94 protein-coding genes, 1 tRNA gene, 1 other RNA gene and 1 riboswitch (2 of these 97 running past the window's edge) are annotated in these 115,343 nt (G+C 66.0%); of the genes, 54 read left to right on the forward strand and 42 right to left on the reverse strand.

Going from position 1 to position 115,343, the window contains the following annotated elements; translation table 11 throughout:
• Positions 1-656, forward strand: partial view of an efflux RND transporter permease subunit gene (locus I6J77_RS03215; protein WP_204110540.1) — the 3' portion only. 2,470 nt of this gene lie to the left of the window's left edge; the window shows 656 of its 3,126 coding nt (coding positions 2,471-3,126); its start codon lies off the left edge, out of view; its stop codon occupies positions 654-656.
• A gap of 121 nt (positions 657-777) precedes the next feature.
• A complete protein-coding gene (locus tag I6J77_RS03220; protein WP_204110541.1) occupies positions 778-1,167 on the forward strand; it encodes a hypothetical protein in 390 nt (129 codons plus the stop codon).
• Between the two features lie 133 nt (positions 1,168-1,300).
• On the opposite strand, the gene I6J77_RS03225 is transcribed toward I6J77_RS03220, so the two are convergent.
• From I6J77_RS03225 to I6J77_RS03235, 3 genes are all read right to left on the reverse strand, one after another.
• Positions 1,301-2,737 (reverse strand): M20/M25/M40 family metallo-hydrolase, encoded by a 1,437-nt coding sequence (locus tag I6J77_RS03225; RefSeq protein ID WP_204110542.1) that lies wholly within the window; start codon positions 2,735-2,737, stop codon positions 1,301-1,303.
• Between the two features lie 173 nt (positions 2,738-2,910).
• Complete coding sequence (gene mscL, locus I6J77_RS03230) at positions 2,911-3,324, reverse strand: large-conductance mechanosensitive channel protein MscL (protein WP_204110543.1); 414 nt, start codon at positions 3,322-3,324, stop codon at positions 2,911-2,913.
• 77 nt (positions 3,325-3,401) lie between these two features.
• Positions 3,402-4,088, reverse strand: a complete 687-nt coding sequence (locus I6J77_RS03235; protein ID WP_204110544.1) for a fumarylacetoacetate hydrolase family protein — start codon at positions 4,086-4,088, stop codon at positions 3,402-3,404.
• 188 nt (positions 4,089-4,276) lie between these two features.
• Between I6J77_RS03235 and I6J77_RS03240 the strand changes: the two genes are divergently transcribed.
• The 4 genes from I6J77_RS03240 (at position 4,277) to I6J77_RS03255 (ending at position 9,049) form a co-directional block, all read left to right on the forward strand.
• The gene (locus tag I6J77_RS03240; protein WP_204110545.1) at positions 4,277-5,542 is read left to right on the forward strand and encodes an efflux RND transporter periplasmic adaptor subunit; all 1,266 of its coding nucleotides are present in this window, start codon (positions 4,277-4,279) and stop codon (positions 5,540-5,542) included.
• Positions 5,543-5,609: 67 nt separating this feature from the next.
• Positions 5,610-6,299, forward strand: coding sequence for an ABC transporter ATP-binding protein (locus I6J77_RS03245; RefSeq protein WP_204110546.1), 690 nt, complete (start codon positions 5,610-5,612; stop codon positions 6,297-6,299).
• A 250-nt stretch (positions 6,300-6,549) separates the two neighbouring features.
• On the forward strand, positions 6,550-7,710 hold the full coding sequence (locus I6J77_RS03250) for an ABC transporter permease (protein ID WP_204110547.1): 1,161 nt from the start codon (positions 6,550-6,552) through the stop codon (positions 7,708-7,710).
• A gap of 10 nt (positions 7,711-7,720) precedes the next feature.
• Complete coding sequence (locus tag I6J77_RS03255) at positions 7,721-9,049, forward strand: ABC transporter permease (RefSeq protein WP_239309174.1); 1,329 nt, start codon at positions 7,721-7,723, stop codon at positions 9,047-9,049.
• A gap of 239 nt (positions 9,050-9,288) precedes the next feature.
• Here I6J77_RS03255 and I6J77_RS03260 read toward each other — a convergent pair whose 3' ends face one another.
• From I6J77_RS03260 to I6J77_RS03270, 3 genes are all read right to left on the reverse strand, one after another.
• Complete coding sequence (locus I6J77_RS03260) at positions 9,289-10,677, reverse strand: short-chain fatty acid transporter (RefSeq protein WP_204111383.1); 1,389 nt, start codon at positions 10,675-10,677, stop codon at positions 9,289-9,291.
• 189 nt (positions 10,678-10,866) lie between these two features.
• Positions 10,867-11,778, reverse strand: a complete 912-nt coding sequence (gene yedA / locus I6J77_RS03265) for a drug/metabolite exporter YedA (RefSeq protein WP_204110549.1) — start codon at positions 11,776-11,778, stop codon at positions 10,867-10,869.
• Between the two features lie 67 nt (positions 11,779-11,845).
• Complete coding sequence (locus I6J77_RS03270; RefSeq protein ID WP_204110550.1) at positions 11,846-12,121, reverse strand: hypothetical protein; 276 nt, start codon at positions 12,119-12,121, stop codon at positions 11,846-11,848.
• A 77-nt stretch (positions 12,122-12,198) separates the two neighbouring features.
• Between I6J77_RS03270 and I6J77_RS03275 the strand changes: the two genes are divergently transcribed.
• A complete protein-coding gene (locus I6J77_RS03275) occupies positions 12,199-12,555 on the forward strand; it encodes a Rieske (2Fe-2S) protein (protein WP_204110551.1) in 357 nt (118 codons plus the stop codon).
• A gap of 355 nt (positions 12,556-12,910) precedes the next feature.
• Here I6J77_RS03275 and I6J77_RS03280 read toward each other — a convergent pair whose 3' ends face one another.
• The 7 genes from I6J77_RS03280 to I6J77_RS03310 all read right to left on the reverse strand — a co-directional run bounded on the left by I6J77_RS03280 (position 12,911) and on the right by I6J77_RS03310 (position 19,342).
• A complete protein-coding gene (locus I6J77_RS03280; RefSeq protein WP_204110552.1) occupies positions 12,911-15,028 on the reverse strand; it encodes a YjbH domain-containing protein in 2,118 nt (705 codons plus the stop codon).
• 238 nt (positions 15,029-15,266) lie between these two features.
• Entirely contained in the window at positions 15,267-16,037 is a 771-nt protein-coding gene (locus I6J77_RS03285; RefSeq protein WP_204110553.1) for a capsule biosynthesis GfcC family protein, read from the reverse strand.
• Positions 16,034-16,747, reverse strand: a complete 714-nt coding sequence (locus I6J77_RS03290) for a YjbF family lipoprotein (protein ID WP_239309176.1) — start codon at positions 16,745-16,747, stop codon at positions 16,034-16,036. The genes I6J77_RS03285 and I6J77_RS03290 overlap by 4 nt, the downstream gene beginning before the upstream one ends.
• A gap of 102 nt (positions 16,748-16,849) precedes the next feature.
• A complete protein-coding gene (locus tag I6J77_RS03295; protein WP_204110554.1) occupies positions 16,850-17,869 on the reverse strand; it encodes a polysaccharide biosynthesis/export family protein in 1,020 nt (339 codons plus the stop codon).
• A gap of 171 nt (positions 17,870-18,040) precedes the next feature.
• On the reverse strand, positions 18,041-18,313 hold the full coding sequence (locus I6J77_RS03300; protein WP_204110555.1) for a hypothetical protein: 273 nt from the start codon (positions 18,311-18,313) through the stop codon (positions 18,041-18,043).
• A gap of 236 nt (positions 18,314-18,549) precedes the next feature.
• Positions 18,550-18,870, reverse strand: a complete 321-nt coding sequence (locus tag I6J77_RS03305; protein ID WP_204110556.1) for a hypothetical protein — start codon at positions 18,868-18,870, stop codon at positions 18,550-18,552.
• Positions 18,871-19,066: 196 nt separating this feature from the next.
• A complete protein-coding gene (locus I6J77_RS03310; RefSeq protein WP_204110557.1) occupies positions 19,067-19,342 on the reverse strand; it encodes a hypothetical protein in 276 nt (91 codons plus the stop codon).
• Positions 19,343-19,427: 85 nt separating this feature from the next.
• On the opposite strand from I6J77_RS03310, the gene I6J77_RS03315 reads away from it, so the two are divergent.
• From I6J77_RS03315 to I6J77_RS03360, 10 genes are all read left to right on the forward strand, one after another.
• A complete protein-coding gene (locus I6J77_RS03315) occupies positions 19,428-20,081 on the forward strand; it encodes a low molecular weight protein-tyrosine-phosphatase (RefSeq protein WP_343230158.1) in 654 nt (217 codons plus the stop codon).
• Between the two features lie 39 nt (positions 20,082-20,120).
• Positions 20,121-22,325, forward strand: a complete 2,205-nt coding sequence (locus I6J77_RS03320; protein WP_204110558.1) for a polysaccharide biosynthesis tyrosine autokinase — start codon at positions 20,121-20,123, stop codon at positions 22,323-22,325.
• A 307-nt stretch (positions 22,326-22,632) separates the two neighbouring features.
• Positions 22,633-24,069 carry an undecaprenyl-phosphate glucose phosphotransferase gene (locus tag I6J77_RS03325; RefSeq protein ID WP_204110559.1) on the forward strand — a complete coding sequence of 479 codons (1,437 nt, stop codon included), beginning with the start codon at positions 22,633-22,635 and terminating at the stop codon, positions 24,067-24,069.
• Positions 24,070-24,201: 132 nt separating this feature from the next.
• Positions 24,202-25,482 (forward strand): Vi polysaccharide biosynthesis UDP-N-acetylglucosamine C-6 dehydrogenase TviB, encoded by a 1,281-nt coding sequence (gene tviB / locus I6J77_RS03330; protein WP_204111385.1) that lies wholly within the window; start codon positions 24,202-24,204, stop codon positions 25,480-25,482.
• A gap of 52 nt (positions 25,483-25,534) precedes the next feature.
• On the forward strand, positions 25,535-26,725 hold the full coding sequence (gene wecB, locus I6J77_RS03335) for a non-hydrolyzing UDP-N-acetylglucosamine 2-epimerase (RefSeq protein WP_204110560.1): 1,191 nt from the start codon (positions 25,535-25,537) through the stop codon (positions 26,723-26,725).
• Between the two features lie 2 nt (positions 26,726-26,727).
• Complete coding sequence (locus I6J77_RS03340; RefSeq protein ID WP_204110561.1) at positions 26,728-28,188, forward strand: hypothetical protein; 1,461 nt, start codon at positions 26,728-26,730, stop codon at positions 28,186-28,188.
• Between the two features lie 556 nt (positions 28,189-28,744).
• Positions 28,745-29,341, forward strand: a complete 597-nt coding sequence (locus I6J77_RS17920; protein WP_369334535.1) for a glycosyltransferase — start codon at positions 28,745-28,747, stop codon at positions 29,339-29,341.
• A 39-nt stretch (positions 29,342-29,380) separates the two neighbouring features.
• Positions 29,381-29,872 carry a DapH/DapD/GlmU-related protein gene (locus I6J77_RS17925; protein ID WP_369334536.1) on the forward strand — a complete coding sequence of 164 codons (492 nt, stop codon included), beginning with the start codon at positions 29,381-29,383 and terminating at the stop codon, positions 29,870-29,872.
• Positions 29,865-31,043 (forward strand): O-antigen ligase, encoded by a 1,179-nt coding sequence (locus tag I6J77_RS03355; RefSeq protein WP_204110564.1) that lies wholly within the window; start codon positions 29,865-29,867, stop codon positions 31,041-31,043. The genes I6J77_RS17925 and I6J77_RS03355 overlap by 8 nt, the downstream gene beginning before the upstream one ends.
• Positions 31,044-31,135: 92 nt before the next feature.
• Positions 31,136-32,232, forward strand: a protein-coding gene (locus I6J77_RS03360) for an IS3 family transposase (protein ID WP_204111386.1) whose coding sequence is annotated in 2 segments (ribosomal slippage) — positions 31,136-31,412 and positions 31,412-32,232 — 1,098 coding nt in all. Because the reading frame shifts where the segments join, the coding sequence is not laid out codon by codon here.
• A gap of 332 nt (positions 32,233-32,564) precedes the next feature.
• On the opposite strand, the gene I6J77_RS03365 is transcribed toward I6J77_RS03360, so the two are convergent.
• The 3 genes from I6J77_RS03365 to I6J77_RS03375 all read right to left on the reverse strand — a co-directional run bounded on the left by I6J77_RS03365 (position 32,565) and on the right by I6J77_RS03375 (position 37,120).
• Positions 32,565-33,674, reverse strand: a complete 1,110-nt coding sequence (locus tag I6J77_RS03365; protein ID WP_204110565.1) for an alginate lyase family protein — start codon at positions 33,672-33,674, stop codon at positions 32,565-32,567.
• Positions 33,675-33,694: 20 nt separating this feature from the next.
• Positions 33,695-34,504, reverse strand: a complete 810-nt coding sequence (locus I6J77_RS03370; protein WP_239309178.1) for a WecB/TagA/CpsF family glycosyltransferase — start codon at positions 34,502-34,504, stop codon at positions 33,695-33,697.
• 1,260 nt (positions 34,505-35,764) lie between these two features.
• Complete coding sequence (locus I6J77_RS03375) at positions 35,765-37,120, reverse strand: phosphomannomutase (RefSeq protein ID WP_204110566.1); 1,356 nt, start codon at positions 37,118-37,120, stop codon at positions 35,765-35,767.
• 365 nt (positions 37,121-37,485) lie between these two features.
• Here I6J77_RS03375 and cysD point away from each other — a divergent pair, with 365 nt between their 5' ends.
• Both cysD and cysN read left to right on the forward strand, forming a co-directional pair.
• On the forward strand, positions 37,486-38,406 hold the full coding sequence (gene cysD, locus I6J77_RS03380) for a sulfate adenylyltransferase subunit CysD (protein WP_204110567.1): 921 nt from the start codon (positions 37,486-37,488) through the stop codon (positions 38,404-38,406).
• 301 nt (positions 38,407-38,707) lie between these two features.
• Entirely contained in the window at positions 38,708-40,588 is a 1,881-nt protein-coding gene (cysN, locus tag I6J77_RS03385) for a sulfate adenylyltransferase subunit CysN (protein ID WP_204110568.1), read from the forward strand.
• A 109-nt stretch (positions 40,589-40,697) separates the two neighbouring features.
• Here the strand turns inward: cysN and I6J77_RS03390 are convergent, their stop codons facing one another.
• Positions 40,698-42,539 (reverse strand): SLC13 family permease, encoded by a 1,842-nt coding sequence (locus tag I6J77_RS03390; RefSeq protein ID WP_204110569.1) that lies wholly within the window; start codon positions 42,537-42,539, stop codon positions 40,698-40,700.
• A 296-nt stretch (positions 42,540-42,835) separates the two neighbouring features.
• Here I6J77_RS03390 and I6J77_RS03395 point away from each other — a divergent pair, with 296 nt between their 5' ends.
• Positions 42,836-43,183: a DUF559 domain-containing protein gene (locus I6J77_RS03395; RefSeq protein WP_204110570.1), complete on the forward strand. Its 348-nt coding sequence runs from the start codon at positions 42,836-42,838 to the stop codon at positions 43,181-43,183.
• A 111-nt stretch (positions 43,184-43,294) separates the two neighbouring features.
• Here the strand turns inward: I6J77_RS03395 and trmB are convergent, their stop codons facing one another.
• Both trmB and I6J77_RS03405 read right to left on the reverse strand, forming a co-directional pair.
• On the reverse strand, positions 43,295-43,999 hold the full coding sequence (trmB, locus tag I6J77_RS03400) for a tRNA (guanosine(46)-N7)-methyltransferase TrmB (RefSeq protein ID WP_204110571.1): 705 nt from the start codon (positions 43,997-43,999) through the stop codon (positions 43,295-43,297).
• A gap of 225 nt (positions 44,000-44,224) precedes the next feature.
• Complete coding sequence (locus tag I6J77_RS03405) at positions 44,225-46,405, reverse strand: DUF6600 domain-containing protein (protein WP_204110572.1); 2,181 nt, start codon at positions 46,403-46,405, stop codon at positions 44,225-44,227.
• A gap of 249 nt (positions 46,406-46,654) precedes the next feature.
• On the opposite strand from I6J77_RS03405, the gene I6J77_RS03410 reads away from it, so the two are divergent.
• From I6J77_RS03410 to I6J77_RS03430, 5 genes are all read left to right on the forward strand, one after another.
• A tRNA-Gly gene (locus tag I6J77_RS03410) sits at positions 46,655-46,728 on the forward strand.
• Between the two features lie 39 nt (positions 46,729-46,767).
• Positions 46,768-47,220: a RimK/LysX family protein gene (locus tag I6J77_RS03415; RefSeq protein ID WP_204110573.1), complete on the forward strand. Its 453-nt coding sequence runs from the start codon at positions 46,768-46,770 to the stop codon at positions 47,218-47,220.
• A 10-nt stretch (positions 47,221-47,230) separates the two neighbouring features.
• A complete protein-coding gene (gene rimK / locus I6J77_RS03420; protein WP_204110574.1) occupies positions 47,231-48,151 on the forward strand; it encodes a 30S ribosomal protein S6--L-glutamate ligase in 921 nt (306 codons plus the stop codon).
• A gap of 320 nt (positions 48,152-48,471) precedes the next feature.
• Complete coding sequence (locus I6J77_RS03425) at positions 48,472-49,158, forward strand: response regulator transcription factor (RefSeq protein ID WP_007809337.1); 687 nt, start codon at positions 48,472-48,474, stop codon at positions 49,156-49,158.
• Positions 49,142-50,434, forward strand: a complete 1,293-nt coding sequence (locus I6J77_RS03430) for a HAMP domain-containing sensor histidine kinase (protein WP_056763875.1) — start codon at positions 49,142-49,144, stop codon at positions 50,432-50,434. The genes I6J77_RS03425 and I6J77_RS03430 overlap by 17 nt, the downstream gene beginning before the upstream one ends.
• Before the next feature lie 167 nt (positions 50,435-50,601).
• Here the strand turns inward: I6J77_RS03430 and I6J77_RS03435 are convergent, their stop codons facing one another.
• The 4 genes from I6J77_RS03435 to I6J77_RS03450 all read right to left on the reverse strand — a co-directional run bounded on the left by I6J77_RS03435 (position 50,602) and on the right by I6J77_RS03450 (position 54,166).
• A complete protein-coding gene (locus I6J77_RS03435) occupies positions 50,602-51,519 on the reverse strand; it encodes a branched-chain amino acid transaminase (RefSeq protein WP_056763877.1) in 918 nt (305 codons plus the stop codon).
• 96 nt (positions 51,520-51,615) lie between these two features.
• The gene (locus I6J77_RS03440) at positions 51,616-52,197 is read right to left on the reverse strand and encodes a DUF4124 domain-containing protein (protein ID WP_204110575.1); all 582 of its coding nucleotides are present in this window, start codon (positions 52,195-52,197) and stop codon (positions 51,616-51,618) included.
• Positions 52,198-52,223: 26 nt separating this feature from the next.
• Positions 52,224-53,048, reverse strand: a complete 825-nt coding sequence (gene metF, locus I6J77_RS03445; protein WP_204110576.1) for a methylenetetrahydrofolate reductase [NAD(P)H] — start codon at positions 53,046-53,048, stop codon at positions 52,224-52,226.
• Positions 53,049-53,134: 86 nt separating this feature from the next.
• Positions 53,135-54,166: a GlxA family transcriptional regulator gene (locus I6J77_RS03450; RefSeq protein WP_204110577.1), complete on the reverse strand. Its 1,032-nt coding sequence runs from the start codon at positions 54,164-54,166 to the stop codon at positions 53,135-53,137.
• Positions 54,167-54,261: 95 nt separating this feature from the next.
• Between I6J77_RS03450 and I6J77_RS03455 the strand changes: the two genes are divergently transcribed.
• Positions 54,262-55,026 (forward strand): sterol desaturase family protein, encoded by a 765-nt coding sequence (locus tag I6J77_RS03455; RefSeq protein ID WP_204110578.1) that lies wholly within the window; start codon positions 54,262-54,264, stop codon positions 55,024-55,026.
• Positions 55,027-55,119: 93 nt separating this feature from the next.
• Here I6J77_RS03455 and ahcY read toward each other — a convergent pair whose 3' ends face one another.
• Entirely contained in the window at positions 55,120-56,559 is a 1,440-nt protein-coding gene (gene ahcY, locus I6J77_RS03460; protein ID WP_204110579.1) for an adenosylhomocysteinase, read from the reverse strand.
• A gap of 80 nt (positions 56,560-56,639) precedes the next feature.
• Positions 56,640-56,772, reverse strand: a riboswitch (S-adenosyl-L-homocysteine riboswitch).
• 111 nt (positions 56,773-56,883) lie between these two features.
• Here ahcY and I6J77_RS17745 point away from each other — a divergent pair.
• From I6J77_RS17745 to I6J77_RS03510, 9 genes are all read left to right on the forward strand, one after another.
• Positions 56,884-59,754 carry a phosphoenolpyruvate carboxylase gene (locus I6J77_RS17745; protein ID WP_239309180.1) on the forward strand — a complete coding sequence of 957 codons (2,871 nt, stop codon included), beginning with the start codon at positions 56,884-56,886 and terminating at the stop codon, positions 59,752-59,754.
• Between the two features lie 100 nt (positions 59,755-59,854).
• The gene (locus I6J77_RS03475) at positions 59,855-61,486 is read left to right on the forward strand and encodes a HEAT repeat domain-containing protein (RefSeq protein WP_204110580.1); all 1,632 of its coding nucleotides are present in this window, start codon (positions 59,855-59,857) and stop codon (positions 61,484-61,486) included.
• A 177-nt stretch (positions 61,487-61,663) separates the two neighbouring features.
• Entirely contained in the window at positions 61,664-62,917 is a 1,254-nt protein-coding gene (locus tag I6J77_RS03480) for an efflux RND transporter periplasmic adaptor subunit (RefSeq protein WP_204110581.1), read from the forward strand.
• 64 nt (positions 62,918-62,981) lie between these two features.
• Entirely contained in the window at positions 62,982-63,746 is a 765-nt protein-coding gene (locus tag I6J77_RS03485) for an ABC transporter ATP-binding protein (protein ID WP_056716876.1), read from the forward strand.
• Entirely contained in the window at positions 63,743-66,178 is a 2,436-nt protein-coding gene (locus I6J77_RS03490) for an ADOP family duplicated permease (RefSeq protein WP_204110582.1), read from the forward strand. Before I6J77_RS03485 ends, I6J77_RS03490 begins: the two co-directional genes overlap by 4 nt.
• A gap of 34 nt (positions 66,179-66,212) precedes the next feature.
• Positions 66,213-68,654, forward strand: a complete 2,442-nt coding sequence (locus tag I6J77_RS03495; RefSeq protein ID WP_204110583.1) for an ADOP family duplicated permease — start codon at positions 66,213-66,215, stop codon at positions 68,652-68,654.
• On the forward strand, positions 68,651-71,065 hold the full coding sequence (locus I6J77_RS03500) for an ADOP family duplicated permease (protein ID WP_204110584.1): 2,415 nt from the start codon (positions 68,651-68,653) through the stop codon (positions 71,063-71,065). Before I6J77_RS03495 ends, I6J77_RS03500 begins: the two co-directional genes overlap by 4 nt.
• A 55-nt stretch (positions 71,066-71,120) precedes the next feature.
• Entirely contained in the window at positions 71,121-72,524 is a 1,404-nt protein-coding gene (locus I6J77_RS03505; RefSeq protein ID WP_204110585.1) for a sigma-54 dependent transcriptional regulator, read from the forward strand.
• Positions 72,525-72,561: 37 nt separating this feature from the next.
• On the forward strand, positions 72,562-73,875 hold the full coding sequence (locus I6J77_RS03510; protein WP_204110586.1) for a PAS domain-containing sensor histidine kinase: 1,314 nt from the start codon (positions 72,562-72,564) through the stop codon (positions 73,873-73,875).
• On the opposite strand, the gene I6J77_RS03515 is transcribed toward I6J77_RS03510, so the two are convergent.
• The 11 genes from I6J77_RS03515 to I6J77_RS03565 form a co-directional block, all read right to left on the reverse strand.
• A complete protein-coding gene (locus I6J77_RS03515; RefSeq protein ID WP_204110587.1) occupies positions 73,872-74,636 on the reverse strand; it encodes a TerC family protein in 765 nt (254 codons plus the stop codon). The genes I6J77_RS03510 and I6J77_RS03515 overlap by 4 nt on opposite strands.
• 222 nt (positions 74,637-74,858) lie before the next feature.
• Positions 74,859-75,134, reverse strand: coding sequence for a GIY-YIG nuclease family protein (locus I6J77_RS03520; protein ID WP_204110588.1), 276 nt, complete (start codon positions 75,132-75,134; stop codon positions 74,859-74,861).
• A 4-nt stretch (positions 75,135-75,138) separates the two neighbouring features.
• Positions 75,139-75,768, reverse strand: a complete 630-nt coding sequence (locus tag I6J77_RS03525; RefSeq protein ID WP_204110589.1) for a glutathione S-transferase family protein — start codon at positions 75,766-75,768, stop codon at positions 75,139-75,141.
• Between the two features lie 189 nt (positions 75,769-75,957).
• Positions 75,958-77,814, reverse strand: a complete 1,857-nt coding sequence (locus I6J77_RS03530) for an ATP-binding cassette domain-containing protein (protein ID WP_204110590.1) — start codon at positions 77,812-77,814, stop codon at positions 75,958-75,960.
• Positions 77,815-77,916: 102 nt separating this feature from the next.
• Positions 77,917-79,116: a methionine adenosyltransferase gene (metK, locus tag I6J77_RS03535; RefSeq protein ID WP_056716855.1), complete on the reverse strand. Its 1,200-nt coding sequence runs from the start codon at positions 79,114-79,116 to the stop codon at positions 77,917-77,919.
• Between the two features lie 140 nt (positions 79,117-79,256).
• Entirely contained in the window at positions 79,257-80,243 is a 987-nt protein-coding gene (gene dusB / locus I6J77_RS03540; RefSeq protein ID WP_056716884.1) for a tRNA dihydrouridine synthase DusB, read from the reverse strand.
• Positions 80,244-80,283: 40 nt separating this feature from the next.
• Positions 80,284-81,564: a nucleoside permease gene (locus I6J77_RS03545; RefSeq protein ID WP_204110591.1), complete on the reverse strand. Its 1,281-nt coding sequence runs from the start codon at positions 81,562-81,564 to the stop codon at positions 80,284-80,286.
• Positions 81,565-81,683: 119 nt separating this feature from the next.
• Complete coding sequence (locus I6J77_RS03550; RefSeq protein WP_239309181.1) at positions 81,684-82,313, reverse strand: uracil-DNA glycosylase family protein; 630 nt, start codon at positions 82,311-82,313, stop codon at positions 81,684-81,686.
• Between the two features lie 30 nt (positions 82,314-82,343).
• On the reverse strand, positions 82,344-83,714 hold the full coding sequence (locus I6J77_RS03555) for an FAD-binding oxidoreductase (RefSeq protein WP_204110592.1): 1,371 nt from the start codon (positions 83,712-83,714) through the stop codon (positions 82,344-82,346).
• A gap of 26 nt (positions 83,715-83,740) precedes the next feature.
• A complete protein-coding gene (locus tag I6J77_RS03560; RefSeq protein WP_204110593.1) occupies positions 83,741-84,097 on the reverse strand; it encodes a YraN family protein in 357 nt (118 codons plus the stop codon).
• Positions 84,097-86,013, reverse strand: coding sequence for a penicillin-binding protein activator (locus tag I6J77_RS03565; RefSeq protein ID WP_204110594.1), 1,917 nt, complete (start codon positions 86,011-86,013; stop codon positions 84,097-84,099). The genes I6J77_RS03560 and I6J77_RS03565 overlap by 1 nt, the downstream gene beginning before the upstream one ends.
• Before the next feature lie 81 nt (positions 86,014-86,094).
• Between I6J77_RS03565 and rsmI the strand changes: the two genes are divergently transcribed.
• The 17 genes from rsmI to lpxC all read left to right on the forward strand — a co-directional run bounded on the left by rsmI (position 86,095) and on the right by lpxC (position 104,693).
• Positions 86,095-86,928 carry a 16S rRNA (cytidine(1402)-2'-O)-methyltransferase gene (gene rsmI / locus I6J77_RS03570; protein WP_204110595.1) on the forward strand — a complete coding sequence of 278 codons (834 nt, stop codon included), beginning with the start codon at positions 86,095-86,097 and terminating at the stop codon, positions 86,926-86,928.
• Between the two features lie 91 nt (positions 86,929-87,019).
• Positions 87,020-87,386: RNase P RNA component class A (gene rnpB / locus I6J77_RS03575), an RNA gene on the forward strand.
• Positions 87,387-87,702: 316 nt separating this feature from the next.
• Complete coding sequence (gene mraZ, locus I6J77_RS03580) at positions 87,703-88,158, forward strand: division/cell wall cluster transcriptional repressor MraZ (RefSeq protein WP_235577731.1); 456 nt, start codon at positions 87,703-87,705, stop codon at positions 88,156-88,158.
• A gap of 41 nt (positions 88,159-88,199) precedes the next feature.
• Positions 88,200-89,126 (forward strand): 16S rRNA (cytosine(1402)-N(4))-methyltransferase RsmH, encoded by a 927-nt coding sequence (gene rsmH / locus I6J77_RS03585; protein ID WP_204110596.1) that lies wholly within the window; start codon positions 88,200-88,202, stop codon positions 89,124-89,126.
• Positions 89,123-89,392: a cell division protein FtsL gene (gene ftsL, locus I6J77_RS03590; protein ID WP_056716840.1), complete on the forward strand. Its 270-nt coding sequence runs from the start codon at positions 89,123-89,125 to the stop codon at positions 89,390-89,392. Before rsmH ends, ftsL begins: the two co-directional genes overlap by 4 nt.
• Positions 89,389-91,203, forward strand: a complete 1,815-nt coding sequence (locus I6J77_RS03595) for a penicillin-binding protein 2 (protein WP_204110597.1) — start codon at positions 89,389-89,391, stop codon at positions 91,201-91,203. The genes ftsL and I6J77_RS03595 overlap by 4 nt, the downstream gene beginning before the upstream one ends.
• Positions 91,200-92,762: a UDP-N-acetylmuramoyl-L-alanyl-D-glutamate--2,6-diaminopimelate ligase gene (locus I6J77_RS03600; protein WP_204110598.1), complete on the forward strand. Its 1,563-nt coding sequence runs from the start codon at positions 91,200-91,202 to the stop codon at positions 92,760-92,762. Before I6J77_RS03595 ends, I6J77_RS03600 begins: the two co-directional genes overlap by 4 nt.
• Positions 92,759-94,129 (forward strand): UDP-N-acetylmuramoyl-tripeptide--D-alanyl-D-alanine ligase, encoded by a 1,371-nt coding sequence (gene murF, locus I6J77_RS03605; protein WP_204110599.1) that lies wholly within the window; start codon positions 92,759-92,761, stop codon positions 94,127-94,129. Before I6J77_RS03600 ends, murF begins: the two co-directional genes overlap by 4 nt.
• Complete coding sequence (gene mraY / locus I6J77_RS03610) at positions 94,119-95,219, forward strand: phospho-N-acetylmuramoyl-pentapeptide-transferase (protein WP_056716833.1); 1,101 nt, start codon at positions 94,119-94,121, stop codon at positions 95,217-95,219. Before murF ends, mraY begins: the two co-directional genes overlap by 11 nt.
• Positions 95,220-95,336: 117 nt before the next feature.
• Positions 95,337-96,569 (forward strand): putative lipid II flippase FtsW, encoded by a 1,233-nt coding sequence (gene ftsW / locus I6J77_RS03615; RefSeq protein ID WP_204110600.1) that lies wholly within the window; start codon positions 95,337-95,339, stop codon positions 96,567-96,569.
• Positions 96,566-97,639, forward strand: coding sequence for an undecaprenyldiphospho-muramoylpentapeptide beta-N-acetylglucosaminyltransferase (murG, locus tag I6J77_RS03620; protein WP_204110601.1), 1,074 nt, complete (start codon positions 96,566-96,568; stop codon positions 97,637-97,639). Before ftsW ends, murG begins: the two co-directional genes overlap by 4 nt.
• Entirely contained in the window at positions 97,636-99,075 is a 1,440-nt protein-coding gene (gene murC / locus I6J77_RS03625; RefSeq protein WP_056763924.1) for a UDP-N-acetylmuramate--L-alanine ligase, read from the forward strand. The genes murG and murC overlap by 4 nt, the downstream gene beginning before the upstream one ends.
• Positions 99,072-100,013 (forward strand): D-alanine--D-alanine ligase, encoded by a 942-nt coding sequence (locus tag I6J77_RS03630; protein ID WP_304627169.1) that lies wholly within the window; start codon positions 99,072-99,074, stop codon positions 100,011-100,013. Before murC ends, I6J77_RS03630 begins: the two co-directional genes overlap by 4 nt.
• Complete coding sequence (locus tag I6J77_RS03635) at positions 100,010-100,744, forward strand: cell division protein FtsQ/DivIB (RefSeq protein WP_056716824.1); 735 nt, start codon at positions 100,010-100,012, stop codon at positions 100,742-100,744. Before I6J77_RS03630 ends, I6J77_RS03635 begins: the two co-directional genes overlap by 4 nt.
• A 10-nt stretch (positions 100,745-100,754) precedes the next feature.
• Positions 100,755-101,987, forward strand: a complete 1,233-nt coding sequence (ftsA, locus tag I6J77_RS03640) for a cell division protein FtsA (protein WP_056716823.1) — start codon at positions 100,755-100,757, stop codon at positions 101,985-101,987.
• Positions 101,988-102,110: 123 nt separating this feature from the next.
• Positions 102,111-103,304: a cell division protein FtsZ gene (gene ftsZ, locus I6J77_RS03645; protein WP_056716821.1), complete on the forward strand. Its 1,194-nt coding sequence runs from the start codon at positions 102,111-102,113 to the stop codon at positions 103,302-103,304.
• 474 nt (positions 103,305-103,778) lie between these two features.
• A complete protein-coding gene (lpxC, locus tag I6J77_RS03650; protein ID WP_056716819.1) occupies positions 103,779-104,693 on the forward strand; it encodes a UDP-3-O-acyl-N-acetylglucosamine deacetylase in 915 nt (304 codons plus the stop codon).
• A 179-nt stretch (positions 104,694-104,872) separates the two neighbouring features.
• Here the strand turns inward: lpxC and I6J77_RS03655 are convergent, their stop codons facing one another.
• Positions 104,873-105,355, reverse strand: a complete 483-nt coding sequence (locus tag I6J77_RS03655; protein WP_204110602.1) for a DciA family protein — start codon at positions 105,353-105,355, stop codon at positions 104,873-104,875.
• 27 nt (positions 105,356-105,382) lie between these two features.
• Here I6J77_RS03655 and I6J77_RS03660 point away from each other — a divergent pair, with 27 nt between their 5' ends.
• Both I6J77_RS03660 and secA read left to right on the forward strand, forming a co-directional pair.
• On the forward strand, positions 105,383-106,312 hold the full coding sequence (locus tag I6J77_RS03660) for a M23 family metallopeptidase (RefSeq protein ID WP_204110603.1): 930 nt from the start codon (positions 105,383-105,385) through the stop codon (positions 106,310-106,312).
• 192 nt (positions 106,313-106,504) lie between these two features.
• On the forward strand, positions 106,505-109,240 hold the full coding sequence (secA, locus tag I6J77_RS03665) for a preprotein translocase subunit SecA (RefSeq protein WP_204110604.1): 2,736 nt from the start codon (positions 106,505-106,507) through the stop codon (positions 109,238-109,240).
• 70 nt (positions 109,241-109,310) lie between these two features.
• Here the strand turns inward: secA and I6J77_RS03670 are convergent, their stop codons facing one another.
• The 6 genes in view from I6J77_RS03670 to I6J77_RS03695 are tightly spaced (at most 56 nt apart) and all read right to left on the reverse strand, a layout consistent with a single transcriptional unit that may run on beyond the window.
• On the reverse strand, positions 109,311-110,162 hold the full coding sequence (locus I6J77_RS03670) for a symmetrical bis(5'-nucleosyl)-tetraphosphatase (protein WP_204110605.1): 852 nt from the start codon (positions 110,160-110,162) through the stop codon (positions 109,311-109,313).
• Positions 110,163-110,177: 15 nt separating this feature from the next.
• Positions 110,178-110,561, reverse strand: coding sequence for a Co2+/Mg2+ efflux protein ApaG (gene apaG / locus I6J77_RS03675; protein WP_007809417.1), 384 nt, complete (start codon positions 110,559-110,561; stop codon positions 110,178-110,180).
• A gap of 56 nt (positions 110,562-110,617) precedes the next feature.
• Positions 110,618-111,406, reverse strand: a complete 789-nt coding sequence (rsmA, locus tag I6J77_RS03680; protein ID WP_204110606.1) for a 16S rRNA (adenine(1518)-N(6)/adenine(1519)-N(6))-dimethyltransferase RsmA — start codon at positions 111,404-111,406, stop codon at positions 110,618-110,620.
• Positions 111,406-112,455: a 4-hydroxythreonine-4-phosphate dehydrogenase PdxA gene (gene pdxA / locus I6J77_RS03685; RefSeq protein WP_204110607.1), complete on the reverse strand. Its 1,050-nt coding sequence runs from the start codon at positions 112,453-112,455 to the stop codon at positions 111,406-111,408. Before pdxA ends, rsmA begins: the two co-directional genes overlap by 1 nt.
• Before the next feature lie 15 nt (positions 112,456-112,470).
• Positions 112,471-113,808, reverse strand: a complete 1,338-nt coding sequence (locus I6J77_RS03690) for a peptidylprolyl isomerase (protein WP_204110608.1) — start codon at positions 113,806-113,808, stop codon at positions 112,471-112,473.
• A 33-nt stretch (positions 113,809-113,841) separates the two neighbouring features.
• Positions 113,842-115,343: the 3' portion of an LPS-assembly protein LptD gene (locus I6J77_RS03695; RefSeq protein WP_204110609.1), read on the reverse strand. It continues 913 nt past the right edge of the window; 1,502 of the gene's 2,415 nt are visible here — the last part of the coding sequence; its start codon lies off the right edge, out of view; the stop codon is at positions 113,842-113,844.

Genomic DNA, 115,343 nt, shown 5'->3' on the forward strand with positions numbered 1-115,343 from the left:
TCAGCGACGCGGTGGCCAGCATCGACCGCGCGATGCAGACGATGGGCCTGCCGGCGACCATCAGCGGCAGCGTGCAGGGCACCGCGCAGGCGTTCCAGCAATCCCTGCAGGGCATGGGCATGCTGTTGCTGCTGGCGGTGTTCGTGATCTACCTGGTGCTGGGCATCCTGTACGAAAGCTTCATCCACCCGCTGACCATCCTGTCCGGCCTGCCGGCGGCGGCGGTCGGCGCGCTGCTGACCCTGGTGATCTTCCACGCCTCGCTGGACCTGTTCGCCTTCGTCGGCATCGTGATGCTGATCGGCATCGTCAAGAAGAACGCGATCATGCTGATCGACTTCGCGCTGGAGCGGCAGCGCGAGGAAGGCATGCCGCCGGCGCAGGCGATCTTCGAGGCCTGCCGCGTGCGTTTCCGCCCGATCATGATGACCAGCATGGCGGCGATGGCCGGCACCCTGCCGATCGCGCTGAGCATCGGCGCCGGCGCCGAAGTGCGTCGCTCGCTGGGCCTGGCCGTGGTCGGTGGCCTGATCTTCTCGCAGGTGCTCACGCTGTACCTGACGCCGGTGATCTACATCTACATGGATCACCTGCAGCAGCGCTTCGGGCGCAAGCCGCACGTCGATGCCGCCGCCTTGCCGAACGGATCGCGCTGACGCGTCCTGCCGTGTGGCGAGGGGACTCGCCCGCGTCCCCTTAGGTCCGCCGCGGGGACATCTGCACGGCATCTTTGCCCGTGTTGCGCTAGGGTCGGGCGACCTCAACGGGAGTCATGCCATGTCACGCAACAGCATCCTCGTATCCGCCGTCTTCGTCGCCCTGCTGAACGCCGGTTGTGCCGTTCGCGCCAGCGAGCCGGGCCAGCTGGACGCCGCGGCGCTGCAGGCACAGGCCGCCAGGCCGTGGGACAAGGCCAGCCTGATGCACACGACCGTGGTTCTGGGCAGCTACCGCGGCGTGCCGGTGGTGGCCGAGCATCCCTGTTCGGACGTCTGTCCGCAGTACACCGTGCGGATCATCCACTACCAGCTGCCGGCGGATGCGTCCTGCGCCAGCGTGGGCGGCGTGGAGAAACAGGTGCTGGTGCCGATCGCGATCGCGGTGCGGCCGAAGACGTTCTGCGTGCCCGAACCGCTGGTGGCTTCGGGGGCGTATTACGCGAAGTAGGCGATGCTCCTGCTCCCTACCCCTGCAACGCAGGGGGAGGGTTGGGGAGGGGGTTCGCTTTTGATCTTTGATCCTGCGGAAGAGCAACCCCGCCCCAGCCCTCCCCTGCAAGCAGGGGAGGGAGCAGGGCAGCTCAGTCGCCGGCGCCGTCTTTGGCGAATGCGCCGGGGGCGGAACCGAAGTCGCCGTCCGCCTGGGCGGCCATGTACGAGAACGCGGCGTATACCGCCACGTTCTGGGCCAGTTCCTTCGGGTCGATCTTGTCCAGCGTGTCGGCGGCGGTGTGGTGCCAGTCGAAATACTTCGTGCCGTCCTGGGTCAGCGACAGTGCGGCCATGCCCTTGCCGTGCATCTGCGACAGGTCCGAACCGCCGCCGCCGGGACGCTTGGCGTCGTAGGCCACGCCGATCGGCGCGAGCACCTTGGCGATCTGTTCGATGGCACCGCGTGCCTCGGGCTTGACGCTCGCGCTCATGCGCCAGACCTTGCCCGCGCCGAAGTCCGACTCGGTGCCGAGCTGGAATTTCGCCACCTCGTCCGCGTGCTTCTCGGCATAGGCGCGACCGCCCCACAGGCCCATTTCCTCGTTCGCGAAGGCGATCACCCGGATGGTGCGATCCGGCCGCTGCGGCAGGTCGTGGATCAGCTTGCCGGCGGCCATCGCGATGGCCACGCCGGCGGCGTCGTCGATCGCGCCGGTACCCGGGTCCCACGAATCCAGATGGCCGCCGATGGCGACCACCTGGTCGGGATGCTTCGCGCCGGTGACCTCGCCGATCACGTTGGCGCCGGTGTATTCACCCTCGATGCCGCAGTCGAGGTCGAGCCTGACCGTCACCGGTTTGCCGTAGGCCAGCACGCGTGCGAGCTGGTCGGCATCGGGGTTGGATATCGCGGCGGCGGGGATCGTCTTGGCCGGATCGCGGAAGCCGGTCACGCCGGTGTTCGGCGTGCGGCTGTGCGGGTCGGTGCCGGCGGTGCGCAGCAGGTAGCCGACGGCGCCCTTGGCCTGCGCGATCACCGGACCTTGGGTGCGGATCGGCGAGCCGACGCCGTAGTCGTGGCCGTCCCGGTAGCGCTGCATGCGGTAGTCGACGAACACGATCCTGCCCTTGATCGTGGCCGGGTCGGCGGCCTTGAGCGCGTCGAGGCTGTCGAACTTCACGACCTGCGCGGTGAGCCCGCCCTTGGGCGTGCCCGGCGAATAGCCCAGCGCGGTCAGCACCATCGGCTGCGGGAACGGCGACACGATCGCGCCGTGCTCGCTGCGGCGCACCCACTTCGGGTAGGTCACCGGCTCGGTGTAGACCTTGTCGAAGCCCAGCGCCTTGAACTTGGCCACCGCCCAGTCCACGCCGCGCTGGTCGGCCTCGCTGCCGGCCAGGCGCGGGCCGACTTCGGTGGTCAGCGACGTGACGATGCGGTAGCCGGTGTCGTCGTGCATCGCCTTGTCGCGCAACTGTTCGGCCGTCTTTACGGCCGTGGCGGGAATCGTGGTGTTGGCGGCGCTGGCGATGCCGCTGGCCAGCAGCAGGCTGGCGGCGAGCAGGGTGAGGGGAAGACGGCGCATCGGGAGACTCCGCGGGGGAAACCCCGATTATGGCGCTCAGGTCAGGCGGCGCTTAGGCCAGAAGTCATGGGTGGCGGGGGTGGGGAACGGGGAACAGGGAACAGGGAACAGGGAACAGCGAGAGCGATGCGGCTTGGGCTTCCGCTCTTTGTTCCCCGTTCCCGCTTGTCCGGTCAACCCGGCCGATTCTTCAACAGATCGCGGATCTCGGTCAGCAGTGCCACGTCGGCGGGCGGGGCAGCCGGCGCTTCTTCCTGCTTGCGGCTGAGCCGGTTGATCGCCTTGATCACCATGAAGATCGCGAACGCGATGATGATGAACTGGATCAGCGTGTTGATGAAGGCGCCGTACTGGATCGCCACCTCGGCCACCTTGTGCGCCGGGTCGCTGGCGTCGGCCGGCTTGAGCACCCACTTGAGCTGGCTGAAGTCGATGCCGCCGGTGAGCCAGCCGATCGGCGGCATGATGATCTGGTCGACCAGGGAGCTGACGATCTTGCCGAACGCGCCGCCGATGACCACGCCGACCGCCAGGTCGATGACGTTGCCGCGCATGGCAAAGGCCTTGAACTCGCTGAGCATGCTCATTGTCTGGTACTCCCTTGATTTGGCCGATTGGCGGGTCGAATGTAGCGCAACCCGCCGGGCTCAGGGGTTGCCGCCGATCACGCGATGCGCCCGTCGAGCGCTGCCACGCCGACCAGTTCGGCGTGAAAGCGGTCGCCCCGCTGCAGGGCGGCGACACCCGCGGGCGTGCCGGTGAAGATCAGGTCGCCGGGCTTCAGTTCGAACAGGGTGGACAGCGCCGCGATGATCTGCGGCACGCCGTGCACCATCTCGCCCAGCCGGGTCTGCTGGCGCAGCTCGCCATTGACGGTGAGCCGCAGCACGCTGTCGTCATCCAGTGCCGCCTCGTGTGCCGGGCGCAGCGCCGACACCGGCGCGGAATGATCGAAGGCCTTGGCCACGTCCCACGGGTGACCTTTCGCCTTGGCCTGCGCCTGCAGGTCGCGGCGGGTCAGGTCCAGCCCCACGCCGTAGCCGAAGATCAGCGAGCCCGCCTGTTCCGGGGCGATCTCGCGGCCACCGCCGGCCAGCGCCACCACCATTTCCACTTCGTGGTGCAGCTCCGTCGTCATCGAGGGATAGGGCACATCCGCACCGTCGCTGACCACCGCGTCGGCCGGCTTGCAGAAGAACATCGGGGCGGACTTGTCCACCACCGCGCCCATCTCGCGGGCGTGCTCGGCGTAGTTGCGGCCGATGCAGAACACGCGGCGGATCGGAAAGCGCTGGTCGCTGCCGATGATCGGCAGGCTGGGGACGGCGGGAGCGGCGATGGCGTAGGTCATGCGGCAAGCGTAGCAAAGGCGGCCCTGTCGGCGCAGGCTGCGGAGCAGGCGCGGGAGTCGGGCTGTCGATCCGCCACGGTCCCGTTCGTCGACAGACAGTGGGGCGGATGACAGCTGTCACGTCCGATGATTGATGCCGGCTCATGGCGACGCCCCGGCGCGTCGTTCAAGCTTGTCTCATCGGAAACATGGCCTGGAATGCGGGAGTGGATGTGGACAACACCGAGCTGCTGAAGGAACTGCGCATCGAGCGCCATCAACGCGAGGAACACGGCGGTGGCGGCGCCCGCTGGCCGTGGATCGTGGCCGCCGGGCTGGCCCTGGTCGTGCTGCTCGGCGGTGCCGGCTGGTTCTGGCTGGGCCATCGCGCCGTGCCGGTGCAGACCGCGACGGCGGTGGCGGCCAGTGCGGACAGCGGCGCCGGCGCGGTGCTGCAGGCCACCGGTTACGTCACCGCCCGTCGCCAGGCCACCGTGTCCGCCCAGATCACCGGCACGCTGACCGCGGTGCTGATCGAGGAAGGCGACCACGTGAAGCAGGGCCAGGTGCTGGCGCGTCTTGACGACAGCGGCTACCGGGCCAACCTCGCCGCGGCCCGGGCCCAGGCCGACGCGGCGCATGCGCAGGTCGCCCAGTACCAGGCGCAACTGGCCCAGGGCGTGGCCGATGCGCGGCGGCTGCAGTCGCTGGTCGGTCGCGGGCTGGTCTCGAAGCAGAGTGCCGAGCAGGCGCAGACCCAGGTGGACAGCCTGCGTGCCCAGCTCGGCGCGCAGCGCCAGCAGGCCAAGTCCGCCGATGCGCAGGCCGCCGTGGCCCAGGTCAATTTCGACTACTGCGTGGTGCGCGCGCCGTTCAGCGGCGTGGTCACCACCAAGGACGCGCAGGTGGGCGAGATCATCTCGCCGCTGTCCGCCGGTGGCGGCTTCACCCGCACCGGCGTCGGCACCATCGTCGACATGAGTTCGCTGGAAGTGGACGTGGACGTCAACGAGGCCTATATCGGCCGGGTCAAGCCGGGCATGTCGGCCGAAGCCGTGCTGGATGCCTACCCGGACTGGAAGATTCCCGCCCGCGTGGTCGCCATCGTGCCCACCGCCGATCGTGGCAAGGCCACCATCAAGGTGCGCGTGGCGCTGGAACAGAAGGATGCACGCGTGGTTCCCGACATGGGCGTGCGGGTGTCCTTCCTGGAAGAGCGGCCGGATGCCGCCGCGCCGGTCCCGCAAGGCGTGCTGGTGCCGGCCACGGCGATCGTGCAGCGCAACGGCCGCAGCGTGGTGTTCGTGGTCGACGGCGGTGCAGTGCGCCAGCGCACCGTCAGTCCCGCGGCGCAGGCCCAGGGCGAGTTGCGCCTGCTGCCGGCCGCGGTGAAGCCGGGCGACAGCGTGGTGCTGGCCCCGCCAGCCGACCTGCACGACGGTTCGGCCGTCCAGACGAAAGCGGCCACGCCATGAGTCATGAACAGATGTCCTCTTGCGGCGGCCTCCGTCGCGACCGTCACGAAGCCTTCGGAGAAACAGCATGGGCACCCTGATCGATATCCAGAACCTGGCCAAGACCTATGAGCGCGGCAAGCAGAAGGTCGAGGTGTTGCACCACGTCAACCTGGCGATCGCCGAGGGCGACTTCCTGGCCCTGATGGGCCCGTCGGGTTCCGGCAAGACCACCTTGCTCAACCTGATCGGCGGACTCGATACGCCCAGCGCGGGCAGCATCAGCGTGGGCGGCCAGCGCATCGATCAGCTCGGTGGCGGCGCGCTGGCGAAGTGGCGTGCGTCGAACGTGGGCTTCATCTTCCAGTTCTACAACCTGATGCCGATGCTGTCGGCGCAGCGCAATGTCGAACTGCCGCTGCTGCTGACCAAGCTGTCGGCTTCGCAGCGCCGGAAGAACGCGGCGATCGCGTTGCAACTGGTCGGCCTCGCCGATCGCGCCAGCCACAAGCCGAGCGAACTCTCCGGCGGCCAGCAGCAGCGCGTGGCGATCGCCCGCGCGATCGTCTCCGATCCCGAGCTGCTGGTCTGCGACGAGCCCACCGGCGACCTCGACCGCCAGTCCGCCGAAGACGTGCTCGGCCTGCTGCAGCAGCTCAACCGCGAACACGGCAAGACCATCGTGATGGTCACCCATGATCCGAAGGCGGCCGAATACGCCAGCCATACGCTGCATCTGGACAAGGGCACGTTGGTCGAGCAGGGAGCGCTGGTGTGATGGGCTTGCGGCGAAGAGCGACCCCACCCCGGCCCTCCCCTGCGATGCAGGGGAGGGAGCGCAGCGGCTTTGCCCCTCCCCCTGCTTGCAGGGGGAGGTTGGGAGCGGGTAAGGCTTTTGACCTTGCGATCAAGAGCGACCCCACCCCAACCCTCCCCTGTAAACAGGGGAGGGGGCTTTACGCGCACTTCTCCGGCTTCCGCGTCGCCGTGCCGACGTGGCAGCACCGTGATCCGCAGAGGATTCCATCATGAAATATCTCCACCTGATCTGGGCCGCGCTGTTCCGGCGCAAGACCCGCACCATCCTCACCCTGGTCTCGATCATCGCTGCGTTCCTGCTGTTCGGCATGCTCGACGCGGTGCGCACCTCGTTCGACCAGGCGGGCAAGAGCGCCAATGGCGCCGAACGCCTGCAGACCGGCTCGAAGCTGTCCTTCATCCAGACCCTGCCGTCGTCGCTGGAGCTGCCGATCGGCAAGGTGCCCGGGGTCAAGGCGGTGGCCTATGCGAACTGGTTCGGCGGGGCCTACCAGGACCCGCACAACCAGATCTTCAGCTTCGCGGTGAGCCCGAACTACATCGACCTGTTCCCCGAGGTCGAGGTGCCGGCGGCGCAGCGCAAGGCGTTCGACGAGACCCGCACCGGCGTGCTGGTCGGCGAGGACCTCGCGGCGAAGTACCACTGGAAGGTCGGCGACAAGCTGCCGCTGCAATCCACCATCTTCCCCACCCATGACGGCAGCAAGAACTGGTCGTTCGACATCGTGGGCATCCTGCATCCGAAGGACAAGAACGCCGGCGGCATGTTCAAGCAGCTGATCCTGCTGCACTGGAAATACTTCGACGACAGCACGCCCTACAACCGGGGCGCGGTGGGCTGGTACGTCAGCCGCGTCAGCGACGTGAACCAGGCCGATCGCGTGGCCAAGGCGATCGACGCGATCTCGGCCAACTCCGACCACGAGACCCGCACGCAGACCGAACAGGCCGCCACGGCGAACTGGATCAAGCAGCTGGCCGACATCGGCCTGATCGTCAGCTCGATCATGGGCGCGGTGTTCTTCACCCTGATGCTGCTGTCGGGCAACACCATGATGATGGCCGTGCGCGAACGGACGTCCGAACTGGCGGTGCTGAAGACGATCGGCTTCTCCAGCACCAGCGTGCTCGGCATGGTGCTGGCCGAATCCGTGCTGCTGTTGCTGATCGGCGGGGTGATCGGGCTGGGCATCGCCACCGCGCTGATTCCCGTGGTGGCGGCCGGCAGCGGGCTCGGCCTGCCGCCGGTCGGTGCGGGCAACTGGGTGCTCGGCATCGTGCTGATGGCCGTCATCGGCCTGGTGGTGGGAGTGATTCCCGCGGTACGCGCGATGCGCCTGAACATTGTCGATGCACTGGCCGGCCGCTGAGGAGATCACCATGAACAAGTTCGGAAATTTCATGATCGGCTTGGGCCTGGTCGTTGCGCTGGTGGTCACGCTGGGCATATGGGTGCGCCTGCCATGGCCGGCGGTGCTGGGGCTGGCCGTGCTGTTCGCACTGTGGATGGCGCTGACCCGACAGGGCCGCCAGGCATCCTCGGTCACGGCGGTCGGCGTCAGCACCTTGCGCCAGCGGCTGGGTTCCTCCTCGGTGATCGTGATCGGCATTGCCGGCGTGGTCGGCGTGCTGGTGGCCTTGCTGGCGATGGGCGAGGGCTACAGCGAAACGCTGCGCAAGACCGGCAGCACCGACACCGCCATCGTGATGCGCGGTGCCTCCGCGTCGGAAGTGATGTCGGTGCTGGAGCGCGACAACGTGGTGGTGATTCCGCAGGTCGCCGGCATCGCCCGCGACGCCCAGGGCAAGCCGATCGCCTCGCCGGAGATCGTGGTCGCCGCGAACCTGCAGCTGAAGGGCGGCAGCGAGGACGACGTCGGCAGCGTGCAACTGCGCGGCATCGGCGACGAGGCGTGGACGGTGCGGCCGAACGTCAAGGTCGTCGCCGGGCGCAAGTTCAATCCGGGCATGCATGAGCTGATGGTGGGGCAGGGCGCCCAGCGCGAATTCGCCGGCCTCGAGGTCGGCCACCAGGTGAAGCTGGGCAACCAGCTGTGGACCGTGGTCGGCCAGTTCGCCTCCGGCGATGCGCTGGATTCGGAGCTGTGGGCCGACGCCAACGTGGTCGCCGATGTCTATCGCCGCGGCGGCAGCCGCAACTCGGTGACGCTGAAGCTGGCCGACCCGAACGGCTTCGACGCGTTCAAGGCCTCGCTCGAAGCCGACCCGCGCCTGAAGGTCGACGTCGACACCACCCTCGACTATTTCAGCAAGCAGTCCGAAGGCACCAGCAAGATGATCCAGGGCATCGGCATCACGGTCGGCGTGATCATGGCGATCGGTGCGATCTTCGGCGCGCTCAACTGCATGTTCGCTGCCGTCGCCGCCCGCGCCCGCGAAATCGCCACGCTGCGCGCGATCGGTTTCCGCGGCACGCCGGTGGTGGTGGCGATCATGCTGGAAACGATGCTGCTGGCGCTGATCGGCGGCCTGCTCGGCGGCGCCCTGGCGTGGCTGATCTTCAACGGCTACACCGCCTCCACGCTGGCGGCCGGTTCGGTGGGCAAACTCAGCTTCGAGTTCAGCGTCACCCCGGCGCTGTTGTGGAGCGGCCTGAAATGGGCGCTGGCGATCGGCTTCATAGGCGGCCTGTTCCCCGCCGTCCGCGCCGCGCGCTTGCCGGTGACCACGGCGCTGCGCGAGCTTTAGGGCGAAGAGCGGGGATTGAGTGGAGAGGAGTGAGGAGTGAGAGAGAGCAGAGCGTGCATGTGGCAGGTCGTCCCTCACCCTGTAGGAGCGCACCGAAGTACGCGATGTCTTCCGTCACGTGACGAAGAGCTCGTGCACTTCGGTGCGCTCCTACAATTTCGATGAGCCTGGATGTGGACGTGCTGAAGTGGGCAAAAGCGTGCATGCGGCAAGCTTTCTCTCACTCCTCACTCCTCGCTTTACGGCATCACCGGCGGCACATAATCCAGCGTCATCCCGAGCAGCCACAGCATGCCCAGCACCAGCGGCACGTGCACCACCAGTTGCACGAAGGTATAGCCGACCACGTCGCGGGCTTTCAGCCCCAGCACGCCGAGCAGCGGCAGCATCCAGAACGGGTTGATCAGGTTCGGCAGCGCCTCGGCCGCGTTGTAGACCTGCACCGCCCAGCCGAGGTGCACGTGCAGGTCGTTTGCCGCCTGCATCACGTACGGCGCTTCGACCAGCCATTTGCCGCCACCCGATGGCACGAAGAAGCCGAGGATCGCCGAGTACGCGCCCATCACCGCGGGGAAGCTCTCGGTGCCGGCGATATGCACGAACAGGTTCGACAAGCGGTGCGCCAGCGTCGAGCCATCCGCACCGGGTACGTGGGTCAGCAGGGCGGCGATGCCGCCGTACAGCGGGAACTGGATCAGCACGCCGGCGGTGCTGGGCACCGCGCGATGCACCGCATCGAGAAAGCTGCGCGGGCGCCAGTGCAGCAGGATGCCCAGGGTCAGGAACAGGAAGTTGTAGGTGTTGAGGTTGGCGATCGCGCTGATCGCCGGCTTGCTGGCGAACTCGTGGCCGAGCCAGCCCAGTCCCAGCAGGCCGATCGCCAGCGACAGCAGCGGGCTGTATTCCAGCCATTCGCCCGGTCGCGTGCGCGGCGGCAGGGCCGGGGTCGATGTTTCACCGACGTCGAAGTCCTGCGCGGTGCGCGCGTTCGCGTCCGACGGCGCGGTGAACCAGCAGACCAGCAGCGACACCACGATCAGCACCGCGGTCAGCACGATCGACTGCCACAGGAAAATCGTCTGGCTGAAAGGCAGCACGCCGGTGATCGCCAGCAGGCCCGGCGGCATGCTGGCCGGATTCGCCTGCAGTTGCGCCGCGGACGACGACAGCCCCATCGCCCAGATCGCACCCAGGCCAAGATACGCCGCCGCACCGGCCGCGCGGTAATCCATGCGCAGATCGCTGCGCCGTGCCAGCGCGCGCACCAGCAGGCCGCCGAACACCAGCGAGAATCCCCAGCTGAGCAGCGACGCCAGCATGCTGACCAGGGCGATGTAGACGATCGCGCCGCGCCCTGTGCGCGGCGCCCGCGCCAGCACGTCGATGAAGCGCGCCACCACCGGCGCGGTGGCCAGCACGTAGCCGCCGATCACCACGAAGGCCATCTGCATGGTGAACGGGATCAGGCTCCAGAAGCCGTCGCCGAACGCGCCGACGGCGGCGCCGGGTGTCGCGCCAAAGGCCAGCGCCACCAGCGCCACCAGCACCACGCCCAGCGCGGCAAACACCCACGCATCCGGAAACCAGCGCTCCGCCCACGCCGCACTGCGCAGCGCCATGCGCGCCATCCAGCCATCCCGTCCCGCATTCATGTCCAGCCCCCAGCATCAATAAAACGATGCAACGCCGCCCCGCGGCGTTACATTCGCCCTTCCCCCTGCAAGGCAGGGGGAAGTTGGAAGGGGGTAAGCTTCTGACCTGAGCTCGGACGAAGAGCCCCCCTCAACCGAAGTCCTCCCCACGGTTGCCCAACACCATCAACGCTTCTGCTTCGCCAGCGTGATCACCACCAGGCCGCCCAGGATCACCGCCATGCCCAGCAGATCGTACGGTCCGAGCTGCTCGCCGGCCAGCAGGATGCCCAGCAGCACGGCGACCGGCGGATTCACGTAGGCATAGCTGGTAGCCAGCGCGGGACGCGCGTGCTTGAGCACGTACAGGTAGGCGCTGAACGCCACGATCGAACCGAACACCGCCAGATAGATCAGAGCCAGCGTGGCATGCATCGTGGGATGCGCCGGCAGGCGTTCGCCGCTGAGGAGGCCGAACAGCAGCAGCGCGACGCTGGCGGTCAGCATCTGCGCGGCGGTATTCATCGGGCCTTGCGGCATGTCGCGTCGACGGCTCCAGGCCGAACCGAACGCCCAGCACATCGCCGCCACCAGCAACGCGATCGCGCCGAGCCGCGAACCGGACAGGCTGCTGCCCAGGTTCAGCACGATCACGCCGACGAAGCCGATCACCAGGCCGACGCTCTCGCGCCGGTTCGGCCACTGTCCGTACATGCCGGTGAACAGCGCGGCGAACAGCGGCATGCTGGCCACCGCCACCGCGGCGATGCCCGAGCTGACGCGCTCCTCGGCAAAGCACACCAGGCCATTGCCCATGCCGAGCAACAGCAGTCCGGTGAACGTGGCGTTGCGCCATTGCAGCGGCGTCGGCGCCGCCATGCCGCGCCAGCGCAGGAAGCCATACAGCGCCACGCCGGCTCCCAGGAAACGGATGCCCGCCAGCAGGAATGGCGGATAGCTTTCCAGCGCGAACCGGATGCCCAGGTAGGTCGAACCCCAGATCACGTACAGCGCCAGCAGCGACAGCGGAATCAGGATGCGGGGATCAGTCAGGCTGCGCGGCCTTGTGGCCGCGGCGGAGGCAGAGGTGTCGTGCATGGGGGCGGATCGTGTGGGGACGGCGCATTATCCATCCCTGCGCCGGCTTGTGCCCCTGCCGGACGACTCAGTGCGCGACGGGGCGACCCTGGCGGATCACCACGAACTCGCCTTCCAGCACGGCCGGCTGGCCATTGCCAGATGACGCTGTCCGCTGCACCGGCGAACGCCCCTGCTTCCACTGGCGCACGGCCAGCAGCACGATGCCGCCGACCAGCAGCACACCAGCCACCACCAGCCCGAACACCAGCAGCACACCCAGCACGGCCACGCCCAGCACCAGCGAGAGGGCGCGCGCCAGCGGATGGCGGGGACGACGAAGAGGAGGCAGGGAGAAGCGCATGTGTTAAAAATCCGTATGGTAAAATCAACGACTTACGCGACCACCATGGGGCCATCCGCCCCCCGAGGCAAGTGCCGATGGATATATCCACCCCCGCCGAATTGTCGCAACCGCCGGCACTGTGCCGGCTCGACGACATCCCCGACGGCGGCGCCACCGCGGTGGACGCCAGCCTGGCCGACGGCGAGGAAAGCCTGATCCTGCTGCGCCGTGGCGAGCAGGTGCACGGCTATCTCAACGTCTGTCCCCACGCCGGCCGCCGCCTCGACTACGCTCCCGGCAAATTCCTGCTGAAGAACGAAACCCTGATCTGCGCCGTGCACGGCGCCACCTTCAACCAGGGCGATGGCTTGTGCATCGCCGGGCCTTGCCGGGGCGAGCATCTGCGCACGGTGGCGGTGCAGGTGGAAGAGGGCGAGGTGAGGCTGGCGTAGCGCGGCCGGAAGAGCGACCCCACCCCAACCCTCCCCTACAAGCAGGGGAGGGAGCAAGGCGGCCTTGGCTCCTCCCCCTGCTTGCAGGGGGAGGTTGGGAGGGGGTTCGCTTTTGACTTGGGCCCGACTGGAAGAGCGAACCCCACCCCGACCCTCACTGCGACCGAAGGAAGTCCCCTTGTGGGACACGCAGGGGAGGGAGCAAAGCTGCTTTGGCTCCTCCCCCTGCTTGCAGGGGGAGGCTGGCGACCGGAGGGAGCCCTTCAGGTGAGGGGTAACTCCGGGTGGCGAGAGGCGCAAGATCAAGAGCGACCCCCACCCCAACCCTCCCCTGCGAGAGGAGGGAGCAAGGCGGCTACTCGGTGATCTTCTGCAGGTTGTACTGCAGGTCGTCGCTGTCGCGATCGCTGGTCAGGTCGTAGAGGTTGTAGCGTTTGGCCAGGCGGGCGCCGCCGTCGCGCAGCAGAGGCTGCCACAGGATGTTGGCGCTGCTGGTGTGCGAGCTGGGCAGCATCAGGTCGAACGGGATCGACAGGTAGATGCCCTTGTCGAAGCTGCCTTCGCCGAACTGCTTCGCCGAGACATTGGTGAACGTGGCATACGCACCCATGCGCACGCCGTTGTGGAACTGGCGCGACACGTCGATGGTGGCGCCGCGATCACCGGCCAGGTAGCGGCCGTAGCTGAGCGCCAGGGTGACGTCCTTGTAGCCCAGGTCGAAGTAGCCGGTCACGTGGCCGGTGGCGACGTGGTAGCGGCGGAACGAGAAGTCCTGGTCGAAGCCGCGCTGCTTCACCCAGTTGGCATCGACGCCGATCGCCCAGCGCTCGCCCATCGGCCGGTACAGCACTTCGCCGCCCACGCCGCCGTACATGCTCTCCAGCATGCCGCCGTATAGAAGGCCATACAGATCGGTGCCCAGGCGACGGCTGGCGGTCAGCTGGAATACCGGCATGGTCAGCCGCGAGCTGGTCAGGTACTCGCGCACGTAGGTGCGCACGCGGGGCAGGTTGCTGGGTGCGTCGTACTTGAAGTGGTCGTAGTTGTTCAGCAGGTTCGCGCTGAAGTTGCCGCTCCACCACAGGTTCGGGGTGAAGTGGAAGTTCGCGTCGTAGTTCGCGTACACCTGATACAGGATGAAGGCATCGGGGCCGCCCAGCGACTGCGCGTAACCCACCGCCAGGCTGCCGCTGAACTTCTTCGGCGCGGCACGGTACAGCACGTCCTCGCGTTGTGGCAGCGGCGGGTTCTGCTCGACGCTGCGGCGGAAGTCCCGCAGGTCGATGTCGTAGTTGAGCAGTTCGTCGAAGCGCTGCCGATGCACGCTGGTCGCCACGATCGGCAGGCCTTCGCGGGTGGACACCACGGTATACCAGTCGGTGCCCGGCGCCAGCTGGTTGTCCAGCACGCGCGCGGTGCGACCCAGCGCCTTGGCCGGATAGAAATAGCGCTGCTGCTCGCCGGTCACCACCACTTCGCGGCCACGCCGGCTGATCTTCGACACTTCGATGCCGGCGTTGTCGCGCAGCTGCCTGCTCACCGCCGTCCAGTCGACCTGCTGCGGTGTTTGCGTGGGCGGCCTGTCGGCGCGCTCGGGCAGGGGTGGATCGAGCAGCTTGGTGGGGCCGCTGCTTTGGGCGAGATTCGTGTGCAAGGTGAAGCCGAACATCGCCACGCGCCCGCGCTCCAGCGCCAGGCTGAAGTCGACATTGCGGTTCAAGCGGTAGACCGCGCCGATGTTGATCGGCGTCCTGCTTGGCTGCCGGGTATCGAAGGGCTCGTGCTTGTAGTCGTTGCCTTCGTATTCCAGCTTCAGGATCAGTGGCTGCCACGGTGTCTGGTAGCTGATGCCGCCGAACAGCGCTGTGCGTCCGCGGAAATAGTCGTGGCTGTTGAAATTGCCGACGGCCTCCCCGCGGTTCCGGCCTGGTCGTGTATCAAACTTGTCGCTGAGGATCGAGAACGGGTTGGGCACATCGCCGCGATTGCCCATGTAGCCCCAGGCCATGCCCAGGCTGGCATCGATCGGTCCGAAGCGCTTGCTGGCCACCACGTATTCGCTGGAAAACAGGCCGGTTCCGCCCAGGTCGCGAATGCCCACCGACACGGCGGGCAGGTAGTGGCTTTCGCGCCACAGCCGCACCTTGGCGTCGATCGACTTGTCCTTGTAACTCTGGTCGCCAGCTATGCGGCCATAAAGGTGGTTGGCAATGTTGATGTAGCGAAAGCTGCCTTCCAGCCACGGCAGCGGCTGCAGGGTGAAGTTGTAGCGCGTATACGGCGACGTGCGGCTGGCGGTGAAACCCACTTCGCCCTCATCGGCCATGCGCGCGGTAGGCGTCTGCAGCAGGCCGGCACCGCCGAAGTCACTTTGCGTCGGCGCGTTCTGCGCGTGCACCGAACAGGTCATCAGCCAGCCGGCCAGCGGCAGCAGGCAGGTGCATTGACGGCGGATGTGCTGGAGGGTGTTCAAGCCTGTGGGGTCCGTGGCGTGGTGCGGTGGTGCGATGTGCCTGATGCGATGGGCCGGGGTTGGTGCAGGCGGGCAAGGAGATCAAGAGCGACCCCACCCCAACCCTCCCCTGCAAACAGGGGAGGGGGCACAAGCAGCGTCGCGCTCCGGCTCTTCTCCCTTACCTGCTTGCGACCGAAGGAAGTCCCTGTGGGACAGGGGAGGGTTGGGGTGGGGTGCTCTTCGCGAATCACGTTCATCACGGCGCCTCCGGCCCCGGCAACACCTGCGTCGCCAGGAATGCGGCGATGTCGCTGTTCATCGTGGCATCCACCTTGCGGGCGGCGCTTTCGCGCAACGGCACGTAGATCACCGCACCCGGCGCCAGTGCCTGCGCCTCGCTGCGATTCCACAGCGCCATGCCCTGCACGAACACCCGGCCGTCCGGTTCGATCACGTAGATGCTGTCGCGATCCGCGGCATCGCCGAGCGGGCATGCGCCCAGGTAAAGCCGAGCATCCTGCAATGGCACCAGCGGCAGGGTGCAGGGCTGCTGCACGGCGCCGACCACGCGAATGCCATCGGGACGCAGCGGATAGAACAATTCGTCGCCGGCGGCCAGCAGGTGATTCTCCGGTGCATTCACTTCCACCGCGCGTGGATCGAGCAGGGCTGGCGACTCACGTCCGGTCACCGGCAGCGAGCTGATCCAGCTCCGCAGCGCCGCGCTGCTGGCGGCCAATGCCTGGTCGTCGCCTGCCAGCGCCCGCTGTTGCAGGCTGGCCAGGTCGAACAGCACGCCGGCCTTCAATCGCTGCTGCGTGGCCAGCAAGCCTGGCCGCAACCAGGCCGCGCCTTTCATGTAAGCCTGCGGCAGCGGCTGCGCGGCAATCGCGGCATCGCTGAGCCGGGCGGGGTCGCTCAGTTCCGTGTGACCCGGATGCGCCACGGCACCGCTTACCTTGACCTGCACTGCGGCGGCCGCCGTCGACCAGGCCAGCATCATCAGCACGAAGCATGCGCGGTTCATGGCTGCGGCTCGCGGTAGGGGCGCAGTTGCACCAGTTGCAGACTCAATCCGGGCGCCACCTGCTGGTCACTCTTCCAGATGAAACCGTCGCGCGGATCCACCCAGTAGTGATTGGTGACGCGGTAATGCAGCGAGGGCACGTCGAGCTGTTCGTCCACCCGCAGCACGTCGTGGGTCTGATCGAGGATGCTGATCTGCTCGCGACCCGCCGGTGTCAGCGTGGCGTCGATCGGCACGCCGTAGCGGTAGCCCGGCGACCAGTCCTTGCCCATGCGGTAGCTGACCGGCGCGGTGAGTGTCTGCAGGCCGCGCGCGAACGGATCGTCGGCGGGCAGTTGCACGCCGTCGAGGTCCTGTCCCAGTCCGGTGGTCTGTACCACGCGGCCGTGCTCGATGAACACCACCACGCCATGATTGCCGTACCACGCCTGGCGTCCGCCATCGACGTTGCCCAGGATCAGCACCGCGCTGCCCTCCGGGCTGGTGGCCTGCAACTGGAAATACGGTTTGGCCGCCACCTCGGCCGCGGTTGGCTGCACCTGCGGCCGGCCCTTCACCGCAAGCCGCATCGCCTTGATCGAGGATCGTGACAACTCGCTGCAGCCATGCAGGCCGAGCAGCAGCGGGCAGGCCAGCAGCAACAGCCAGGGCAGCGTGCGCGCGACGGCGGGCCGCGCCGTCGACGCCGTGGTGCGTTCGCTGTTCGTCAACTCGTCTGCGGGCAAACCGGTGCTCCCCTTCCCTGATCAGTACGGCGTAATTCGTGGGGCGGGCCATGCCCGCCCCGTGCAAGGCATTCCTGCCGGGTGCGCTCAGAAATCCTTGTTCGCGTTGGCCGCCGAATTGATCAGGCCCGAGAACGGCAGCAACTGGCTGAAGAAGCGGTTCCAGCGGGTCACGCCGGCCGGTCCCACGAACACCACGTCGCCCGGCTTCACCATGAACTGGTCGGCCAGCGCGAAGGCGGCCGGCGAGCGTGCGTCCAGGCTGAACACCTTCGACGGCGCCTGCTCCAGGTCCTTGACGCCACGGATCACATACACCGCCTTGCCCTTGGCGCTGAGCGGGTTGAGGCCGCCAGCGCGTCCCAGCGCCTGGGTCAGGCTGAGGTCGGAAGTCTTGAAGTTGATCGCCATCGGCTTGACCACTTCACCTACCACGTACGCTTCCTGGCGATCGTTGTACGGCAGGAACAGGCGATCGCCCGGCTTCAGGTAGATGTCCTGCGCGAGCTTGTCGCCGCTGTTCAGCGCGTCCAGGTCTAGGTGATAGTCCTGACCGTCGCGGGTCAGCACCAGGCCGGAAAGATTGGCCTGTTCGGTATTGATGGTAGCCGTGCCCAGCGCCTGGGCCAGGGTCAGCGGCACCGCGGTGATCGGCTGCGGATCGGTCTTGGCGAAGGCGCCCTGCAGCAGCACGCGCTGGCTCTGGTAGCCAATCACGCTGACGTCGACCTGGGGCTTCTCGACGTACGCAGCCAGCTTCTTGCTGATCGCTTCGCGCAATTCCTCGATCGTCATGCCGGCCACCTTCAGCGCGCCGACGTACGGGTAGAACAAGGTGCCATCCGAGCGCACCAGACGGCCATTGGCCAAGGTCTGCTGCTGCGGGCCGGCCGGCGAGGTCAGCTCGGGGTGTTCCCACACGGTGATGTACAGCGTGTCGCCCGCGCCTATCCGGTACGGCTCTGGCTGATACGACAGCAGGGCCGGCGCCACAGCCGTGGCCTGGGCGCTCGCGCGATCCATGGCGATCAGCTTCGGCGTGATCGGGACCAGTTCGACCTGGCTGTTGTCGACGGTGTCGCCGCGGGAGAGTTCGCTGGTCGACATGTGCTGGCCTGGCGCAAGCGCACAGCCGTTCAACAGGGCGACGCAGGCAACAAGGATGAGGGCAGGTGATGTTTTCACGATGGAAGAGGACTCAGGGCGACAAAGGGAACGACAGACACGACAAACGTGCCGAACGAAGTCGGCACGTTTGTCGTGATCAGCCACAGGATATCAGTGAGTGCCGGTGGTGCCGGTGGTCACCGGGTGCGTATCGTCGCGAGCCACGCCGGCCACGACGCCTGCGGTCGCCACCACCGCGATGGTCACCGCGATCACCTGGCCAGCGGTGATGCCGCCCGTGGAGGCGACACTGGCGGCGTTGGCGCCTGCCACCGTTGGCTGGGCCGGCGGGTTCTGGGCGTTGTCCGATTGCGGTTGCGCCGCCATGGCCAAGCCGGAAGCCATCAGCCCAGCGGTCAGAAGTGCGGGAAGAATCATTTTCATGTGTTGCTCCTTGTGACCGGCGTTCGGGAAAAAACAGCGCCGTCAGTATAACCAGCGGTCGTGAAGGGACCATGTACGCGAGGGCTGGTGTACTGAAGGTGAAGGCTGACAGGGGCGGCAACGCGGAGCAGGAGCACCCCACCCCGGCCCTCCCCTGCCGAGGCAGGGGAGGGAGAAAAAGCCGCTCGCAGGAGGAGTGGGCAAGCCGAAGGAACGGCCGCCCGACTTGATGCGTGTCAATGCGTGCCGGTGGTGCCGGTCGTTCCCGTGGTCCCGGTTGTCCCCGTGCCTCCGGTGCCGGGAACATGTCCATGGCTGTCGTCATTGCCCGCTCCTGCGGCGACGGCGACTACGGCGGTCACGGCAATGCCCGCGGCGATAGCCTGGCCCGTCGTGATGCCACCGGTGGAGGCGGAACCGGCGGCTGCTGCGCCGGCGACGGCCGGGGTCTGCGAGGGGTTCTGGTTCTGGGCGCCTGACGGCATGGGTTCTGCGGCCTGGGCCATTCCCGCAACGAACAGGCCAGCGGCCAAAAGACTTGCAAGCATGATTTTCATGGGCTATCCCACGGCACCGGGATCCCGCCTGTCACTGGACCATACCAAAGCAAGGTTAAGGAAAGATGTATGGGGAAGAGCGAGCCTTCGATCCCCGGCCCGAAATTTCTCCAGGCCTGCGCACCAGGCGCCCCGCGGCGCGCGCACAAAAAAAGCCGCGCCAGAACGGGCGCGGCTTTGATGGTGATGCGTTCGCTCAGTTCGTACCGGTGGTGCCGGTCGGCGGCGGGGTGCTGGTCTTGTGGTCGTTGCCACCGCTGGAGGCGGCAATGACAGCACCCACCACAACCACGCCACCGATCACGTAGAACGGGGTCATTTCGCCCAGCGACTGCGTCGTGGCGGTCTTCGCGCCTGCAACCGCGGGCGCCGGAGGCGGCGGCGGGGTAGCGGGCTGCTGCTGATCAGCGGACTGGGCCAGCGCGGAACCCATCAGGCCCGTCGCCAGAAGCGCAACGATCATCTTCTTCATGAATATTTCCCCTGGAGGCATGGCGTCAAGCGGACGTGAATTCCGCGCTTGCCGAGTATACCCACAAATCTGCAGGGGTACATACATGAACCAGTCAGGCTGGGGCAACCAAGCTGGCTGGGCTTCGGTTATCATGTCGGGCTGGCGGGGAAGCGTGCACACGTCGCGGTTTGTGAAGATGCCTTCACACAAGAGCGTGCATTGCCTGCCAGGAGCTCCAGGGGGAGTGTCTACCATTTTCCGCAGGAGCGCGGGTCGCCGGCATTACGGGCGCGCCTGCCAGGCAATCGAGGAGTCATCGAGGGTGTTCAAACGGATATTGACCGTCTGCATTGGCAACATCTGCCGTAGCCCCACCGCCGAATACCTGTTGCGCGAGCGCCTGGCGTCGAAAGACATCCAGATAGCCAGCGCCGGACTGAACGCGATGGTGGGCCACCCGATGGACGCCACCGCCATGCAGGTGATGGAGGAACGCGGCATCGACGGCGCGGCCCATCGCGCGCGCCAGCTGACGCCGGCCATGCTGCGCGAAGCCGACCTGGTGCTGGGCATGGAGAAAAGCCATGTGGATGCCATGGCCAGGCTGGCCCCGGAAGCCAGCGGCAAGATTTTCGTGTTGGACAAATGGGTGCAGGCGCGGGACATCCCCGACCCGTACCGCCAGCAACGTCCTGCGTTCGATCATGTATACGATTTGATCACGCAAGGTGTAGATAGCTGGCTGCGCTACCTGTAATCCCACCCTTCTATATATACAGACCAGGAAAGCTCCTGCATGGCCGCTACGCAAACCCCGTCGTCCAGCGACGACGAAATCGATCTGGGCGAACTGCTCGGCACCCTGATCGATCACAAGTGGCTGATCATCATCGTCACCAGCGTGTTCTTCGTGGTCAGCGTGGCCTATGCGCTGCTGGCCACGCCGATCTACCAGGCCAACGCCGTTGTGCAGGTCGAGCAGAAGGTGCCCAGCCTGCCGGGTTTGAGCGACATTGCCAGCACGCTGGGCACCTCCACGTCGCAAGCCACCACCGAAATCGCACTGATCACCTCACGTACGGTGATCGGCGGCGCTGCCGACAACCTGCACCTGGCGATCAGCGTCACTCCACGGCACTTCCCTTTGTTTGGCAATTTCCTCGCGCGTCGCTATTCACCGGAGCAACCGGGTGCCGTGGCGTCGCCGCTGCTGGGCATGAACAGTTACGACTGGGGTGGCTCGACCCTGGATATCTTCCAGCTCGACGTGCCGTCCAGCCTGCTGGACAAAAGCCTGACCCTGGTAGCCGGCAAGAACGGCGCTTACAGCCTGCTTGATGACGACGACAACAAGCTGCTCGATGGTCAGGTCGGCAAGTCGGCCAGCGGCCATGGCGTGACCATCCAGGTGAAATCGTTGCTTGCCAATCCGGGCACGCGCTTCAACGTGGTGCGTCAGCGCGATCTCGCGGTGATCAGCAAGTTGCAGCAGGACATCAACGCCAGCGAGCAGGGCAAGGATTCCGGCATCATCGGGCTTACCTACAACAACGCCGACCCGGTTCTGGCAACCAATCTGCTGGATCAGGTCAGCGACCTCTACGTGCGGCAGAACGTGGAGCGCAACTCCGCCGAGGCGGCCAACAGCCTGAAGTTCGTCAAGGAACAGCTGCCCAACGTGCGTCGTGACCTGGAAAAGGCCACGGCCGCGTTGAATGCGTTCCAGACCCAGGCGCACTCGGTCGACATCACCATGCAGACCAAGGGCCTGCTGGACCAGACGGTCGCCATCGAAACCAGCATCCAGCAACTGCGCATGCAGCAGGCGGATATCGAGCGCCGTTTCACCCCCGAGCATCCGGCGTACAAGGCGCTGATGCAGCAGATCGGCCAGCTGCAGGCGCAGAAGGACGCGATGGAAAAGCAGGTCGGTGAATTGCCCGACACCCAGCAGGAACTGCTGCGACTGACCCGCGACGTGCAGGTCAGCAACGAAACCTATACCAGCCTGCTCAACCAGGCGCAGCAGCTCGACATTGCCCGGGCTGGCACCGTGGGCAATGTGCGCATCATCGACAAGGCCGCGGTTGACGTGACCCAGCCGGTGAAGCCAAAGAAAGCCATCGTCGTGCTGGGTGGCACCTTCCTCGGCGGCTTCCTCGCGGTGGCCTTCATCTTCCTGCGCCAGATGCTGAATCGTGGCGTGGAAGATCCTGCTTCCATCGAACAGCTCGGCTTGCCGGTCTACGCCTCGATTCCGTTGAGCGAGCAGGAACTCGCCATCTCGGTGAAGGACGTGCACCACCACGGCAGCAACGGCAAGCAGCACCTGCTGGCAGTGAGTGCCCCGGCGGACCTGGCTACCGAAGCCCTGCGCAGTCTGCGCACCAGCCTGCACTTCGCCCGCATGGAGGCGAAGAACAACCTGTTGATGATCTCCGGTTCCAGCCCCAACGCGGGCAAGACCTTCGTCTCGGCCAACCTGGCGGCGGTGATCGCCCAGGCCGGCCAGAAGGTGCTGCTGATCGACGCCGACATGCGCAAGGGCGGCCAGCACAAGGTGATGGGCGGCAAGCCCGAGAATGGCCTGTCCGAACTGGTCACCGGTCAGCTTGAGTTGCCTGCCGCCATTCGCAAGGTCGACGGTGTCGAAAGCCTGCACTTCATCGCCCGGGGAAAGGTACCGCCGAACCCATCCGAGCTGCTGATGCACGCGAACTTCACCGCGCTGCTCCACAAGCTGATGCCGCTGTACGACCTGATAATCATCGACACCCCGCCGATCTTGGCCGTGACCGATGCCGCCGTAATCGGCCACCACGCCGGTACCAGCTTGCTGGTGGTGCGTTTCGGCCTGAACCAGGCCCGCGAAATCGCTCTGGCCAAGCAGCGCTTCCAGCAGAACGGCGTCGAGATCAAGGGCGCCATCTTCAACGCCGTCGAACGCCGCGCCGCTGGCTACTACTCCTATGGCTACTACGAATACAAAACCGCGAAATAACGCGTTGCTCTGCCTCCCCTGCTCTGTAGGGGAGGCAGAGGCGGGGCCGCTCCTGTTCTGCGCCACAAAGAAAACGAATAAACCAATTCCATTCATCCTCACCGAGTGCCTGTCATCGGATTACGTCAACGTCAAACCGGACGGATTAAGTGCGTCGTTAAACGACCTGTCATCTATTTGGATTAGAATCCGAGATCGCCTTCGCATTTTTGCGTGTCTGGCGCGGTGACCATCAAGCTGCCCGGCTCGTGGACTCATCAGAAGGATCTACCACCATGAAACAAGAAATGCCGTCAGAGGAACAAGGATGCTGTTCACACCCATAACCAGCGAGTCACAACATTCGGGAACGACCTTCTTCTCGAAATATGCGGCCTTGCTCGATATTGCCGTGCGTGTGGGTGACGTGGTTATCTTGGTGGTAGCCGCTTGCCTGTGTCACTGGTTGCGCTTCGACAGTCTCGTTCTGGACAGACCCTACAACGCCGCCACCTTGCGTACAGCGATCCTGGCCGTGGCCGTGTTTCCGGCGTTTGGCCTCTACCGCAGCTGGCGTGGTGAGGGCTTGTTTGCCGAAATCGCCCGCGTCATTGCTGCATGGGTGGCCGTTTTGTCGCTGTGGATGATGTCGGAGTGGCTGGTCAAGAGTGTCGGCGAATACTCGCGGCTCTGGGTTGGCGGTTGGTTCATCGTCACGATCGTATTGCTCACCGCGCATCGTTGGATGGCGCGACGTCTGCTGGGCGTGCTTCGTGCAGCCGGTGTCGATACCCGTCGCATTGTGTTGGTTGGCGCCACGCACGCGGGCAAGCGCATCGTGGCGGCGACTCGCAAAAATGGCTGGATGGGCCTGAACGTCGTCGGCGTCGTGCAGACTCCGTATGATCAGTATGAGTTGCCCGACATTCCTTCGTGCGGAGATCTGGAGCAGTTCATTGCAGGACTGGATCGGGATACTCCCGATCAGATATGGCTGGCGCTGCCGATGCGAGCCGAAGCAGAGATCAAGCGACTATTGGACGCTACCAGCGAATTGCCGACCACGATACGTCTGGTTCCCGATTTGTTTGGGTACGAGCTGCTAAGCCATCAGTCAACCCATTTGGCTGGCGTTCCAGTGATAACCCTGCGGGGAACCAGAGTTGAGGGCCATGCCCGGATTGCCAAGGCAGTTGAGGACAGGTTTTTGGCGCTGGCTATCCTGCTCCTAGTGGCGCCTTTGATGGTGTTACTCGCAATAGGAGTGAAGTTGAGTTCTCCCGGTCCCGTCTTTTATCGCCAAAAGCGAAACGGATTGAGTGGCAAGGAAATCGAAATATGGAAGTTTCGCTCCATGCGCGTGCACCACGAGAGCAACGGCCAAGTAACCCAGGCCGTGGTGGGTGATCCGCGCGTTACCCGCTTTGGTCGGTTTCTGCGCGCCAGCAGTCTCGATGAGCTGCCGCAGTTCATCAATGTGCTGCAAGGGCAAATGTCTATCGTGGGCCCAAGACCGCACGCATTAGCGCACAATCGCTATTTCAGTGAGAGGCTTGATGGCTATATGCAGCGTCATGGTGTCAAGCCGGGTATCACTGGCCTAGCTCAGATTAGTGGTTTCCGTGGTGAAACAGACACCATTGAAAAAATGGCCCAACGAGTGGAGTGCGATATTAGCTATATCGACCACTGGTCGATCTGGCTCGACTTCAAAATCATACTTCGGACGCCGTTGGTCCTTTTGCGGCGAACCAACGCGCACTGAGCGCCGCCTAATCACTGAGCGTCGCCTAATAATTATTTGTTCTTCATTCACTAACGACCCAACCCCAGCATCGAACGATAATGAGGCGTTTGGGATCCAAAAAAATAATCTAAGGAACTAATCGGGATGCAAATGAGAGATTTGGATCAAGTCCGGATTGCTGTTGTCGGCTTGGGATACGTCGGCTTACCTCTGGCTGTTGAGTTCGGGAAGCACTTTAATACCGTAGGCTTCGATATTCATACAGCCCGCATCGAGCAATTGCGGGCGGGCATTGATTTTACGCAAGAGACATCGGTTGATGAGCTTGAGGCAGCGACTAAGCTGACTTACACGGATGAACTTCAGTCAATTCGTGATTGCGGAGTATTTATCGTCTCGGTGCCAACCCCTGTCGATGAGCATAAGCGGCCCGACTTTACACCACTTATTAAGGCCAGCGAATCGATCGGAAGCGTGCTCAAGCGCGGCGATGTCGTGGTCTATGAATCTACCGTCTACCCGGGTGCCACCGAGGAAATCTGCGTGCCTGAGTTGGAGCGCATCTCTGGCCTCAAGTTCAATATAGACTTTACCGTGGGCTACAGCCCGGAGCGTATCAACCCAGGTGACAAGCAGCGTCGGCTTACCAACATCCCAAAAATCACCTCGGGATCCACGCCGGAAACGGCAGAATACGTAGATGCTCTGTATCGCACCATAATTACCGCCGGTACACACAAAGCGTCCAGTCTCAAGGTTGCTGAAGCTGCCAAGGTTATCGAGAACACTCAAAGAGATGCAAATATTGCACTCATCAATGAATTTGCGTTGATCTTTCACCGTCTCGGTATCGATACGCAGGATGTTCTGGAAGCAGCAGGCACCAAGTGGAATTTTTTACCCTTTCAGCCTGGCTTGGTCGGCGGTCATTGCATCGGTGTAGATCCGTATTACCTGATTCAGAAGGCTCAGGCGGTGGGCTATTTCCCTGACATACTGCTCGCTTGTCGCCGCATCAACGATGGTATGGGGCAGCATGTGGCCAGCGAAGTGGTGAAGTTGATGATTGGCAAGGGACACGCCATCAAGGGCAGCCGTGTATTGGTACTTGGCTTAACCTTCAAGGAAAATTGCCCAGATTTGCGTAATACCCGCGTCGTTGATTTAATCGCGGAATTTGAAAGCTACGGTGCCGTGGTGGATATCTACGATCCTTGGGCTGACGCTATCGAAGCGAAGCGCGAGTACGGGTTGTCGCTCCTAGCGGAGGAGCCGAAAGTAGGAGCCTATGATGCAGTCGTGCTGGCGGTCGCACACGATGAATTCAAGCCCGCCGGTGCTAACCGCGCTCGGGCGTGGGCTAATGGACGTGCCGTTCTCTACGATATTAAGGGCGTTTTGCCCAGGAACGAGGTCGATGGGCGCCTGTGACGAGCTGTAGCGTGTGGCGCATTTTCAATTTAGGCTAGCGGAAGCATTTCAAATGCCGGTAAAAAAAGTTCTTTGCATTGTAGGCGCACGTCCAAATTTCATGAAGATCGCGCCAATCATGCGCGCATTCGATATGTACTCGGAGGAGGCTGAAGCAAAGCTAGTGCATACAGGACAGCACTATGATTACGCCATGAATGAAACGTTCTTTCAGCAACTCGAGATCCCCGTGCCAGACATTTCGCTCGAAGTGGGTTCGGGCAGCCATGCGCTGCAGACTGCGGAGATCATGAAGCGCTTTGATTTGGTGCTTGAATCTGAGCAGCCGGATTGCGTACTGGTAGTGGGGGATGTGAACTCTAGCCTCGCATGCGCACTCGTGGCAGCGAAGAAAAATATCAAGGTGGTTCACGTGGAGGCTGGTTTGAGATCCGGTGACCGCACCATGCCAGAAGAGATCAATCGGGTTCTAACCGATCAGTTGTCCGATCGTCTTTACGTGACAGAGCGGACAGCGATAGACAACCTAAAGACGGAAGGTATCGCCGCTAACAAGATCATGTTTGCGGGCAACGTAATGATCGATACGGTGCTTCATAGCTTGGCGCGCGCCGTACCCGTCAGCGAAACCATAGAGAACGCCATTGAGGCCGTCAAATCGGAAGCCGGAATAGATCAATCGGTGTTTAAGCATGCTGGTAGTTATGCAGTTTTGACACTGCATCGCCCTTCAAATGTGGATGATCAGGATGTATTGAAGCGTCTGCTTAGTATAATTAAGGAGATTAGCGTCGAGCTACCCGTTATTTTCCCTGTACATCCCAGGACGCGCGCAAAAATACTTGACTCGGGCCAAGGGGAGTTTCTGAAAGACCCGCGCATATTGATACTTCCACCTCTGGGGTATTTTGAAATGCTTGGTCTTGTGAGGGATGCGTCCGTTGTTCTTACGGATTCGGGCGGCCTTCAAGAGGAAACCACTGCCCTTGGAGTTCCGTGTCTGACGTTGCGCGAAAATACGGAAAGGCCGATTACCATAACTAATGGTACAAATACTCTGGTCGGGTCGGATCGCGGCGTAATTTTAGCCGCGTTGAACCGGATTCTGAATACTAAGGGAAAACTTGTAGACAGGCCAGAAAAGTGGGACGGTATGGCGGCTAGTCGTATCGTAAAAGACGTCGTCCTATTTTTGGGTGCTGGGGACAGGGTTAGCGAGCCCAAGATGTCAATTGGAGTCTGACTTTGCTCAAAGAGATCGCCAACAGATCATGCGGTTATGCGCGCAGATTTCTAATGGGCTCAAGGTTGGCATATTTGCTGGCGCACATTCCCAATATGCTTGTCGGCGTGGCAATTGTCTTGGGCTTCGCGCACTTAGTGTCACCCGAGGAATACGGGGTATTTTCAGTTGGGTTTGCTTTCATAAATATTGCAGGAGCCATTTTTTACGGATGGCTTCAGATGGCGCTTGTCAGGCTGGGAGGCGGGGCAGCTGGGCAGCTTGGCCCCAAAGCATTTACGGTATTCCTAGCCTTGCTTGCCCCAGTCATTCCGTGTCTGATCCTAGGGCTTACTTTAGACTGGTTAAACGTTCTAGATTATGGGGCTGCTGCGGCTCTTGCCGCAAGCGCCTATAGTGGGGCTAGCGCGGCATCGCAGTTAGCTCGTGGACTTAATAGCCCGAAGATGTACGGATTAATAGGATCCTTGCGGTTCATACTAATACTGGTGTGTGCCTACGGACTAGTCCATTTCAACGCGAGCGCTAACTCTCTCCTGATTGCCATTGCCATTGGATCATCGGCTTCAATTGCTGCGGGCCTATTCTATATGCCGAAGGCGCTTCGCGAAAACAGTGCCCGGAGTGCCCTAGCGGAATCGAAAGCTTCCATCTCGCTTCCGAGATTAATCAGTTACGGATTACCTGCTTCGCTTTCATTAATTGCCATGATGCTGATGTTAAATGGTGACCGATTTATTCTAAAAATGATGTTTGACGCTAAAGTCGTCGCGTTGTACAGCTCACAGTCCGGCATCGCAAGACAAATGATCTACCCCTTTATCGGAGCACTCAGCATTTCCGTCGTGCCGAGTGGGGTGAAGGCGCTGAACGAGCATGGGTTGAACGCCGCTATGAACTTCGTCGTGAAGGAAAGCAGAGCAATTTTATTCGTGGTGGCGCCGCTAGTTGTCGTTGTGATGGCTTTTGGCGCCAACATTGCGCGTGCTATTTTACCCGTAGGCTATCGCGAGGGAGCCGAATGGATTATGCCGATGTCTGCCTTTAGTGCGTTACTAATGGGCTGCAGACTCGTTCGATATGATCCCGCCTTTCATCTCCAGCTTCGCTCTCGCGAGATCGGCAAGTGTGCGCTTGCTTCACTTGTAGCTTGGTTGGTTCTACTTCCCCTCTTAACGAAGTTATACGGGCCTATTGGCGCCGCTATAGCCGGAGTTATTGCGGGAGCCGTCGCCCTAATGTTTGCTGAGTGGGAGCTCGGCGCTACTGCCTCCGTCAAGAACATGTTTCCGTGGAAGTTTATGGTTGGAATCGTCGCTGCTGCCTTGATCTTGGCGACCGTCAAGCAGATCTACCTGCAAATGGAAGGCGTTGCGTTGATAACGTTTCTAGCTATTTTACTTTTTGCTCTTATCGCTTTTTGCTACTCACTGCGTAAGCGGCTCAAAAAAGATGTCATTTAAACCATTGGGTTTACACATAACAGCGGACTTTCCCGGTCCGTATTCGCCTGCCCTTGTTACTAGGGCAGTAAGTGATCTATTGGCCGAAACGAGTGGGGAGGTCGATCACCTGGTTTTTGTGCCAAGACGGAGAAGGAGCTTTGGGCGGAGGCGCTCAATATTGGTGGATAATGAGATGCATAGCTCGGTATTCGATCCAATTGGTCCGATAATGCCGGGAAAGAATTATCTGCAAGAGGTGGGGGGGCTGCTTGACACTCTCATGTGCAGCAGAAAGCCATCTTTTGTGCACTCTCATAAATTGAGCTACGAGTCGCTAATTGGATCTAGGATTGCGGCCGCGTTAGAGATTCCCCATATAGTTACCATAAGGGGTAGTTCGGACACTAATCCGGTTTATTATTGGCCGTGGACTAAAGGGGTTTATAGGAAAGTACTCGATACGAGCGCAGTTAACTTATGGGGATCGATGTGGGCACAGTCGCCAATAACGACGCGCACAGGATATCGCGTTAGAGAGAAAGATATTCCATTTCCAAACGCGATTCCGCATGAGATGTGGAAACGCGTGAAAAGCGATGGTGTTGGGCAGACTGGTGCCCTGGTATGTGTTTGTAGACTTGATGACTATAAGCAGAAAGGGATCTTGGAGTTGCTTGACGGGCTGGCGCTTGCGATTAGGAGCAATGGTCAACTCACCCTTGACTTGATAGGCCCAGCCTGTGCCGTCGTGGAAAGTCGCATTAGGATATTTATAGAGGAGCGTGGCCTGAAAGGTAGAGTTCGTCTACTTGGGTCTGTGCCTAGGAATGATATATGCGCTATTTTAACGCGCTATGAAGGCTTGGTCATGATTTCCACGTCAGAGAGCTTTGGCTTGGTGTTTGCTGAGGCAATATTGGCTGGAATCCCGGTGATATATTTGGCCGGGAGTGGGATAGATGGACACGCTTTCGCAAAGTTCTCGGGTATTAGATGTTTGGGGAGGGATAGGGGGTCAGTAGCAGATGCGATTGGTAAATTTTTTGATCGGAAGGAAGAATTGCGAGCCAATCTCGCTGAGGCGAGAGAAAATGGCGGCTTAGATTCACTTACGTCAAAAGGTCAATCTCGTAACTATATTAGTATTATTAATAATTTGGTATCGAGGTAGCCGATGCGTTTGGATAGGAAGGTTGCTTATTTTGCCTACATGGTGGCTATCCGCCATACCCCTGATGCTTGGCGCCCATACGCCATATTCTTCCCACGCCTCCGTAGTTGGCTTGTGCGGCGATTCATCGAACGTGCCGGTCATGATCTGCGCGTTAAGTCTAACGCAGACATTTCACCTAATATCAAGGTCGGAAGTCGCAGCGAATTAGGGCGCAACGCAATTATTTATGGTGGAGTGACAATCGGTGACGATGTGCTCATGGGACCAAATGTGCAGATTATTACCCGCGGCCATAACACATCGGATATCCTTCGTCCCATTAATTTGCAGGGAAGCTCATTCAAACCCGTCACCATAGAAGACGACGTATGGATTGGCTGTAACGTAGTTATTCTTCCCGGGGTCACCGTCGGGAGGGGCTCCGTACTTGCTGCTGGATCGGTAGTTACAAAGGACGTGCCAAGCATGAGCATAATGGGGGGAGTGCCGGCTCGCATGATCGGTAAGCGGGGAGGTGCGCTTGAATAGGGCGAACGTAGCGACACTATCTGTCGCATGCGTGGTTTCCATTGGTAGCATCGACTATTCACAGTTCGGCGCGGGCGTCGCACTCAATTTTTCTCTCAAGGCGATCGCTGCGCTCATTCCTCTAACCTTGTTCACTTTAAGCTATCTGCTTGACCGTGAGCGAGTTAAGTTCGGCAGGAGCACCGGCCCGTACCTACTTGCGGCATTGTTGTCGTTAGGAGGCTTTTCGATTATTTGGAGCGTTGACAGAACTGAGACTTTTATTGCGATCCTTTCCTGGGGTGTTACTTTTGCGTCTACTTATCTGTTGCTGGGCTTGTCGTTGCGCAACGCAGCAAGTGCTCTAGTGATCCCAATTGGGGTTCTTTGCACCCTTAGTCTTGTTTATGCGCTCATCTCTCCAGGGGCATTCATGTTCACAGATGGGGTGATGAGACTAAGGGGGGTAGTCTATGGTCCGCACGGTCTGGCGGAGCCTTCCGTCCTTTGTTTATGCATATTATGCTCGGGCCTCCTCCCCTGGCGACGAGCGGTGCTGGTGGCACTTTTTGTTGTTGTGTCTATATGTCTATATCTTACGTATAGTAGGCAGTCATTTATTGCGGCAATTGGCGCGATTGCTTTGGTTGTCCTTTTTAGGTCCCGGGGAGGAGCTCGGGCCGGCTTCGTATATATTGCCACCGGAGCGTTGGTCTTTGGTCTAATCGCTCTATCTCTTTCAAATATGGATGTCTTAGCCTCTATTTCCCGTGGAGGGGGAGATGATGTTGGCAGTCTTACGGGGCGTACCTACATTTGGGCGGCAGCGATAACATTGATCAGTCAAGAACCTTGGTTGGGTTATGGATTTGGGGCCGGGGGGAAGGTAATTGAGGCGGGCTATAGTGGGGGAATTTCCGGTTGGACGACTCAAAGCGCCCACAATTCAATGCTCCAAGCGGGGCTAGATTTGGGATGGATTGGTATATTTTTTGTGGCAATGCTGCTAATTGGCTTCGTTCGTAACGCATTTCGGCAGGATAGGCAATTTTCTGTGCCTCTAATGACGGCGATCCTAGTTATGTCATCTGTTGAACGCGGCTTTTATGAGACAGGTGGATTCATGCCGGCGGTATTTTTGTTTATCTTGTTGAGGAGGCGTACGCACCAAGCCAGCATCAATGGAGGATAGGCTCCGAGTCCACCTCGCTTGATGGATATCATCCCAATCCGTCGACGTCCCCCCAGTTTTGAGTAGCACCTCGGTTTGGAGTCCAATCCCCCATCAGAAGGAGATTGGACGTGAAGAAACGCTTTTCCGAAGAACAGATCATCGGCTTCCTTCGTGAGGCGGAGGCTGGCTTGCCGGTGAAGGCGCTGTGCCGTCAGCACGGCTTCAGCGAGGCCTCGTACTACCTGTGGCGCAGCAAGTTCGGCGGGATGAGTGTGCCCGACGCCAAACGGCTGAAAGAGCTGGAGACGGAGAACGGTCGGCTGAAGAAGCTGCTGGCCGAGCAGGTGCTTGAGAACGAGGTCATCAAGGACGCCCTGCGAAAAAAGTGGTGAGCGCACCGGCTCGGCGCGAGCTGGTGCGGCAGATGGTCGAGAAGGGATTGAGCGAGCGACGTGCGCTGGCGGTCGTCGTCATGAGCGCCAGCGCGTATCGCTATCCGACACGCCCGGATCGCAACGGGGACCTCCGGCAACGGATCGTGGCCCTGGCGCAGCGGTACAAGCGCTATGGCGTGGGGATGATCCATCTGAAGCTGCGGCAAGCGGGGCTGCTGGTGAAGAACTACAAGCGCGTGGAACGGCTGTATCAGGAAGCGAAGCTGCAGGTGCGGCGGCGCAAGCGGAAGAAGGTGCCCGTTGCCGAGCGGCAACCGTTGGCTCGGCCGAAGGCAGCCAATGAGGTCTGGTCTATGGACTTTGTGTTTGATCGCACCGCTGAGGGACGCGTCATCAAGTGCCTGACGATGGTCGATGACGCCACCCACGAGGCGGTTGTCATCGAGGTCGAGCGGGCGATCTCCGGCCTGGGCGTGACGCGGGTGATGGATCGCCTGGCGCTCAGTCGTGGCTTGCCCAAGGTGATCCGCAGCGACAACGGCAAGGAGTTCTGCGGCAAGGCGATGGTGACCTGGGCCCACGAGCGTGGTGTGCAGCTGCGCCTGATCGAACCGGGCAAGCCAAACCAGAATGCGTACATCGAATCGTTCAACGGCCGGTTGCGCGACGAATGCCTCAACGAGCACTGGTTTCCCAGCCTGCTGCACGCACGCGCCGAGATCGAACGCTGGCGGCGGGAATACAACGAGGAGCGACCGAAGAAGGCGCTGGGCGGGCTGACACCTGCCGCCTATGCGAAGCAGCTACAGTGAACCCGGACTCTAAACCGTCCCGCTACTCAAAGCGGGGGGACGTCGCAGTTACAGTGAACCCGGACACTAAACCGTCCCGCTACTCAAAGCGGGGGGACGTCGCCGTCACGCTTTCATTGGTCCGAGCTGTCTAGCGTGTACCGTTCTGCGGAATAGCTCATTATCGAAACTATTCGGTTCTCCCTATTCGTGTGGATGATGGTCGCGTCGTGCTCCGCTAAGGCGCATGTGTCGCTAGGATATTTGGCGATGGAGCACATTAGGTAGCTGATGGCGATCAGGTGTTGGTCGGTGCCGTCATATCTAATTAGTCGTTGAAGAGGCATTCATAATCATCTCGACGGCGCACGTGGCATGGGGCCGAGGAAAATGTCTTTTAATGTGCTTTTGTCAGCGGGTAAATAATCCATAGAAAATGGAATTTTTTCATATTTGATATAAATCAGTAACCAAGCAAATCTTTCGCCAGAGAATCGATCGACGGGAGCAAGATTCTGCTTGAAACCAGTCAATTTCTCGATCTCCGTGGGGTCAAGTGACGATTTGAGAGTAAAGTTGACTAGACGAACTATGCCGTAGTGACACCTTGGAAAGGTCTCGATACCATGCCGCATTCCAATGGCCGCCAATTGAACTAATGGCGCGACGGCGTAGAGATGATAGGCAAGAGCCTTCTGGCCCCTGCTTATCTCGAGGGGCAAACTTCCATTCTCCGATACCTGACACACCCCCGTGCTGTACGCCTCCATTCCTGAGCGGAATAGACTTCTATCGTCAGTTAGCTCACCAACTAACGCCATGGCAAGACCGTTCCAGTACTGAATATTATTTCGCGTCATATTGCTGTTGCGAAGAGAATTTATATTTTTTTGCAGCGTCAAGGCGATGGCTCTTAACCAAGAGTCAATTACTGCCTGATCCGCTGCGGTTACCTCGGGGCGGATTGCCTTATACGAAAAAGCGATGGAGCTCAAATAGTGCCCGATATTGAACTGCGCACTACGTGTGGTCAGCTTGGTGAGCGCGCCTGCGCGCGCCCAAGTAGCTAAAGCTTCGCCAGCACAGGCTCCCCTGAAGGCATTTGATCGCGGATCCGTGTAATAAAGTTCGGCGTCGGCGCCTATAATTTTTACGAAGCTCCAGACATTGCGCATCGTATCGGCGTAGATGAGTCTCGACCTCTCGTCGACTTTTGACTGAGTTTTATCGTCTGATCTATAAATACTCGTCGTTGCCAATGATATGTCTGGATGCGGAACCGCCTCGCACCGTGGATTGGGCTCGATTTTGGTCGAATTTGGCTTGTGCTCCACCGCCATGACTGTGGTGGAGAACGCCACGGCGATCGTGGTGATGATTTTTAGGGCCAAGCGATCTTTTTTACAGACCATTTTAATTCCCTGAGCTCGGGAGAAATCCAGTGTGCGGGCGAACGTGATCAAATTATCGGCATGTTACGGAGTTAAGCGCGTCGAGAGCGGATGAATTTCGCGGCGACTCTATCAAGAATTGCTGACAACAGGAGCTTTGCAAACTTTAAATTGCTAAACAGGTAGCGCCTCCACATTCGTCTAGGCTCTTGCATAGTCCGGAATAGCCATTCCAAGCCCGCCTTTTGCATCCACGGCGGTGCTCTTCTGGTCAGTCCTGCGTAGACATCAAAGCTTCCCCCGACGCCCATGGCGAAGCTAACACCCAGTCTGCTCTTCCATTTATTAATAAAGTTCTCTTTGAGTGGCGACGTCATGGCGACGAACAGCATCTTGGCACCAGATGATGCGATTAACTCGACAACACCTTCTTCATTCGTTTCAAAGTACCCATGATGGTGGCCGACGATTTCTATTCCCGAAAACTCCATTGTTGCACGACGTTTAACTTCATCAACGACGTTTTGCCTGGCGCCCAGCAAAAATACTGGTATGTTCTCAACTGATGCTTCTCGAAGTAGATTGTAGAAGAGATCGATCCCGGCGACTCTTTCCGGGATGGCCATTCCCAGCAGCCTTCCTGCCAATACGATCCCTGCGCCATCGATGTTTATCAAATCGCATGAATTTACAGATTCACGGAGACTCGCGTCATTTTTCATGGCGACTACTTTCGCAACATTGATTACGGAATGTTGTATAAATTTTCCTTCGGATATGCTTTCAATTATATATTTTATCGTTTTCTCCATCGTGATTGCGTGTGCTTTCGCGCCAAGGATAAAAACCTCGTGATTGTTAAGGTTATGTGCGCCGCTCTCTAGCATGTTTTGTTCAGTCATTTGATGGTTCCGAAATGTTTGATTCGTCCTGGCGATTCAGTCGATAGTTCTTCTTTTCGATGTAATTCTGGCATCGGGTTTGGTTCGTCGGGGTTCGATTGAATGGCTGCTGGCATTTGGCGTTTGGGTCGGATGAGACGAGAAGAGGACATGATGTTCCTTTCGCCAAATAGTTGCTGGTATGGCGCTTGCTCACGTGGCGAGATAGGGATTGTAGCGACAGGACGGTGGCCTTGGCCCCGTTTCACAGATATCCCGTTAAGCGGTTTATTGCTGCCCCACCGAGGTCTGCGCGCCAGAGCGGCACGTAAGTACAAAGGATCGACGAACTCTAATCGCGCGCTGCCGGTGAGGAAAAACTTGCTGCAGCAACCGGTCGCCGCGCCACGTCCCAGTAAGGTCTGGGTCGGCGACATCACAAACTACGGCGCCGGGGAAGGCTAGCCGTATCTGACTGTCTTCCTTGGCCTGTATTCGCGCAAAGTGGTGGGTTGGGCAAAGAGCGAACGCATGCCCGCTTCGCTGTTGTGCGACACGCTGCGCATGACCTTGTTCCAGCGCAAGATGCCGCGGGGCGTCGCGCCGACCGCGGCAACCAGTACAGCTGGCACGAGTAGCTCGGGCTGCTGGGCGAACGCGGACTTAGCATGAGTTACCGAGGTAACTGCTAAGAGCGCGAAGCCTGCCCTCGTGGTACAACCGGTCACCCGCCCCACTTTTTTGTGCGGCGCATCAGCATAAAAATGTGACGAACTCAGGAGCAAACCACTAGCTTGATCGTGAGAATTGATGCTGACCGTCTATCAGGACGGCATCCACAGGGGGATGCAGCGATGCTCATGTTCATTTTTGGACTGTCTCTAGGCGCCTGTATTGGTGCACTCTCGTTGGCAATTTGCCGGTCTTCCGGTGAAAGTGAATCGACGTAGAGGTCCTTTTGATGACGTAGAGGTCTCTTTGATCTTGCCCCCGAATGTCGGACACTTGATCAAGCAGCATTGGTCAGTTCGAACTGCAGTGGGCTACTGAGGTAGCCCAGCGACGAGTGGAGCCGGGTTCGATTGTAGTCAACGGCGATGTATTCGAGCACGCGGGCGGGGCCCATGCCCTTGTGTGGCGCAACGCTTACCGTGGGTCGCCTCAGCCTTCAGGCCGTGGTTCCAGCTTTCCATCGCCGCGTTGCGGACTTCTCTGTTTAGGGGCTACCTGGCTCTTTCTGAAAAGCGTCGGATGTGATGATTCAGAGGAACTCCGCGAGCTTTAGCCATTCTCGGCGAGGAGCGTTGCGATCTCCTCGGTGTGCCTGAGCATCAGCCTTAAATCCCCACGCGACTCCACGTTGAGTCGCAGCAGCGGTTCGGTGTTGGAGCTGCGCAGGTTGAAGCGCCATGGGCCGAAGTCGGCGCTGATGCCGTCGGTGTGGTCGAGGGCGGGCGACTGGCTGGCGTAGTGGCTCATCACCCGTTCGGTGGCCGCGCGTGCGTCGGCGACCTTGAAGTTGATTTCGCCGCTGCAGGGGAAGGCGCGCATGCGGTCTTCCACCAGTTCGGCCAGTGACAGCCCGCGGCTGCTGACCAGTTCGGCGATCAGCAGCCAGGGGATCATGCCGGAGTCGCAGTAGGCGAAGTCGCGGAAGTAGTGGTGGGCGCTCATCTCGCCGCCGTAGATGGCGTTCTCGGCGCGCATGCGCTCCTTGATGAAGGCGTGGCCGGTCTTGCTGAGCACGGGGACACCGCCGGCCTGCTGCACCATCTCGATGGTGTTCCAGGTGAGTCGCGGGTCGTGGATGATCTTCCCGCCGGGATGGCGCGCCAGCAGGGCGGTGGCCAGCAGGCCGACCAAGTAGTAGCCCTCGATGAAGCGGCCGTCGGCGTCGAAGAAGAAGCAGCGGTCGAAGTCGCCATCCCAGGCCACGCCGAAGTCGGCGCCATGGGCGCGCACCGCGTCGGCGGTGGCGGCGCGGCATTCGGGCAGCAGCGGGTTGGGGATGCCGTTGGGGAAATGGCCGTCCGGCTCGTGCTGGATGCGGATGAACTCAAACGGCAGGTGCGGCGCGAGCTGGTCCACGATCAGGCCGGCGCCGCCGTTGCCGGCGTTGACCACGATCTTCAGCGGCTTCAGCCGGTCGCGCTGGATGTAGCCGAGCAGGTGCTGGATATAGGCGGACTTGTCGGTCATCGCCTGCGGCGTGGCGACGCCGGCGGGAATGGTTTCCCGGTGGCTGGCGGCGAAATCGCGGATCGCGAACAGGCCGCTGTCGCCGCTGATCGGCCGCGAGCCTTCGCGCACCAGCTTCATGCCGTTGTAGTCCATCGGATTGTGGCTGGCGGTGACCATCACGCCGCCGGCGGCGCCCAGGTGCATGGTCTGGAAGTAGACCTCTTCGGTGCCGCCCATGCCGATGTCGAGCACCTCGCGCCCGGCCGCGTGGAAACCGTCGGCCAGCGCCGCCTGCAACGCCGGGCTGCTCAGGCGCACGTCGCGCCCCAGCACCACCGGGCCCGGTCCCAGCTGTGCGGCCATGGCCAGGCCGATGCGGCGCGCCAGTTCTTCGTCCAGCTCGTCAGGCACGCGGCCGCGGATGTCGTAGGCCTTGAAGCAGGGGAGTAAGGTCACAAGTGGCTCGCTGATGATGCTCAAACGCGTATTGTATCCATGGTTGTGCTTCTTCCCGATATCGAGGAAGGAACACCTGTCGGGTCGACATCGGTCATGGCCGGCCCGCAGCGGCGGGCAGCCGGCTTCGAACACGGCGCAAGGCGCGGTCGGAGGCGTGGATGCCAGCGTCGTCACCCAAGTCGAAGAGGAATGCCCGGAGCACAACAGCCATTCAAGGGTGGTGTGCGTCGACATGGGCGAGCGTCCCCGCAAGCATGTTTCCATGCCTTGCGTGGCAAGAGCTGGCATATACCCTGGTCAAACCGTCATAACTCGACAGCGGTGTTGCCATTAGTATGGTCGGGGTGATCACCGGAAACGACATGACGGACATCGATACTCTTGCCCCAGCTTCGCATCTGAAGCGTCTGGAGGCGGAAAGCATTCACATCCTGCGCGAGGTGGCGGCGGAATTCGGCAACCCGGTGCTGTTGTATTCCATCGGCAAGGATTCTTCCGTGCTGTTGCATCTGCTGCAGAAGGCGTTTTACCCAGCCCCTCCGCCAATCCCGCTGTTGCATGTGGATACCACCTGGAAATTCCGCGAGATGATCGCCTTCCGCGACCGCCGGGCGGTGGAGACCGGTTGCCGACTGCTGGTGCATGTCAACCAGGAGGGCGTGGACCAGGGTGTCGGGCCGTTCTCGCACGGCGCCACCGTGCATACCGACATCATGAAGACGCAGGCGCTGAAGCAGGCGCTGGACAAGTACAAGTTCGATGCCGCCATCGGCGGGGCACGGCGCGACGAGGAGAAGTCGCGTGCCAAGGAGCGGGTGTTCTCGTTCCGCAACGCGCAGCATCGCTGGGACCCGAAGAGCCAGCGCCCGGAACTTTGGAATCTGTACAACGCACGCATCCACAAGGGTGAGAGTGTGCGTGCCTTTCCGCTCTCCAACTGGACCGAGCTGGATATCTGGTTGTACATCTATCGCGAGAAGATCGAAGTGCCTTCGCTGTACCTGGCCGCCAAACGGCCGGTGGTGGAGCGCGACGGCGCGTTGATCATGGTCGATGACGAACGCATGCCCTTGTTGCCGGGCGAGGTGCCGGAGATGCGCAAGGTGCGCTTCCGCACACTGGGTTGCTACCCGTTGACCGGCGCGATCGAATCCGATGCGGACACGCTGCCGGCGGTGATCCAGGAGATGCTGGTGGCGCGTACCTCCGAACGCCAGGGCCGGGTGATCGACCACGACCCGTCCGCGTCGATGGAGAAGAAGAAGCAAGAGGGTTATTTCTGATGGGCGCGGTGGACTTGGTTTTCGGTCGTGGTGTTCGGGCTGTTTCGGGTTACGTGAAATCAAAAGCTTTACCCCCTCCCAACCTCCCCCTGCGAGCAGGGGGAGGAGCAAAGCGAGAAGCCGCCGCTTGTCTCCCTCTCCAGCGAGCAAGGGCAGGGCGCAGCGTGGCCGCCTGTCTCCCTCCCCTGCGAGCAAGGGCAAGGCGCAGCGCGGCCGCTTGTCTCCCTCCCCTGCTTGCAGGGGAGGGTTGGGGAGGGGTTGCTCTTCGCCCAAACACTCCCGCCCACCCGGAACCCATCGCATGAACCGCGCGGACGCCGGCGCCAGCATCGACGCCTACCTGCAGCAGCACGAGAGCAAGAGCCTGCTGCGCCTGATCACCTGCGGCAGCGTGGACGATGGCAAGAGCACGCTGCTGGGGCGTCTGCTGTATGACACCAAACTGCTGTTCGACGACCAGCTGGCCACGCTGGAGGGCGACAGCCTGCGCCATGGCACGCAGAATGGCGAGCTGGATTTCGCCCTGCTGGTCGACGGACTGTCGGCCGAGCGCGAGCAGGGCATCACCATCGATGTCGCCTACCGTTTCTTCAGTACCGATCGGCGCAAGTTCATCGTCGCCGACTGCCCCGGGCACGAGCAGTACACGCGCAACATGGCAACCGGCGCTTCCACGGCGGAATTGGCGGTGGTGCTGGTCGATGCGCGCAAGGGACTGCTGACGCAGACCCGTCGGCACACTTACATCTGCGGCCTGCTGGGCATTCGTCATGTGCTGCTGGCGGTGAACAAGATGGACCTGGTCGACTATGCCGAGGACGTGTTCCGGCCGATCGAGGCAGCCTACCGCGAGCTGGCCGGGCAGATGGGCATCGACCAGGTTACCGCGATACCGCTGTCGGCATTGCGCGGCGAGAACATCAGCAGCCGGTCGACGCTGATCGACTGGTACACCGGGCCGTGTCTGCTGGAGCAGCTTGAAACCGTGCAGATCGCCCACGCGGCCAGCGACCTCGGCTTCCGCATGCCGGTGCAGTGGGTGTGCCGCCCGGATCAGGGCTTCCGTGGTTACGCTGGCCAGGTGGCTGCGGGCACGTTGTCGCGTGGCGACGAGGTGGTGGTGCTGCCGGCTGGGGTGCGTTCGCATGTTGCGCGTATCGTGACCGCCGATGGCGATCTGCAGCGGGCGCGTACCGGCGATACGGTCACCTTGACGCTGGCCGACGAGCGCGACATCAGTCGTGGCGACATCATCGCCGCCGCGACGAAGCCGCCGCAGGTCGCCGACCAGTTCGCCGCCAACCTGCTCTGGATGGACGAGAGCCCGCTGCTGCCGGGGCGGCCGTACGGGCTGAAGATCGGCACGCGCACGGTCACCGCGCAGATCACCGAGATCAAGCACAAGGTCGACGTCAACACGCAGGAACGGCAGGCGGCCAAACGGCTGCTGCTCAACGAAGTGGCCTACTGCAATATCAGCCTCGACCAGCCGATCGCCTTCGAGCCGTATGAGCGCTGCCACGAGCTGGGCGGCTTCATCCTGATCGATCGCCAGAGCAACGCCACTGTGGCGGCGGGCACGCTGGCGTTCGCGCTGCGTCGAGCCAGCAACATCCATTGGCAACACCTGGATGTTGACCGGGCCGCGCGTGCGTCGATCAAGGGCCAGACGCCTGCCTGCCTGTGGTTTACCGGCCTTTCCGGTTCCGGCAAATCGACCATCGCCAACCTTGTCGAAAAACGCCTGCATGCGATGGGTTACCACACCTACATGCTGGACGGCGACAACGTGCGCCATGGCCTCAATCGCGATCTCGGTTTCACCGACGAGGACCGCGTCGAGAACATCCGTCGCGTGGCCGAGGTCGCCCGCCTGATGACCGACGCGGGCTTGATCGTGCTGGTGTCCTTCATCAGCCCGTTCCGCAGCGAGCGGCGCATGGCACGCGCATTGTTCGACGTTGGCGAATTCCGCGAGGTCTTCGTCGACACGCCGCTGGCAATCTGCGAACAGCGCGACGCCAAGGGCCTGTATGCCAAGGCCCGGGCCGGAGACATCAAGAACTTCACCGGCATCGACTCCCCGTATGAGCCGCCGGAAGCTCCGGAACTGCACCTGCAGACCACCACCGCCAGCGCGGAAGCCCTGGCTCAACGTGTCGTCGACAGCCTGCTGATCTGACCATTCGGGGGAGGGTATCGCCCGTCCCCCGAGGCAGATACTTTCGCAAAAATGGCGAACACCGCGCTCCCTGCAGAGCTGCAGGCAGGGCGCACCGGCACCGCGCCGATCAACGGAACAGCAGGTTGATCGCCACCAGCGTGACCACCAGCACCACCAGGGTCAGCGGCACGCCCACGCGCAGGAAGTCTTTGCCTTTGTAGCCGCCGGGGCCGGTGACCATCATCAGGGCCGGGTGGCCGGAGCTGAGCAGGAAGGTGTTGGAGGAGGATACGGCGACGATCAGCGCATAGGCCGACGGGTTGCCGCCGGTGGCGACGGCGACGCTGATGGCGATGGGCACCATCATCACGGTGGCGCCCACGTTGGACATCACCTGCGAGAACAGCAGGGTGAGCACGGCCAGGCACAGCTGCAGCACCCACGGCGATGCGCTGCCCAGGTGATCCAGCACCACCTGGGCGATCCACGCGGCGGTGCCGGTGGCGTCCATCGACCAGCCCAGCGGGATCAGGCAGGCGGTGACGAAGATGGTCTTCCAGTTGATCGCCTTGTAGCCCTCGTCCATGTTCAGCACGCCGGTGAGCAGCATGCCGATCGCGCCGGTCATCATCGCCACCGACAGGTCGAGGTTGGTGAACAGGGCCAGGCACTTGGCCAGCAGGAAGAAGCCCACCGCCTGCCAGATCTTGCCGGGGCGCTGCTGTTCCTTGGGGATGTCGGTGACCACGACCAGGTCGCGGTCTTCGGCGGCCAGCGACAGGTCGCGCCAGTTGCTGTGCAGCACCACGGTGTCGCCGGCGCGCAGGCTGACGCCACGCACGTCCTCGCGCAGCACCTTGTCGCCGCGGGTCACCGCCAGCACGGAAATGCCGAAGCGCTTGCGCAGGCGCAGCTCGCCCACGGTGTGCTTGATGAAGCGCGACACCGGCGGAATCACCACTTCGGAAATGCCGGCGCGGCTCGGGTTGAACAGCTCGCCCAGCTGGCGCATGCGGGTGGACAGGCGACACAGCTGGTTGTTGGCGAACTGGTTGAGTTGCTCGCGCGGGCCGAGCACGCCCAGCACCGAGCCGACCCAGATCACGTGGTCGGCCGGCGGCGCCATGCGCGCGTCGTTGCCGCTCTTGATCGCCAGGATCAGCGGCGCCTCGTACAGCTGTTCCGCCTCGCCGATGCTCATGCCGACCAGCGGGCTCTCGGCGGTGACGGTGAGCTCGGCGGTCTCGCCGACGATGCCGTAGGTTTCGGCGAAGTAGCTTTCGGTGCGCCCGGGCGTCACCTTCAGCCGTTCGTCCTCGTGCCCCGGCAGCAGCTTGCGGCCGAAGAAATAGAAATAGGCGATGCCGACCACGGCCAGCGCCAGGCCCACCGGGGTCACGCTGAACAGGCCGAACTTCGGGATCGTGTGCGCGCCCGGCGGCAGGTTCACGTTGGCGCTGGCGATCAGGTCGTTCAGCACGATCAGCGGCGAGTTCGCGATCAGCGTGGTGTTGGTGGCGGTGAGGATGCAGAACGCCATCGGCAGCAGCAGCCGCGAAATCGGCACGCCGGTGCGCGCGGCGAGCCGGCTGCTGACCGGGATCATCAGGGCGGCCAGCGCCTGGCTGGGAATCACCGCGCTGAACAGGCTGGCGACCATGTTGATCACCATGCCCAGCCGCGACTCCGCCCCGCGCGCCATGCGCATCACGAAATTGGCGGTGAGCTGCAGCACGCCGGCGCGGTCCAGTCCCTCGCCCATGATCATGATCGCGATGATCGCGATCACCGCGTTGCCGGCGAAGCCGTTGAACACGCGATCGGATGGAATCAGCCCGGTCAGGCCGATCACCACCACCACCAGCAGCGCCACCATGTCGGCGCGAATCCACTCCAGCACCAGCATCAGCATGGTGAAACCCACCAGCCCGAGCACCAGGATCATTTCGGGGGTGAGCGAGAGCGCCATCAGCTGACGTCCCTGCGGCGCAGCGGCTTGCGGTGGATACGGCGGGGCAGTGGAAACTTCACGCTGCTGTCGATTCGTCCCTGGGCGGATGTCCGTGAGTATAAGCGGGGTGGTGCGATTGCTGGTGAACCTGAGGCCAAGAGCTTGACCCAAGAGCTTGACCCCAAGAGCTTGACCCCACCCCAGCCCTCCCCTGCGAGCAGGGGAGGGAGCACAGCGCTTTGCTCCTCCCCCTGCTTGCAGGGGGAGGTTGGGAGGGGGTTACGCTTTTCCCCCACCCAGCGAAAGGACTCGCCATGCACATCAAGTGGATCCGTGCCCGCCGCCTGCGCAACGAAGGGACCGATGCCGAGCGGCGTCTGTGGCAACACCTGCGGCATCGCCAGCTGGCCGGCCACAAGTTCCGGCGGCAGTATCCGTTGGCCGGGTACATCGTGGACTTCATCTGCGTGCCGGCGCGGCTGGTGGTCGAGCTGGATGGCGGGCAGCACCTGGACGCAGTCGAGTACGACCGGCGGCGCACGGAAATCCTCGAGCGTGAGGGCTATTGCGTGTTGCGCTTCTGGAACGACGAGGTGCTGCTGCGCACGGAGGATGTGGTGGGGGAGATTTTTCGGGTGCTTGAGGAGAGGTCAAGAGCGTGACCCCACCCCAGCCCTCCCCTACGTTGTAGGGGAGGGAGCAGTCCGGCGAGCTCGCAGCTTTTCTCCCTCCCCTGCGAAGTAGGGGAGGGTTGGGGTGGGGTTCGCTCTTGCTCAGACTTTCCGGTAAAGCAGATCCCAAACCCCATGCCCCAGCTTCAGCCCGCGCCGTTCGAAGTGGGTTTCGATGCGCCACTCGGGCTTCTCGGCGTACTGCCCGGTGCCGAGCTGGTTGCGCCAGGCGGGCGCGGCTTCCATCACTTCGAGCATGTGTTCGGCGTAGGGCTGCCAGTCGGTGGCCAGGTGCAGCAGGCCGTCCGGTGCCATGCGCGAGGCGAGCAGGGCGACGAATTCGGGCTGGATCAGGCGGCGCTTGTTGTGGCGCTTCTTGTGCCACGGGTCGGGAAACCAGATGCGCGCCTCGGCCAGCGTGCCCGGCGCGATCTCGTGTTCCAGCACTTCCACCGCGTCGTGTTTGTAGATGCGCACATTGCTGGCGTCGCGGGCGGCCAGTGCGTTCATCAGCCGGCCCACGCCGGGGCCGTGCACTTCGACGCCGAGGAAGTCGCGGGCCTGGTCGTGCTCGCTGGCCCAGGCCAGCGCCTCGCCGTTGCCGAAGCCGATCTCCAGCACCAGCGACGCGCTGCGGCCGAAGCTGGCGGCGAAGTCGTGCGGCGTGCCGCGGTAGTCGATGCCGAAGCGCGACCACAAGGTGTCGAAGGCGCGCTGCTGCGCGGGCGTCATGCGGCCCTCGCGCAGCACGAAGCTGCGGATGCGGCGCATGTAATCGGGTGTGGGGGAGTCGGTGGGCTCGGACATCCGCCTATTGTAGGGCTTGTGCCGGCGTCGGCTGATGCGCCGCCTCGGTGCAAAGTCAAAAGCGGACCCCACCCCAGCCCTCCCCTGCGAGCAGGGGAGGGAGCCAGGCGTGAGGCTGCGCGCTCTGTTCTCTCCTACGAAGCAGGGGGAGCCGAGCCTGAGGCTGTGCGTTCCACTCCCTCCCCTGCGAGCAGGGGAGGGTCGGGGTGGGGTTCGCTCTTGCTCCTAGTGCCGCCGATCTCCCCGATCCAGTCGCTCGGCGCCCTTTCTCGGTGATGGCCGCGACGTGTTCTGCTGCGGCCTGGGTGCTTCGACTCGCGGTGCCGGGCGTTGCGGCGGCTGGTAGCGGGGCGGCGGTGGCGCGCTGGGACGGGGTTGCGGTCGCGGCGCTTCGCGCATGGGCTCGCGCTGCACGGGTTCGGGGCGCTGGAAGCGTGGCTGCGGGCGTTCGAAGCGGCGTGGCTCGGGCTCGCTGCGTGCGGGCGTGGTGACGGGCGTCTGCGGTGTCACCCGCTGGAATTGCGCGCGATCATGCGGCACCACGCGCGCGTCGTCGCGGCGGGTCGGTGGCATCGGGCGTGGCGCGCGATCGTTGACCGAGGGCGCGGGCGGGCTCGGAGCGATGTAGCTCACCCCCGGGCGCTGCATGCTTTCGCGGCGCTCGGCGCCGTAGTTGCCGCGCGGATGCGCGAAGCGGGCCGAGCGCAGTTCACTGTCGTTGCGCGCGTTGTTTGCATGCTCATCGCGCGCGGCCGGCGTGATGCGGGGAACGACCGGCAATTGCGCCGTTGCGGGCGCGGCGCGACGCACGTTGCCGCCGCCGCGATCGGCCATCGGTGGGCGTCGTCCCGGGCCCTGGCTGCCCAGCACGCGCACCCTTCCGCTGGAGGTGTCGCCCGTTAGCTTGCCGTGGTTCGGCACGGGGGCGTCGTGGATGTTCGGCGGCGCGCGACGGGCGACCACCTCGCGGGTGAAGCCGGCGGCGGGGAGGTTGCGCACGTGGGTGGTGCGCGGCCCGTGGTCGGCGCGGTCGGTGGGGCGCACGCCGGCGATGTCGCGCGTGCGCAACGACGTGTCGGTGAGCTTGCGCGGATCGACATGCAGGCGATTGCCCTTCACGCGATGGCCGCCGGCGAAGCTGTCGCCGGACACCGCGGTGAAACCGCGGGGCGCGCCGCGATGATGGTCACCCCGAGCGAAGTCGCCGCGACGGTAGCGGTTGTAGTGGTCGTCGACGTCACGCCGCGGATCGTGTCCGCCGCGCACGCGGATGTTGTGCACGTTGACGCGGGTGTAATAGCGGCGGCCGCAGCGATACCACGGGTTGTAGATTTCGCCCGGGCCCAGCGGGAACCAGCCCACCGGCGCGCCGCCGATGCCCACCGACCAGCCACCGCCACCGACGAAGGCGACCAGTGCCGGCGCGTAGATCGCACGCACGCCGCGCGGGCCGGGAATCCAGCCCCAGCCGCGCTGGGTGTAGGCCCAGCGACCGTAGTGGTATGGCGCGTAACCCCAGGGCGCGTCGTCGATCCAGGTCCAGCCCCAGGGCGCGATGTACGCCCAGTGGCCATTGCGGTACGGCGCCCAGTCCGAACCGACGTTGCGCGGATACCACACGGCGCCGTATTCGCTGCTGTCCTGCCAGGCGCCGTACTGGTCCAGGTCCTGGTAGCCGACCACGTCGTCGGAGACGTACTGGCTGCTGTCGGATTGTGCGTAGCGACGATCGCGCTCGCTGGCCCAGCGATCGAAGGCGTCGCCGCCGGCGATGTCGCTGATCGTCACCATGGCCAGGCTGGCGTCGGTGAAGCGGTAGCTGCGGCCGGGATTGATCGAGCGCTGGGCGTTGTTTTCGCCGAACACGGTGGCGGCGCCATCCAGCGCCGCGATGCGCGTGCTGCCGTCGCCCGGATCGACGTCGACGCGGAACGTGCCGGGTTGGTCCACCACCAAGGCCACCGCGGGAGTGTCGATCTCGTAGCTTTCGCCGTCGCCGAGCCGGCGCACGGTGAGGCTCAGGCTGCCCTGGGTCAGCTCGATCTGCGCCAGCTGGTCGTTGAGGTCGAGCAGGCCGAGGTCGGACTGGCCGTCGATGCGCAGGGTGCCGCCGTCGAACTCCAGCTCGGCGCGCGTGCCCGCCGCACTGGAGAGCTTGTCGCCGGTGGTCAGCGGGCGGTTGACGTTGGCGTCGCTCCAGTCCTTCGCGCCGGAAGGCAGGAAGCCCAGGTCGCCGCCGACATACGACAGGCGCGCCACCCGGGTCGGCGGATCGGCGCTGTCATCGGCGTCGGATGGGGCATCGGATTGCGCCTGCGCCAATCCGGCGACCAGGCACAGCAGCAACACCGCCAGCACGCGCCGGTAGCGGCGCCATGAAACAGGGGACTCGGCAAACCTGGACATGCGGCTCTCCTTGGCAAGTGCAGATGAGGCGGGAGCAGGGCGGGGTTTCGTCATGGGATCGTGAACGCGCAGTGTCGACCAAACGATGACCCCACGCCGAGTATGCGCAGGCGATTGTTCAGCACCCGTTGGGTGCGCCGCTCCTGGCCATTGCTCCCTCACCTGCTCGCAGGGGAGGGCCGGGGTGGGGTCGCTCCTGACGCCGCCTTCCAACCACGCGAATCCCGGGTTACCATCCGCCGGCCAAGTGCGGGTGTAGCTCAATGGTAGAGCTGTAGCTTCCCAAGCTACTGACGAGGGTTCGATTCCCTTCACCCGCTCCACTCCCCGCTGCATCGATCCCCGAGCTTCCCACAACCCACATGGCGGATCTGATTACCTTGGGCTGGCGGGAGCGGCTGGCGTTGCCGCAATTGGGCATTCCCCTGCTCAAGGCCAAGCTCGATACCGGGGCGCGCAGCAGTTCGCTGCACGTGGACACCCTCGAAACCTTCCAGCGCGATGGCGATACCTGGCTGCGCTTCAGCCTGCACGTGGGCCGGCGCTCGCCGCTGGCGATCCGTTGCGAAGCGCCTGCGCTGGATCGGCGCACGGTCACCGATACCGGCGGCCGCCGCACTGAGCGGTGGTTCATTCGCACTGCGGTAGAACTGGCCGGGCAGCGATTCGAGATCGACGTCAATCTCACCGATCGCCGGCATATGCTGTTTCCGATGTTGCTGGGTCGCAGTGCGCTGAGCGGGCGCGTTGCGGTGGACCCGGCGCTTTCCTATACCCAGCCGCGGCCGTCGACCACGACCGCGCCATCCCGATGACGGCCTGCCCATGAAAATTGCGATCCTGTCGCGCAATACCCGACTGTATTCGACCAAGCGCCTGGTCGAGGCCGCGCGCGTGCGCGGGCACGTGGTGCGGGTGTTCGATCCGCTGCGCTGCTACGTGCGCATCGCGCCGGGTGCGTCGTCGATCCGCTTCAAGGGCAAGGAGGTGCGCGACATCGATGCGGTGATCCCGCGCATCGGCACCTCCAGCACGTTCTACGGCACCGCCGTGCTGCGCCAGCTGGAGATGATGGGCGTGTACACGCCGAACCCGTCCGACGCGGTGCTGCGGGCGCGCGACAAGCTGCGCTGCCTGCAGATCCTGGCCGCCCAGGGCATCGACATGCCGGTGACCGTGTTCGGCGACAACCCCGACGACACCGAGGACGTGCTGGCCCTGCTCGGCGATCCGCCGCACGTGATCAAGTTGAACGAGGGCAGCCAGGGCACCGGCGTGGTGCTGGCCGAGAAGCGCGCGGCTTCGCAGAGCGTGATCGAGGCGTTCCGCGGCCTGTATGCCAATTTTCTGGTGCAGGAGTTCGTGGCCGAGGCCAAGGGCAGCGACCTGCGCTGCTTCGTGGTCGGCAACCAGGTGGTCGCGGCGATGCAGCGCGATTCCAGCCCGGGCGAGTTCCGCGCCAACCTGCACCGCGGCGGCAGCGCGAAGGCGGCCACGCTGAGCGCCGACGAGGAGCGCATCGCGGTGGCGGCGGCCGGCGCGCTGGGCCTGGGCGTGGCCGGCGTCGACCTGCTGCGTTCGAACCGCGGCCCGCTGCTGCTGGAGGTCAACGCATCGCCTGGCCTGGAGGGCATCGAGGCCGCGACCGGCGTGGATGTGGCGGCGGCGATCATGGCCTTGCTGGAAACGCAGGCCGCCGGAAAGCAGGGCGAAAGCCGTGTCCGCCGGCGCCCCGCGAAGGCCTGAGGGCCGCCGTCGGTGCCCCGCCAGGATGTGAATTGACGCGGTGTTAACTCGCTCATAACCCGTCGCCCCCTATAAAGCTCCCACTGTTTTTTGCGACACCGCGACCCACACGGCGCGGCGCCGGCAGACGATGGTATCGGGGCAGTAACTTGGGCCCAGGTGGGCGACGGCGAGTCGCGCATCTGGGCTTTTTCTTGCCCGCACGAGTGCCACGCGAACGCGCGTTCAGGTTTCTTTCGCTGCCGCCGCGCTGCGTTCATCCAAGATTGTTAAGCTGGCAGCCCCAGCCGGCCCGTGAGCCGGCTGCGCAGGAGTGACACATGCGCGTACTGGTGATCGAAGACAACAGCGATATCGCGACCAACATCGGCGATTATCTGGAAGACCGGGGCAACGTGGTCGATTTCGCGGGTGACGGCGTGACCGGCCTGCACCTGGCCGTGGTGCACGATTTCGACGTGATCGTGCTGGATCTCACGCTGCCCGGCATGGACGGCCTGGAGGTCGCCCGCAAGTTGCGCCACGAGGCGCACAAGCAGACGCCGATCCTGATGCTGACCGCGCGCGACGCGCTGGAGCAGAAGCTGACCGGTTTTGAGTCCGGCGCCGACGACTACATGACCAAGCCGTTCGCGCTGCAGGAGCTGGCCGCGCGACTGGAAGTGCTGGCACGCCGGGGCAAGGGCCCGCAGAGCCGCGTGCTGAAAGTGGCCGACCTCACCTTCAACCTCGACACGCTGACGGTGAACCGCGAAGGCAAGTCGATCCAGTTGAACCCGATCGGCCTGAAGCTGCTGCAGGCGCTGATGGAAGCCAGTCCCTCGGTGGTCACCCGGCAGGATCTGGAACAGAAGGTGTGGGGCGAGGAACTACCCGACAGCGATTCGCTGCGCGTGCATATCCACGGTCTGCGCGCCGCGATCGACAAACCCTTCGAGAAGCCGCTGATCCACACGCGGCACGGCATTGGCTATCGGATGGTCGAGCCGGATGCAGTCCAGGCGTAAGCTTCGTTTTCGGCTGGTCGTCTCCTTCACGCTGTTCGGCTTCGGCCTCAGCGCGTTGTTTGCGTTCGCCGCGTTGAACATCCGTTCGCGGGTGGAAGACCAGCTGGTCAACGCCAGCCTGCTGGACGACGCCAAGTACGCGAACCATTACGCGCAGGAACACCCGGAGGCGCCGGGGCCGGGGTCGCAGCTGATCACGGGCATGACCAAGAGCGACCGCACCTTGTACAAGGCGCCGCTGGCCTGGCAGAACCTGGCCGACACCAATGGCGTGCACGACATCATCGAGCAGGGCGAGGATGGCAACCAGCGGCACTACAAGCTGGCGGTGTATCGCGAGAACCACATCATCAGCTTCGTCCGCTACGACGTCACGCGCGAGGAGCTGGGCAAGCAGCAGCTGCTGATCAGCGTGATCGGCGCGGTATTCCTGTTCGGCCTGCTTTCACTGGTGCTGGGCTTGTGGCTCTCGCGCAAGGTGTTGAAGCCGGTTACCGAACTGGCCAATCGCCTGCGCGACTTTCGCAAAGTCGGCAAGGCCGAGCCGCTGGCGCCGCATTTCGCCGACGACGAGGTCGGCGAGCTGGCGCATGCGCTGGACGAGTATTCGGCGCGGCTCACGGCGATGGTCGAGCGCGACCGCGAATTCAATTCCGACGTCAGCCACGAACTGCGCACGCCGCTGGCGGTGATCGCCAGTACCACCGAATTGCTGCAGGGCTCGCCTGATCTCACCGAAAAGCTGAGCGAGCGACTGAAGCGGATCGAGCGCGCCTCGCGCCAGGCCACCGAGCTGATCGAGGCCTTGCTGCTGCTGTCACGCGCCGAGCGGCGTGGTCCGACCCGGGGCGAAACCACCGAGGTCGGCAAGGTCGCCGCCGACGTGATCGAGAGCCAGCGTCCCCAGGTGCGCGGCAAGCCGCTCACCGTCGAGCTGCGGACCGAACAGCAGGTCAGCGTGAATGCCCCGGCCTCCGTGCTGTCGGTGGCGCTGACCAACCTGATCGGCAACGCGATCAAGTACACGCTCGAAGGCAGCGTGCAGGTGGTGGTGGGCAACGGCAGCATCGAAGTGATCGACACCGGCCCGGGCATCAAGCCCGAAGATGCCGAGCGCCTGTTCCAGCGCGGCGTGCGCGGCGAAGGTGCCGGCGGCAGCGGTGCCGGACTGGGCCTGGCCATCGTGCGCCGCCTGTGCGAACTGTATGGCTGGAATGTGTCGATGCGGCCCCGCAGCGATGCCAACGGGGCGATCGCCTGCATCAGGTTCGGCTGAATTCCTGTTTCCAGAGAGACAAAAGCGACCCCACCCCAACCCTCCCCTGCGTTGCAGGGGAGGGAGTCAGGCGGCGTTGCTCCTCCCCTGCGTGCAGGGGAGGGAGCTGGGCGGCGTTGCTCCTCCCCCTGCGGGCAGGGGGAGGTTGGGAGGGGGGCGCTCTTGACTCAGACCTGCTCCAGCCAGCCCCACTTGTCATGGGTGCGGCCGTCGAACAGGCCGAAGAACAGTTCCTGCAGGCGGCGGGTGACGCGGCCGGCGGTGCCGTTGCCGATCTGCTTGCCGTCGACCGAGCGGATCGGGGTGACTTCGGCGGCGGTGCCGCACATCAGGATCTCGTCGGCGAGGTAAAGGTATTCGCGCGGCAGGTCGCGTTCGACCACTTCGATGCCGTCTTCGCGGGCCAGCGTCTTCAGCGTGTCGCGGGTGATGCCGGTGAGGATCGAGGCGCTGGCCGGGGTGGTGTGCAGCACGCCGTCGAAGACCAGGAACAGGTTCTCGCCGGCGCCTTCGCTGAGCAGGCCGCTGGAAGCCAGCGCGATGCCTTCACCGAAGCCGAGGCGGCGCGCTTCGCGCGCGATCAGCTGGCCGGAAAGGTAGTTGCCGCCGGCCTTGGCGCCGGCCGGGATGGTGTTCGGCGCGAAGCGCTGCCAGCTGGACACGCAGGCGGTGATGCCGTTCTCCAGGGCCTCCGGCCCCAGGTACGGGCCCATCGGCCACGCCGCTACGGCGACGTCGATCGGGGTTTCCGCGGACAGGCCGAAGCCGCCCAGGCCGCGGTACGCAACCGGGCGCAGGTAGGACGCGCCCAGGCCGTTCTTCTTGATCACCGCGCGGCAGGCCGCGGCCAGTTCGTCGGCCGTGTACGGCAGCGCCATGTCGTAGATCTTGGCCGACTGGTACAGCCGGTTGATGTGGTCGGTCAGGCGGAAGATCGCGGCGCCGTCGGGGGTGGCGTAGCTGCGGATGCCTTCGAACACCGACGAACCGTAATGCAGGGCGTGGGACATCACGTGGGTGGTCGCTTCGGCCCACGGCTTGATCTCACCGTTCTGCCAGATCCACTCGGGGTACTGCTGGGCCATGTCGATTCTCCAATGGGGACCGCCCATGATAACTGCTACCGGCGGAACCGGCGTCAATGCCCGCTTTCAATCGCCCCGCCTTCGATCGGCCCGCTTTCAATCAGCGTTCCGCAGCCACAGGCAGCCGGCCTGGTGGACGATGTCGAAGCGCAGTTCGCGCGGGTTGCCGTTGCCGTCGCTGTCGGCGGTGTGCACCACCAGCTGATTGTGTGCCGACGCTGTCGGGGCAGGGTCGACGTTCATGGCGAATGGATCGGCGAGGCTGCTCGCCGCTGCCGGCGCCGCGGCGGACTCGTCGGGCGCCTTCACGTCCAGCAACGGCTGTTTCATCAGCCGGGTCAACGACTGGATGTCGGCGATGGCCGCGCCGCGGCCGTAGCCGTCCCACAGCATCATGCCCGCCAGCCGGTTGGCGTCGTGGCTGACGAAGGCATCGATCACGCCCTGGCGCAACGCACCCAGACTGGCTGCGCACAGGGTCGGCGCGGTGGTGGCGGCCACGGCGGGTGCCGACGCGACGACACGACTGGCCGGGGTGGCCTGCAGCGCGGCGCAGGGCTGGTCGGTGAAGACCGCACTGCCATTGGCGCCGATGCAGCGATGGATCGGCGTCTGCGCCGCGACGGGCGCGACCCGGGCAAGCGCGATCAGGCAGAGCAGGGCGACCAGGCGATACATCGCGCCAGCATACCCGCCACCGCGTCTCAGGAAAGTTGCTGCAGTACCGCCTGCGTGGCGCGGGCCCGGTTCAGCGTGTAGAAGTGCAGGCCGGGCGCGCCGCCGTCGAGCAGGCGCCGGCACAGTTGCGCCACCACTTCGGCACCGAGCGCGCGCACGGCATCGGCGTCGTCGCCGTGGGCCTGCATGCGCTTGGAGATCCAGCGCGGGATCTCCGCGCCGCACATCTCGGAGAATCGCCGCAGCTGGCTGAAGTTGGTGATCGGCATGATGCCCGGCACGATCGGCACCTCGACGCCCAGCTTGCGCACGTCGTCGACGAAACGGAAATACGCGTCGGGGTTGAAGAAATACTGGGTGATCGCCCCGTTCGCGCCAGCGTCGACCTTGGCCTTGAAATGCTGCAGGTCGCGCAGCGCGTCGTCGGCCTGCGGGTGGGTTTCCGGATACGCCGCCACCTCGATGTGGAAGTGGTCGCCGCAGTGCGCGCGGATGAAGGCCACCAGTTCGGCCGCGTAACGGAAGTCGCCCGCCGTGGCCATGCCCGAGGGCATGTCGCCGCGCAGCGCCACCAGCCGCCGATAGCCGGCCGCGCGATAGCCGTCCAGCAGTGCGGTGATCTCGGCCTTGGTGCCGCCCATGCAGGACAGGTGGGGCGCCACCGGCAGGCCATGCTGCGCGTGCAGCCGCGCCACGGTGTCGCCGGTATAGCTCAGCGTGGAGCCGCCGGCGCCGAACGTCACCGAGGCGTATTCCGGCTGGTGCGCCTTCAGCACCTGTGCCGCGCGATCCAGCTGCGCGCGTTGCTCGTCGGTCTTGGGCGGAAAGAATTCGAAGCTGATCGACGGCATCGCTGGGCATCCGGTGGGCGGTGTCGGGGAGTATATATCTTTGTTTCGCGATGAAGCGATAGATAGAGCGACAGGGGCGGCTTTCTTCAGCTCCCTGCCAGCGATCGCCGCATCGCCCCGAAACGGCGCCGGTACTGCAACGGCGCGAGGCCGACCTTGCGCCGGAACAGCCGCCCGAAGAAACCCGCGTCCTCGTAGCCGACCGCGTTGGCGATCGCCTCGACCGGCTCGGTGCCGGCTTCGAGCATCTGCTTGGCTTCCTCCAGCCGCAGGGTGTGCACGTACTCGAGCGGCGACAGCCCGGTCGCGTGCTGGAAGCGGCGCTTGAACGTGCGCTCGGGCAGTTCGCTCAGGCGCACCATCGCGGCGACCGGCGACGGTTCCTCATAGTGCTCGGCGATCCAGACCTGGCAGCGCGCGACGACGGCGTCGTCCGACTGGCGCGACCGCGCGAGCCGCGCGTAGGGTTGCTGGCCGACGGCATGCCATTCGACCAGGTTCATGCGCGCGGTGTGCATCGCCTGCTCCACGCCGGCCAGCCGCGCGATCAGGTACAGCGCGAGGTCGGCCCAGGACGTGCCGCCACCGGCCATCACCAGGCGATGGCCTTCGCCGGTGACGACCAGGGCATTTTCCGGCCGCATGCGGATGCGCGGGTGTCGCCGCGCGATCGCGTCGGCGAAGGCCCAGTGGGTCGTCGCGTCGTAGCCGTCGAGCAGGCCCGCCTCGGCGAACAGCAGCGCGCCCGAGCAAGCCGAAGCCAGCACCGCTCCGCGCGCATGGCAGTCCCTGAGCCAGGCGATCTCGGTCGCGAAGCGGCCGTCCTCGAGGGCGCGGTGCGGGTCGACCGCCAGGTCGGGAATCACCACCACGTCCGGACAGCCGATCCGCTCGATCGTCGTCTCCGCTGTCACGCTGACCCCGTTGACGATCGGAAAGGGGCCGCCGCGGGTGGCGACGACGACCGGCTGCACCACGCCAGGCCCTTCATCGCCGCCGATCGCCATGTCCCAGTCCCTGCCGGCCGAGCGGAACAGGTCGTACATGCCGTAGAGCACCGAGGCCGATGTCTCCGGCACGGCCAGGATCGCGATCACGGGCTGGGAGGCTGCGGTCATGGCCGATCCGTCCGATTCGTTGCCGAAATGACTGTGGGTGCGATCTGTCGCCGGGGCTATCGTAGACCAACCGCGCAAGCTGGAGCCGAACCACCATGCCGTCGCCGATCGCCGTCCTGCTCGACCCGATTTCGCTGACCGTTTTCGCGATCTATGCGGCGCTGGTGCTGTGGGAGCATCTCGCGCCGGCGCGGCCGTTGCCGGCGATACCCGTGTGGCGCACGCGTGGACTGGCTGCCTTCGCGCTGTTCTTCACGCTGTCCACCTACCTGCCGCTGTTGTGGGGCGCCTACCTGCCGTCGTGGCGGCTGTTCGACCTCGATCATCTCGGCGTCGCGGCCGGCGGCCTGGTCGGCGTCCTCGCCTACGAATTCATCGGCTATGTCTACCACCGCGCCATGCACGCCTCGAACTTCCTCTGGCGTGTCCTGCATCAGATGCACCACAGTGCCGAGCGCGTCGACGCCTACAGCGCGTACTGGTTCCATCCACTCGACATGGTGGGATGGACGGCCGTGTCGAGCCTGGCGCTGACGGTCGTGGTCGGCCTTTCCGCGCCGGCGACGACGGCGGCCCTGCTCGTCGCCACGCTGCTGGCGATCTTCCAGCACACCAACGTGCGCACGCCGCGCTGGCTCGGCTATATCGTGCAGCGACCCGAGAGCCATTCGTGGCATCACGCCCGCGGCCATCATTGCGACAACTACGCGGACGTGCCGCTGTTCGACATCCTGTTCGGGACGTTCCACAACCCGCGCGAGTTCGCGCCGGCGACGGGGTTCTACGACGGGGCCTCGCTGCGTGTCGGCGACATGCTGCGGTTCCGCGACGTGTCCGGGAGTCCGCAGGGCACGCCCTGAACGGCGGCGGGCCTCCCGCCCAAGCGGCCGATAAAAATGCAACGGGCGCCCGAAGGCGCCCGTTCCATTCTGGTCTTGCGACCAGCTTGTCGATCAGTAGCGGTAGTGATCCGGCTTGTACGGGCCTTCCACCGGCACGCCGAGGTACTTCGCCTGCTCGTCGCTCAGCGTGGTCAGCTTCACGCCGATCTTCTCCAGGTGCAGGCGGGCGACTTCCTCGTCCAGCTTCTTGGGCAGGATGTAGACCTTGTTCTCGTAGCTGTCCCGGTGCTCCCACAGGTCGATCTGGGCCAGGGTCTGGTTGGCGAACGAGTTGGACATCACGAAGCTGGGGTGGCCGGTGGCGCAGCCCAGGTTGACCAGCCGGCCTTCGGCCAGCAGGAAGATCGCGCGGCCGTCGGAGAAGGTGTACTTGTCCACCTGCGGCTTGATGTTGAGCTTGGTCACGCCGGCCATCGCGTTCAGCGCGTCGACCTGGATCTCGTTGTCGAAGTGGCCGATGTTGCAGACGATGGCCTGGTCCTTCATCGCCTTCAGGTGATCGAGCCGCAGCACGTCCTTGTTGCCGGTGGTGGTGACGTAGATGTCGCCGCGGCCCAGGGTCGATTCGACGGTGTTGACCTCGAAGCCTTCCATCGCCGCCTGCAGCGCGTTGATCGGGTCGATCTCGGTGACCACCACGCGGGCGCCGTAGGCACGCAGGCTGTGCGCGCAACCCTTGCCCACGTCGCCATAGCCGCAGACCACGGCCACCTTGCCGGCCAGCATCACGTCCATCGCGCGCTTCAGGCCATCGGCCAGCGACTCGCGGCAGCCGTACAGGTTGTCGAACTTGCTCTTGGTGACCGAGTCGTTGACGTTGATCGCGGGGATCAGCAGCGACTTCGCCTCGGCCAGCTGGTACAGGCGGTGCACGCCGGTAGTGGTCTCCTCGGAGACGCCCTTCCAGTCCTTGACCACGGTGTGCCAGTAGCCCGGGCGCTCGACGTGCACGCGCTTCAACAGGTTCTTGATGACCTGCTCCTCGTGCGAGGAGGCTTTTTCATCGACCCAGGTCGAACCGTTCTCCAGCTCGTAGCCCTTGTGGATCAACAGCGTCACGTCGCCGCCGTCGTCGACCACCAGCTGCGGGCCGAGGAAGCCGCCCTTGCCGTCGGGGAAGGACAGCGCGTCCAGCGTGCAGTCCCAATACTCTTCCAGCGTCTCGCCCTTCCAGGCGAACACCGGCGTGCCGGTGGCGGCGATCGCGGCAGCGGCGTGGTCCTGGGTCGAGAAGATGTTGCACGAGGCCCAGCGCACGTCGGCGCCGATGTCCTTCAGCGTCTCGATCAGCACCGCGGTCTGGATCGTCATGTGCAGCGAGCCGGTCACGCGCACGCCCTTCAGCGGCTGGGCGGTGGCGTGCTTGCGGCGGATCGACATCAGGCCGGGCATCTCGTGCTCGGCGATGTCCAGCTCCTTGCGGCCGAAATCGGCGAGCGAGATGTCGCGGATCTTGTAGTCGTGGGTGTTTTCTTTCAGTGCGGCGTTCATGGATATCTCCGGTTAGTGCGAGCTTCTGTGAAGAGTCCGGCCATGGATGGCCGTCTTTCTTCGCGAAGGGACTCGCGTAAAGCAACCGGGCGCCGTTGTGGAACGTGCCGCGCCGAGCCTGGCCGTTGTCGTGAAGAGTCCGCACCAGGGATGTGCGGGGTCTTGCGGATGGATCCGCCTTCACTACCAACGGTCGCAGCGCCCCTCGGCGGGCAGTGCAAAGGAGGCATTGTAGCGGCAGACATGAGCTTATGCCGCATCGTCGGGTGTCTCCCGGATCAGGATTGGTTAGGCTGGAGGCTTGACCAGCCAGGGAGCCACCGCGTGGAACAGAGTCGCGAACCCGAATTCCTGCCGCCGGACGGCCCGCTGCGCGAGGACGTCAGCCGGCTCGGCGCGATGGTCGGCCGGATGCTGGCCGAGCAGGGCGGCGACACTTTCTTCCAGCGGGTCGAGCAGGTGCGCATCGCGGCCATCCATCGCCGCCGCGAAGGTGCCTCGGTGGACGAGCTGGCCGACTCGCTGGCTGGCCAGGACGCCGCCCAGGCCGAGGCGCTGGCGCGCGCGTTCGCCACCTATTTCCAGGCCGTCAACACCGCCGAGCGGGTGCATCGCATCCGTCGCCGCCGCGACTACCAGCGCGAGGGCAGCGCGCCGCAGCCCGAATCGCTGCTGGCCGTGCTGGGTCGGCTGAAGGCCGAAGGCGTCGGCGCCGACGAGCTGGTCGGCTGGCTCGACCGCCTGTGGATCGAGCCGGTGTTCACCGCGCATCCCACCGAGGCCGTGCGCCGCTCGCTGCTGGAAAAGGAGCAGGCGATCGTGGCCTCGCTGATCGATGGCTTCGATCCCCAGCGCACGCCGCAGGAATGCCGCGAGGACGACCAGCGCATCTACATGGCGCTGTCCGCCGGCTGGCAGACCGCCGAGGCCTCGCCGGTGCGGCCCAGCGTGCAGGACGAGCGCGAGCACGTGGACTTCTACCTGACCAACCCGCTGTACCGGATCGTGCCGGCGCTGTACGAATCGCTGGCCCAGGCGCTGCAGGAAACCTACGGCCTGGCGATCAGGTTGCCGCGGCTGCTGCGCTTCGCCAGCTGGGTCGGCGGCGACATGGACGGCAATCCCAACGTGGGCGCCGACACCATCGCCGACTGCCTCGACTCGCAGCGCGCGATGGTCATCGAGCGCTATCGCGAAGACGTGGCCGCGCTGGCGCGGGCGCTCAGCCAGACCGAGGGCCGCGTCGAGGTCACCGGGGCATTGCTGGCGCGCGTGGCGGATTACCGGGCGCGTTTTCCCGATGCCGCGGCGCAGATCCGTCCGCGCCACGCCGACATGCCCTACCGCTGCCTGCTGCAGCTGATCGGCGCGCGACTGGCGTTGACCCAGGACCAGCAAACGGACGGCTATGTGTCCAGCCAGGAATTGCTCGACGACCTGCAGCTGATCGCCGACAGCCTGCTGCAGCATCACGGCGTCCATGCCGGCGCCTACTCGGTCGAGCGCCTGCTGTGCCGCGTGCGCAGCTTCGGTTTCCACCTGGCCCGACTCGACGTGCGGCAGGACTCGCGCGTGCACGATGACGCCCTGGCGGCGCTGCTGGGCGATGCGGACTGGGCCGGCCGCGATGGCGCCGAACGCGCCGAGCGCCTGCGTCCGTACGCCAGCGGCGAGGCGAGGTTTCCCGACAGCGACGATGACAGCGCCACATCGCTGCAAGCCGTGTTCACCACCTTGCGCGACAGCCGGCAAAGCCACGGCGTCGACGCCACCGGCCTGTACATCATCAGCATGGCCCGCAGCGCCGCCGACGTGCTGGCGGTGCTGGCGCTGGCGCGGCGGGGCGGGCTGGTGGATCTTCCCCCTCTCCCCTCCGGGGAGAGGGCTGGGGTGAGGGGACACGCTGGCGACAGACTTTCTGCGGAGGAGCAGACTTCGATCGATGCCACCGCGAGCACCCGCCCCTCATCCGGCCCTGCGGGCCACCTTCTCCCCAAGGGGGAGAAGGGAGCAGGTCATCATGCGTTGCATGATGTGCCGCTCAACATCGCTCCGCTGTTCGAGACCGTCGACGACCTGAAGAACGCGCCGGCCACGCTGCGCGCCCTGCTCGGCGATCCGGTCTATCGTCGCCACCTCGCCGCGCGGGGCGACCAGCAGTGGGTGATGCTGGGCTATTCCGACAGCGGCAAGGATGGCGGCACGCTGGCCTCGCGCTGGGGCCTGCAACGCGCCCAGGTGGAATTGCTGGAGGTGGCGAACGAAGCGGGCATCCAGCTGGCTTTCTTCCACGGTCGCGGCGGCTCGGCCAGCCGCGGCGGCGCACGCATCACGCCGGCGCTGATGTCCTCGCCGCGGGGCGCGGTGGCCGGCGTGCTGCGGGTGACCGAGCAGGGCGAGGTGATCCATCGCAAGTACGGCATCCGCGCGCTGGCGCTGCGCAACCTCGAACAGACGGTCGGCGCGGTGCTGCGCGCCAGCCTGCGTCCACGCGAAAGCGAGCCGCGCGAACAGCGCTGGCGCGAGCAGATGGACGCCTTGTCCGCGGCCAGCCGCAAGACCTACCGCGCCTTCGTCGAGCGCGCTGGCTTCGTCGACTATTTCCGCAGCGCCACCCCGGTCGACGTGATCGAGCAGATGACCCTGGGCTCGCGCCCGGCCAGTCGCCGCAGCATGCGCGGCGTGCAGGACCTGCGCGCGATCCCGTGGGTGTTCGCCTGGACCCAGTGCCGCTCGATCCTGCCCGGCTGGTACGGCCTGGGCAGCGCGCTGGAGCAGGGCGCCGGCGAATTCGGCGAGGACGCGCTGGCCGAGATGGCGCGCGACTGGCCGTTCTTCGCCAACCTGCTCGACGACGTGGAGATGGTGCTGGCCAAGTGCGACCTCGACATCGCCGAGGCGTTCTCGAAACTGTCCGGTCCCTTGCACGACGAATTCTTCGGCCTGATCCGCGACGAGTTCGCCCGCACCCGCCACTGGCTGCTGCGACTCAAGCGCAGCGACGCCCTGCTGCAGGGCGACCCGCGCCTGGCCGCCTCGATCCGCCTGCGCAATCCCTACGTCGATCCGATGAGCCTGCAGCAGGTCGACCTGCTGCAGCGCTGGCGCGCCGGCGATCGTGCCGACGATGCCGTGCTGCAGGCCCTGGTCGCCTGCGTCAACGGCGTCTCGCAGGGTTTGCAGAACACCGGCTGATACATTCCATGGGGGCACCATGCAAGGATGGCTTTTTTGGTTGGGACTTCTGCAGGCGGCGCCGGTGGTCGCAACGCCGTGCGCCAGCCTGGATCGCTGCATGCAAGAGGTTCACGTCGCCGCGTCAACCTTGACGCCTGGCAAGTGGTACCCGTCGTGCGATGCCTTGCGCGAACGGTTCGAAGTCTACGGTGAAGAAGCCAAGCAGCGATTGCTGGCCGTGGCCAATGCCTCGAACCCGGCCGAGCGCGACATCGCCGGTTGCCTGCTGGCGGGCTGGCCGGCGTGGTCGCCATCCGACCTGCCCGCGCTGAAGCAGGCGATCTCGCGGGAACACGGTGGCGGCTGGATTGTGCGCGCGCTGGCGAAGTTTCCGGTCGAACAGGCAGCGGCCGTGGTCATCCCGATCGTCGAGCGCGAAGGCGGGATGAACCAGGCCGGTTTCGTGCTGGGCGAAATGATGCCCCGGGCCTTGCCGCAGGTGTTGCGCAGGATGGCCCACGCACCCGGGACCGAACGCGACAACCTCGCCGCCGCGCTGTCATTTGACTCCTCGTTCCCCGAAGCAGCTCCCTCTCGGACCCCCATGCTGCGGGCCCTGGTCGACGCAGCGACGAATCGTTCGCTTCCCGCCGACGAGCGGGAGCAGGCGCTGCGGCTCGTTGCCGCCTTCGGCGTCCGGGCACGCTCGCACGGCGCTGCGATCCGGCCCCTGGCCAGTGACGGTGACCCGCGGTTGCACAAGGCCGCGCATTCCGCCTTGCGCTCCATGCTTGATCCTTCGGTGCTGGGGGAAATCCTGGCCAGCTGTCCGCCGCCAGGAACCGAGGCTACATTCAAGCCGGATCCCGGCGCGCCACCGCCGCTGGTGGATGCGCCCGGCGAAAGCGAGGCAGCCGATTGCTTCGGCGCCTTGGCCGGCATGGGGCAGGATGCCGGACAGGTGGCGCCGCAACTGCTGCCTTATCTGAAATCCACGTCCTGGCGATGGCGGATGCAGACTGCGGAGGCGCTCGGCCTGTTGGGCAACCGTTCGGTAAGTTCGGCCCTGCATCCCCTGCTTGAGGACCGCGACTGGCAAGTCGTGGCCGCCACGATTCTTGCCGAGGTCCGGCTGGGCGACGAGACGGCCGTTCCGGCGCTGCGGCAGGTCGCGCAGACACACTGGTTTGCCGCTGTCCGGCGCGCCGCCGACGAGGCCGTCGCGGCCCTGCAAGCGGGTAACCCCAAGGCGCTGGATTCGCTGTACAGGACGGATAACCGGTTCGCCAACCTGCTCTGGAACAATCCGCTCGCCAAAGAGGCGGCCAGCTGTGTTTTGCCTGCGGCGACGCGAGCGCCAATGAGCGTGGATCTTCACGGCGGCACGCTTGGCGGAAGCGATCGCGGGGAGTTTGGCGGCAACCTGACATGGATGCGCGCGGGCGCTCCGCCGAAGTTGCTGCTCGAAAGAAACGTCAGCGGCATGCTGAAGCTGTCCGATCGCACGGCGTGGGTGATCACCGGCCTGTCGCACATGGGCATGGAATACGCAGCGGTCTACCGGGTCCAGATAACAGGCGACGGCAAGGTCGCGATCTCCCGCCTGCTGAACCTGCCCGCGGCCAGTCGCGATCTTTCGGTCGATGGAGACGGACTGCGCAGCAGCGGCTGGGTCGGTTCGTACCTGCTGGTTCCCGCGGATGCCGAAGGTCGGTCGGTGCGGATCAGCCAGGTCGATTGCGCGCACTGAAGACTTTGGACGCGTCGTCGTTGCCGCCTCCGTGAACGCCCCCGTGATGGCGTGTCGCGATGTACGACTCCGGACGCCACTGTCCGTCTTCGAACGGGCGTGATGGTCGACAGGCAGGACGTTTCCTTGTGGGACGGGCATCTGGCTGCGTGGCACGGCCCTTGCTCTGATCGGCTCATGGATATCGCCAACCCGCTCGCCGCCCAGCGCAAACGTCGTCGCCGCCAACTTGCCATCGCCGGCGGCGTGTTGCTGCTGGCGGGACTCGTCATCGGCGCCGTCAACCTCGGGCCGGCGCTGCCCACGGTGGAACGGTCCGCGGCCTGGATCGATACCGTGCAGCGTGGCGACATGCTGCGCGAGGTGCGCGCGCCGGGCACCCTGGTGCCGCGCGACATCCACTGGCTGGCGGCGCAGACCAGCGCCCAGGTGAGCAAGATCGAAGTGTGGCCGGGTACCCGCGTGGAGGCCGACACGGTGCTGCTGCGGCTGTCCAGCCCGCAGGTGGACAGTGACCTGCGCAATGCCCAGGCGCAGGTCGCCGCGGCCGAGGCCCAGGTGGCCGCGAAGCAGGCCGCCTTGCAGTCGCAGCTGCTGGACGAACGTTCCTCGCTGGCCCAGGCCCAGGCCGACTACGCCTCGGCGAAGGTGCGCAGCGAGGCCGATGCGAAGGCGATGGAAAAGAACCTGATTCCGCGGGTGCAGTACGAGCAGGAGCTGATCGCGCTGAAGCAGCTGCAGCACCGCACCGACGTGGAGCAGCAGCGCGTGCAGGCGTTCGGTGCCGGCATCGCGGCGCAGATGGCGGCGGTGCGGGCGGAACTGCAGCTGCAGCAGAGCAACCTGCTGTTGCGCCAGCGCCAGTCCGACGCGCTGCAGGTGCGCGCCGGCATCGCCGGCACCTTGCAGCAGGTCGCGGTGCAGGAAGGCCAGCAGGTGGCCGCCGGCGCCGACCTGGCGCGGGTGGCGCGCGGCGACGTGCTGATCGCCCGGCTGCGCGTGCCCGAGGTGCAGGCCAAGGACGTGGCGCTGGGCATGGCCGCCCAGGTGAACACCTACAACGGCATGATCGACGGCACCGTCACCCGCATCGATCCGGCGGTGGTGGACGGCAGTGTGCAGGTGGACGTGACGCCGTCCGGCGCGCTGCCTGCCGGGGCGCGTCCCGATCTTTCCGTGGACGGTCGCATCCGCATCGCCGAACTCAAGCAGGTGCTGTCGATGGGACGCCCGGCCCAGGTCGAGCCGAACAGCGAGGCCAGCCTGTTCCGCCTCGACGCCTCCGGCAACACCGCCAGCCGCATCAAGGTGCGGGTGGGCGCCACCTCGGTCGATCGGGTGCAGATAATGCAGGGCCTGCGGCCGGGCGATCGCGTGATCCTTTCCGACACCAGCCAGTGGGATAAGTATGACCAGCTGCGCCTGCGCTGATTCGAGCAGCGGCACGGCAGCATGATCGACATCTTCCCGGACTTTTCTTCAACAGGACGACCGCATGAACGACACCAGCAACGTCATCACCCTCGGCGGCATCCGCAAGGTGTTCCAGGCCGATGAGGTGGAAACGCACGCGTTGAGCGACGTGCATCTGGACGTCCGCCGGGGCGAATACGTTTCGATCTCCGGCCCGTCCGGCTGCGGCAAGAGCACGCTGCTGTCGATCCTTGGCCTGCTGGACACGGCCAGCGCCGGCAGCTACGTGTTGAACGGCCACGATGTGGCCGCGATGAACGCGGCCGAGCGCGCCCGCATCCGCAACGCGGAGATCGGCTTCATCTTCCAGGCGTTCAACCTGATCGGTGACCTCAGCGTGCAGGAAAACGTGGAGCTGCCGCTCACCTACCGCAGCGGCATCGGTGCCGGCGAACGGCGCGAGCGGGTGCAGGAGGCGCTGGAGCGCGTGGGCATGGCGCACCGCATGCGGCACTTCCCGGCGCAACTTTCCGGCGGCCAGCAGCAGCGCGTGGCCGTGGCGCGCGCCCTGGTCGGCCGGCCGGCGATCCTGCTCGCCGACGAACCCACCGGCAACCTCGACTCGCGCAACGGCGAGGCGGTGATGGCCCTGCTCGACGAACTGCACAAGGGTGGCGCCACCATCTGCATGGTCACCCACGACAGCCGCTACGCCGAACTGGCCCAGCGCAAGATCCGCATGTTCGACGGCCGCGTGGTGGACGAGGAAACCTTCGAGCGGCTGCGCCGCGAAGACGAGCAGCGCATCGACGCCTTGATCGGCCAGCGCGTGGAAGTCGACGCGTGAAAGTCTGGCTGGCCGAGATCTGGCGCGCGTGGCGCGGCAGCCTGCGCCGGCCCGGCTTCATGCTGCTGGCCAGCGGCGTGCTGGCGCTGGGCATCGGCGCCAGCGTGGCGGTGTTCGTGCTGATCGCCAACACCTTGTGGCGCCCGTTGCCGGTGCCGCAGGCGGACCGGCTGGTGGTGATCGGGCCCCTGCACGGCAACGCGCAGGTCGGCTCCATCTCGCCGCACGAGTATCAGTCGCTGGCGTCACCGGAGGGGCTGGCGTCGATGGGGCTGGTGCACATGGGTACCGCGGCGAATATCGCCGGAGCGGGCGCGCCGTCGCAGGTACCGCTGATCGAGATGGATCGCGGCCTGTTGCCCACGCTGGCGCTGCGTCCCGCGCTGGGCCGCAATTTCAGTGTGGAAGAGGATCGCCCGAACGGGCCGAAGGCGGTGCTGCTCGGTCATGGGCTGTGGCAACGCGCCTATGCGGGCGACCCGGGCGCGGTGGGCCGCATGCTGAAAGTGGAGGGCGTGCCCCACACCATCGTGGGCGTGCTGCCGGTGGCCTTCAACACCTTGCTGGGGCCGGGCGACGTGGTGCTGCCGAGTGCGTTGCCGGCGGTGAGCCACGACTACAACCATAACGGCCACCAGGTGATCGCGCGCCTGGCCGATGGCGTGGACATCGCCACCGCGTCGGCGCAGGTCGATGCCGCCGAGCGCACGATGTTTCGCGACATGGGCATGGGCGGCAACTGGAAGAAGCCGCGCTTCGGCGCACAAGGCTATGCCGCCGCGTTCCAGCAGGAGGCACGGCCGTTGCTGCTGCTGTTCCTCGCCAGCGCGGCGCTGGTGTTGCTGATCGCCCTGGTCAATCTGGCCAACCTGATGATGCTGCGCGCGCTGGCGCGCCAGCATGACGTGGCGGTACGCCATGCACTGGGCGCGTCATGCTGGCGCAGCCTGCTGCCGGCGCTGGCCGAGGGCCTGCTCATCGGTGTCGTGGCGGCGTTGGCGGGCATGGCGCTGGCGCTGGTCGGGCTGGCCTTGCTGCAGGGGGCCATTCCCGCTTCGTGGCGCTGGGGTGGTCAGGTGCAGGTGGGCGCCACGGCTTGGCAACTCGCTTTCGGCATGGGCTTGCTGGGCGCAGTGCTGGCAGCCGCGTTCGGCGTGCTGCGCAGCCGGGGCGCGGCCAGCTTCGAGGCGTTGCGCGAAGGTGGGCGCAGCGGCGTCGGCATCGACCGTGGCCGCCTGAGCCGCGGCCTGGTGGTAGCGCAGGTGGCGCTGGCGACCGTGCTGCTGTGCGCCGCCGGCCTGCTCGTGCGCGCCATCGGCGATGCCTCGCGCCAGCCGCTGGGCTACACGGAAGCCGGCGTGCTCACGTTCGAACTGGCGCCGGTGAAAGGCCACTATCCGGACACCGCGTCGATGCTGGCCATGACCCGGCAACTGGTCGAGCGCCTGCGCATCCTGCCCGGCGTGAGCGCCGCGGCGGTGACCACCAACCTGCCCACCAGCGACGACATCTTCGGCTCGTTCAACAACGGCATGCGCACGCCCGCGGGTGGTGAATTCCAGTCGCAGGTGAAGGGCATCGGCACGGACTATTTCAAGGTGTTCGGCATGCACCTGCGCGAGGGACGCGACTTCGCGCTGACGGACCAGCAGGGCGGCGCGCCGGTGGCGATCGTCAGCCAGGATCTGGCCGACCAGTGGTATCACGGCCGCGCGCTGGGCCAGCAGCTCGACATCGAGGTGAGCAATGCGGCACCCGTGCCCATGCGCATCGTCGGCGTGGTGCCCCGCACCTGGCAGCGCGGCCCGCTGCACCCGCCGCTGCCGGTGGTGTACCTGCCGCTGGCGCAACTGCCGACGCCCACGATGGCGATCTTCCGCGAGCTGGAACCGCTGCGTTTCGCGGTGCGCGGCCACGGCAATCCGGATGACTGGCGCGCCGGCGTGCGCGAGGCGGTGACTGCGGTGGCGCCCGAGCAACCCATCGCCAGGCTGCGCAGCATGCGCAGCATCGTCGAGCAGACCACCGCCGACGCGCGACTGAACCTGCTGCTGATCGGCGTATTCGCCACGCTCGCGCTGCTGCTGGCCGCGGCCGGGTTGTATGCGGTGATGGCGGTGGCGGTGGCGGCGCGCGAACGCGAATTCGGCGTTCGCATGGCGCTCGGTGCGCAGCCCTCGCGGCTGGTCGCGCTGGTGCTGCGTGGTGGCCTGCTGCAGATCGCGGCGGGGCTGGTGCTGGGCGTCGGCATGGCGCTGGTGTTCACCCGCCTGTTGCGCGCGCTGATCGAGCAGCTCGGTCGCCGCGCCTTCGATCCGTGGGCGCTGGCCGGCGTGTGCGTGGTGCTGGCCTTCGCCGGTCTGCTGGCCTGCCTGGTGCCGGCGCTGCGCGCCGGTCGAACCCATCCCATGCGCGCCTTGCGCGGAGAGTAGCGACGATGAAGCACATGACGCGGGAGCTTTCGCGATGAACATCTGGCTGGCGGAAATCTGGCGTGCCTGGCGCGCGAGTCTGCGGCGTCCCGGTTTCCTGCTGCTGGCGGCCGGCGTGCTGGCGCTGGGGGTCGGCAGCACCGCGGCGGTGTTCACCCTGATCGACCAGGTGCTGCTGCAGCCGCTGCCGGTGCCGCAGGCTTCGCGGCTGCTGGTGGCCGGTCCCTGGAACGGCGACCACGTCAGCGCGGTGTCGCCGCAGCAGTACCAGCACATGCAGTCGCTGGAAGGCGTGCAATCGATCGGCCTGATCCAGGATGGCCCGAAGTTGAACATCGCCGGTGGCGGCCAGCCGGAGCTGGTGCCGGCGAGCTACGCCGATCGCGGCCTGCTGCCGACGGTCGGTCTGCCCCTGCAGCTTGGTCGCAACTTCAGCGCCGAGGAGGATCGGCCGCACGGGCCGCAGGTGGTGATCCTGGGCCACGGTTTCTGGCAGCGCCGTTATGGCGGCGACGCCGGCGTGATCGGCCGCAGCATTTCGATCGAAGGCACGCCGCACACCATCGTCGGCGTGTTGCCGCAAGACTTCGCCGCGCTGGGCTTCGCGGGCGACGTGGTGTTGCCCGCCGCGTTGCCGCCGAACACCGTCAATGACGGCACCAACTACATGGCGCTGCTGCGCCCCAACGCCGGTGTGGCCGCCGCCACGGTGGCGGCCGAGGTCGACACGCGCCTGCACGCGATGTACGTCGCGCTGGGCAACGATGACTGGAAGCGTGCCCACTTCGGCGCGCAGCCGTTCAGTGCCTGGCAGCATGCCGATGCCGGACACGTGCTGACGCTGTTCCTCGCCAGTGCGCTGTTCGTGTTGCTGATCGCCCTGGTCAACCTGACCAACCTGATGCTGCTGCGCGCGCTGTCGCGCAGCCACGATGCCGCGGTGCGCGGTGCACTGGGCGCACCGATGTCGCGGCTGGCGCTGCCGGCGCTGGCCGAAGCGCTGCTGGTCGGCGTCGTCGGTGCGCTGGTCGGCATGTTGCTGGCGGTGGTCGGCCTCGGCGCCCTGCAAAGCCGCATGCCGGCGGAGTGGTTGCCGAATGGTCGGCTGCATTTCGATGCCGCGACATGGCTGCTGGCCCTGCTGGTCGGGCTGGGCGGCGCGCTGCTGGCCGCGGCGCTGGGTCTGTGGCGCGGGCGCCGCGCCACCGGGATCGACGAACTGCGCGAAGGCGGACGCGGCGGGCTGGGCTCGCACAGCGGTCGGCTGGGCCGCGTGCTGGTGGTGGCCCAGGTGGCTCTGGCGACCGCGCTGCTCAGTGCCGCGGGCCTGTTCCTGCACACGCTGTACGACGCCGCGCGCACGCCGCTGGGTTTCGACAGCGACGGCATCCTCACCTTCGAGCTGGCGCCGGTGCTGGCCGACTATCCCGACGCCGCCGCAGTGGAGCGTCTGTCGACGCGCGTGCTTGAACGTCTGCGCGCGATACCCGGCGTGACCACGGTGACCTCCACCACCAATCTTCCGGCGGACCTGTGGAGCGGCCAGTTCAACCTCGGCGGCCTGCACCTGCCCGGTAGCGGGGAAATGTTCAACACGCAGTACCGCGGCGTCGGCCCCGACTTCTTCGCGCTGTTCGGCATCGCGACGCATGAGGGGCGCACGTTCGGTCGCAACGATATCCGCGGCGGCGAGCCGGTGGCGATCATCAACCGGGCGATGGCGCAGAAGCACTATGGTGGCCAGGCCCTCGGCAAGCTGATCCAGCGCGGTGAACGCGGCGACCATGCCGGACTGTGGTCGGCGCGGATCGTGGGCGTGGTCGGCGATACCAACCAGTTCGGTCCGCTGGAAGAACAGCCGGAAGTGCTGTACGTGCCGCTGGCGCAGATGACCGACAACGCCATGGCGATTTTCCGCAGCTTCGAGCCGATGCGCTTCGCGCTGCGCGGTCATGGCGACCCGAACGCGTGGCGCGATGCGCTGGCCGCGGCGGTGGCCGCCGTCGCGCCGAACCAGCCGATCGCCAACGTACGCAGCATGCAGGGCATCGTGCGCAGCACCACCGCCGACATGCGCCTCAACCTGTTGCTGGTCGGCATCTTCGCCGCACTGGCGCTGCTGCTCGCCGCGGCCGGCATGTACGCGGTGATGGCGGTGGCGGTGGCCGCCCGCGAACGCGAGTTCGGCGTGCGCAGCGCGCTGGGCGCCTCGCCATGGCGGTTGATGCGACTGGTGCTGCGCGGCGGGCTGTGGCAGATCGGGCTCGGCCTGGTGCTGGGCGTCGGCCTCGCGCTGGGACTGTCCGGCGTGCTGCGCGCGGTGCTGGAAGACATCGGCCGCGGCGCGGTCGACCCGGTGGCCATCGGCGGCGTCTGCGCGGTGCTGGCCGTGGCCGGTGTGCTGGCCTGCCTGGTGCCGGCGCTGCGTGCCGGCCGCGTTCATCCGATGCGCGCGTTGCGGGGGAGCAGGGAATGATCGTGCGTGAATTTCGCGGTGCTTGGCGGCGGTTGCTGGCGCGGCCGGGTTACACCTGTCTGTCGACCGGCATGCTGGGCGTCGGCCTGGGCGTGTTGCTGTTTCTGTTCAGCCTGATCGACACCCTGGTCCTGCAGCCGTTGCCGTTCCCGCATGCCGATCGCCTGCTGGCGATCGGCGAGGTGCACGACAACGGCAGCGGCATCGGCGATATCGAGAGCAGCCAGTACCTCGACCTGCATGGCCGACTGCAGGGACTGGATGAGGATGGTGCCTATGCATCGGTCGGCCTGGGCATGGACCATGGCAACGGCACCAGCTTTTACAGCGGCACCTTGTGGACCTCGTCGATGATGGATCTGCTCGGCGTCAAGCCGTTGCTGGGGCGCGGCTTCGGCGCGGCCGACGACGTGCCCGACGCCGCCCCGGTGGTATTGATCGGCGAGACCTTGTGGCGGCACGAGTTCGACGCCGACCCCGCGGTGATCGGGCGTGCCGTGCGCGTCAATGGCGAATGGGCGACGGTGGTGGGCGTGCTGCCGGCGGCATTCGGCTTTCCGGGTGTCAGCCAGCTGTGGATGCCGCTGCAACCTCGCGCAGGGCAGCACGATTCCGTGTACATGGCCGGGCGGCTCAAGCCCGGTGTCAGCCTGGTCCAGGCGCGTTCGCAGCTGGGTGCGCTGGACGGCCAGCTGCGGCAGCGGTCGAAGTCGTGGCAGATGCAGCGGGCCCTGACGGCCAAGCCGCTGGCGGTGAGTTTTGCGCCCGAAGACATGCTGCGCTGGGTCTGGCTAATGTTCGCCGCCGCCGCGCTGGTGTTGCTGCTGGCCTGCGTCAACGTGGCCAATTTGCAACTGGTGCAGACCCTGAGCCGGCGTCGCGAGCTGGCCTTGCGCAGTGCGCTGGGCAGCAGCCGTGGCCGGCTGATGCTTGGCGTGCTGGCGGAGAGCCTGATGCTCGGCATGATGTCGCTGGCCCTGGCGCTGCCGATCGTGCACTGGGGCAATCGCTGGATCATTTCCGCCTACATGACGGCGGACCGGCAGGCTCCCGGCTTCCAGCACTTCGGCATCAGCGGCGGCGTGCTGATGTTCGCTGTCGCCGTGGCGTTTTTCACCACGGCGCTGGCCGGACTGATACCGGCGTGGCGCGCCTCGCACGCCGACATGCAGGATGCGTTGCGCGAAGGCAGCAAGGGATCGGGCGGCGCGTTCGCGCGTATCGCCAAAAGCCTGGTGGTGATGGAAATCGTGCTGACCGTGGTCTTGCTGGTCGGCGCCGGCACCTTCGTGCGCTCGCTGAATCAGCTGCTGGCGGTGCCCGCGGCCGGCGGTGGCGATGCCAGCCATGTGCTGACCGCCGAGGTGGCGCTGCCGCCGAAAGCGTATGCGAAGGACGAGCAGCGCATCCGCTTCTTCAACACGCTGGCCGAACGCCTGCGCGCGGACCCGCAGGTGCTGGATGCCACGGCCGCCAACACCGTGCCCGGTGCGCGGCTGGGCAGCCACGAAATGATCGGCGCGAAGGGAAGGTCACGTCCGTCCGGCGGCTGGACCGAAGCGCAGATGGGTATCGTCGACGGGCACTTCCTCGACACCTACGGCGTGCACCTGCTGTCCGGCCGGTTCTTCGATACGCGCGATCGTGCCGGCAGCCAGCCGGTCGCGGTGATCGATCACAAGACCGCCGTCGCACTGTGGCCTGGCCAGGAGGCGGTGGGTCAATCGCTGGTGCTCTATCCCGAGCAGCCGTGGGCGACCACCGTCACCGTGGTCGGCGTGATCGAGCCGCTGCAGCTGGATACCCAGATGGAGCGATCGGTGCCGGGATTCCTGGTACCGCTGCAGCAGTCGCAGGGGATGTCGCCGCTGGCCGCCGTTGGCCTGGCCGTGCGCACGCGGGCGGATGCCCATGCCTACGGGCCGCGCCTCACGGCACTGGTGCGCAGCGTGGATGCGCAGGCCGCGGTGCACTACGTGCACAGCCAGTCGCACCTGATGGCTTCCGGACGGATCGGCTTGCTGGTGCTGACCCAGGTGTTCAGCGCGCTGGGTCTGATCGCGCTGCTGCTCGCGGCTGCCGGACTGTATGGCGTGCTGGCCTTTTCGGTGGCGCAGCGCACGCGGGAATTCGGGATACGCCGCGCGATCGGTGCGGGCAACGCCGCCATCGTGCGCGAGGTCGCGCGGCAGTTGCTGTGGCAGCTGGGCCTTGGGCTGGGCATCGGTCTGCTGCTGGCGTGGCCGTGGTCGGGCCTGCTGGCCGACCCCAACCTGCACACGCAGGCGTATGACATGCGGGTGTTCGTGCCGGTGCTGCTGGTGGTGGTGCTGGTGGCGATGTTTGCGTCACTGGTGCCGATGATTCGCGCGTTGCGCGTGGCGCCGGCCATTGCGCTGCGCTACGACTGATGCGCTCCTGCGCACCGGAGCCGATATGCTTTGCTGAACCCGTGAACGGAACGACATGACACGCGAATCGAATCCCACCGTCCTGCTGGTCGACGACCAGGCCGACGTGCGCGAGGCCTTGCGCCTGCTGCTGAAGTCCGAGGGCTTCGCCAGCGTGGGCGTGGATGGTCCCTCGGCCGCACTGGAAGCGGTGCGCCAGCGCGATTTCAGCTGCGCGCTGATCGACCTCAACTACACCCGCGACACCACCTCGGGCGAGGAGGGCTTGGCCCTGCTCGATGCGTTGCGCCAGCACGTGCCGGAGCTGCCGGTGGTGGTGATGACGGCGTGGGGCAACGTGCCGCTGGTGGTGGATGCGCTGCGCCGCGGCGCCGGCGATTTCATCGAGAAGCCGTGGGACAACGCGCGCGTGCTCAGCATCGTGCGCACGCAGATCGCGCTGGGCGAGGGCGCGCGGCGGCAGCGCCGGCTGGAGGCGGAGAACGCGCTGCTGCGCGGCGGCGGCGAAGCGTTGATCGCCGAGTCGCCGGCGATGCGCCGGGTGATGGAACTGGTGGCGCGGGTCGCGCCCAGCGACGCCAACGTGCTGGTGCTGGGCGAGAACGGCACCGGCAAGGGCGTCATCGCGCAGGCGCTGCACGCGCAGTCGCGGCGTGCGGCGAAGGCGCTGGTCAAGGTCAACATGGGCGGCATCGCCGAGAACGTGTTCGAGTCGGAAATGTTCGGCCACGTGCGCGGCGCGTACACCGACGCCAAGAGCGAACGCATCGGGCGCTACGAGCTGGCCGACGGCGGCACGCTGTTCCTCGACGAAGTGGGCAACGTGCCGATCTCGCAGCAGCCGAAGCTGCTGCGCGTGCTGGAGGATGGCGAGTTCGAGCGGCTGGGTTCCTCGCGCACGCAGAGCGCGGATGTGCGGCTGGTCTCGGCCACCAATGCCGACCTGGCCGTCGAGGTGGAGGCGGGGCGCTTCCGCAAGGACCTGCTGTATCGGCTCAACACGCTGGAAATCCGCCTGCCGCCGCTGCGCGAGCGCCGCGACGACATCCTGCCACTGGCGCGCAGTTTTCTCGAACGCAGCGCCGCGCGTTATGGCCGTCACGATCTGCGCCTGGCGCCGTCGGCCGAGCGCGCGCTGCTGGCCTGGCGCTGGCCGGGCAACGTGCGCGAGCTGGGCCACCTGATGGAACGCGCCGCGCTGCTGGCCGAGCAGGATCTGGTCAGCGACTCGGCGCTGGCTTTCGGTCCCGGCCCGGGTGGTGGCACGGCGGCGACGTCGACGGAACTGGACGACATGACCATCGACCAGGCCGAGGCGCATCTGGTGCGGCGCGCGCTGGAACGCCACGACGGCAACCTGCAGCATGCCGCCGATGCGCTGGGGATCACCCGGCAGACGCTTTACCGCCGCATGGAAAAACACGCGCTGCGCGATCCCGCCAGTGACGACGATGGCTGAACCCGTGACCAGGGCGTCATCGCGGCGCCGCGCGCGCATGCCCGCATTCGAGCGGCGCGTGCTGTCCGGCGGCTGGCTGGTGGCGTTGCCTGCGCTGGCGGCGCTGGCGATCGTGCTGTTGACGGGGCGGCCCGAGGTCGAACTGTGCTGGCTGCTCGCCGTCGCCGTGCTGGTGCTCACCGCGATGCTCGCCCGCTGGCAGCACCGGCGCGTGGTGTATCCGCTGTACACCCTGGTCGGCCTGCTCGAAGCGCTGCGCGAAGGTGACTACAGCCTGCGCGGGGTGAGTGGCGGCGCGCTGGGCGAGGCGATCTACGACATCAACGCGCTGGCCGACCGGCTGCAGCGCGAGCGCCTGCAATCGGAGGATTCGGCGCGCCTGCTGGGCAAGACGCTGGCCTCGCTGGACAGCGCCGTGTTCGTGTTCGACAGCGATGTCCGCCTGCGCCTGCTCAATCCCGCCGCGCAACGCCTGCTCACCGGCGAGCGCCATGCGCTGATGGGCCGCCGCGCGGACGAGCTGGGCCTCGATGCGCTGCTCGCCGCGCCATCGGCGCAAGTCGTGCGGCACGTGTTTCCCGGCCGCAGCGGCCGCTTCGAGATTCGCCACGCGCCGCTGCGCAACGAAGGCCGCAACGGCCAGCTGCTGGTCGTCAACGACGTCGGCCGCGCGCTGCGCGAGGAAGAGCGTCAGGCCTGGCAGCGGCTGCTGCGCGTGCTTGGCCACGAGGTCAACAACTCGCTGGCGTCGATCCATTCTCTGGCCGGCACGCTGGCGAGCCTGGTCGCGCGCGAACCGCTGCCCGACGACTGGCGCGAGGATGCCCGTGGCGGCCTGCAGGTGATCGGCAACCGCGCCGAATCGCTGGCCCGTTTCCTGGCCGGCTACAGCAAGCTGGCCGCGCTGCCGCCGCCGCAGAAGCGGAGCGTCGACCTGGCCGAGCGCATCGCGGCGGTGGCGCGGCTGGAGCAGCGCCTCGCGGTGCGGGTCGAAGACGGGCCGCCGCTGTCGCTGCAGGCCGACCCCGACCAGCTCGAACAGGCGCTGATCAACCTGCTGCGCAACGCCGTCGAGGCGAGCCTCAACGGCAAGGGCGAGGTGGTGATGCGCTGGCGCAGCGAGGGCGAGCGTGTGCTGATCGAGATCCTCGACGATGGCCCCGGCCTGCCCGGCAGCGACAACCTGTTCGTGCCGTTCTTCACCACCAAGCCCGGCGGCTCCGGCATCGGCCTGGCCCTGGTGCGGCAGATCGCCGAAGCACACGAAGGCGGCGTCAGCCTGGGCGCCCGCGAAGGCGCGCCCGGAGCCGTCGCCCAGCTGTGGTTGCCGCTGGAGCTGGCGCGCGACTAGCCGGCGTCGCCGCCGGTGTACTTCTCGTGCAGCGCCACCGGCGCCACCTGCCGCTTCGCGCGCTGCCGAATCCACAGGTTGATCAGCTCCACGAACACCGAGAAGGCCATCGCGGCGTAGATGTAGCCCTTGGGAATGTGCTGGCCGAAACCGTCGGCCACCAGCACCAGGCCGATCATGATCAGGAAGCTCAGCGCCAGCACCTTGACCGTGGGATGGCGCTCCACGAACTCGCCGATCGGCCGGGCAAACGCCAGCATGAAACCGATCGAGGCGAGGATCGCGGTGACCATCACCCAGCGCTCGTCGACCATGCCCACCGCGGTGATGATGGAGTCCAGCGAGAACACGATGTCGAGCAGCATGATCTGCACGATCACGCCGCCGAACGTCGCGGTGGCGGCGCCCACCGTCACCTGCTCGCTGGCGCCTTCCAGCTTCTGGTGGATTTCGTGGGTGGCCTTGCCGATCAGGAACAGGCCGCCGCCGACCAGGATCAGGTCACGCCACGAGAAGGCGTGGCCGAACAGCGAGAACAGCGGCGCGGTCAGCCCGACGATCCAGGCGATCGCCATCAACAGGCCCAGCCGGGTGATCGCGGCCAGCACGATGCCGAGCCGGCGCGCCTTGTCCCGTTGCTCCGGCGGCAGCTTGCCCGCCAGGATCGAGATGAAAATGATGTTGTCGATGCCGAGCACCAGCTCCAGTGCGGTCAGCGTCGCGAGGGCGATCCAGATTTCGGGATTGGCCAGTGATTCCATGGGGATCTCTTTGAGGTGGGTGGCTGCAGGACAGGGTGGTCGCGCGGTGGAGCCACGGCGTCAAAGGCGTTCGTGATGGACGCAGCTTCGCCGTGGGACGGCGAAGGTCTTGCTCGCAAACCTGGCGGTTTGCCGCTGCACCGGGGTCAAGCCCGTATTGACGGTGACAGCGAGTGGGAGCTACTCCCCTTCACGGCTGATGCTAGCACGCGTTCGTGCGCGTCACGCCGACATGCCTTCCCGCAGCGCCGCGATGCGTTGCGCCCGCGGCAGGCGTTTCCAGGCCATCTCCAGCCGCAGCGCGTCGCCGTGGCTGGCGACCCACACCCAGCCCAGCAACTGCCGCGGCGGATTGGAGCGGGTGAAGCGGGCGCCCTTGCCGGCGAGGTGCTTCGCGTAGCGCTGTGCGGGATCGCGGGCGATGCCGGTGTAGACGCGGCCATCGGCGCATTTGAGCAGGTAGACCGCCCAGGCGTCGGTGCCGGGGGCGTCGCTCATCCGCTCAGGCCCACTCGACCAGGCCTTCGACCGCACAGACCTGCTTCCACGACGGACGGGCCTTCAGTCGCGTGGCCAGTGCGGCCAGATGCGGCCAGCTCGTCGCGGGCCTTGGCATGTTGCGCGACCAGCGCATCAGCATCAGGACGTAGAGGTCGACGATGCCAAAGCGCTCGCCCAGCATGTACGGGCCTTGCGTGGCGAGGTGGGCATCGAGCTGCGACCAGCACTTCTCGATGCCGATGCGCGCGGCTTCCTTCACGGCATCGCTGGCGTCGGGCAGGTGGTCGCCGGGGTAGAACCACTGGCGGAACAGCGGCTGCAGCGCGTTGGCCAGGTGGAACATCCGCTGCAGGCAATCGGCACGTTGCGCGCTGGCCAGCGCAGGCGCCAGCGCGGCCTCGGGATGCCGTTCGGCCAGCAGCATCGCCAGTGCCGCCGCTTCGCCATGCGGCACGCCGTCGATGACCAGGGTCGGCACCACGCCGTTCGGGTTCAGTGCGAGATAGGCCGCGCTGCGTTGCTGGCCGGCGTCCAGGTCCACGCGCTCCAGCACGTGCGGCGCGCCGATTTCGAGCAGTACCAGATGCACCAGCATGCTGGCCGAACCGGGGGAGTAGTAGAGCGTGTACATGGCGAGGTCCGCGAATGAGTCAGCGGATGATACGACGGGGAAGCGGCGGCCCCCATCCGCCCTTCGGGCACCTTCCCCCGTTGCACGGGGGAAGGAAGCGGTGGGGCCTCGACGCATGCTTCCTTCCCCCGCCTGCGGGGGAAGGTGCCCGAAGGGCGGATGGGGGGAAAGCTCTTCCCCCGACCCCAATCAGTCGTCCAGCTCCGACCAGCGCGCGTAAGCCGCGTCGAGTTCCGCCTGCACCGCCACCAGGGCCTCGTTGGCCTTGACGATGACGGCGCTGTCCTGCTGGAAGAATGCGGGCTCGTTCATCGCGGCGGTGCGCGTGGCGATGTCGGTTTCCAGTTGCTCGATGCGCTTGGGCAACTGTTCCAGCTCGTGCTGTTCCTTGAAGCTGCGCTTGCGCTTCGCTGCCGGCGGTGCGACCGGGGCGGGGGCAGGGGACTTGCCGGTCGCGGTGGTGCCGCGCGGAGCCGGCCGCTGGCGCAGCCAGTCGCTGTAGCCGCCCACGTATTCGCCGATCCGGCCCTCGCCCTCCAGCACCAGGGTGCTGGACACCACGTTGTCGAGGAAGGCGCGGTCATGCGAGACCAGCAGCAGGGTGCCCTGGTAGTCGGTCAGCAACTCTTCCAGCAGTTCGAGCGTTTCCACGTCGAGGTCGTTGGTCGGTTCGTCCATCACCAGCAGGTTGGACGGCTGGGCGAACAGCTTGGCCAGCAGCAGGCGGTTGCGTTCGCCGCCGGACAGGCGGGTGATCGGCGCGCGGGCGCGTTCGGGCGAGAACAGGAAATCCTGCAGGTAGCCGATGATGTGCTTGCGCTGGCCATTGAGTTCGATGAACTCGCGGCCCTCGGCCACGTTGTCCAGCGCGTTGAGCGAGTCGTTGAGCTGCAGCCGGTGCTGGTCGAAGTAGGCGATCTGGATCGACGTGCCCAGCTCGGCCGTGCCGCGCAGCGGCGTCAGTTCCCCCAGCATGATCTTCAGCAGGGTGCTCTTGCCGGCGCCGTTGGGGCCGATGATGCCGATGCGGTCGCCGCGCAGGATGGTGGTCGAGAGGTCGTCGATCAGCACACGGCCGTCGTAGGCCTGGTGCACATGCTTGAGGTCGATCACCTTCTTGCCGGAAGACTGCGCGTTGGCGGCGGTCATCTTCACGTTGCCGCCCAGGTTGCGCCGCTCGGCGCGCTCGTTGCGCAGCGCCTTCAGCGCGCGCACGCGGCCCTCGTTGCGGGTGCGCCGGGCCTTGATGCCCTGGCGAATCCACACTTCCTCCTGCGCCAGCTTCTTGTCGAACAGCGCGTTGGCCTGCGCTTCGGCGTGCAGGCGTTCCTCGCGGCGACGCAGGTAGTTGTCGTAGTCGCCCGGCCAGTCGGTGAGCTGGCCGCGATCGATCTCGACGATGCGGGTGGCCAGCGCGCGCAGGAAGCTGCGGTCATGGGTGACGAAGATGATGCTGCCGGCGAACTGCTTGAGGAAGCTCTCCAGCCAGCCGATCGCCTCGATGTCCAGGTGGTTGGTCGGCTCGTCCAGCAGCAGCACGTCGGGCTTGCGCACCAGCGCCTGGGCCAGCAGCACGCGGCGCTTCATGCCGCCGGAAAGGGCGGCGAAGTCGGTCTCGCCGGGCAGTTCCAGCTGGGTGATCACGTCGCTGACGCGGCGGTCCAGGTCCCAGCCGTGCTGCGCCTCGATCTCGTGCTGCACGTCGCCCAGCGCGTCGAAGTCGCCGGTGTCGAGCAGGTGGTGATAACGCGCCAGCAAGCGGCCCAGGTCACCCAGGCCCTCGGCGACCACGTCGAACACGCTGCCTTCGGTGCCGTGCGGCACCTCCTGCGCCATCCGCGCGACCACGATGCCGTTCTGCACGCGCACCTCGCCGTCGTCGGCATGCAGCTCGCCGGCGATCAGCTTCATCAGGGTGGATTTGCCTTCGCCGTTGCGACCGACGATGCAGACCCGCTCGTTCGCCTCGATCGACAGATCGACGTGTTCGAGCAGGAGTGGGCCGCCGATGCTGAAGTCGACGCGTTGCAATTGGATAAGAGACATCCGCCCATTGTAGCGGTAGCCGCGTCCTTGCTCGCGTTGGCAAGGCCCCAAAAGAAACGGGCCGCACAGGGCGGCCCGTTTCATGTCGCTGGAGGATGTCGCCTACTTCAGCTTCGCATCCTTGCGCAGCGCCTCGGCGCGGTCGGTCTTTTCCCACGAGAACGAGGTGAACTTGTTGCCGTTGGCGTCGACCAGGTCGCGCGGGGTGCGGCCGAAGTGGCCGTAGCTGGCGGTCTGCTGGTACATCGGGTGGATCAGGTCGAGCATCTGCAGGATGCCGAACGGACGCAGGTCGAAGTGCTTGCGGATCAGCTTCTCGATCTTCTCGTCGCTGATCTTGCCGGTGCCGAAGGTGGTGACCGAGATCGAGGTGGGATGCGCCACGCCGATCGCGTAGCTCACCTGCACTTCGCAGCGGTCGGCGATGCCGGCGGCGACGATGTTCTTGGCCACGTAGCGCGCGGCGTAGGCGGCCGAACGGTCGACCTTGGACGGGTCCTTGCCCGAGAACGCGCCGCCACCGTGACGGGCCCAGCCGCCGTAGGTGTCCACGATGATCTTGCGGCCGGTCAGGCCGCAGTCGCCCACCGGCCCGCCGATCACGAACTTGCCGGTCGGGTTGATGTGGAACTTGGTGCCCTTGTGCAGCAGCTTGGCCGGCAGCACCGGCTTGAGGATTTCCTCGCGCACGGCCTCGATCAGGTCCTTCTGCTTCACGCTCGGGTCGTGCTGGGTCGACAGCACCACGGCGTCGATCGCGGTGGCGATGCCGTTCTCGTAGCGCAGGGTGACCTGGCTCTTGGCGTCCGGGCGCAGCCACGGCAGCGGCGAGTTCTTCTTCTTGCGCACCTTGGCCTGCTGCTCGACCAGGCGGTGCGAGTAGTAGATCGCGGCGGGCATGAAGTCCTTCGTTTCATTGGTCGCGTAGCCGAACATCAGGCCCTGGTCGCCCGCGCCCTGTTCTTCCGGCTTCTTGCGGTCCACGCCCTGGTTGATGTCGGGCGACTGCTTGCCGATCAGGTTGATCACGCCGCAGGTGGCGCCGTCGAAGCCGACGTCGCTGGAGTCGTAGCCGATGTCCAGGATCACCTTGCGGGTGATCGCTTCCAGGTCGATCCACGCATCGGTGGTGATCTCGCCGGCGACGATCGCCACGCCGGTCTTGACCATGGTTTCGCAGGCCACGCGGGCGCGCGGGTCCTGCGCGACGATCGCGTCGAGGACGGCGTCGGAGATCTGGTCGGCAACTTTGTCCGGATGGCCTTCGGAGACCGATTCGGAGGTGAACAGGTAGTTGGACATCGCGGTCTATATCCCTTTGTTCGGATAGAAAGATAAATGAAGTCGGGCATGATACATCCCCGCTCCGGGTTTTGCAGCTTGCGCCGATTTCCGTCCCTGCGGGGTTAGGCGCGTGTTCAGCCGTCTGGACGGCTGCGGGTTCAGGCGGCCAGCCGGTCGCCGGCAGCGAGCGCTGCGAAATAATCGCGGGTCAGCCGCAACTGTTCGTGGACAGTTTCCGCCCGGTTGACCACCTGCCGGAACGCGGCGTTTTCCGGCCGATCCTTCGCGTACCAGCCCAGGTGCTTGCGCGCGATGCGCACGCCGGCCTGTTCGCCGTAGAACGCGTACAGCTGTTCGAGGTGGCCGAGCAGGATGCTGCCGACTTCGGCCGGCTCCGGCTCGGCCAGCAATTCGCCGGTGGCGAGGTAATGGGCGACCTCGCGGAAGATCCACGGCCGGCCCTGGGCGCCGCGGCCGATCATCAGCGCGTCGGCGCCGGTGGCGTCCAGCACGTGCCTGGCCTGCTGCGGCGTGTTGACGTCACCATTGGCCAGCACCGGAATGCGCACGGCAGCCTTCACCGCGGCGATGGTGGCGTATTCGGCCTCGCCCTCGTACTTGTCGGCGCGGGTGCGCCCGTGCACGGCCAGCGCGGCGATGCCGTTGTCCTGGGCGATGCGGGCGATGTTCAGCGCGTTGCGGTTCTGCCGATCCCAGCCGGTGCGGATCTTCAGCGTCACCGGCACCTCGACGGCGTCGACCACCGCCTTGACGATGCGCGCCACCAGCGGCTCGTCCTGCAGCAGCGCGGAGCCCGACCACACGTTGCACACCTTCTTCGCCGGGCAGCCCATGTTGATGTCGATGATCTGCGCGCCGTTGGCCACGTTGAAGCGCGCCGCCTCGGCCAGCATCGCCGGGTCGTAGCCGGCGATCTGCACGCTGACCGGCTCGGGCTCGCCCTCGTGGTCCATCCGCCGCAGCGACTTGCGCGTATGCCACAGCCGCGGATCGGCATTGGTCATCTCCGACACGGCCAGGCCCGCGCCCAGCCGCTTGCACAGCAGCCGGAACGGCTTGTCGGTGACGCCGGCCATCGGGGCCAGCACCACGGGCGGGTCGATCAGGTAGGGGCCGATGCGCATCGGCGCATTGTAGCGGCCCGCGGCTGCCGCGACGCGGCGATCAGTGCGTGGGCACCGCCCGCTGCGCGGCCCCGCGGTCGTGCCGGTGCTTGAACAGCGGCACGAACAGCAGCGCCATCACCAGCGAATAGCCGGCGAAGGCCAGCCAGATGCCGGGCCAGTCCTTGCAGATCGCCACGGTGTCGTCGCACTGGTGGTTGGTGAAGAAGTGGTCGATCACGAAGCCGGCGATCAGGCTGCCCAGCACCGCGCCGATGCCGTTGGTCATCAGCATGAACAGGCCCTGGGCGCTGGCGCGGATCTTCGGGTCGGCCTGGCTTTCCACGAACAGGGAGCCCGAGATGTTGAAGAAGTCGAAGGCCATGCCGTAGATGATGCACGAGAGCACGATCATCCACAGTCCGCCGGCCGGATCGCCGAACGCGAACAGGCCGAAGCGCAGCACCCAGGCCAGCATGCTCATCGTCATCACCGCCTTGATGCCGAAGCGCTTCAGGAAGAACGGGATGGTCAGGATGAAGGCGGTTTCGGAGAACTGCGAGATCGAGATGATGATGGTGGAGTACTTCACCGCCAGCAGGTTGGCGTACTCGGGCACCTTGACGAAGTCGCTGAGGAAGGCGTCGCCATAGGCGTTGGTCAGCTGCAGCGCCGCGCCCAGCAGCATGGCGAAGATGAAGAACACCGCCATGTTGCGGTTCTTGAACAGGGTGAACGAGGTCAGCCCCAGCCGGTCGGCGAGGCCGCGGCCTTCCTCGGCGCGCAGCCGCGGCGGGCACTTGGGCAGGGTGAACGCATAAAGGCCCAGCAGCAGCGAGGCGGCCGCGGCCACGTGGAACTGCGCGGGCGAGGCCTTGAAGCCGAGCAGGCTGGTGGTCCAGGTGGCGGCGATGAAGCCGATCGTGCCCCACACGCGGATCGGCGGGTAGGTGTTCACCACGTCCAGGCCGTCCTGCTTCAGCGCGTTGTAGGTCACCGTGATCGCCAGCGAGATGGTCGGCATGTAGAAGCACATGTTCAACAGCATCACCCAGAACATCTGCTCCGGGCCCTGCACGTGCGGGATCGAGAACAGCACCGCGGCGCCGCAGATCTGCAGGATGCCGTACAGGCGTTCGGCGTTGATCCACTTGTCGGCCACGATGCCGACCAGCGAGGGCATGAACAGCGAGGCGATGCCCATGGTCGAGAAGATCGCGCCGAAGCTGGTGCCCGACCAGTGCTGGGTCTGGAACCACCAGGTGCCGATGGTCAGCAGCCACGCGCCCCAGATGTAGTACTGGAAGAAATTGAGTACGGTGAGACGGAGCTTGAGGCTCATGAACGAGGATTCCCCTGCAAGGCCGGGGTCGGCCCCGTGGCCACAATGTTGTAGCGGGGCAGGTTAGACGACGCCGGCGCCGGGCGGCAAGGTGCAATGCGGCAGCTCGTTCCGGCCGCTCACCCCGGCACGGCCAGCACATCGGCCACGCGCTGGCGCAGCACCGGCAGCAGCTCGGCCTCGAACCACGGGTTGTGCATCACCCACGGCCGGTTGCGCGGACTCGGGTGGGGCAGCGGCAGCACGCCGCGGGCCAGGTGCGTGCGCCAGTTGCGCACGGTGTCGGTAAGCGTGGCGTCGCGCGCGTCGCCGAGCATGCCGACCTGGGCGTACTGTCCGATGGCCAGGGTCAGTTGCACGCCGGTGAGCAGCGAAAACAGGCGCGGATGCCAGATCGCGGCGCACGCCGGCCGCGGCGGCAGGTCGCCGCTCTTGCCCTTGCCCGGGAAACAGAAATCCATCGGCACGATCGCCACGCGATCGGCGTCGTAGAAGGTGGCGCGGTCGATCTGCAGCCAGTCGCGCAAGCGCTCGCCGCTGACGTCGTCGAACGGAATGCCGCTTTCCTCCACCTTGCGCCCCGGCGCCTGGCTGACGATCAGCAGCCGCGACCGGGTCGACGCCTGCAGCACCGGCCGCCGCCCCGGCGGCTGCTGCATCGCGCAGGTGTGCCCGCAGCGGATCTCCGCCAGCAAGGCGTCCATGTCGCGCTGTTGCTGCATCGGGCCCGGCTTTCTTTTCTTCTCCATTCCCTATTCCCTATTCCCCATTCCCGGCCCTCAAACCACCTTGCCCGGATTGAGGATGCCGTCCGGATCGAACGCGGCCTTGACCGAGCGCATCAGCGCGATGGTCGACTCGCCCAACGCCAGCGGCAGGTAGTCGCGCTTCACCACGCCGATGCCGTGTTCGCCCGACAGCGTGCCGCCCAGCGCGATCACCAGGGCGAACAGTTCGGGCAGTGCGGCGTAGCCGCGTTCGATCTCGTCGACGTCGCGAGGCAGCAGGTTCACGTGCAGGTTGCCGTTGCCGGCGTGGCCGAAGCACACCAGCGGCACCGCGTGCCTGGCGGCCAGCGCCTGCGCGCCGGCGACCAGTTCGGGCAGGCGGCTCACCGGCACCACCACGTCCTCGTTGATCTTGTGCTCGGTCACCGCGCGCTGGGCGAACGAGAGCGCCTTGCGCGCGGCCCACAATGCGGCGTTCTCGCCGGCGTCGGCCGCGACGTCCAGCGCGATCAGGCCTTCGCCGCGCGCGGCGCGTGCCACCGCGTGCTGCGCAAAGCCCACGGTCTCCGGCGTGCCATCGACCTCGATCAGCAGCAACGCTCCCGCTTCGGGCACGTCGGCGTCCGGTGCGTGGTCGCGGGCCAGTTTGAGCGCCAGCGCATCCATGAACTCCAGCGCCGCGGGCGTCACCGGTTGCGCCATGATGCGCGCCACCGCCTGCGCCGCGCTGGCCGTGTCGCGATAGGTGGCACGCAGCGAGCGCACGGCAGCGGGCCGGGGGGTGAGTTTCAGCGTCGCCTCGGTGATCAGTGCCAGCGTGCCTTCCGAGCCGACCAGCAGGCGGGTCAGGTCGTAGCCGGTGGAATCCTTGGTGGTGTGCGTGCCGGCGACGAATCCCGCGCCGGTGCCGGCCACCGCGCGCAGGCCCAGCACGTTGTCGCGGGTGGCGCCGTACTTCAGCGCGCGCGGCCCGCCCGCGTTGCAGGCGAGGTTGCCGCCTATCGTGCACCACGGCGCCGAGCCGGGATCGGGCGCCCAGAAGAATCCGTGCGGCGCCAGCGCCTGCTGCAGGGCCTCGTTGGTGACGCCCGGCTCGACCACCGCGAGGCGATCGTCCGGCGCGATGCGCACGATCCGATCCATGCGCTGGAAATTCGCCACCACGCCACCGGCCAGCGGCACCGAGGCGCTGGTGGAACTGGTGCCGCCGCCGCGCGCGGTGAGCGGCACGCGATGTTCGCGGCAGGTGCGCACCAGCGACTCCACTTGGGCGTGCGTGGCGGGATGGACCACGACGTCAGGTCGATGCGCGTGGCGCGAGTGGTCGCGCGCCGCGATACGCAGGGCGTCGTCACCGCTGTCCAGTGCGTCGCCGGGAAAGATCGTGCGCAGGCTGTCGAGCAGGGAGGCGGGCAGGGTCATGCCGCGATTATCGCACCGGGCGGGGTTCAGCCCGCCTCGAATGCACCACGCAGCCATTGCCGCTGCAGCGCGTCGAGCGGGCCGTCGTAGCTGACCACGTCGAAACGACAGGCCGCCCGCGCATGTTGCGGGTGCGCGGCCAGCCAGTGTTGTGCCGCGAGTATCAGCTTGCCCTGCTTGGCGGCGGTGACCGAGGTGGCGGCGTCGCCGTGGCTGGCGCTCTTGCGGTAGCGCACCTCGACGAAGACCACGGTGCCGCCGTCGCGCATCACCAGGTCCAGCTCGCCGTGGCGGGTGTTGTAGTTGCGCGCCAGCAGCTTCAGGCCGGCGCGTTCGAGCGCGACGCAGGCGCGTTGCTCGAAGTCGTCGCCGGCCGCGCGCATCAGCGCGATTCGGGCTGGAAGGTTCCGCTGGACGACGGACTCGCCGGCACCGGCTCGGCGTTGGCGGGCGGTGCGGTCGATGGCATGTCGTCCATCTGCAGGCTGCCGCCCAGCGGACGCGCCAGGCCATCCTGGAAGCGCGCCCAGATCAGCACGCGGCGCACGCGGCCGAACTGGTCGGCGGCGAGCTGGCCGCTGGCGCCCGGCAGGTAGCTGCCCGGATGGGCGCGCATCCATTCGATGTAGGGCACCAGGTTCCAGGCATCCATGCCGAAGGCGAACAGCCGCGCGGCGCCGCCCCGGGCCGCGGGCAGGCGCGTGGCGATGTCGTCGTGGCTGGGCAGTCCCGGCTGGGCGTCGAACAGCCACGGTGCGTCGCAGAATTCCAGGCCGTCCAGGTCGCGATTCGCGGCGGAGTCGTCGCTGCCTTCATAGACGTGCGAGGTGCCGAATACCGGCAGGCCGACCCGGGCGATGTGCAACTGCGGCAACAGCAGCCGCGCCTGTTGCGGGCGCATGCTGATAAAGATGCCGCTGTCCACCACCACCGGATTGTCCGGCTGCGCCGTGCTGGCGCTGGCTGCGGGCTCGGCGGTCGCCGGTGCCGTCGGCAGTCGCATCCCGGCAATGACATCGGCGTAGCTGGTGACTCCGGGCGGCAGGGTGATCGAACCCAGCAACTCGCCGCCGCGGGCCGTCAGCTCCGCCTTGAACGCGCTGGCTGCACGCTGGGCAAAGTCGTCGACCGAGACCATCACGTAGGCCTTGCGGATGCCCCGTTCGATCATGTGATCGGCAGCCTGCGCGCCCTCGGTCTCCGGCAGCAGGCCGAATTCGCTGGTGTCGCCGGCGGGCAGTTGCTTGTCGTCAGGATGATTCAGGGCCAGCAGCGGAACCGGCAGCTGCGCCTGGCCGAACACGGCGGCGACTTCAGTGCGGGTCAGCGGGCCGACGACCAGTCGCGCGCCGTCACTGACGGCCTGCTGATACGCCTTGAGCGCGCCGTCGGCGGTGCCCTGGCTGTCGTAGACCCGTACCGAGGGGCGCGGCGCGTGATTGCGGCCGGCATCGAGATAGGCCGCGAAGAAACCTTCGCGGATCGCCGTGCTGGCGGCGGCGTAATTGCCGTCGTTGGGCAACAGCAGGGCCACCTGGGTGGGCACCTTGTAGCCCTCGCGCACGTTGGCGTCGGCGCCGGGCAGCAAGGTGCCGACCGGTTGCTGGAGGTCGGGGGTCGGCTGCGCCACGGTGACGCCGAGCTGGCTGAGCGCCTCGTTCACCCACGGCAGCATGCGGTCGCCGCGCTGCATGCCGGCGGCGCGCTGCTTCAGCGAATCGACGCCGACCTGGCCCAGCAGGGCGAGGATCTGCTGGCGATTCTGGCCGTGGTCGAAGCCGCTGAGCTGTCCGTCCAGCTCCACGCGGGTTCGCGCGGCACCCCACGGGTCGCCGCTGGCGGCCATCGCGCGAGCGCGGAATTCCAGCAGGCGCGGCTGCAGCGCCGCCGGGATGGTGACCCGGGGTTGCGTGGTCAACCGCAGCGCGGTGGCCGCATCGTGCTGGTCCAGTGCCAGTTCGGCGCGCAGCAGGTCCAGTCGTACCGGTTCGTCACCGGCAAGGTTCTGCCGCTTGATGCCGGCGAGCACGGGTGCGGCGCGCTGGAGCTGGCCTTCCTCGCGCCACGCCTCGGCGGCGTACAGGCGATAGCTGTCGGCGTGTCCGCGCGATTGCCCGGCCAGCGCGAGCCATGCCTGCGCGGACTGGTCGAACTGGCCCTGCGTGGCCAGTGCGGCGGCACTCTGCGCCGCGGCAAGCTCCGCCGGCGAGCGTGGCGCATTGCTGGGCACGCAGGCGGCCAGCAACAGCGAAAACAGCAAGGCAGTCGCGGCGACGCGCGAGTGGCGCATGAAGCGCATGGGAAATCCCTTGGTCGTCATGGTCGTCAATGCGCGATCATAACGGATTGGATTGTCGCCCCGTGGTGCAGGAGTTTGCAGATGTCATCGGTTCAGTCAGGGTTTTTGTGGGTGGTGGCCACGCCCATCGGTCATCGCGACGATTTTTCAGCACGGGCGATCGCCACCTTGCGCGCGGTGGCGGTGATCGCGGCGGAAGACACCCGCCACAGCCGCCCGCTACTGGTTCACCACAACATAGATACGCCGCTGCTCGCACTGCACGACCACAACGAGCGCGATGCGGTGGATGCGATCGTGCGCCGGATGCAGGCCGGTGATTCGGTGGCGCTGATCTCGGACGCGGGCACGCCGCTGATCAGCGACCCGGGCTTTCGGCTGGTGCGCGCCGCGCGCGCCGCAGGCATCCGCTGCGTTCCGGTGCCGGGCGCGTGCGCGGCGATCGCGGCCCTGTCGGTGGCCGGCCTGCCCAGTGACCGTTTCGTGTTCGAGGGTTTCCTGCCGCCGAAGGCGGCGGCGCGGCGCAGTCGCCTGCAGGAACTGGCCGGCGATCCGCGCACGCTGATTTTCTACGAGTCGTCGCACCGCGTCGCCGAAAGCCTGGCCGACATGCGCGACGTGTTCGGCGCCGATCGCGAGGCCGTGCTGGCGCGCGAGCTGACCAAGATGTTCGAAACCGTGCTGGGCGAGCCGCTGGCGGAGCTGGCGGCGCGGGTCGTCAGCGATCCGGACCAGCAGCGCGGCGAACACGTGATCCTGGTGGCGGGGCGCGGCGAGGAAGCCGATGCGAAGCTCGCCGAAGGCCGGCGCATCTTCGCGATCCTGCGCGAGGAATTGCCGCCTGCGAAAGCTGCCAAGCTGGCGGCGGCGATCAGCGGGGCGCCGCGCAAATCTCTCTACGAGAGCGAGAAGTGAGTGGAGAGGAGTGAGGTAGGGACAAACACGCATGCAGCGGCTTCTCTCTCGTTTCTCACTCCTCTTCACTCACTCCTGTATCCTTTCCCGTGGAGTCGGCCGGACAGTCGCGTCGCGCGCAAGCGCATCGAGGAAAGTCCGGGCTCCGCAGGGCAGAGTGCCAGGTAACTCCTGGGCAGCGTGAGCTGACGGCCAGTGCAACAGAGAGCAGACCGCCGAACGGCATCTCCGGATGTGCGTGGCAAGGGTGAAAGGGTGCGGTAAGAGCGCACCGCGTACGGGGCCAACGTCGTACGGCACGGTAAACCCCACTCGGAGCAAGACCAAATAGGGGAACGATAACGCGGCCCGCGTTGTTCCCGGGTAGGTTGCTGGAGCCAGGCGGCGACGCCTGGCCGAGAGGAATGACTGTCGCGTCGCAAGACGTACAGAACCCGGCTTACAGGCCGACTCCACCTCTTCGTGCACGCCATCACCACCTCGACGCCTTGGTCGGGGTGGTGATGACGCGCCCATGTGAACGGAAATTCAGTCCGCGGACGCCAAATGGGGTGATTTCGCGTGGATTTCACCCCGTTCCGGCCCAAAGCAGCGTGGGTCTGATTGCAAAAAATTCCCTGCTTTCAAACACCTTGCCGGTGTTCCTGAGAATATGCTGCATGTACGGTCAGGATTTTGCCTTTACTCATTGATTCACAAGCGAAATTGCCTTGACAGTCTCAGGGGGCGAGATTATCGTGGGCTCCAGTGTGAAATTGTGGGTTTTCGTGGAGTCTGCTGATCGTGTTCCAGGGCGAAACCGCCATCACCATCGACGACAAGGGTCGCCTGACCATCCCGACAGCGTATCGGGAGCAGGTGGCGGGCGAGTGCGCCAATCGCCTGGTGATCACCTACAACCCGTTCGAGGCGGGCAGCCTGTGGCTGTTTCCGCATGCGGAGTGGGAAAAGGTGCGCGATCAGGTGAACGCCCTGTCCAAGGTCAAGGCGGCTCACCGCGACATGCAGATGAAGCTGGTCGGTGCCGCCGCCGTGGTCGAGCCCGATGGCGCGGCGCGCGTTCTGCTGCCGGCCAGCCAGCGGGCCACCACCGGCATCGAGAAAAAGGCGGTGCTGCTGGGCATGGGCAACAAGTTCGAGCTGTGGAGCGAACAGGCCCACCTGGCCAAGATCCGCCAGAGCATCGGCGAAGACGACATCACCAACGAAATGGCCGAACTGCGCCTGTAAACGGCGCGGCGACACACGTGGGACGGGAGCGGGAGTGCGGCATGGCCGAGCAAGTTTTGCGGCACATCCCGGTGATGCTGGGTGAAGCAGTGGAGGGTCTCGCCGTGCATGCGGGCGGGCGTTATCTCGATGGAACCTTCGGTCGCGGCGGTCACGCCCGCGAGGTCCTGTCGCGCCTGGGCGCCGACGGTCGCCTGCTGCTGATGGATCGCGATCCCACCGCCATCGCCACGGCCCGCGCCGAGTTCGCCGCCGATCCGCGGGTGTCGATCCGCCATGCGAATTTCTCCAGCCTGGCCGAGTGGGACGAAACCGCCCACGGCCTCGATGGCGTGCTGCTCGACCTGGGCGTGTCCTCGCCGCAGCTGGACGAGGCCGCGCGCGGTTTCAGCTTCATGGCCGATGCGCCGCTGGACATGCGCATGGACACCAGCCAGGGCGAGAGCGCGGCCGACTTCCTGGCCCAGGCCAGCGAGCGCGAAATCGCCGACGTGTTGTGGAACTACGGCGAGGAACGCCACAGCCGGCGCATCGCCCGCGCCATCGTGGCCGATCGCGAGGCCACCCCGTTCACCCGCACCGGCCAGCTGGCTGCGTTGATCGAGCGCGTGGCGGGCCGGCGCGAGCCGGGCAAGCATCCGGCCACGCGCAGCTTCCAGGCGCTGCGCATTCGCGTGAACGGCGAACTGGATGCCCTGCAGCAGGGCTTGAATGCCGCACTGGAACGGCTGAAGCCGGGTGGTCGCCTGTCAGTGATCAGCTTCCACTCGCTGGAGGACCGCGCGGTGAAGCTGTTCATCCGCGACCACTCCGGCCGCGTGCAGAACAGCCGCCGCGGACCGCCGGTGCAGGGCGCGCCGGCGCAACTGGCTGCGGTCGGCAAGGCGCAGTTCCCGGGCGATGCCGAGCTGGCGGCGAACCCGCGCTCGCGTTCGGCCGTCCTGCGCGTGGCGGAGAAACTCGCATGAAGGCCGTCGGCGCCCTCTGCCTGCTGGTGTTGCTGGTGGCCGTGCTGGCCAGCGCGCTCGGCGTGGTGTGGACGCGCCACGAGAGCCGCGTGCTGTTCGTCAACCTGACCGCGCTGCAGAACCAGCGCGACGAGCTGAATATCGAATACGGCAAGCTCGAGCTGGAGCAGGCCACCTATGCCGAACCCCGGCGCATCGACGACGAGGCCCGGCAGAAGCTGGGCATGGTCGATCCGCGCCCGCAAGACATCCGGTTGCTGCGATGAGCTGGCGCAAGCACGTCAAGCCATCCCAACCCGGTCGCCGACGCGTCGCTGGTCCCAGTGCGCGGCGGCGCATGGTCGTGGTGGTCGGCCTGCTGGGGCTGGTTTCCGCGGCCCTGGTCGCGCGCGCGTTCGACCTGCAGGTGGTGCGCAAGGAGTTCTACCAGCGCCAGGGTGATGCGCGCTTCCTGCGCGAAGTGCCGATCCCGGTATCGCGCGGCACCATCTTCGACCGCAACGGCGAGCCGTTGGCGGTGTCGACGCCGATGATGTCGATCTGGGCCAATCCGTCCGAGGTGCTGGACAACGACGAGCGCATTCCCGCGCTGGCGCAGGCGCTGGGAGTGGAAGCGGACGGCCTGAAGGCGCAGCTGGCGCAGCGTTCGGATCGCGAGTTCGTCTACCTGCGCCGGCAGATGTCGCCGGCCGCGGCACAGGCGGTGCTGGACCTGGGCATTCCGGGTATCAACGGCCAGCGCGAATTCAAGCGCTACTACCCGTCCGGCGAAGTCACCGCCCACGTGCTCGGTTTCACCAACATCGACGACCGCGGCCAGGAAGGCCTGGAGCTGGCGTACGACGAATGGCTGGCCGGCAAGCCGGGCGCCAAGCGCGTCATCCGCGACCGCATGGGTCACGTGGTCGAGGACCTGGAGCAGGTGCGCGCGCCCAAGCCCGGCCAGAACCTCACCCTGAGCATCGACCGGCGCATCCAGTTCCTGGCCTACAACGAGCTGAAGAACACGCTGGAGAAATCACAGGCCGACTCCGGCTCGATGGTGGTGCTCGACGTGCGCACCGGCGAAGTGCTGGCGATGGTCAACCTGCCGACCTACAACCCGAACGCACTGGGCGGCAGCAAGCCGGGCCAGCGCCGCAACCGGGCGATGACCGACGTGCTCGAACCCGGCTCGACGATCAAGCCGATCCTGATGGCGGCGGCGCTGTCCAGCGGCAAGTACACGCCGACCAGCCCGCTCATCGACACCACCGGCGGGCACTGGTACTTCCAGGGCCACGACATCCACGACACCCACAACTACGGCGTGCTGACCCCGACCGGGGTGATCACCAAGTCCAGCAACGTGGGTGCGGCGCACATCGCGATGCAGCTGGACACCTCGCTGATGTACGACACCTATCGTGCGTTCGGCTTCGGCAACAGCACCGAGAGCGGCTTCCCCGGCGAGGCGTCCGGCTACCTGCGCATCGGCCGCGACTGGCGCCCGCTGGAAAAGGCCATTCTCGGCTACGGTTACGGACTCAACGTCACCGTGCTGCAGCTGGCCAACGCCTACGCCACCATCGCCGATGGCGGCGTGATGCACAGCCCCACCTTCATCAAGGGCAACGACAGCGCGGTCAAACAGATCATCTCGCCCGAGGTGGCGCACGAACTGCTGCAGATGATGGAGACGGTGACTGGCCCGGGCAGCACCGGCACGATGGCGCGCATCGCCAACTACAGCGTGGCCGGCAAGACCGGCACGGCGCACAAGGCTGCCGGTGGCAGCTATGCCAAGAGCAACTACACCTCGGCATTTGCCGGCATCGTGCCGGCCTCCAGCCCGCGCCTGGCGGCGGTGGTGGTGATCGACAACCCGCAGAAGGGCAGCTACTACGGCGGCACCGTGTCCGGCCCGGTCTTCTCCAAGGTGATGGAAGGTGCGCTGCGCCTGCTCGACGTGCCGCCGGACAATATCGGCCGCTGGTATGTCGGCGGTCCGCTGCAGAGCCCGGACGGGCTGGTCGGTAGCAAGCCGCCGGTGGATGCGCCGATCGACGACGCGCCCGTGGACGAGGACACGCCATGAGCACCGGCCACCTCGATCAATTGCTGCTGGGCATCGCCGACGCGCAACTGGCAGCGATGCCGGAAGCCGCGCGCATGACGGTCTCCGGCCTGAGCCTGGATTCGCGCAGCGTGCAGCGCGGTGACGCGTTCTTCGCGCTGCATGGCACCCGCGCCCATGGCATCAGCTTCGCGCCTGCCGCCGTGCAGCGCGGCGCGCGCATCGTGCTGGCCGAGGCGCCGGTGACGGGCGAATCGCTTCCCCCGCTGGCGGGGGAAGCTGGCGAGGACGGAAGGGGTGCGCTGCCGCAGGCAGTCGGCGAGGTGCCGGTGCTGTGGATCGACGACCTGCACGCGCAGGTCGGCGAGATCGCCGCGCGCTTCCATCAGCGACCCAGCGAAGCGCTGCGTCTGATCGGCGTCACCGGCACCAACGGCAAGACGTCCTGCGTGCAGCTGCTGGCCCAGGCGCTGACCCTGCTGGGCCATCGCGCCGCCTCGATCGGCACGCTCGGCGCAGGCGTGCACGGCCAGCTGCATGAGGGCGAGCGCACCACCCCCGACGCGATCAGCGTGCAGGCGCAGCTGGCGGCGTTCCGCGACGACCGGGTCAGCCATGTGGCGATGGAAGTTTCATCCCACGCGCTGGTGCAGGGGCGCGTGGCCGCGGTCGACTTCGAAGTGGCGGCGTTCACCAACCTCACCCGCGACCACCTCGACTATCACGGCAGCATGGAAGCCTATGGCGCCGCCAAGGCCATGCTGTTCGCGTGGCCGGGGCTGCGCAGCGCGGTGATCAACATCGACGACGCGTTCGGCCGCGAGCTGACGAGTCAGCTGTCCGACGGTCTGCAGTTGCTGCGCTTCAGTGCGACCGGCGACGACGAGGCGGAAGTTGCCGCCAGCGACATCGTCACCTCGGCCGAGGGCCTGGCCTTCCATCTGCGGACCCCGTGGGGCAGCCGCGTGATCCGCAGCCAGCTGATCGGTCGCTTCAACGTGGCCAACCTGTTGGCCGTGGTGGCCAGCCTCGGCGCGCTGGGCGAACCGTTCGCGCGCATCGTCGAGGTGGTCGCCCAGCTGCAGCCGGTGAACGGCCGGATGAGCCGGATCGGCGGCGTGCACGGCCAGCCGCTGGTGGTGGTCGACTACGCGCACACCCCGGATGCGCTGGAGCAGGCGCTGAATGCCGTGCGCGCCCACTGCGCCGGCAAGCTGATCTGCGTGTTCGGTTGCGGCGGCGAGCGCGACGCCGGCAAGCGTCCGTTGATGGGCGAGATCGCCGCCAGGCTGGCCGACGTGGCCATCGTCACCGACGACAACCCGCGCGGCGAAGACGGCGACGCCATCGTGGCGCAAATCGTGGCCGGCATGACTGCCGCGCCAGCGATGGCGGTCGAGCGCGATCGCGCGGTGGCGATCGCCGACGCGCTGGCGCTGGCCCGGCCGGGCGACGCGGTGCTGATCGCCGGCAAGGGACACGAGACCTATCAGGACGGCGCGACCGGCAAGCATCCGTTCGACGACCTGCTGGTGGCCCGTGCGGCGCTGGAGCAATGGCAACGGGAGCAGCGCGCATGATGGCGCTCGCCACCATCGCCGTGTGGACCGGCGGCCGCCTGCTCGCGGGTGATGCCGAGGTCACCGGCGTGGCCATCGATACCCGCAAGCTCAAGCCCGGCGACCTGTTCGTCGCGATCAGGGGTGAGCGTGCCGACGGCCATGACTACCTGGCCGAGGCTGCCGCGCGCGGCGCGGTGGCCGCGATGGTCACGCGCAAGGTCGACAGCGACTTGCCCCAGGTGCTGGTCAACGATGCGGGACTGGCGCTGGGCGACCTGGCCAGTGCGGTGCGCGCCCAGCGCGACGTGCGCGTGGTCGGCATCACCGGCTCCAACGGCAAGACCACGGTGAAGACCCTGGTCGCCTCGATCCTGTCGCGGCACGGCCGCACCCATGTCAGCGGCGGCAACTACAACAACGAGCTCGGCCTGCCGCTGAGCCTGCTGGCGATGCCGGCGGACACCGAATATGCGGTGTTCGAGATGGGCGCAGGCAAGCCCGGCGACATCGCGTATCTGGCTGCCATCGCACGGCCCGATATCGGCCTCGTCACGCTCATCGCGCCGGCGCACCTTGCGCGCATGGGCAGCATCGAGGGCGTGGCCGAAACCAAGGGGGCGCTGTATCAGGCCCTGCCGGTGGACGGCACCGCGATCATCAATGCCGACGATGCGTTCGCCAGCTTCTTCGGCGGCCTGGCCGGTTCGCGCCAGGTGCTGCGTTTCGGCCTGGAGCACAAGGCCGACGTGGGCGCCGACATCATCGAGCAGCGCGTGGACGGTTCGCGCTTCGTGCTGAGCACGCCCCGGGGCGACGCCGAGGTGGCGCTGGCGCTGCCCGGTCGGCACAACATCGCCAACGCGTTGGCCGCGGCCGCGGTGGCGCTGGCGCTCGACGTGCCGCTGGACACCATCGTCGCCGGACTCGAGCAGGCCTCCGGCGTGGCCGGTCGCCTGCGTCGCGTGGTGGCTGCCGGCGGCTGGACCGTGATCGACGACAGCTACAACGCAAACCCCGGTTCGATGGCGGCGGCGGTCGACACGCTGCTGCTGGCCGGCGGCGAGCGCTGGCTGGTGCTGGGCGACATGGCCGAGCTGGGCGCCGATGCGCGCGCGCTGCATGCAGGCATCGGCGCGATGGCGCGCGAGCGCGGCATCGAGCGCCTGTTTGCGGTGGGTCCGTTGGGTGCGGCGACGGTCGAAGCCTTCGGCGCCGGCGCCACGCACTTCGACGACAAGGCGGCGCTGATCGCCGCGCTGCAGGCGCAGCTGCATGCGGGCGTCACCTGCCTGGTCAAGGGTTCGCGTTCGGCCGGCATGGAGCAGGTCGTGGCCGCCATCGACGGTGGCGCAGAAAAGAAGGGGGAGGCATTCCATGCTGCTTGAGCTGGCCGACTGGATGGCACGGCATTTCACCGCGCTGCACCTGTTCCAGTACATCACCTTCCGCACCATCATGGCCGCGCTCACCGCGCTGGCGATGTCGCTGCTGTGCGGGCCGTGGCTGATCAACCGGCTGGCTGCGCTGAAGGCGGGCCAGGTGGTGCGCAGCGACGGGCCGCAGACCCACCTGGTCAAGGCCGGCACGCCGACCATGGGCGGCGTGATGATCCTGCTGTCGGTCACCGTGGCCACCTTGCTGTGGGCCGACCTGCACAACCGCTACGTGTGGGTGGTGCTGGCGGTGCTGCTGAGCTTCGGTGCGATCGGTTTCTACGACGATTACCGCAAGCTGGTGCTGAAGGACAGCCGTGGGCTGGCCAGTCGCTGGAAGTATTTCTGGCAGTCGGTGTTCGGGCTGGGCGCGGCGCTGTTCCTCTACTACACCGCACCCCATGCCGCCGCGGCCGGGCCGGTGGCGGAAACGGCGCTGTACCTGCCGCTGTTCAAGCACGTGGTGCTGCCGCTGGGCGTGTTCTTCATCGCCATCACCTATTTCATGATCGTGGGCTTCTCCAACGCGGTGAACCTCACCGACGGCCTGGATGGCCTGGCGATCATGCCGACCGTGCTGGTCTCCGGCGCGCTGGGCGTGTTCGCCTACCTGGCCGGCAACAAGGTGTTCTCCGAATACCTGGGCATCCCCTCGATTCCCGGCGCGGGCGAGCTGGCGATCTTCACCGGCGCGCTGGCCGGGGCGGGGCTGGGCTTCCTGTGGTTCAACACCTATCCGGCCCAGGTGTTCATGGGCGACGTGGGCGCGCTGGCGATGGGCGCGGCGCTGGGCTGCGTCGCGGTGATCGTGCGCCAGGAGATCGTGCTGCTGGTGATGGGCGGCGTGTTCGTGATGGAAACCGCCTCGGTGATGATCCAGGTCGCCAGCTTCAAGCTCACCGGCAAGCGCGTGTTCCGCATGGCGCCGATCCACCACCACTTCGAATTGAAGGGCTGGCCCGAGCCCCGCGTGATCGTGCGCTTCTGGATCATCAGCGTCGTGCTGGTGCTGATCGGCCTCGCCACGTTGAAGGTGCGGTGATGATGAAAGCCGGGAATCGGGAATCGGGAATCGGGAATCGGAAGGGCGTGCGTCTGTGCGCTTTTGCCCATTCCCTATTTCCCATTCCCTGTTCCCGTGCCTCCAAAGGAGGCACCCATGTTTGACGCCTCGCAAGCCAGACGCCGGACCGGGCCGCGCGGCAGCTACGACCTGTGGCTGCTGGTCGCGCTGGTCGGGCTGGCCAGCGTGGGCGTGGTGATGGTGACGTCCAGCTCGATCGCGGTGGCGGACAGCCAGCACATCGGCGCGTTCTATTTCCTGAAGAAGCACCTGCTGTTCCTCAGCCTGGGTCTGTTCGCGGCGGCGCTGGCCATGCGCACCGAACTGAAGCTGCTGGAGAAATATGCGTTCCCGCTGCTGGCGCTGGCCTTCCTGATGCTGCTGGCGGTGTTCGTGCCGCACTTCGGCATGCGCATCAACGGCGCGCGGCGCTGGCTCAACCTGCTGGTGACCACGTTCCAGCCGGTCGAGGCGGTAAAGCTGATCCTGGTGATCTACGTGGCCAGCTACCTGGTGCGCCACCGCGACAGCGTGGAGACGAAGTTCCTCGGCCTGTTCAAGCCGGTGCTGGTGGCTGGCCTGATCGTGCTGCTGCTGCTGGCGCAGCCGGACTTCGGCTCGGCCACGCTGGTGATCGCGGTGACCATCGCGATGGTCTGGCTGGGCGGCGCGCGGCCGATCTTCCTGTTCCTGATGGGCCTGCCGCTGATGCCGCTGCTGTATGTCGCGGCGACCGGCGAGAGCTACCGCATGAAGCGGCTGACCTCGTTCATGGACCCGTGGAAGGACCCGTTCAACGACGGCTTCCAGCTGACCCAGTCGCTGATGGCGATCGGTCGCGGCGAGTGGACCGGCGTGGGCCTGGGTTCCAGCGTGTTGAAGCTGTCCTACCTGCCCGAGGCGCATACCGATTTCATCTTCGCGGTGATTGGCGAGGAGCTGGGCCTGGCCGGCGTGATCCTGGTGATCAGCCTGTTCGGACTGGCGGTGGGTCGCGGCCTGTACATCGGCTTGAAGGGCGTCGAGGTGGGCCAGCGCTTCGCCGGCTACGTGGCCTTCGGCATCTCGCTGATGCTGGCGATGCAGGCCTTCGTGTCGGTCGGCGTGAACCTCGGCGCGCTGCCGACCAAGGGACTGACCCTGCCGCTGATCAGCTACGGCGGTTCGTCGATGGCGCTGACCTGCGCCATGGCCGGCGTGCTGCTGCGCGCCACCTACGAGATCAACCGCGCGCTGGACGCGCGGCAGATGGCCACCCGGATGCCGGCAGCTGTCGCTGCCGCCGACGCGAGCGCCGCGGCGAAACCGCGCGAGGCGGTGGCCGCATGAATACGCAGGCACCCGTGCTGATCATGGCCGGCGGCACCGGCGGGCACATCTTCCCCGGTCTGGCCGTGGCCGAGTGCCTGCGGGCGCAGGGCGTGCCGGTGGTGTGGCTGGGCGCGGTCGGCGGGATGGAAACGACGGTGGTGCCGGCGCAGCGGATCGAACTGCACACGGTGGCCGTCGGCGGTCTGCGCGGCAAGGGCATCAGGACCCGGCTGCTGGCGCCGCTGATGCTGCTGCGCGCGCTGTTCGCCTCGCTGGCCGTACTGCGCCAGGTGCGACCGCGCAGCGTGCTGTCGATGGGCGGCTACGTGGCCGGCCCCGGCGGTCTCGCCGCGTGGCTGTTGCGCCGACCGTTGCTGGTGCACGAACAGAATCGGGTGGCCGGCTTCACCAATCGCAAGCTGGCCGCGCTGTCGAAGCGCGTTCTGGCCGGTTTCGCCGATGCCTTGCCGCAGGCCGAATGGGTCGGCAATCCGGTGCGCGACGCGATCGCCGCGCTGCCGCCGCCGGCGCAGCGCATGGCCGGGCGCGAGGGCAGGCCGCGCCTGCTGGTGCTGGGCGGCAGCCTGGGCGCGCGCGCACTGAATCTCGCGCTGCCGCAGGCGCTGGCCCTGCTGACGGCGGAGCAACGGCCCGAGGTGCTGCACCAGTGCGGCAACCGCGGGCTGGACGAGGCCCGCGCCGCGTATGCGAAGGCCGGCGTCGAGGCGCAGGTGGTGCCGTTCATCGACGACATGGCGGCCAGTTACGGCCGCGCCGACCTGGCCGTTTGCCGCGCCGGCGCGCTGACCCTGGCCGAGCTGGCTGCGGCCGGACTGGGCGCGGTGCTGGTGCCGTTCCCGTACGCGGTGGACGACCACCAGACGCGCAACGGTGAAGTGCTGGTGGCGGCCGGAGCCGCCGAACTGATGCAGGAGAACGAGCTGGACGTACAGATTCTGGCGCAGCGACTGGAGTCGCTGCTGGGTGACCGCAGCCGCCTGTTGGCGATGGCCGAGGCCGCGCGCACGCTGGCGAAACCCGACGCGGCGCAGGTCATCGCCCGCGCATGCCTGGAGGTGGCCGCATGACGCCGCGCCGCCTGCATGCGCACGAAGATCCGATGAGCACGTTCCGCCGGGTGCACTTCATCGGCATCGGCGGCGTCGGCATGAGCGGCATCGCCGAGGTGCTGCACAACCTGGGCTACGCGGTGTCCGGCTCCGATCGGGCCAACTCGCCGACGGCACAACGGCTGCAGCAGCTGGGCATCGTGGTGCACGTGGGCCATGCGGTGGAAAACATCGGCGACGCCGACGTGGTGGTGACATCCAGCGCGATCAAGCAGGACAACCCGGAACTGGTCGCCGCCCGTGCCGGCCGCATTCCGGTGATCCCCCGCGCGGAAATGCTGGGTGAACTGATGCGTTTCCGCCGCGGCGTGGCGATCGCCGGCACCCATGGCAAGACCACCACCACCAGCCTCACCGCGAGCGTGCTGGCCGAGGCCGGTTACGACCCGACCTTCGTGATCGGTGGTCAGCTCAACGCGGCCGGCGCCAATGCGCGGCTGGGCACTGGCCAGTACCTGGTGGCCGAAGCGGACGAATCGGACGGCTCGTTCCTGATGCTGTCGCCGGTGATCGCGGCGGTGACCAACATCGACGCCGATCACCTGGAGAACTACCACGGCGATTTCGCCGAGGTGAAGCAGGCGTTCGACGACTTCCTGCATCGGCTGCCGTTCTACGGCCTGGCCGTGCTGTGCGTGGACGACCCGGAAGTGGCGGTGCTGGCGAAATCCACCACGCGGCGGGTGATGACCTACGGCATCGACAGCGCGGACGCCGACGTGCGCGCGCTGAAGGTGAGCCAGCACGGCTTCGAGATGCACTTCGACCTGCAACTGCCGGGGCGCGACGAGGTGCTGCCGGTGAAGCTCAATCTGCCGGGTCGGCACAACGTGCTCAATGCGCTGGCCGCGGCGGCGATCGGCTGGCAGCTCGGCGTCGAGGCTGATGCGCTGGCCCGTGCGCTGGAGAATTTCCAGGGCGTCGGCCGGCGTTTCCACCGGCGCGGGGAACTCGCGCTGGACCACGGCAGCGTGCTGCTGGTGGACGACTACGGCCACCATCCCCGCGAACTGGCCGCGGTGTTCGCCGCCGCCCGCGGCGGCTGGCCCGATCGGCGCCTGGTGGTGGGTTTCCAGCCGCACCGCTACAGCCGCACGCGCGACCTGCTGGACGACTTCGCCAACGTGCTGGCCGAGGCCGACGTGCTGGTGCTGACCGATGTCTACCCCGCCGGCGAAGCGCCGATCGCCGGCGCCGACGGTCGCGCCCTGGCGCGCGCCGTGCGCGCGCGCGGCAAGGTTGATCCGGTGCTGGTCGAGCATCCGCGTGATCTGAAAGAGAGCCTGCCGGCGCTGCTGCGCGATGGCGACCTGCTGCTGCTGCTCGGCGCGGGCGACATCGGCGCGGCGGCGGTGGAGCTGGCGCAAGCGGGCAACCTGAGGACAAGCAAGTGAGCATGATGATCAAGGACCCTGCCCAGTTCGGACGCGTCGCCGTGGTGATGGGCGGCAGCTCGGCCGAGCGCGAGGTGTCGCTGGATTCCGGCCGCAACGTGCTCGCCGCACTGCGCGCGCGCGGCATCGATGCCCATGCCATCGACGGCATCCCGGCCCTGCTCGATGCCTTGCGCGCCGGGCACTTCGCCCGGGTGTTCAACATCCTGCACGGCCAGCACGGCGGTGGCGAGGATGGCGTGCTGCAGGGCGCGCTGGAATCGCTCAACGTGCCGTACACGGGTTCCGGCGTGCTCGGTTCGGCGCTGTCGATGGACAAGACCCGTTCCAAGCGCGTGTGGCAATCGCTGGGCCTGCCGACGCCGAAGTTCGTGGCGCTGCCGCGCGGCGCCGACGTGCATGCGGCGGCGAAGCAGGTCGGCTTTCCGCTGATCGTGAAGCCGGCCTGTGAAGGTTCCAGCGTGGGCGTCACCCGCGTGTTCGACGAATCCCAACTGGACCAGGCGGTGGAGCTGGCCGCGAAGTATCCCGGCGACCTGCTGATGGAAACCCTGATCGAGGGTGACGAACTGACCGTCGCGATCCTCGGGCGTCAGGTGCTGCCGTCCATCCACATCGTGCCGAAGGGTGCGTTCTACGACTACAACGCGAAGTACATCGCCGAAGACACCTTGTACCTGTGCCCCGGCCAGGAAGGCGAGGCCGAGGCGGTACTGCGCGCGCTGGCGCTGCAGGCATTCGACGCGCTGGGCTGCGCCGGCTGGGGTCGGGTCGACGTGATGCGCGATCGCGCCGGTCGCAACTGGCTGCTGGAAGTGAACACCGCGCCGGGCATGACCTCGCATTCGCTGGTGCCGAAGGCCGCCGCCGTGGACGGCATCGACTACCAGGAGCTGTGCTGGCGCGTGCTGGAAACCAGTTTCCGGGAGGGCCTGTGAAGGGAGCCGTCCGCCTCGTCGCCTGGTGCCTGGCCATCGCCCTGGTCGCGCTGCCGATCGTCGGCGTGCTGCGCGGCTGGTTTGCGGCCGGGCGCTGGCCGGTGACCCGGTTGACGGTGCAGGCCGAGTTCAAGCACGTCAGCGAAAGCGACCTGCGTGCCGCGGTGCGCCCGCGGCTGGGCAAGGGCTTCTTCGCGCTGGATCTGGATGCGGTGCAGAAAGCCGTGGCCGCGCTGCCGTGGGTGGAATCGGTCGAGGCGCGCAAGCGCTGGCCCGACACGTTGCAGTTGCGCATCTACGAACGCCAGCCGTTCGCGCGCTGGAACGACAGGCAGCTGATCAGCCGCCAGGGCCTGGTGTTCGATGCGCCCGGCATGAATGACCTCGGCGACCTGCCGGAGCTGCATGGCCCGGATGCCAGGCTGGCCGAGGTGGTGAGCTTCTACGCCGAGACGCAGAAGGCCTTCGCCGGCACGCACCTGCGCATCACCGGCGTGGCGCTGACCGAGCGCGGCAGCTGGAGCATCGGCACTGCTGGCGGTGCGCAGATCGTGATCGGCGATCGCGAGCAGGCAGGTCGTCGCCTGCGCCGTTTCCTCGACGTCTATCCGCAACTGATCGCCGGACACACCGACGGTTTTGCCTACGCCGACCTTCGCTACACCAACGGATTCGCCGTGCGCTGGCCCGATGCGGCCGCCGCCAACGCTGGGGGTTCGCCTCGCACATGAGCATTTTTCTATGAAGCCGCGCAACGACAAGCAACTGGTGGTGGGGCTCGATATCGGTACCTCGAAAGTGGTGGCGATCGTGGGCGAGTACGAGCCGGGCGAGCCGATCACCGTGATCGGCATCGGCACCCACGTCTCGCGCGGCATGAAGCGCGGCTCGGTGGTCGACATCGAATCGACCGTGCACTCGATCCAGCGCGCGGTGGAGGAAGCCGAGCTGATGGCCGGCTGCGACATCCGTTCGGTCTACGCCTCGATTTCCGGCAGCCACCTGGAAACCCGCAACTCGCACGGCAACGCGGCGATCCGCGACCGCGAGGTCACCGCGGCTGACCTGGAACAGGTGCTGGAGGCGGCCAGCGCGGTGGCGATCCCGGCCGACCGCAAGGTGCTCTACAAGGAGTCGCAGGAATACCGCATCGACGGCCAGGACGGCATCCGCGCCCCGGTCGGCATGAGCGGCGTGCGACTGGAGGCCAACGTACACCTGGTCACCGGCGCGGCCGCGGCGGTGCAGAACATCTCCAAGTGCATCCAGCGCTGCGGCCTCACCGTGGACGAACTGGTGCCGTCGGCGCTGGCCAGCGCCAAGGCGGTGCTCACCGACGACGAGCGCGAGCTGGGCGTGTGCCTGGTCGACATCGGCGCCGGCACCACCGACATCGCGATCTACACCCAGGGCTCGATCCGCTACACCGCCTCGCTGCCGGTCGGCGGCGACCAGGTCACCAGCGACATCGCCTACGGCGTGCACACGCCGACCGCCCACGCGGAGGAGATCAAGATCAAGTACGCCTGCGCCCAGACCGGGCTGGCGCACGCCGAGGAAACCATCCAGGTGCCCAGCGTGGGCGATCGCCCGCCGCGCCGGCTCGCGCGGCAGTCGCTGGCGCAGAGCGTGCAGGCCCGCTACGAGGAAATCTTCGAGATGGTGCAGGACCAGCTGCGCCGCTCCGGCTACGAGAGCCTGGTTGCGGCCGGCGTGGTGCTGACCGGCGGCGCCTCGAAGATGGAAGGCGCGCTGGAGCTGGCCGAGGAGATCTTCCACAAGATGGTGCGCATCGGCGTGCCGCAGCAGATCGACGGCCTCGGCGAAGTGGTTTCCAGTCCGCTGCACGCCACCGGCGTGGGCCTGCTGCTGCACGGTGCGCGGGCGGGCGGCATGCGCGTGGGCGGGCAGGTCGGCGGCAGCGTCGGTGGCCTGGTCGGGAAAGTGCGTGGCTGGCTGACCCGGAATTTCTGAAAACACGGTTGCGGATGACGCAGGACGCGTCATCCAGGGTGGAGGGACATCCACCCATCACCATGGACCGACAGGAGTCGTCATCCATGGTTAAAACGACAACAACTCTACGGAGGACGGGAAATGTTTGAACTGATCGATAAACTCGCACCCAATGCAGTCATCAAGGTGATCGGCGTGGGCGGCGGCGGTGGCAATGCCGTGGCGCACATGCTCAACGCCAACATCGAAGGCGTCGACTTCGTCGTCGCCAACACCGACGCCCAGGCGATGACCAGCTGCGGCTCGCGTACCCACCTGCAGCTCGGTGGCAACGTGACCAAGGGTCTCGGCGCCGGCGCGAACCCCGAGGTCGGCCGGCAGGCCGCGCTGGAGGATCGCGAACGGATCGAGGCGATGCTGGAAGGCGCCGACATGGTGTTCATCACCGCCGGCATGGGCGGCGGCACCGGTACCGGCGCCGCGCCGGTGGTGGCGCAGCTGGCCAAGGAGAAGGGCATCCTGACCGTGGCCGTGGTCACCAAGCCGTTCCCGTTCGAGGGCCGCCGGCGCATGCAGGTCGCCCTGAAGGGCATCGAGGACCTGTCGCAGCACGTCGACTCGCTGATCACCGTGCCGAACGAGAAGCTGCTCAGCGTGCTCGGCCGCGAGGTCACCCTGCTCAACGCGTTCAAGGCCGCCAACGACGTGCTGCAGGGCGCCGTGCAGGGCATCGCCGACCTGATCACGGCCCCGGGCCTGATCAACGTCGACTTTGCCGACGTGCGCACCGTGATGTCGGAGATGGGCCTGGCGATGATGGGCTCGGGCACCGCCCGCGGCGACGATCGTGCCCAGGCCGCGGCCGAGGCGGCGATCAAGAACCCGCTGCTGGAAGACGTCAACTTGAATGGCGCCTGCGGCATCCTGGTCAACGTCACCGCCGGCCCGAACCTCACCATGCGCGAGTTCGACGAGATCGGCCGCATCATCCACGACTTCGCCAGCGAAGACGCCACCGTGGTGATGGGCACCTCGCTCGACCCGGAAATGAAGGACGACGTGCGTGTCACCGTGGTCGCCACCGGCCTCAACCGGGCGATGGCCTCGCGCCAGCAGCCGCCGATCCGCATGGTGGAAACCAGCCAGCAGGTGCAGATGCGTCCGCGCCCGGTGGTTCTGCGCACCGGCACCGGCAATGAGGTGGTCGACTATGCCCAGCCGGACGTGGTGCATTCGAACCAGGGCAGGACGGAACCCTCGGCACCGGCGAAGCATGCCGAGCCCGGCTTCGACTACCTGGACATTCCGGCGTTCCTGCGCCGCCAGGCCGACTGAAGAGGTGACTTCCGGCAGGCTGACTTCCGACAGGTTCAAACTGTCCGGGGAGATGCGAAAGTATTGAACAAATCCGCGTTGGGCCGGTCACTGCAGGACTCACCGGGCTCGTCGCCTGCCGATGGCAGGGCGGCGGATCCGAGTGTCCCGGCCGGTACACGCAGGTCTGGTCACGCTGCCGGTAGTGCGCCGTGATACCGCAACAAGACTGTGCATCAGGACGATGCACGGCCTGTCACCAGGGCTTTGCCGTGATGGCCGGTCCGATGTCCCGTGCCGGATTCCCGTCCCAGGCACGGGGCGTCGTGTCGTCGTCGTTCTCCTCGGGAAATCAGATGGATACCCGTCGCTTCAGGGATGAAGGAACCATGAAGGCATAATCAGACTGTACGGTACGGTTTGCTTTTACCACAGGTTAAAACTGTGTTAGCATCCGCCCCTGATTGGCTGCTGCCTACACAGGTACCAACAAAAATGATCAAGCAGCGTACCCTCAAGAACATCATCCGGGCGACCGGTGTCGGCCTGCATACCGGCGACAAGGTCTACATGACCTTGCGTCCCGCAGCGCCCAATACCGGCATCGTGTTTCGACGAACGGATCTCGATCCGCCGGTCGACATCCGTGCGCGTGAGGATCATGTCGGCGACACCCGCTTGTCGACCACCCTGGTCAATGGCGACGTGCGCGTCTCCACGGTCGAGCATCTGCTGTCGGCGATGGCCGGACTGGGCATCGACAATGCCTATGTCGACCTGTCCGCGCCGGAAGTGCCGATCATGGACGGCAGCGCCGGTCCCTTCGTGTTCCTGCTGCAGTCCGCCGGCATCGAAGAGCAGAATGTGGCCAAGCGCTTCATCCGCATCAAGAAGCCGGTGAAGGTGCAGGAAGGCGACAAGTGGGCCAGCTTCGAGCCGTTCGAAGGCTTCAAGGTGGGCTTCTCGATCGACTTCAACCATCCGATCATCAGCCAGCGCACCTCGCGTGCCGAGATCGACTTCTCCACCACCTCCTTCGTCAAGGAAGTGAGCCGCGCCCGCACGTTCGGCTTCATGCGCGACATCGAGATGCTGCGCGAGCACAACCTGGCGCTGGGTGGCTCGATGGACAACGCCGTGGTGCTGGACGACTACCGCGTGCTCAACGAGGACGGCCTGCGTTACGAGGACGAGTTCGTCAAGCACAAGATCCTCGATGCGATCGGCGACCTGTATCTGCTCGGCCACAGCCTGATCGGCGCGTATCACGCGCACAAGTCCGGTCATGAGCTGAACAACAAGCTGCTGCGCACGCTGATGGCCGATGCCTCGGCGTGGGAAGAGGTCAGCTACCAGGACGACCCGGCCACCTCGCCGATCTCCTACGCCCATCCCGCCCAGGCGATCTGAGCCGACGCCGCGGCTGTGGCGCTCCTGTCAAAACGAACGGCCGTGTCTCGCGACACGGCCGTTTTTGTGATGGTCGTCACATTTTGTCCGCGCCATGTTTCACGCCCTGACGACATCCCGGCTTATTCCTTAACAAAGTGCATGCTATAAACCTCACACCGAATTGACGGACGGTGACTTCAGTCCGCGTCGGCAACAGGGGAATCAGCGGTTTCGGCGAAGGACGCCAGCTCAAGGAACAGTGCCCGCAATTCGGGGTCTGTGAATGACGCGGCGGCCGCCACGAGGTGGGCGGCGGCGGCAGGCGAAAGCGGTTTTGACCGATCCGGTGGCGTTGCGGCCGGTGGTTGGGGGACCACTTTCACGGTGACTGAACTGGCGTGCGTGCCGATGGCATGTGCGGCGGCAAGGATCTGTGTCTGCATCAAGCGCAGACGCGATGCCCAGCCCGGTGAAGACGCCAGGAAGACGAGGCGGTCGTGGCGCAGGTTGGCGAATCTCACCTGCTCGCGCAACGGCGATGGCAACGTCTGGCGCAATGCGCGATCCAGCGCTTCCAGCGACTCGGCCTTCTGGGCCAGGGTCGCGAAGGAGCCGCAATCGACAAGTGACTTCGGTCCGTTGTCGCGGCGGCGGGAAGTGGCCGGGGTAACGCGTTGCATGGTGCCGGAAATCGATCTTGGAAAGACATGCAAATCATACTCGTATCACGTGCCCGGAAATTGCCGCAAACCCTTGACCTGGCGAACCGGCGCCTGCGCTGGAAGCTGTTCGCCGTGGCTTCGGTGGCGGTGCTGGCCTGCATGAGCGCCGGAGTGGCGCTGGCCCTGCTGGTGGCCAGCCCGCGGGATCGTTCGTTGGCCGAGATCCATGCCTTGCAGCAGGAGATCGGGCAGCAGAAGGCCCAGTTGGGCACCGTGCGCGAGGATGCCCGACGCGGGCTGGACGCACTGGCCGTGAAGCTGGGGCAGCTGCAGGCCCAGTCGACCCGTTTGAACGCGCTGGGCGAACGCCTGGCCGAGGTCGGCAAGCTGGACAGCGGCGAGTTCAACTTCGACCAGCAACCCGCGGTGGGTGGTGTCGAGGATGCCAGCGGCACGGCATACGCGCTGCCGCCCTCGCTGGACAGCGGCATCAACCAGCTGGCCGGCCAGTTCGACCGCCAGCAGGCCCAGTTGTCGGCGTTGCAGAGCCTGCTGCTGGACGCCAAAATCGAATCGAATCTGAAACCCACCGGCATGCCGGTGCCCGGCTACATCTCCTCGTACTTCGGCGTGCGCGCCGACCCGTTCGACGGCCATTCGGCGCGGCACACCGGCATCGACATCTCGACGCCCCTGGGTACCGCCGTGCACACCGTGGCCGAAGGCATGGTGACCTTTGCCGGCGTGCGCAGCGGCTATGGCAAGGTGATCGAGATCGACCACGGCAACGGCTACATGACCCGCTACGCCCACAACAGCGCGCTGGACGCCCGTCCGGGCCAGCACGTGCAGGTCGGCGACGTGATCGCCAGGGCCGGCTCCACCGGTCGCTCCACCGGCTCGCACGTGCATTTCGAAGTCTGGTACGACGGCCGCGTGGTCAACCCGCTAGCCTTCGTGCGCAATCACCGCTGAGTCTTTTCCGGCGGTTCCCGCCACTTGAATCGGGCGCCCGCCGGCGCCATTCAGGATGGCGGGTGCGGCATCCGCTGCTGCCCCCATCCCCTCCAGTCCGGCCTGACGGGCAGTGTCGAGCGGGCATGTAGTAACATGCCCGATTGGCCCGCGCCTGTGGCGGGCGTTTCAACTCTCCAACCCGGAAAATCGATGTTCAATCGTGCCCTGACGAGCCTGTTTGGTAGCCGCAACGAACGCGTGCTGCGCCAGATGTCCAAGAGCGTCAACCGCATCAATGCGCTGGAGCCGGAATTCGAGAAGCTGAGCGACGACGAGCTGCGCGGCAAGACCGACGAGTTCAAGCAGCGCGTCGCCGCCGGTGAATCGCTGGACAAGCTGCTGCCGGAAGCTTTCGCGGTGGTGCGCGAGGCGGCCAAGCGCACGCTGGGCATGCGCCATTACGACGTGCAGATGATCGGCGGCATGGTGCTGCACCAGGGCAAGATCGCCGAGATGCGCACCGGCGAAGGCAAGACCCTGGTCGGCACGCTGCCGGTGTACCTCAATGCGCTGGCCGGCAAGGGCGTGCACGTGGTCACCGTCAACGACTACCTGGCACGGCGCGACTCGGCCCAGATGGGCAAGCTGTACAATTTCCTCGGGTTGACCGTGGACGTCGTGTATCCGGGCATGGACCACGCCGACAAGTACGCCGCCTACCGCGCCGACATCACCTACGGCACCAACAACGAATTCGGTTTCGACTACCTGCGCGACAACATGGCGCTGAGCAAGGAACAGCGCTACCAGCGCGGCCTGCATTACGCCATCGTCGACGAAGTCGACTCGATCCTGATCGACGAGGCGCGCACGCCGCTGATCATTTCCGGCCCGGCCGAGGATTCCCCGCAGCTGTACCTGGCGGTGAACAGGATCGTGCCGCAGATGATCCGGCAGGCCGAAGAGAACGGCAGCGGTGACTACTGGGTCGACGAGAAGCAGAAGCAGGTCCACCTGTCCGAAGAGGGCATGCAGCACGCCGACGAGCTGCTGCGCGCGGCCGGCGTGATCGACCAGGACAGCGGCCTGTACGACTCCAAGAATCTGGCGGTGGTGCACCACCTCAACGCCGCGCTGCGCGCCAACGGCATCTACCAGCGCGACGTGGACTACATCGTGCGCGACGGCGAGGTGATCATCGTCGACGAATTCACCGGCCGTACCCTGGCCGGCCGGCGCTGGTCCGACGGCCTGCACCAGGCGGTCGAGGCGAAGGAAGGCGTGCCGATCCAGCGCGAGAACCAGACGCTGGCCACGGTGACGTTCCAGAACCTGTTCCGCATGTACAAGAAGCTGGCCGGCATGACCGGCACGGCCGACACCGAGGCGTTCGAGTTCCAGAGCATCTACGGCCTGGAGGTGGTGGTGATCCCCACCCACAAGCCGATGATCCGCAAGGACAACCCGGACATGATCTTCCTGTCGCAGACGCCGAAGTACAACTCGGTGATCGAGGACATCAAGGATTGCCACAAGCGCGGCCAGCCGGTACTGGTCGGCACCACCTCGATCGAGGTGTCCGAGCTGCTGTCCGGGCTGCTCAACAAGGCCGGCGTGACGCATGAAGTGCTGAACGCCAAGCAGCACGAGCGCGAAGCACACATCGTGGCCCAGGCCGGTGCGCCGGGGCAGGTCACCATCGCCACCAACATGGCCGGTCGCGGTACCGACATCGTGCTCGGCGGCAGCCTCGAAGCTGCGCTGGCGGCCTTGCCGGAAGGCGCCAGCGAAGTCGATCGTGCCCGCGTCAAGGCCGAATGGAAGAAGCTGCACGAGCAGGTGCTCGCCGCCGGCGGCCTGCACATCATCGGCACCGAACGCCACGAATCGCGGCGCATCGACAACCAGCTGCGTGGCCGTTCCGGCCGCCAGGGCGACCCGGGTTCCTCGCGCTTCTACCTGTCGCTGGAAGACAACCTGCTGCGCATCTTCGGCGGCGAAGGCCTGGTGCGCTGGATGAAGCGCTTCGGCATGAAGGACGACGACGCGCTGGAAGATCGCATGATCAGCCGGCAGATCGAGAAGGCGCAGCGCAAGGTCGAGCAGCACAACTTCGACATCCGCAAGCACCTGCTGGAATTCGACGACGTCGCCAACGACCAGCGCAAGGTGATCTACCGCCAGCGCGACGAATTGCTGGATGGCGAGGAAGTGCAGGCGACCGTCGCCGACATCCGCGAGGACGTGGTGCAGTCGATGGTGCGTGCCTACGTGCCGGACGAGAGCATCGACGACCAGTGGGACCTGGCCGGGCTGGATCGCGAGCTGGAAAGCGAACTGGGTCTGTCGCTCGACCTGAAGTCGTGGATCGAGCAGCAGCACGAAGTCGACGCGAAGATGATCCTCGAGCACGTCCGTGGCGCGGTGAACGAGCTGTTCCAGGCCAAGGAAGCGCAGATCGGTGCCGAAACCATGCGCCAGCTCGAGAAGCACATCATGCTGACCGTGGTGGACAACGCCTGGAAGGATCACCTGGCCAGCATGGATTACCTGCGTCAGGGCATCTATCTGGTCGGCTACGCGCAGCAGGACCCGAAGCAGGCGTTCAAGCGCGAGTCGTTCAAGCTGTTCTCCGGCATGCTCGAACGGATCAAGGGCGAAGTGATCCAGATGCTGGCGCGCATCCGTATCCGCAGCGAGGAGGAAGTGGCGGCGATGGAGGCCGAGCAGCAGCGTCTGGCTGACCGCCTGCAGCAGCAGATGCTGGCCACGGGCGGCGGCGCGCCGCCGGCCGGTGCCTTCGGCGGCGACTCTGCTGACGATTCCGCCGTCGGTGCCGGAATCCGCATGGCGCCGCAGCCGGATGGCCCCAAGGTCGGTCGCAACGAACCCTGCCCCTGTGGCTCGGGCAAGAAGTACAAGCACTGCCACGGCCAGCTCGCCTGAGCTGCCGCGACAGTCCCCATGAAAAACCCCGCCGCGGCGGGGTTTTTTCTTGGCTGGAGGCGGTCGCGAATCAGTCCTCGCCGCCGGGTGGGCGTTTCCGGTGCGGTTCCGCGTCGACCGTGACGTAGCGGGGTTCGTCGCCGTCCAGCTGCAGCGCGGTGAGTTGTCCGCCCCAGACACAGCCGGTGTCGATCGCGTGCACGCCCAGTCCGGCGAAGCGACCCAGTGCCGACCAGTGACCGCAGACGATGCGGGTATCGCGCTTGCGCATGCCGGGCACCGAGAACCACGGGTACAGCCCCGGTTTCTGCGTGCCGGGAACGCCCTTGGTATCGAAGTCGATGCGGCCGTTGACGTCGCAGTAGCGCATCCGGGTGGTGGTGTTGATGGTGGCGCGCTGGCGGTCCAGCCCCTGCAGGCGGCTGGACCACACCGCCGGCCGATTGCCGAACAGGTTGCGCAGCAGACGCGGGTGACGCGGACTGGACAGTTCGCGTTCCACGTCCTGGGCCGCCCGCAATGCCTGGCGCAAGGTCCACATCGGGGCCAGCCCGGCATGCACCATGGTCCAGTTGAGCCGCTCGTCGTGGTGCACCAGCTTCTGCGAGCGCAGCCATTCGAACAGCACGGGCGCATCGTCGGCGAACAGCACCTCGCGCAACTCGGGATTGACCCGCGCCTGCGCGTCCGGGCGGCGCTGCGAGATCGCCAGCAGGCTGAGGTCGTGGTTGCCCAGGGTGATGATGCTGGACTCGCGCAGGCCGTGAATCAGCCGCAGCGTGTCCAGTGACTGCCCGCCGCGGTTGACCAGGTCGCCGCAGAACCACAGCTGGTCCTGCGCCGGATCGAAGCGCAGCTTTTCCAGCAGGCGTTGCAATTCGGGATAGCAGCCCTGCACGTCGCCGATTGCGTACGTCGCCATGTCAGTCCTTGACCATCAATGCAGCGTACGCGGAATGGACAGGGTGAAAGTCGGGATCGGCGCCTCGAATTCCGTGCCGTCGTCGGCAAGCATCTGGTAGCTGCCGCCCATGGTGCCTACCGGCGTTTCCAGCACCGCGCCGGAGGTGTATTCGAAATCGTCGCCCGGGCGCATCCACGGCTGTTCGCCGACCACGCCTTCGCCGCTGACTTCCTCGACCTTGCCGTTGGCGTCGGTGATCATCCAGCGTCGGGCGAGCAGGCGTGCCGGCATCGCGCCGGCATTGCGCAGGGTGATGGTGTAGGCGAAAACGTAGCGATTGTCACCCGGCTTGGACTGGTCCGGAACAAAGCGGGTCTGGACCTGCACGTCGATCGTGTAGGAAGGTTTTTCAGTCATGTCGCGATTGTACGGCCTGCCGCCGTGATTGGGTGGCGTTGCCTCGGGTAAGTCGATCAGCGATCGCCGTAGACCTTGGCCAGACGCACGAAATCCGCCGGCGCCAGCGTCTCGGCGCGGGCGCGCGGATCGACGTCGGCGCAGCGGATCGCATCGGCATCAAGCAACTGCGCCAGGGCATTGGACAAGGTCTTGCGGCGTTGTCCGAACGCCGCCTTGACCACGCTGTAGACGTGTTCGGGTCGCGCGTCGTGCAGTTCTTCCGCAGGCAGCGGCAGCAGGCGTACCACCGCCGAGTCCACCTTCGGTGGCGGCCGGAACGCTTCCGGCGGTACCTCGAACAACGGCTCCACGCGGCACGCCAGCTGCAGCATCACCGACAGCCGTCCATACGTCTTGCTGCCGGGCTCGGCCGCCATGCGGTCGACCACTTCCTTCTGCAGCATGAAGTGCATGTCCTGGATGGCGGCGGCATGTTCCACGCAGTGGAACAGGATCGGGCTGGAGATGTAGTAGGGCAGGTTGCCGGCGATGCGCAGACGGGAGACGCCGTGGCTGTGCGCCATCGCGGTGAAGTCCACCTTGAGCACGTCGGCATGGACGATGTGCAATTCACCGGCGCTGGCGGCGCGGGCCTGCAGGCCGGGGATCAGGTCGGTGTCCAGTTCGATCGCGGTAAGCCTGCGGGCAGCGGCGAGCAACGGCAGGGTCAGCGCTCCCTCACCCGGCCCGATCTCGACCACGAAATCCTCGGCGCGCGGCTTGATCGCGCTGACGATGCGATCGATGTAGCGGCCGTCGTGCAGGAAGTGCTGGCCGAAGCTTTTCTTGGGGCGCGCGTTCATCAGGCGGATGCTTCCGGAGAAAGTGGCCCCTGACCGCGCTCTTTGCCACGCGGGGAAGCGGAGGGACGAGCGGCGCTGCGCGCCACCAGGTCCATCGCCATCTTCGCCGCGGCGATCAGGCTGGACGGGTCGGCCCTGCCGCTGCCGGCCAGATCCAGCGCGGTGCCGTGGTCGACGGAGGTGCGGATGAACGGCAGGCCGAGGGTGAGGTTGACGGTGCGGTCGAACGCTTCGCTCTTCAGCACCGGCAGCGCCTGGTCGTGATACATCGCCAGCACCGCGTCATAGCCCTGGCGTTGCGCCGGCACGAACGCGGTGTCGGCCGGCAGCGGCCCGATCAGTCGCATGCCTTCGCGGCGCAAGGCGTCGATCACGGGGACCAGCGTGTCGATCTCCTCGTGGCCGAGGTGGCCGGCTTCGCCCGCATGCGGGTTGAGGCCGAGCACGGCGATGCGCGGCGAGGCCAGGCCGAATTTCGTCTGCAACTCCGCATGCACGATGCGCAGCGTGCGGGTGAGCGTGGCCGGCGTGATCGCCGCAGGCACGGCCGCCAGCGGCAGATGGGTGGTTGCCAGCGCCACCCGCAGTTCCGGGCTGGCCAGCATCATCACCACGTCGGCCTGGGCGCGCTCGGCAAAGAACTCGGTGTGTCCGCTGAAGCGGATGCCGGCGTCGTTGATCGAGGCCTTCTGCAGCGGCGCGGTGACCACGGCGGCATAGCGCCCCGCCATGCAGCCGTCTGCCGCTTCGCCAAGCGTGTCCAGCACGTGGCGGGCGTTGCGCGCATCGGGTCGACCCGGCACTTCGTCGACCGCCAGCGGCACATGCCGCACGCGCAGTGTGCCGGGCTGGCGTTCGGTGGCGTCCGAACCATCGTCATCGATCAGCGTGATCGGGACCGCGCAGCGCAAGGCCGCGCGCCGCAGCACGCTGCGGTCGGTGATGGCGACGAGGTTGGCCGGCAGGGACGTGGCGGCCAGCCGGATCAGCAGTTCGGGGCCGATGCCTGCCGGCTCTCCGGCGGTGACCGCGAGCCGGGGCAACGGCACGGCGTCCAACTGCGCTTACAGCGACTTGACGGACTGGTCGTCCGCGCTGCGCAGCTCGGGCACCAGGACGTCGACATAGGCGTTGGACCGCAGGTCGCGCAGGTAGTCTTCGTATGTCTGCTCGGACTTGCGGGTACCGATCGCCTGGCGTGCCTGGTCGCGGGCGAGCTGTACGGTCTGGTCGCTTTGGCGCTCACCCAGTTTCTGCAGGATGTGCCAGCCGGCCTGGCTCTGGAACGGCTTGGACACCTCGTTGTCTTTCAACTGGTCCAGCTGGTTGGCGATGGTCTTGCCCCAGGCCTCCTTGGGGAACCAGCCCATGTCGCCGCCGACGTTGGCCGAGGTATCGTCCTTCGAGTATTCCTTCGCCAGGGTGGCGAAGTCTTCATGCTTGTCGACGATGCGCTGGTACAGGTCGCGCGCCTTCTGTTCGGCCTGCTCGGGCGTCACCAGTTCGCTGGGGCGGATCAGGATCTGCCGGGCATGCAGTTCGGTGACCATCTTGCGGCTGCTGTCGCGCTGACCAACGAGCTTGAGGATGTGGAAGCCGGTCGGGCCGCGCAGGGCGGGACTGACGTCGCCGGGCTTCATCGTGGCGATGGAGTCGGCAAACGCGGGCGGGATCTCGTCCAGTCGGCGCCAGCCAAGGTCGCCGCCCTCCAGCGCGTCCGATGCGTCGGAATAACGGATCGCTGCCGCGTTGAAATCCATGCCGCCCTTGATCGCGGCCAGTGCCGCCCCGGCCTTGGCCTGGCTGGCCTGGATGGCCGCGGCGTCACCGCCGGCGGGAATGCTGATCTGGATATGCGCCAGGTGCACTTCGCCGGACTTGTAGGTCGGGCTGCTGAGCAGGTTGTCGATTTCGCTGTCGCTGATCGTGACCGCGTCCTGCACCACGTTCTGGTGCAGTCGCTGCACGGTGATCTGGTCGCCGATCTGCTCGCGGAAGGCCGCGAAGCTGCTGCCGCTGCGTTCGACCTCGGTACGCAACTGGTCGAGGCTGAGATTGTTCTGCTGCGCCACGCCCTGGATGGCCTGGTCGATGTCGGCGTCGGACACGCGAATGCCCTGATCCTGCGCTTTCTGGATCTGCAGGCGCATCAGCACCAGCCGGTTCAGCACCTGCTGCTGCAGCACGTTCATCGGCGGCAGTTGCTCGGTGTGGCCGGCATACTGCTGCTGCACCGAGAGCACGGCGTCGTTCAGCTGGCTCTGCAGGATCACGTCGTCGTTGACGACGGCCACGATCCGGTCCAGCGGCTCGCTGGCCGGGGCTGCCGGGGTCAGCAACTGGGCGTGAGCGGGCAGGATGATCGCAAGCGCGAGCAGGAGGGATGCAAAGGTTTGCTTCATCAGTGGAAAGCCTGGTCGCCGCAGCGATTGTGTTTATTGATAGCCGAGAATATCACGGCGCAGCAGGGGGTCGATCTGGCCACCGGTGGAACCCAGTCCCTTGAACACCACTTCGAACATCACTGCGTTGTCCCGCCGATCGAGCCTGCCGGCCGTCGCGATCGGGCCAAAACCGTAATACGCCTGGTTGACGTAGCTGCGCCCGACCAGGCGCAGCGACACGCAGCAGCTGTCGTATTCCACGCCGGCCAGCGCGTCGATGCTCTGGCGATCCTTCACCGAATACGTCCACGCGCCCACCAGCCGCCAGCGCTCGGACACCGGGTAGACCACGGAGGCGTTGTATTGTTCCAGCAGCCCGCGACGGTAGCGGTAGGAGAAGTTGAAAATGCCGTCCGTGCCGATCCGGCGCTGCAGTTCCAGCATGCCCATGTCGGTGAGCCGGCTGTTCGGGCTCCACTGGTACGAGCTGGCGAGCCGCCAGCGGTCATTCAGGCGGATGTCGAGCTGGGCCACGTAGTCCGAGCGGGTCCAGTCGGTGGGGGGCACCACGCTGTTCTGGCCGCGTGCCAGCTGCACCCGTTGCGGGCTGAAATAATGGATCTGGCCAAGGCTGGCCGACAGCCGCTCCACGCCACCCTCGTCGAGCAGGCGCGTGGTGAGCGCCGCGGTGAGGTTGTTCGCATCCATCTGCCGGTCGGCACCGGAGAAGCGGTTCGGCGAGAACAGCTGCCAGTAGTCGAACGTCATCGCGTTGGTGTTGAACAGCGGCAGGTTGTCCTGGTTGCGATACGGCACGTACAGGTAGTACAGCCGCGGCTCCAGGGTCTGCGTATAGCTGTTGCCGAACAGCGAGGCAGCCCGATCGAACACCAGCCCCGAATCCAGGCTGACCACCGGCAGCGAGCGGCTCGGCGACTTGTCGGTGAACGGCGTGCCGACACCGCTGCCCAGCAGGCCGGCATAACCGTAATCCCGGTAATCGCCGTCGAGCTGGTAGGCGGTGTAGCGCCAGGCCACCTTCGGCCGCACGAACCAGGCCGAGCTGCCGAAGTCGGCAGCGAGATAGGGATAGAGATCCTCGCGCTGGCCCTCGACATAACCGGTCTTGCGGAAGGCGACTGCCTCGCTGTCCAGGCCGAGCTCCAGCCAGCGCGACAGCGGCACGTCCATGCTGAAACGGGCGTAGGGTAGTTGCCGGTACGGCAGGCCACGGTCGGTGATGAACGGATTGACGTTCTGGTAGATCGTGCCGCCGACCGAGGCGTCCCACCACTTGCCGGAACCCACCAGGGCGGCGTTGGAGGACAGCGTATAGATCGCGCTGTGACTCAGGCTGTCGCCGAAGTCGTACAGGTAGCTGGCGTCCGAGGCGTGGTTGTACGAGCTGACGAACTGCCAGCCCTTCCACAATTGCGTACGATCGGAGAACTGCACCAGATAGCGCGAATCACCCCGGGTGTCGGCCAGCCCGTCGCTCTCGCCGTGATCCCTGGGCACGTACTGCGCGTTGAGCTGGCCGGTGCTGCCGGGCA

It is taken from the genome of Rhodanobacter sp. FDAARGOS 1247 (assembly GCF_016889805.1).
Taxonomy (GTDB): Bacteria; Pseudomonadota; Gammaproteobacteria; order Xanthomonadales; family Rhodanobacteraceae; genus Rhodanobacter.

Bases quoted from the DNA above. Each gene is read 5' to 3' on its own strand.
- trmB (WP_204110571.1), bottom strand. From the start codon at position 43,999: ATGTCCGAGCCCACCGACTCCCCCACACCCGATTACATGCGCCGCATC.
- I6J77_RS03270 (WP_204110550.1), bottom strand. From the start codon at position 12,121: ATGCGCTTCTCCCTGCCTCCTCTTCGTCGTCCCCGCCATCCGCTGGCG.
- I6J77_RS03440 (WP_204110575.1), bottom strand. From the start codon at position 52,197: ATGTATCGCCTGGTCGCCCTGCTCTGCCTGATCGCGCTTGCCCGGGTC.
- I6J77_RS03450 (WP_204110577.1), bottom strand. From the start codon at position 54,166: ATGACCGCAGCCTCCCAGCCCGTGATCGCGATCCTGGCCGTGCCGGAG.
- I6J77_RS03255 (WP_239309174.1), top strand. From the start codon at position 7,721: ATGAACAAGTTCGGAAATTTCATGATCGGCTTGGGCCTGGTCGTTGCG.
- I6J77_RS03275 (WP_204110551.1), top strand. From the start codon at position 12,199: ATGGATATATCCACCCCCGCCGAATTGTCGCAACCGCCGGCACTGTGC.
- I6J77_RS03525 (WP_204110589.1), bottom strand. From the start codon at position 75,768: ATGTACACGCTCTACTACTCCCCCGGTTCGGCCAGCATGCTGGTGCAT.
- I6J77_RS03480 (WP_204110581.1), top strand. From the start codon at position 61,664: ATGGATATCGCCAACCCGCTCGCCGCCCAGCGCAAACGTCGTCGCCGC.
- I6J77_RS03475 (WP_204110580.1), top strand. From the start codon at position 59,855: ATGCAAGAGGTTCACGTCGCCGCGTCAACCTTGACGCCTGGCAAGTGG.
- wecB (WP_204110560.1), top strand. From the start codon at position 25,535: ATGCCGGTAAAAAAAGTTCTTTGCATTGTAGGCGCACGTCCAAATTTC.
- I6J77_RS03250 (WP_204110547.1), top strand. From the start codon at position 6,550: ATGAAATATCTCCACCTGATCTGGGCCGCGCTGTTCCGGCGCAAGACC.
- I6J77_RS03595 (WP_204110597.1), top strand. From the start codon at position 89,389: ATGAGCTGGCGCAAGCACGTCAAGCCATCCCAACCCGGTCGCCGACGC.
- apaG (WP_007809417.1), bottom strand. From the start codon at position 110,561: ATGACTGAAAAACCTTCCTACACGATCGACGTGCAGGTCCAGACCCGC.
- I6J77_RS03225 (WP_204110542.1), bottom strand. From the start codon at position 2,737: ATGCGCCGTCTTCCCCTCACCCTGCTCGCCGCCAGCCTGCTGCTGGCC.
- I6J77_RS03240 (WP_204110545.1), top strand. From the start codon at position 4,277: ATGGCCTGGAATGCGGGAGTGGATGTGGACAACACCGAGCTGCTGAAG.
- rsmA (WP_204110606.1), bottom strand. From the start codon at position 111,406: ATGAACGCGCGCCCCAAGAAAAGCTTCGGCCAGCACTTCCTGCACGAC.
- I6J77_RS03530 (WP_204110590.1), bottom strand. From the start codon at position 77,814: ATGTCTCTTATCCAATTGCAACGCGTCGACTTCAGCATCGGCGGCCCA.
- I6J77_RS03510 (WP_204110586.1), top strand. From the start codon at position 72,562: ATGCCCGCATTCGAGCGGCGCGTGCTGTCCGGCGGCTGGCTGGTGGCG.
- metF (WP_204110576.1), bottom strand. From the start codon at position 53,048: ATGCCGTCGATCAGCTTCGAATTCTTTCCGCCCAAGACCGACGAGCAA.
- murC (WP_056763924.1), top strand. From the start codon at position 97,636: ATGACGCCGCGCCGCCTGCATGCGCACGAAGATCCGATGAGCACGTTC.
- ftsL (WP_056716840.1), top strand. From the start codon at position 89,123: ATGAAGGCCGTCGGCGCCCTCTGCCTGCTGGTGTTGCTGGTGGCCGTG.
- rsmI (WP_204110595.1), top strand. From the start codon at position 86,095: ATGTCATCGGTTCAGTCAGGGTTTTTGTGGGTGGTGGCCACGCCCATC.
- cysN (WP_204110568.1), top strand. From the start codon at position 38,708: ATGAACCGCGCGGACGCCGGCGCCAGCATCGACGCCTACCTGCAGCAG.
- I6J77_RS03260 (WP_204111383.1), bottom strand. From the start codon at position 10,677: ATGGCGCGCATGGCGCTGCGCAGTGCGGCGTGGGCGGAGCGCTGGTTT.
- I6J77_RS03515 (WP_204110587.1), bottom strand. From the start codon at position 74,636: ATGGAATCACTGGCCAATCCCGAAATCTGGATCGCCCTCGCGACGCTG.
- I6J77_RS03505 (WP_204110585.1), top strand. From the start codon at position 71,121: ATGACACGCGAATCGAATCCCACCGTCCTGCTGGTCGACGACCAGGCC.
- rsmH (WP_204110596.1), top strand. From the start codon at position 88,200: ATGGCCGAGCAAGTTTTGCGGCACATCCCGGTGATGCTGGGTGAAGCA.
- lpxC (WP_056716819.1), top strand. From the start codon at position 103,779: ATGATCAAGCAGCGTACCCTCAAGAACATCATCCGGGCGACCGGTGTC.
- ftsA (WP_056716823.1), top strand. From the start codon at position 100,755: ATGAAGCCGCGCAACGACAAGCAACTGGTGGTGGGGCTCGATATCGGT.
- I6J77_RS03425 (WP_007809337.1), top strand. From the start codon at position 48,472: ATGCGCGTACTGGTGATCGAAGACAACAGCGATATCGCGACCAACATC.
- ahcY (WP_204110579.1), bottom strand. From the start codon at position 56,559: ATGAACGCCGCACTGAAAGAAAACACCCACGACTACAAGATCCGCGAC.
- I6J77_RS03320 (WP_204110558.1), top strand. From the start codon at position 20,121: ATGGCCGCTACGCAAACCCCGTCGTCCAGCGACGACGAAATCGATCTG.
- ftsW (WP_204110600.1), top strand. From the start codon at position 95,337: ATGTTTGACGCCTCGCAAGCCAGACGCCGGACCGGGCCGCGCGGCAGC.
- murF (WP_204110599.1), top strand. From the start codon at position 92,759: ATGATGGCGCTCGCCACCATCGCCGTGTGGACCGGCGGCCGCCTGCTC.
- mscL (WP_204110543.1), bottom strand. From the start codon at position 3,324: ATGAGCATGCTCAGCGAGTTCAAGGCCTTTGCCATGCGCGGCAACGTC.
- I6J77_RS03655 (WP_204110602.1), bottom strand. From the start codon at position 105,355: ATGCAACGCGTTACCCCGGCCACTTCCCGCCGCCGCGACAACGGACCG.
- I6J77_RS17920 (WP_369334535.1), top strand. From the start codon at position 28,745: ATGTGGAAACGCGTGAAAAGCGATGGTGTTGGGCAGACTGGTGCCCTG.
- I6J77_RS03430 (WP_056763875.1), top strand. From the start codon at position 49,142: ATGCAGTCCAGGCGTAAGCTTCGTTTTCGGCTGGTCGTCTCCTTCACG.
- I6J77_RS03500 (WP_204110584.1), top strand. From the start codon at position 68,651: ATGATCGTGCGTGAATTTCGCGGTGCTTGGCGGCGGTTGCTGGCGCGG.
- rimK (WP_204110574.1), top strand. From the start codon at position 47,231: ATGAAAATTGCGATCCTGTCGCGCAATACCCGACTGTATTCGACCAAG.
- I6J77_RS03550 (WP_239309181.1), bottom strand. From the start codon at position 82,313: ATGGAGAAGAAAAGAAAGCCGGGCCCGATGCAGCAACAGCGCGACATG.
- I6J77_RS03520 (WP_204110588.1), bottom strand. From the start codon at position 75,134: ATGAGCGACGCCCCCGGCACCGACGCCTGGGCGGTCTACCTGCTCAAA.
- I6J77_RS03285 (WP_204110553.1), bottom strand. From the start codon at position 16,037: ATGAACCGCGCATGCTTCGTGCTGATGATGCTGGCCTGGTCGACGGCG.
- I6J77_RS03485 (WP_056716876.1), top strand. From the start codon at position 62,982: ATGAACGACACCAGCAACGTCATCACCCTCGGCGGCATCCGCAAGGTG.
- I6J77_RS03670 (WP_204110605.1), bottom strand. From the start codon at position 110,162: ATGGCGACGTACGCAATCGGCGACGTGCAGGGCTGCTATCCCGAATTG.
- I6J77_RS03315 (WP_343230158.1), top strand. From the start codon at position 19,428: ATGAACCAGTCAGGCTGGGGCAACCAAGCTGGCTGGGCTTCGGTTATC.
- I6J77_RS03300 (WP_204110555.1), bottom strand. From the start codon at position 18,313: ATGAAAATGATTCTTCCCGCACTTCTGACCGCTGGGCTGATGGCTTCC.
- I6J77_RS03415 (WP_204110573.1), top strand. From the start codon at position 46,768: ATGGCGGATCTGATTACCTTGGGCTGGCGGGAGCGGCTGGCGTTGCCG.
- yedA (WP_204110549.1), bottom strand. From the start codon at position 11,778: ATGCACGACACCTCTGCCTCCGCCGCGGCCACAAGGCCGCGCAGCCTG.
- ftsZ (WP_056716821.1), top strand. From the start codon at position 102,111: ATGTTTGAACTGATCGATAAACTCGCACCCAATGCAGTCATCAAGGTG.
- I6J77_RS03370 (WP_239309178.1), bottom strand. From the start codon at position 34,504: ATGACTGAACAAAACATGCTAGAGAGCGGCGCACATAACCTTAACAAT.
- I6J77_RS03295 (WP_204110554.1), bottom strand. From the start codon at position 17,869: ATGTCGACCAGCGAACTCTCCCGCGGCGACACCGTCGACAACAGCCAG.
- I6J77_RS03395 (WP_204110570.1), top strand. From the start codon at position 42,836: ATGCACATCAAGTGGATCCGTGCCCGCCGCCTGCGCAACGAAGGGACC.
- metK (WP_056716855.1), bottom strand. From the start codon at position 79,116: ATGTCCAACTACCTGTTCACCTCCGAATCGGTCTCCGAAGGCCATCCG.
- I6J77_RS03660 (WP_204110603.1), top strand. From the start codon at position 105,383: ATGCAAATCATACTCGTATCACGTGCCCGGAAATTGCCGCAAACCCTT.
- tviB (WP_204111385.1), top strand. From the start codon at position 24,202: ATGAGAGATTTGGATCAAGTCCGGATTGCTGTTGTCGGCTTGGGATAC.
- I6J77_RS03560 (WP_204110593.1), bottom strand. From the start codon at position 84,097: ATGCGCGCGGCCGGCGACGACTTCGAGCAACGCGCCTGCGTCGCGCTC.
- I6J77_RS03245 (WP_204110546.1), top strand. From the start codon at position 5,610: ATGGGCACCCTGATCGATATCCAGAACCTGGCCAAGACCTATGAGCGC.
- I6J77_RS03310 (WP_204110557.1), bottom strand. From the start codon at position 19,342: ATGAAGAAGATGATCGTTGCGCTTCTGGCGACGGGCCTGATGGGTTCC.
- dusB (WP_056716884.1), bottom strand. From the start codon at position 80,243: ATGCGCATCGGCCCCTACCTGATCGACCCGCCCGTGGTGCTGGCCCCG.
- I6J77_RS03325 (WP_204110559.1), top strand. From the start codon at position 22,633: ATGCTGTTCACACCCATAACCAGCGAGTCACAACATTCGGGAACGACC.
- I6J77_RS03235 (WP_204110544.1), bottom strand. From the start codon at position 4,088: ATGACCTACGCCATCGCCGCTCCCGCCGTCCCCAGCCTGCCGATCATC.
- cysD (WP_204110567.1), top strand. From the start codon at position 37,486: ATGACGGACATCGATACTCTTGCCCCAGCTTCGCATCTGAAGCGTCTG.
- I6J77_RS03555 (WP_204110592.1), bottom strand. From the start codon at position 83,714: ATGACCCTGCCCGCCTCCCTGCTCGACAGCCTGCGCACGATCTTTCCC.
- secA (WP_204110604.1), top strand. From the start codon at position 106,505: ATGTTCAATCGTGCCCTGACGAGCCTGTTTGGTAGCCGCAACGAACGC.
- mraY (WP_056716833.1), top strand. From the start codon at position 94,119: ATGCTGCTTGAGCTGGCCGACTGGATGGCACGGCATTTCACCGCGCTG.
- I6J77_RS03455 (WP_204110578.1), top strand. From the start codon at position 54,262: ATGCCGTCGCCGATCGCCGTCCTGCTCGACCCGATTTCGCTGACCGTT.
- I6J77_RS03495 (WP_204110583.1), top strand. From the start codon at position 66,213: ATGAACATCTGGCTGGCGGAAATCTGGCGTGCCTGGCGCGCGAGTCTG.
- murG (WP_204110601.1), top strand. From the start codon at position 96,566: ATGAATACGCAGGCACCCGTGCTGATCATGGCCGGCGGCACCGGCGGG.
- I6J77_RS03305 (WP_204110556.1), bottom strand. From the start codon at position 18,870: ATGAAAATCATGCTTGCAAGTCTTTTGGCCGCTGGCCTGTTCGTTGCG.
- I6J77_RS03435 (WP_056763877.1), bottom strand. From the start codon at position 51,519: ATGGCCCAGCAGTACCCCGAGTGGATCTGGCAGAACGGTGAGATCAAG.
- I6J77_RS17925 (WP_369334536.1), top strand. From the start codon at position 29,381: ATGGTGGCTATCCGCCATACCCCTGATGCTTGGCGCCCATACGCCATA.
- I6J77_RS03220 (WP_204110541.1), top strand. From the start codon at position 778: ATGTCACGCAACAGCATCCTCGTATCCGCCGTCTTCGTCGCCCTGCTG.
- I6J77_RS03600 (WP_204110598.1), top strand. From the start codon at position 91,200: ATGAGCACCGGCCACCTCGATCAATTGCTGCTGGGCATCGCCGACGCG.
- I6J77_RS03390 (WP_204110569.1), bottom strand. From the start codon at position 42,539: ATGGCGCTCTCGCTCACCCCCGAAATGATCCTGGTGCTCGGGCTGGTG.
- I6J77_RS03565 (WP_204110594.1), bottom strand. From the start codon at position 86,013: ATGCGCTTCATGCGCCACTCGCGCGTCGCCGCGACTGCCTTGCTGTTT.
- I6J77_RS03545 (WP_204110591.1), bottom strand. From the start codon at position 81,564: ATGAGCCTCAAGCTCCGTCTCACCGTACTCAATTTCTTCCAGTACTAC.
- I6J77_RS03690 (WP_204110608.1), bottom strand. From the start codon at position 113,808: ATGAAGCAAACCTTTGCATCCCTCCTGCTCGCGCTTGCGATCATCCTG.
- I6J77_RS03405 (WP_204110572.1), bottom strand. From the start codon at position 46,405: ATGTCCAGGTTTGCCGAGTCCCCTGTTTCATGGCGCCGCTACCGGCGC.